The organism is Sporosarcina sp. P32b, from assembly GCF_002743335.1.
Taxonomy (GTDB): Bacteria; Bacillota; Bacilli; order Bacillales_A; family Planococcaceae; genus Sporosarcina.
On sequence record NZ_PDZB01000013.1, the window covers coordinates 1 to 90,324 of the forward strand.

Annotated in this window: 82 protein-coding genes and 1 pseudogene; 61 read left to right on the forward strand and 22 right to left on the reverse strand. The window is 42.9% G+C overall.

Going from position 1 to position 90,324, the window contains the following annotated elements:
- Positions 1-1,012: 1,012 nt before the first annotated feature.
- Positions 1,013-1,471, forward strand: a complete 459-nt coding sequence (locus CSV64_RS10025; protein ID WP_099635593.1) for a C40 family peptidase — start codon at positions 1,013-1,015, stop codon at positions 1,469-1,471.
- Between the two features lie 96 nt (positions 1,472-1,567).
- On the opposite strand, the gene CSV64_RS10030 is transcribed toward CSV64_RS10025, so the two are convergent.
- Both CSV64_RS10030 and secA2 read right to left on the reverse strand, forming a co-directional pair.
- Positions 1,568-2,476, reverse strand: a complete 909-nt coding sequence (locus CSV64_RS10030) for an accessory Sec system S-layer assembly protein (RefSeq protein ID WP_099635594.1) — start codon at positions 2,474-2,476, stop codon at positions 1,568-1,570.
- A complete protein-coding gene (secA2, locus tag CSV64_RS10035) occupies positions 2,473-4,836 on the reverse strand; it encodes an accessory Sec system translocase SecA2 (protein WP_099635595.1) in 2,364 nt (787 codons plus the stop codon). Before secA2 ends, CSV64_RS10030 begins: the two co-directional genes overlap by 4 nt.
- Before the next feature lie 288 nt (positions 4,837-5,124).
- Here secA2 and CSV64_RS10040 point away from each other — a divergent pair, with 288 nt between their 5' ends.
- Positions 5,125-6,168: a glycosyltransferase family 4 protein gene (locus tag CSV64_RS10040; RefSeq protein ID WP_099635596.1), complete on the forward strand. Its 1,044-nt coding sequence runs from the start codon at positions 5,125-5,127 to the stop codon at positions 6,166-6,168.
- A 510-nt stretch (positions 6,169-6,678) separates the two neighbouring features.
- On the opposite strand, the gene CSV64_RS10045 is transcribed toward CSV64_RS10040, so the two are convergent.
- Together CSV64_RS10045 and CSV64_RS10050 are read right to left on the reverse strand one after the other, a co-directional pair.
- The gene (locus tag CSV64_RS10045) at positions 6,679-7,710 is read right to left on the reverse strand and encodes an LCP family protein (RefSeq protein WP_099635597.1); all 1,032 of its coding nucleotides are present in this window, start codon (positions 7,708-7,710) and stop codon (positions 6,679-6,681) included.
- Between the two features lie 179 nt (positions 7,711-7,889).
- The gene (locus CSV64_RS10050) at positions 7,890-8,522 is read right to left on the reverse strand and encodes a YigZ family protein (protein ID WP_099635598.1); all 633 of its coding nucleotides are present in this window, start codon (positions 8,520-8,522) and stop codon (positions 7,890-7,892) included.
- Between the two features lie 150 nt (positions 8,523-8,672).
- Here CSV64_RS10050 and CSV64_RS10055 point away from each other — a divergent pair, with 150 nt between their 5' ends.
- The 4 genes from CSV64_RS10055 to CSV64_RS10070 all read left to right on the forward strand — a co-directional run bounded on the left by CSV64_RS10055 (position 8,673) and on the right by CSV64_RS10070 (position 11,690).
- Complete coding sequence (locus CSV64_RS10055) at positions 8,673-9,821, forward strand: sensor histidine kinase (RefSeq protein ID WP_199168614.1); 1,149 nt, start codon at positions 8,673-8,675, stop codon at positions 9,819-9,821.
- A gap of 28 nt (positions 9,822-9,849) precedes the next feature.
- A complete protein-coding gene (locus CSV64_RS10060) occupies positions 9,850-10,530 on the forward strand; it encodes a response regulator (RefSeq protein ID WP_099635599.1) in 681 nt (226 codons plus the stop codon).
- 59 nt (positions 10,531-10,589) lie between these two features.
- Positions 10,590-11,156: a nuclear transport factor 2 family protein gene (locus tag CSV64_RS10065; protein WP_099635600.1), complete on the forward strand. Its 567-nt coding sequence runs from the start codon at positions 10,590-10,592 to the stop codon at positions 11,154-11,156.
- Between the two features lie 120 nt (positions 11,157-11,276).
- Positions 11,277-11,690 carry a YhjD family protein gene (locus tag CSV64_RS10070; RefSeq protein ID WP_233190520.1) on the forward strand — a complete coding sequence of 138 codons (414 nt, stop codon included), beginning with the start codon at positions 11,277-11,279 and terminating at the stop codon, positions 11,688-11,690.
- On the opposite strand, the gene CSV64_RS10075 is transcribed toward CSV64_RS10070, so the two are convergent.
- From CSV64_RS10075 to CSV64_RS10085, 3 genes are all read right to left on the reverse strand, one after another.
- Positions 11,653-12,189: a competence protein ComK gene (locus tag CSV64_RS10075; protein ID WP_099635602.1), complete on the reverse strand. Its 537-nt coding sequence runs from the start codon at positions 12,187-12,189 to the stop codon at positions 11,653-11,655. The genes CSV64_RS10070 and CSV64_RS10075 overlap by 38 nt on opposite strands.
- A gap of 1,380 nt (positions 12,190-13,569) precedes the next feature.
- Entirely contained in the window at positions 13,570-14,733 is a 1,164-nt protein-coding gene (locus tag CSV64_RS10080) for a M20 family metallopeptidase (RefSeq protein WP_099635604.1), read from the reverse strand.
- A gap of 179 nt (positions 14,734-14,912) precedes the next feature.
- A complete protein-coding gene (locus tag CSV64_RS10085; protein WP_099635605.1) occupies positions 14,913-15,422 on the reverse strand; it encodes an antibiotic biosynthesis monooxygenase family protein in 510 nt (169 codons plus the stop codon).
- A gap of 293 nt (positions 15,423-15,715) precedes the next feature.
- Here CSV64_RS10085 and hemE point away from each other — a divergent pair, with 293 nt between their 5' ends.
- The 3 genes from hemE to hemY are packed head-to-tail and all read left to right on the forward strand — an operon-like array spanning position 15,716 to position 19,163.
- The gene (gene hemE, locus CSV64_RS10090; RefSeq protein ID WP_099635606.1) at positions 15,716-16,759 is read left to right on the forward strand and encodes a uroporphyrinogen decarboxylase; all 1,044 of its coding nucleotides are present in this window, start codon (positions 15,716-15,718) and stop codon (positions 16,757-16,759) included.
- A 24-nt stretch (positions 16,760-16,783) separates the two neighbouring features.
- Complete coding sequence (gene hemH, locus CSV64_RS10095) at positions 16,784-17,719, forward strand: ferrochelatase (protein WP_099635607.1); 936 nt, start codon at positions 16,784-16,786, stop codon at positions 17,717-17,719.
- Positions 17,720-17,747: 28 nt separating this feature from the next.
- Complete coding sequence (gene hemY / locus CSV64_RS10100) at positions 17,748-19,163, forward strand: protoporphyrinogen oxidase (RefSeq protein ID WP_099635608.1); 1,416 nt, start codon at positions 17,748-17,750, stop codon at positions 19,161-19,163.
- A gap of 170 nt (positions 19,164-19,333) precedes the next feature.
- Here hemY and yhfH read toward each other — a convergent pair whose 3' ends face one another.
- Entirely contained in the window at positions 19,334-19,459 is a 126-nt protein-coding gene (gene yhfH / locus CSV64_RS10105; RefSeq protein WP_083035173.1) for a protein YhfH, read from the reverse strand.
- A 207-nt stretch (positions 19,460-19,666) separates the two neighbouring features.
- Here yhfH and lplA point away from each other — a divergent pair, with 207 nt between their 5' ends.
- The 9 genes from lplA (at position 19,667) to CSV64_RS10150 (ending at position 31,587) form a co-directional block, all read left to right on the forward strand.
- Positions 19,667-20,659, forward strand: coding sequence for a lipoate--protein ligase (gene lplA / locus CSV64_RS10110; RefSeq protein ID WP_099635609.1), 993 nt, complete (start codon positions 19,667-19,669; stop codon positions 20,657-20,659).
- A 102-nt stretch (positions 20,660-20,761) separates the two neighbouring features.
- On the forward strand, positions 20,762-21,466 hold the full coding sequence (locus tag CSV64_RS10115; protein WP_199168574.1) for a response regulator transcription factor: 705 nt from the start codon (positions 20,762-20,764) through the stop codon (positions 21,464-21,466).
- Complete coding sequence (locus tag CSV64_RS10120; protein ID WP_099635611.1) at positions 21,466-22,488, forward strand: sensor histidine kinase; 1,023 nt, start codon at positions 21,466-21,468, stop codon at positions 22,486-22,488. The genes CSV64_RS10115 and CSV64_RS10120 overlap by 1 nt, the downstream gene beginning before the upstream one ends.
- On the forward strand, positions 22,469-23,248 hold the full coding sequence (locus CSV64_RS10125; RefSeq protein ID WP_099635612.1) for an ABC transporter ATP-binding protein: 780 nt from the start codon (positions 22,469-22,471) through the stop codon (positions 23,246-23,248). The genes CSV64_RS10120 and CSV64_RS10125 overlap by 20 nt, the downstream gene beginning before the upstream one ends.
- Positions 23,220-25,154, forward strand: coding sequence for an FtsX-like permease family protein (locus CSV64_RS10130; RefSeq protein ID WP_099635613.1), 1,935 nt, complete (start codon positions 23,220-23,222; stop codon positions 25,152-25,154). The genes CSV64_RS10125 and CSV64_RS10130 overlap by 29 nt, the downstream gene beginning before the upstream one ends.
- Before the next feature lie 928 nt (positions 25,155-26,082).
- The gene (locus tag CSV64_RS10135; protein ID WP_099634851.1) at positions 26,083-27,636 is read left to right on the forward strand and encodes a fatty acid--CoA ligase family protein; all 1,554 of its coding nucleotides are present in this window, start codon (positions 26,083-26,085) and stop codon (positions 27,634-27,636) included.
- Between the two features lie 124 nt (positions 27,637-27,760).
- Complete coding sequence (locus tag CSV64_RS10140) at positions 27,761-29,731, forward strand: S9 family peptidase (RefSeq protein ID WP_099634852.1); 1,971 nt, start codon at positions 27,761-27,763, stop codon at positions 29,729-29,731.
- Between the two features lie 103 nt (positions 29,732-29,834).
- Entirely contained in the window at positions 29,835-31,280 is a 1,446-nt protein-coding gene (aspA, locus tag CSV64_RS10145; RefSeq protein WP_099634853.1) for an aspartate ammonia-lyase, read from the forward strand.
- A gap of 16 nt (positions 31,281-31,296) precedes the next feature.
- Positions 31,297-31,587 (forward strand): late competence development ComFB family protein, encoded by a 291-nt coding sequence (locus CSV64_RS10150; RefSeq protein ID WP_099634854.1) that lies wholly within the window; start codon positions 31,297-31,299, stop codon positions 31,585-31,587.
- Positions 31,588-32,466: 879 nt separating this feature from the next.
- On the opposite strand, the gene CSV64_RS10155 is transcribed toward CSV64_RS10150, so the two are convergent.
- Positions 32,467-33,243 (reverse strand): enoyl-CoA hydratase-related protein, encoded by a 777-nt coding sequence (locus tag CSV64_RS10155; RefSeq protein WP_099634855.1) that lies wholly within the window; start codon positions 33,241-33,243, stop codon positions 32,467-32,469.
- A gap of 724 nt (positions 33,244-33,967) precedes the next feature.
- Here CSV64_RS10155 and CSV64_RS10160 point away from each other — a divergent pair.
- From CSV64_RS10160 to CSV64_RS10220, 13 genes are all read left to right on the forward strand, one after another.
- Complete coding sequence (locus CSV64_RS10160; RefSeq protein ID WP_099634856.1) at positions 33,968-34,816, forward strand: DegV family protein; 849 nt, start codon at positions 33,968-33,970, stop codon at positions 34,814-34,816.
- A gap of 14 nt (positions 34,817-34,830) precedes the next feature.
- The gene (locus CSV64_RS10165; RefSeq protein WP_233190483.1) at positions 34,831-36,201 is read left to right on the forward strand and encodes an ATP-dependent helicase ComFA; all 1,371 of its coding nucleotides are present in this window, start codon (positions 34,831-34,833) and stop codon (positions 36,199-36,201) included.
- On the forward strand, positions 36,198-36,812 hold the full coding sequence (locus CSV64_RS10170) for a ComF family protein (protein WP_099634857.1): 615 nt from the start codon (positions 36,198-36,200) through the stop codon (positions 36,810-36,812). The genes CSV64_RS10165 and CSV64_RS10170 overlap by 4 nt, the downstream gene beginning before the upstream one ends.
- A gap of 5 nt (positions 36,813-36,817) precedes the next feature.
- Entirely contained in the window at positions 36,818-37,231 is a 414-nt protein-coding gene (locus tag CSV64_RS10175) for a TIGR03826 family flagellar region protein (RefSeq protein ID WP_099634858.1), read from the forward strand.
- 130 nt (positions 37,232-37,361) lie between these two features.
- Positions 37,362-37,637, forward strand: coding sequence for a flagellar biosynthesis anti-sigma factor FlgM (flgM, locus tag CSV64_RS10180; protein ID WP_099634859.1), 276 nt, complete (start codon positions 37,362-37,364; stop codon positions 37,635-37,637).
- Between the two features lie 8 nt (positions 37,638-37,645).
- Positions 37,646-38,152 carry a flagellar protein FlgN gene (locus CSV64_RS10185; RefSeq protein ID WP_099634860.1) on the forward strand — a complete coding sequence of 169 codons (507 nt, stop codon included), beginning with the start codon at positions 37,646-37,648 and terminating at the stop codon, positions 38,150-38,152.
- Between the two features lie 12 nt (positions 38,153-38,164).
- Positions 38,165-39,709, forward strand: a complete 1,545-nt coding sequence (gene flgK, locus CSV64_RS10190) for a flagellar hook-associated protein FlgK (RefSeq protein ID WP_099634861.1) — start codon at positions 38,165-38,167, stop codon at positions 39,707-39,709.
- A gap of 16 nt (positions 39,710-39,725) precedes the next feature.
- Positions 39,726-40,616, forward strand: a complete 891-nt coding sequence (flgL, locus tag CSV64_RS10195; RefSeq protein WP_099634862.1) for a flagellar hook-associated protein FlgL — start codon at positions 39,726-39,728, stop codon at positions 40,614-40,616.
- A gap of 65 nt (positions 40,617-40,681) precedes the next feature.
- Complete coding sequence (locus tag CSV64_RS10200) at positions 40,682-41,233, forward strand: DUF6470 family protein (RefSeq protein WP_099634863.1); 552 nt, start codon at positions 40,682-40,684, stop codon at positions 41,231-41,233.
- Between the two features lie 54 nt (positions 41,234-41,287).
- Positions 41,288-41,773, forward strand: a complete 486-nt coding sequence (gene fliW, locus CSV64_RS10205) for a flagellar assembly protein FliW (RefSeq protein WP_099634864.1) — start codon at positions 41,288-41,290, stop codon at positions 41,771-41,773.
- Position 41,774: 1 nt separating this feature from the next.
- Positions 41,775-41,996: a carbon storage regulator CsrA gene (gene csrA / locus CSV64_RS10210; RefSeq protein WP_099634865.1), complete on the forward strand. Its 222-nt coding sequence runs from the start codon at positions 41,775-41,777 to the stop codon at positions 41,994-41,996.
- Positions 41,997-42,211: 215 nt separating this feature from the next.
- Positions 42,212-43,321: a flagellin N-terminal helical domain-containing protein gene (locus tag CSV64_RS10215; protein WP_099634866.1), complete on the forward strand. Its 1,110-nt coding sequence runs from the start codon at positions 42,212-42,214 to the stop codon at positions 43,319-43,321.
- A gap of 352 nt (positions 43,322-43,673) precedes the next feature.
- Positions 43,674-43,775 carry a flagellin gene (locus CSV64_RS10220; RefSeq protein ID WP_369823530.1) on the forward strand — a complete coding sequence of 34 codons (102 nt, stop codon included), beginning with the start codon at positions 43,674-43,676 and terminating at the stop codon, positions 43,773-43,775.
- A 422-nt stretch (positions 43,776-44,197) separates the two neighbouring features.
- Here the strand turns inward: CSV64_RS10220 and CSV64_RS10225 are convergent, their stop codons facing one another.
- A complete protein-coding gene (locus CSV64_RS10225; protein WP_099634867.1) occupies positions 44,198-46,111 on the reverse strand; it encodes a hypothetical protein in 1,914 nt (637 codons plus the stop codon).
- 116 nt (positions 46,112-46,227) lie between these two features.
- On the opposite strand from CSV64_RS10225, the gene CSV64_RS10230 reads away from it, so the two are divergent.
- The 5 genes from CSV64_RS10230 to CSV64_RS10250 all read left to right on the forward strand — a co-directional run bounded on the left by CSV64_RS10230 (position 46,228) and on the right by CSV64_RS10250 (position 50,371).
- Positions 46,228-46,455 (forward strand): hypothetical protein, encoded by a 228-nt coding sequence (locus CSV64_RS10230; protein ID WP_099634868.1) that lies wholly within the window; start codon positions 46,228-46,230, stop codon positions 46,453-46,455.
- Positions 46,456-46,732: 277 nt separating this feature from the next.
- Positions 46,733-47,122: a hypothetical protein gene (locus CSV64_RS10235; protein WP_099634869.1), complete on the forward strand. Its 390-nt coding sequence runs from the start codon at positions 46,733-46,735 to the stop codon at positions 47,120-47,122.
- 9 nt (positions 47,123-47,131) lie between these two features.
- Positions 47,132-47,482, forward strand: coding sequence for a hypothetical protein (locus tag CSV64_RS10240; RefSeq protein WP_099634870.1), 351 nt, complete (start codon positions 47,132-47,134; stop codon positions 47,480-47,482).
- A 283-nt stretch (positions 47,483-47,765) separates the two neighbouring features.
- The gene (locus CSV64_RS10245; protein WP_099634871.1) at positions 47,766-48,704 is read left to right on the forward strand and encodes a dsDNA nuclease domain-containing protein; all 939 of its coding nucleotides are present in this window, start codon (positions 47,766-47,768) and stop codon (positions 48,702-48,704) included.
- 5 nt (positions 48,705-48,709) lie between these two features.
- Positions 48,710-50,371, forward strand: coding sequence for a coiled-coil domain-containing protein (locus CSV64_RS10250; RefSeq protein WP_099634872.1), 1,662 nt, complete (start codon positions 48,710-48,712; stop codon positions 50,369-50,371).
- 328 nt (positions 50,372-50,699) lie between these two features.
- Here the strand turns inward: CSV64_RS10250 and CSV64_RS10255 are convergent, their stop codons facing one another.
- A complete protein-coding gene (locus CSV64_RS10255; protein WP_099634873.1) occupies positions 50,700-51,143 on the reverse strand; it encodes a hypothetical protein in 444 nt (147 codons plus the stop codon).
- Between the two features lie 1,596 nt (positions 51,144-52,739).
- On the opposite strand from CSV64_RS10255, the gene CSV64_RS10265 reads away from it, so the two are divergent.
- The gene (locus CSV64_RS10265; RefSeq protein WP_099634875.1) at positions 52,740-53,555 is read left to right on the forward strand and encodes a choline/ethanolamine kinase family protein; all 816 of its coding nucleotides are present in this window, start codon (positions 52,740-52,742) and stop codon (positions 53,553-53,555) included.
- A gap of 188 nt (positions 53,556-53,743) precedes the next feature.
- On the forward strand, positions 53,744-54,454 hold the full coding sequence (locus tag CSV64_RS10270; RefSeq protein WP_099634876.1) for a gamma-glutamyl-gamma-aminobutyrate hydrolase family protein: 711 nt from the start codon (positions 53,744-53,746) through the stop codon (positions 54,452-54,454).
- Positions 54,455-54,538: 84 nt separating this feature from the next.
- On the opposite strand, the gene CSV64_RS10275 is transcribed toward CSV64_RS10270, so the two are convergent.
- Positions 54,539-55,237 (reverse strand): YjjG family noncanonical pyrimidine nucleotidase, encoded by a 699-nt coding sequence (locus tag CSV64_RS10275; protein ID WP_099634877.1) that lies wholly within the window; start codon positions 55,235-55,237, stop codon positions 54,539-54,541.
- A 199-nt stretch (positions 55,238-55,436) separates the two neighbouring features.
- On the opposite strand from CSV64_RS10275, the gene CSV64_RS10280 reads away from it, so the two are divergent.
- Together CSV64_RS10280 and CSV64_RS10285 are read left to right on the forward strand one after the other, a co-directional pair.
- Entirely contained in the window at positions 55,437-56,918 is a 1,482-nt protein-coding gene (locus tag CSV64_RS10280) for a phytoene desaturase family protein (protein ID WP_099634878.1), read from the forward strand.
- A gap of 130 nt (positions 56,919-57,048) precedes the next feature.
- A complete protein-coding gene (locus tag CSV64_RS10285; protein WP_099634879.1) occupies positions 57,049-57,804 on the forward strand; it encodes an IclR family transcriptional regulator in 756 nt (251 codons plus the stop codon).
- 47 nt (positions 57,805-57,851) lie between these two features.
- Here the strand turns inward: CSV64_RS10285 and CSV64_RS10290 are convergent, their stop codons facing one another.
- Both CSV64_RS10290 and pxpB read right to left on the reverse strand, forming a co-directional pair.
- A complete protein-coding gene (locus CSV64_RS10290; RefSeq protein WP_099634880.1) occupies positions 57,852-58,841 on the reverse strand; it encodes a 5-oxoprolinase subunit C family protein in 990 nt (329 codons plus the stop codon).
- Entirely contained in the window at positions 58,832-59,572 is a 741-nt protein-coding gene (gene pxpB, locus CSV64_RS10295; RefSeq protein WP_099634881.1) for a 5-oxoprolinase subunit PxpB, read from the reverse strand. Before pxpB ends, CSV64_RS10290 begins: the two co-directional genes overlap by 10 nt.
- Positions 59,573-59,877: 305 nt before the next feature.
- Between pxpB and CSV64_RS10300 the strand changes: the two genes are divergently transcribed.
- The 3 genes from CSV64_RS10300 to CSV64_RS10310 are packed head-to-tail and all read left to right on the forward strand — an operon-like array spanning position 59,878 to position 62,688.
- The gene (locus CSV64_RS10300; RefSeq protein WP_099634882.1) at positions 59,878-60,654 is read left to right on the forward strand and encodes a LamB/YcsF family protein; all 777 of its coding nucleotides are present in this window, start codon (positions 59,878-59,880) and stop codon (positions 60,652-60,654) included.
- On the forward strand, positions 60,651-61,877 hold the full coding sequence (locus CSV64_RS10305; RefSeq protein ID WP_099634883.1) for an NRAMP family divalent metal transporter: 1,227 nt from the start codon (positions 60,651-60,653) through the stop codon (positions 61,875-61,877). Before CSV64_RS10300 ends, CSV64_RS10305 begins: the two co-directional genes overlap by 4 nt.
- A 19-nt stretch (positions 61,878-61,896) precedes the next feature.
- Positions 61,897-62,688 carry a putative hydro-lyase gene (locus CSV64_RS10310; RefSeq protein WP_099634884.1) on the forward strand — a complete coding sequence of 264 codons (792 nt, stop codon included), beginning with the start codon at positions 61,897-61,899 and terminating at the stop codon, positions 62,686-62,688.
- A gap of 105 nt (positions 62,689-62,793) precedes the next feature.
- On the opposite strand, the gene CSV64_RS10315 is transcribed toward CSV64_RS10310, so the two are convergent.
- Positions 62,794-63,561 carry a 3-hydroxybutyrate dehydrogenase gene (locus tag CSV64_RS10315; RefSeq protein WP_099634885.1) on the reverse strand — a complete coding sequence of 256 codons (768 nt, stop codon included), beginning with the start codon at positions 63,559-63,561 and terminating at the stop codon, positions 62,794-62,796.
- A gap of 492 nt (positions 63,562-64,053) precedes the next feature.
- On the opposite strand from CSV64_RS10315, the gene CSV64_RS10320 reads away from it, so the two are divergent.
- Entirely contained in the window at positions 64,054-64,608 is a 555-nt protein-coding gene (locus CSV64_RS10320; RefSeq protein ID WP_099634886.1) for a competence protein ComK, read from the forward strand.
- A 422-nt stretch (positions 64,609-65,030) separates the two neighbouring features.
- On the opposite strand, the gene CSV64_RS10325 is transcribed toward CSV64_RS10320, so the two are convergent.
- From CSV64_RS10325 to CSV64_RS10345, 5 genes and pseudogenes are all read right to left on the reverse strand, one after another.
- Complete coding sequence (locus tag CSV64_RS10325; RefSeq protein WP_099634887.1) at positions 65,031-65,543, reverse strand: sigma-70 family RNA polymerase sigma factor; 513 nt, start codon at positions 65,541-65,543, stop codon at positions 65,031-65,033.
- A 627-nt stretch (positions 65,544-66,170) separates the two neighbouring features.
- Complete coding sequence (locus tag CSV64_RS10330) at positions 66,171-68,153, reverse strand: methyl-accepting chemotaxis protein (RefSeq protein WP_099634888.1); 1,983 nt, start codon at positions 68,151-68,153, stop codon at positions 66,171-66,173.
- A 136-nt stretch (positions 68,154-68,289) separates the two neighbouring features.
- Positions 68,290-68,367, reverse strand: a pseudogene (locus tag CSV64_RS16865) (YjcZ family sporulation protein); the annotation flags it as partial.
- Positions 68,368-68,478: 111 nt separating this feature from the next.
- Complete coding sequence (locus CSV64_RS10340) at positions 68,479-68,607, reverse strand: YjcZ family sporulation protein (RefSeq protein WP_083035222.1); 129 nt, start codon at positions 68,605-68,607, stop codon at positions 68,479-68,481.
- A 113-nt stretch (positions 68,608-68,720) separates the two neighbouring features.
- Complete coding sequence (locus CSV64_RS10345) at positions 68,721-70,688, reverse strand: methyl-accepting chemotaxis protein (RefSeq protein ID WP_099634890.1); 1,968 nt, start codon at positions 70,686-70,688, stop codon at positions 68,721-68,723.
- A gap of 380 nt (positions 70,689-71,068) precedes the next feature.
- Between CSV64_RS10345 and fliD the strand changes: the two genes are divergently transcribed.
- The 16 genes from fliD to CSV64_RS10425 all read left to right on the forward strand — a co-directional run bounded on the left by fliD (position 71,069) and on the right by CSV64_RS10425 (position 87,600).
- Positions 71,069-72,634 (forward strand): flagellar filament capping protein FliD, encoded by a 1,566-nt coding sequence (gene fliD / locus CSV64_RS10350; RefSeq protein WP_099634891.1) that lies wholly within the window; start codon positions 71,069-71,071, stop codon positions 72,632-72,634.
- Positions 72,635-72,667: 33 nt separating this feature from the next.
- Entirely contained in the window at positions 72,668-73,069 is a 402-nt protein-coding gene (gene fliS, locus CSV64_RS10355) for a flagellar export chaperone FliS (protein ID WP_085133016.1), read from the forward strand.
- Positions 73,066-73,419 carry a flagellar protein FliT gene (gene fliT / locus CSV64_RS10360; RefSeq protein WP_099634892.1) on the forward strand — a complete coding sequence of 118 codons (354 nt, stop codon included), beginning with the start codon at positions 73,066-73,068 and terminating at the stop codon, positions 73,417-73,419. Before fliS ends, fliT begins: the two co-directional genes overlap by 4 nt.
- Positions 73,420-73,485: 66 nt before the next feature.
- The gene (locus CSV64_RS10365; RefSeq protein WP_099634893.1) at positions 73,486-73,857 is read left to right on the forward strand and encodes a PilZ domain-containing protein; all 372 of its coding nucleotides are present in this window, start codon (positions 73,486-73,488) and stop codon (positions 73,855-73,857) included.
- Between the two features lie 118 nt (positions 73,858-73,975).
- Positions 73,976-74,530, forward strand: coding sequence for a ribosome hibernation-promoting factor, HPF/YfiA family (gene hpf / locus CSV64_RS10370; protein WP_099634894.1), 555 nt, complete (start codon positions 73,976-73,978; stop codon positions 74,528-74,530).
- 783 nt (positions 74,531-75,313) lie between these two features.
- Positions 75,314-77,812 carry a preprotein translocase subunit SecA gene (secA, locus tag CSV64_RS10375; RefSeq protein WP_099634895.1) on the forward strand — a complete coding sequence of 833 codons (2,499 nt, stop codon included), beginning with the start codon at positions 75,314-75,316 and terminating at the stop codon, positions 77,810-77,812.
- Between the two features lie 33 nt (positions 77,813-77,845).
- Positions 77,846-78,947 (forward strand): peptide chain release factor 2 gene (gene prfB / locus CSV64_RS10380; protein WP_099634907.1). Its coding sequence is split into 2 segments (ribosomal slippage): positions 77,846-77,917 and positions 77,919-78,947, totalling 1,101 coding nucleotides; the frame shifts between segments, so codons are not numbered across the junction.
- Between the two features lie 764 nt (positions 78,948-79,711).
- Positions 79,712-80,053, forward strand: a complete 342-nt coding sequence (gene cccB / locus CSV64_RS10385) for a cytochrome c551 (RefSeq protein WP_099634896.1) — start codon at positions 79,712-79,714, stop codon at positions 80,051-80,053.
- Positions 80,054-80,248: 195 nt separating this feature from the next.
- Positions 80,249-80,935: a cell division ATP-binding protein FtsE gene (ftsE, locus tag CSV64_RS10390; protein ID WP_099634897.1), complete on the forward strand. Its 687-nt coding sequence runs from the start codon at positions 80,249-80,251 to the stop codon at positions 80,933-80,935.
- The gene (gene ftsX / locus CSV64_RS10395) at positions 80,925-81,809 is read left to right on the forward strand and encodes a permease-like cell division protein FtsX (RefSeq protein ID WP_099634898.1); all 885 of its coding nucleotides are present in this window, start codon (positions 80,925-80,927) and stop codon (positions 81,807-81,809) included. The genes ftsE and ftsX overlap by 11 nt, the downstream gene beginning before the upstream one ends.
- Positions 81,810-81,834: 25 nt before the next feature.
- Positions 81,835-83,178, forward strand: coding sequence for a murein hydrolase activator EnvC family protein (locus CSV64_RS10400; protein WP_233190509.1), 1,344 nt, complete (start codon positions 81,835-81,837; stop codon positions 83,176-83,178).
- A 73-nt stretch (positions 83,179-83,251) separates the two neighbouring features.
- Positions 83,252-83,905, forward strand: a complete 654-nt coding sequence (locus CSV64_RS10405) for a hypothetical protein (protein ID WP_099634899.1) — start codon at positions 83,252-83,254, stop codon at positions 83,903-83,905.
- A complete protein-coding gene (locus tag CSV64_RS10410) occupies positions 83,902-84,489 on the forward strand; it encodes a redoxin domain-containing protein (RefSeq protein ID WP_099634900.1) in 588 nt (195 codons plus the stop codon). Before CSV64_RS10405 ends, CSV64_RS10410 begins: the two co-directional genes overlap by 4 nt.
- A gap of 70 nt (positions 84,490-84,559) precedes the next feature.
- On the forward strand, positions 84,560-85,987 hold the full coding sequence (locus tag CSV64_RS10415) for a S41 family peptidase (RefSeq protein ID WP_099634901.1): 1,428 nt from the start codon (positions 84,560-84,562) through the stop codon (positions 85,985-85,987).
- A gap of 174 nt (positions 85,988-86,161) precedes the next feature.
- Positions 86,162-87,334 carry a PDZ domain-containing protein gene (locus tag CSV64_RS10420; RefSeq protein WP_099634902.1) on the forward strand — a complete coding sequence of 391 codons (1,173 nt, stop codon included), beginning with the start codon at positions 86,162-86,164 and terminating at the stop codon, positions 87,332-87,334.
- Between the two features lie 14 nt (positions 87,335-87,348).
- A complete protein-coding gene (locus tag CSV64_RS10425) occupies positions 87,349-87,600 on the forward strand; it encodes a CsbA family protein (RefSeq protein ID WP_029052497.1) in 252 nt (83 codons plus the stop codon).
- A gap of 112 nt (positions 87,601-87,712) precedes the next feature.
- Here CSV64_RS10425 and CSV64_RS10430 read toward each other — a convergent pair whose 3' ends face one another.
- Both CSV64_RS10430 and CSV64_RS10435 read right to left on the reverse strand, forming a co-directional pair.
- The gene (locus CSV64_RS10430) at positions 87,713-88,015 is read right to left on the reverse strand and encodes an AzlD domain-containing protein (protein WP_099634903.1); all 303 of its coding nucleotides are present in this window, start codon (positions 88,013-88,015) and stop codon (positions 87,713-87,715) included.
- Positions 88,015-88,737 carry an AzlC family ABC transporter permease gene (locus CSV64_RS10435; RefSeq protein ID WP_099634904.1) on the reverse strand — a complete coding sequence of 241 codons (723 nt, stop codon included), beginning with the start codon at positions 88,735-88,737 and terminating at the stop codon, positions 88,015-88,017. Before CSV64_RS10435 ends, CSV64_RS10430 begins: the two co-directional genes overlap by 1 nt.
- A 106-nt stretch (positions 88,738-88,843) precedes the next feature.
- Here CSV64_RS10435 and CSV64_RS10440 point away from each other — a divergent pair, with 106 nt between their 5' ends.
- A complete protein-coding gene (locus CSV64_RS10440) occupies positions 88,844-89,476 on the forward strand; it encodes a TVP38/TMEM64 family protein (RefSeq protein WP_099634905.1) in 633 nt (210 codons plus the stop codon).
- Positions 89,477-90,324 lie beyond the last annotated feature (848 nt).

Consider the following 90,324-nt stretch of genomic DNA (forward strand, 5'->3'; position numbering starts at 1 on the left):
TTTTTCTGTTTACTGTTTAATCAGGTGATTGTGGTTTAGCTGTCTATGTAAGTGGCGAGTCCATTGTCCCCACTACGGCGCTGGTGGATGGCTTTCGCGAGGAGCCATAGACAAGGCCTGTCTTTGTCTCATCGCTGCGCCTACCACAGCAGGCGCCTTCGTTGGATTGGGTGTAGGGCAGTTCGAGTAGTTGTTTTTACTCGTTAAAGTGCTGTCGGATTACGTTTCTGTTTAAAGTACGTAATAAGCGGCAATGGGTTGCGGTTCTTGCAGGTGCTTTTTCTGTTTCCTGTTTGATCAGGAGGTTGTGGTTTAGCTGCCTATGTAAGTGGCGAGTCCATTGTCCCCACTACGGCGCTGGTGGATGGCTTTCGCGAGGAGCGATAGACAGGAAGTTCGCCTGTCTTTGTCTCATCGCTACGCCTACCACAGCAGTCGCCTTCGTTAGAGTATGTGTAGGACAGTTCTTCTACTTCTTTTTCAAAAAGTACAAAATCAGTATTATCAATTCACGGATCTTCTTCCCCTTAGAACCACAACCAAAATAAATACCACTCAGCAGCGCAGGCACAACTGCGGGGTAGGCCGTGGCCAGGAGACAACTTGGCAGCACCACCGCCAGCTGGCTCCTGGCTGTAGGCAATCCCCCACGTGCCTGCGCGAGTCCAGAAAGCAGACACTCACTAACTTCAGTACCCAACCATCAGTCGAGCAACGTCCCAACAAAGAGTGACAAAGACCCGCAGCCGCATAGTGTATCTTCCGTACGCGTTTCCGGATCGGGTACACCACACAACTTCCTAGATTTATTGTAATACAAAGCATGTATCCAACTGAATCCCCTTCATTTGTCAATTTAAGACACATATATTTCAAGTGTAATATATTGTTGAAGATTGAAATAATCTTGTTACATTACTGTAATAATTCAAGAGTTTGGAAGATGCTAAGATAAATATACATAAACAGACAAGTAAACTAGCAAAAATACATACTATTATCGGAGGAAATTATGAATCTATTACAAAAGATTATTTCGGTCCTAGCACTCTCGACACTATTGATCGTTTCGCCGTTTGCAGGACAAGCAGATGCAGCAGCTAAAACAACGAATATCACAAAAACAGCAACTAGCTTAACTGGTATCAAATATCGTTATGGCGGTACGACAAGAGCAGGATTTGATTGCTCAGGTTATGTAGGTTATGTATTCAAGCAAAATGGTTTAAAAGTAGCAAGAACTTCTCGTGCTATGTATGCATCAGGGCGCACTGTAAAGAAATCAAGCCTTCGTAATGGTGATCTAGTATTCTTTAACACAACAGGACGCGGCGTTTCTCACGTTGGAATTTATGTTGGAAATGGCAAGTTCGCACATGCTTCTACATCAAAAGGTGTGCGTGTAGATAGAGTAAATGATTCATATTGGGGCAAGCGCTATATAGGTGCAAAGCGTGTAGCAGGTATTTAATAGAAGAGACATCGATCTTCCTTAAGTGGAAGGTCGATTTTTTTATGAAAAAATACCGGATAGGAGAGGGAGGCCCCCAATCTTATCCGGTAAATATTAATTCGTTGCGTCTTGTGGAACGCGGATTGTCCAACGAGAGAAATCCGGATCCTCTTTCTTTACCAATTCCTTAGGGTAGATGAATGTCCAAGGAGTTGTGCTGTTTGCTTTCACGGAAAGTGGAGGATCAAGGTCGAATGTTCCTCGGGCTACCAATTCTCCTGTTGCGTCAATCAATTCAAGCGGCAACTTTTCGATGTTGATTTGTTTAGAGTGGCCGTTACGAACGAATACGGATGCTGCAATAGTGCCGGCATCTTGTGCTTGGATTTGGAAACCAGCGATATTCACTTCGCGTGGCTTCAATTTTGGTAGATCTTTTACAATATTCGCTAACGCTTCTTTTTGTTCAGCAGGAAGTTGTTCTTCCCATGTAGGTGCAAGTTCCAATTGGTGCGGCATCATCGAGTGAACGTTAAAGGCAAGCTTCCAGTTTGTTGCTGGAATTTCTTCTGCCAATTGATCTTTCTTTTCGAAAACAAATACCCAAGGACGTGCACTGCGAGCTGGAATTTCACCTAACTCGTTCAAATCGAACTCTGCAGATGCTGCTGTATTGCCTTCTTCATCAAGTAATAATAACTCGATTTCGCCTACAGTGATCGCTTGATCAAGTGATGAACGGAAGAATGCTTTGACTAACCAGCTGCCGTTTGCAGGTTCCAAGTCGATATCGATACCGGATAAGGAAATTTGGTTTGGTTTTAAAGGTTCTAGTTCATTTGCAAGGAAACGAAAAACATATTCCTGCTCCTGTGTTAGACTCCATTGCTCATGAAGAGATAGTTCTGTTTCGATATCTTCATCGCCTGAACCAGCTTGTCCGTTTTCTAAAATTTCATCGGATTCAACTGTACTGTCCAATCCAGTTTTCTCGGTTTTTTTGAATAAATTGAAGAGTTTCATTGGGAAACCTCCTGTTGTGTATTAAGTTGCTTCATGAATGCGATTATTTCGGACGCAATATCCCGGCGCAGGCGTTGATAGTGCTTGGCGAATAACTGCAAGCCTTCACGCTGGTAAATACGCATAGGATCTTCTTGTCCGTATGAACGCAATCCAATTCCTTCTTTTAGGCGAGTCATCACTTCTAAATGCTTAACCCACATCGTGTCAATATAGCTCAACATGACTTGTGGTAGCAGTTGACTCACTTGTTCATTATCAGTGAAAGTATCGATAAATGCAAACAACTCTGCCATTTCTTCATCGTACTCTTTCATTATATCAGCGGTTCTATCTAATGAATTGGGAAGCTTAACCGGCGTCAGTAATAGCGCGTTCATAGTCCGTTCGATACGATCGAAATCCCAATTGTCGGCGATTTCATTATCAGGACAGCTATCTAGAACAACGAACTCAACGGTTTCTGATAACATCGTCTTAAGTTTTTCAAAGATGTCTTTGCCTTCTAGTACGCGATTGCGTAAGGAGTAGATGACTTCACGTTGATCATTGATTACGTCATCTAATTTTAGATTATATTCACGCATAGAGAAGTGCGCGCCTTCCACGATACGTTGTGTACGTTCCGTTAGTTCATCTACTTCAGGGTTTAATACTTTACCATTTTCGTCTGTGCGGACTTTTGTTAAGAATTTCTCGAGTTCTTCAGGAGAGAAGCGCATATACATTTCATCTTCTAAAGAAAGATAGAATTGGCTTTCTCCGTGATCTCCCTGACGACCTGAACGGCCTCGTAACTGATTATCTACACGACGGCTTTCATGTTTTTCTGTCCCTAATACAAAAAGTCCGCCGTTTTCTTCCACGCCTTCACCAAGTACGATATCCGTTCCGCGTCCTGCCATATTAGTAGCGACGGTAATGTTACCCGCTTGTCCAGATTCGGAAATCAATGAAACTTCCTGCTCGACACTTTTCGCATTTAATAGATGGAACTTCAATCCTTCATCACGTAAATATTTGGCGACAGCTTCGGATTGAAGAATGGACGTAGTACCGACCAAAACCGGTTGTCTTTTTGCATGACGAGCGGCTACTTCTTTTGCTACGGCTTTATACTTTTCTTCTGTCGTTCTGAAAACGAAATCTGGTGCATCGATCCGTGCACGTGGACGGTTCGTCGGGATTTGGATTACTTCCATATTATAAACTTCACGGAATTCCGTATCTTGAGTTTTCGCAGTACCCGTCATTCCGCAAAGCCTTGGATACATACGGAAGTAGTTCTGAATGGTAATTTGAGCTTGTGCTTTATTTTCATCTGTAATTTCGACGCCTTCTTTAGCTTCAATTGCTTGGTGAAGTCCATCTGATAATGTTCTGCCTTCCATAATTCGGCCAGTGAACATATCTACCAATTCGATTTTTCCGTCGCGTACGATATAATCGACGTCACGCTTAAAGATGACGAACGCTCGGACGGCTTGAATGACGTAGTGATAAAGTGTTTGGTGATCTAAATCATACAAGTTGTCAATACCAAATGCTTTCTCAACTTTTTCGATACCTTGTTCCGTAAGGGAAGTAGCCTTTGTCGCATCGTCAAAGTCAAAATCCTCTTCGACTTTAAAACGTTTGGCTAGGCGGGCTGCAATATGGTGAAGATCCGCATCTGCTTGTGTTTTACCTGCTACAATCAATGGAGTTTTCGCTTCGTCGATTAAGACGCTGTCGACTTCATCGATAATAGCGAAGTGATATGGCCGTTGCACTTTTTGAGAAGTATGTTGTACCATATTATCCCGTAAATAATCAAAGCCGAATTCTGTACCTACACCGTACGTGATATCTGCTTCGTAAGCGGCTTGTTTAGCTGGACCTTGCATCATCGGAACATTTAATCCGACAGTCAATCCTAGGAAACGATGGATTTGACCGATTTGATCAAAGTCCCGTTTCGCCAAATAATCATTGACTGTAATGACGTGAACACCTTTACCTTCAAGCGCGCGTACGTAGGAAGGTAGTGAAGCTACAAGTGTTTTACCTTCACCAGTTGGCATTTCAGCGATATTACCTTCCGTCAATACAGCTCCACCGATTAGTTGCACATCAAAATGGCGCATACCGAGAACCCGTTTAGATGCTTCACGTACAACTGCGAAGGCATCCGGCATAATGGTCTCGACGGTTGCGCCGTCATTTAATTGTTGTTTGAATTGATCGGTCATTCCAGAAAGATCATCATCAGACATAGCGATATATTTAGGTTCCAGTGAATTGATTTGCTCCACAATTTTGCGGTATTTACGCAATTGACGTTCACTCGTTCCAGTTCTACGTTTAAAGATTTTTAACATGAATAAGACGCTCCTTTATAAATCTCTATCTATAATGAGAGATTCCTATCTATTTTACCAAAAGGACCGACAAAAGACTATCTATATATAGAAAGAGAAGAACAATAGATTGTTCTCGACTGATCGCATGTAAAATGGACGAAACTTCATGATGGTCGTGTTTAGTAGTGTTTGTATGGAAGCAAGTAAGGGAATAGATGAGTAATGCATACTAAATGATGAAATCTAGCAACATTCATGTTATACTAAAAGGTGATATGTACGTAATGCTAATTGGGGAGGAAAGACATGTTATTCATTGCAATGTCTGTAGCTTTTATCGCTGCAATCATACTAACACCGCTAGTCATCAAATTCGCGTATCGGATCGGTGCGGTTGACCGTCCCAATTATCGGAAAGTTCACGCGAGAATCATGCCTAGAATCGGCGGGCTCGCAATCTTCGGTGCGTTTATTATTGGATATGCTATATTATTGCCGAAAGACGAGCACGCAGTAAGCATCCTAATCGGTGCAGTACTGATCGTCATGATTGGCTTTTTAGACGATATGCTGGAAATTACAGCAAAAGCAAAAATGTTAGGTCAGCTAGCAGCGGCGTTGGTCGTTGTACTATGGGGCGGACTACAAATTGAATTCATCAACTTGCCGTTTCTTGGTCAGCTAGACTTTGGTTATTTAAGTATTCCGATCACAATTATTTGGATCATCGGAATTACGAATGCCGTCAACTTGATTGACGGATTGGATGGTTTGGCAGCAGGAGTTTCTACTATTGCGCTTATTGCTATTACGGTAATGGCTCTATTAATGGGAGATGTCTTTGTTGCTGCAACAGCTTCCATATTGGCAGCTAGTTCGCTTGGGTTCTTATTGTTCAACTTCCATCCAGCGAAAATTTTTATGGGCGATACCGGATCGCTATTCTTAGGATTTATGATATCGGTTCTGGCATTACTCGGCTTTAAGAACGTTGCCGTTGTATCACTAGTTATTCCAATTATCATGTTAGGTGTTCCAATTTCAGACACGTTCTTCGCGATTGTTAGACGAGTTCGCATGAAGCAGTCGATTACGGCAGCAGATAAATCGCATTTGCATCACTGTTTATTGCGCGTAGGTTTCTCACATAGACAAGCAGTGCTCACAATTTATGGTATTGCGATTCTATTTGGTGCAGCCGCTGTATTGTTCTCACAAGCAACCGTGTGGGGCGCGTTACTTCTGATCTTCGTCATGTTGATTGTGATTGAACTGTTTGTCGAGTTGATTGGTCTAGCAGGTGCGAATTATCGTCCGTTGTTAAATTTAGTACGCATGATTGGTAAATAAGTAAAACGAGTCCTTGTCTGCTACGAAGCGGATGAGGGCTTTTTTGTTGTGTTGAAAGGTTTTGAGATGAAGTGATTGGAAATGGGAGGGAACCGTTGATCGACGTTCCAGGCGGACGCTTTCCCACGGGCTCTCGGTGAGCCATCGGGAGTCGCCACCTTCCACTTACGATCAACTTTGTGTTGTGTTCTGGAATTATAGTGGGAAGGTCAAAACCTGATCTAGGTTCTGTATTTGAACTTGAATTTAATAAGTGAAGAAACAATCCTACCCAAAGTTTTGATGTAGGATTGAAGTGGAAGAGGGGGCGACTCCTGGGGATTAGCGTGATCTTGAGGCCCCACTGGAGCGCACTTGTGACGAGGAGGCTCAAGATTTCGCCCCCGGAAAGCGTCCCCCTCTGCAACGGAAATTCCGACCACTCTCAAATTAGCTCTCTTCAGTAGAAATACTTTTTACCCACAATAAAAAGCGATGAAACCAGTTAAGGGTTCATCGCTTCTGTGTGAACTATTGATAATCTGTTTGGGAAGACGCAGAGGTTTGGTCCGTGTCCAGTTCGGTTAAAGAAGAGGAGTCTGGAATGAACCCTAGATGGGACTTCAAAATCTGCTTTACTTCTTCTAGCTTCTGCTCATCCAACTTGTAATAGTAAATACCTGTCGACATATCGTCATAGCCTGTCAATGTGATGGTATCTACGTCTGGAAGTCCACTTTTTATATACTGGATAAACGATAACATTTGCTTAGATGTCATATCGGTCTTCATATTTTCACCAAGCGCATTGATCACGTCCCCGTATTTGGTTATGGATGTAATCGATGTTGCTTCTTTAATCATCGCCTGCAGAATCATTTGCTGACGTTTACCGCGTTCGATATCATTATCGAGTTTACGAGTACGTGCTAAAGCTAACGTATGGCGTCCGTCTAGACGATGAAGGCCTGGCATTAGATGAATCGCATTTTTATCATTTTCATCTTTCTCGATACGCTCGTATGGAACTTCGACTTCTACACCGCCAAGTGCATCTACAACATCGATGAATGCATTGAAGTTCATTTTGACGTAATAGTTGACGGGAATATCGAATAGTTCTTCGATTGTATCAATAGAAGCTCTAGTACCTCCATAGGCATGGGCGTGTGTGATTTTATCTTTATACTTTACCTGTGGAATATACACATAGGAATCACGAGGAATGCTGACGAGTTTGATGCTTTTTGTTTTAGGGTTCAATGTTGCAAGCACTAAAGCATCCGATCTTCCGTGCACTTCTCTATCTTGGCGTGCTTCGCTTTCGTCTACGCCAATCAATAGAATTGACACTTTATCTTTTGCGGGTTCGACATAAATTTCCGGCGGATCTTGCTTGGCGAGAGGTTCATAAGAACGATCTAGAACGTTCATCGCTTGGTTGTGTAGCTTGAATGCATAAGCGGAAACGCCTATGGCTACGATGAGGAACGTAAATAATGCTATTTTCAAGAAACGTTTCGTTTTAGAAGCGTTCTTTTTCTTATACTCTTCTCTTTTCATTTTATACCTCCAGGGTGTACGGCAGAAATAAACCGTCAATGGCAAATCTATGGGAAGTTGATTTTAATTAAAAATGGCAATTCTTCACATAAAAATTGATGGCGATTTAATGAAGTCAGACCTTCTACTCATAAGGTTCACCTTCTACCATTATACCCGCTTTTCGATTGGACGTATAGTCAGATGTCGAACTCTAGAAATTTATGTCCGGCTGTGGCGATGCTTGCCTGACCGTTCGTTAATTCCATCATCCATTCATGAAAAATATCCTGATCTTCTTCAGGAACATATAAAAAGAGTTCAACGTCCTCTTCATAGACGATCTCTTTTAACGGGTAGTCGGATTGCCGTATTTCGTTTTCTACTTTGCCTAACCATGTATAATCAATAGAAGTTTTAACTAGTGTGTGTAATTTTCTTTCCACGACACCTGTTGCGGCAATGCCTTCAGAAGCTGCTTTACCATAAGCGCGGATTAATCCGCCGCCACCGAGCTTGATGCCGCCAAAATAGCGAGTCACGACAATCACGGTGTCTTTTAAGTGCTGCTTTTTCAGCACTTCCAAAATGGGGAAGCCGGCAGTGCCAGAAGGCTCACCGTCATCGTTCGCTTTTTGGATCTGGTCATGTTCTCCTATGATATAAGCAGAACAATTATGTGTAGCTGTATGATGGTTCTTTTTGATGTCCTGTATGAAGTCCAGTGCCTCTTGTTCTGTCTCAACTCTTTTGACAAATGACAGAAAACGGGATTTTTGGATGACGAATTCACTCTCTCCGTATAACTTTACGGTTTTATAATTAGCTCGCATTTGTCGTTCCCCCTACATTTGTAATATACTTATAATACTTTTTCATGATTAAAATGATATACTATATATGAAGTGTATAAGTATTTAGGCTAAACTGCAATAATGCTCACTTTGCGAATTTTCACATAAACGGATGCGGGAGGGAGTTATTTGAACGATAAGGCAATTGACATTCAACAGATGGAGAAAATCTTTGGCAACATGGTTAATGTAATGGATCGTTCAAAAAGCGACATATTCTTAATTAGTGAACAAAGCCGCCGAAGTTTTGAAGAAATGCAAAAAGAGTTAGCAGAAGTGAAAGAAAGTATTTCTCATGTAATTACAGAAGGTGACTCTTTAGATGATATGTCACGTAACTCAAGAAAACGCCTAGCTACTGTGTCAAAAGACTTTGTAACATATAGTGAAGAAGAAGTTAAACAAGCGTATAGTGTGGCAAATGACTTGCTTGTACGCGCCTCCATCAATAAAATGGAGGAGAAACAACTTCGTGAAAGACGGGATGAACTTGAACGTCGACTAATGTTGTTGCTCTCTACAATCGAAAGAGCGGATCAACTTGTTAACCAAGTAACTACTGTAATCACATATTTAACATCTGACTTGAAAAATGTAAGTACAGCACTGGAAACGGCTCGCCAAAAACAAGACTTTGCAGTTCAGATTATCCAGGCCCAAGAAGAAGAGCGTAAGCGTTTATCACGTGATATTCATGATGGACCTGCGCAAATGTTAGCCAATGTCTTGATGCGTTCTGGTTTAATTGAAAAAACGTTTGTTAAGCATGGTCCAGAAGAAGCAATGCAAGAGCTTTCTTACTTAAAAGAAAATGTTAGAGGTGCGTTATCTGAAGTTCGTCGTATCATTTATAATTTGCGACCTATGGCTTTGGATGACTTAGGGCTTGTGCCGACATTGCGAAAGTACTTGTTGACCATGAGTGAATACGAGGCGCCGCTAATCATTCATTTCCAAAGCAACGGAGCAGAAAAAAGATTTGCTTCCAATTTTGAAGTAGGTATTTTCCGTCTCATCCAGGAATCAGTGAATAACAGTATAAAACATGCGAAAACTGATGAAATATGGGTGAAAATCGAATGGTTACGCGAATCAGTTAATATATTAATCAAAGACCAAGGTATCGGCTTTGATACAAATGAAGTAAAAGAGAAATCATTTGGTTTAATTGGAATGCAGGAACGTGTGGAGTTACTGAAAGGGAAAATGAAGGTCAATACGAAAGTCGGAGAAGGCACTTCGATTCTTTTTCAAATTCCACTGGACGAAGATCTATAAGTAAGGTAATTACTGGGAGGAATAGGATATGGAAGCGACAAAAATTTTGATAGTAGATGATCACCAATTATTCCGTGAAGGAGTTAAACGGATTTTAGATTTTGAAGAATCGTTTACTGTAGTAGCAGAAGGCGACGATGGAGTCGAAGTAGTTGAATTGTATAGGGAGTATGAGCCAGACGTAGTGCTGATGGATATTAATATGCCACGCATGAATGGTGTAGACGCGACTGAGGAATTAGTTAAAGAGTTTCCGGATGCACGCGTTATCATGCTATCCATTCATGACGACGAGTCCTACGTAACACACGCTTTAAAAACGGGTGCTCTCGGCTACATGCTGAAAGAAATGGATGCAGACGCTATCATTCAAGCGATCAAAGTAGTAGCGAATGGCGGTTCATACTTACATCCTAAAATCACGCATAATTTAGTAACAGAATTCCGTCGTTTGAGCGAAAGAGAACATAAAGGATCCTTCCAGCAGAACGATATTCGTCGCCCACTTCATTTATTGACGAAGCGCGAATGTGAAGTTCTACAATTATTGACAGACGGCCAGAGCAACCGAACAATCGGTGAAACGCTCTTTATCTCAGAAAAAACTGTAAAAAATCACGTTTCCAGCATTCTGCAAAAAATGAGTGTAAATGACCGTACACAAGCTGTTGTTACAGCAATCAAAAATGGTTGGGTAGAAGTAAAATAATTAAAATAAGAAAAGGTCTTTGCATGTTGAAGGCCTTTTTCTCTACGTAGGAGGAGCATATGAAGAAAAAAATAGCAGTAGCGTCCATGGCATTAGTGCTCGTATTAGGCGCATGTGGTAACGCGGATGAAGCGAAACAGAACAATCCTGAAACTGGCGAACCTGCACCAGGCAATGGTGCCATCGATCATGGAGTAGATGATAAAAAAGTAGGTTTCAGCATGTCAGGTGACAAAGTGGAAGAAGCCACGGATGTACCAAAAGAAGATAAAGAAGAAATTCTAGCTGCTTTTGATAGCTACATCGAAACATTGAACAATCAAGACATAGATGGTTATCTCGCGACGCTTTCTACCAAAGGTTATGATCTAGAAGAAGAGCGTCAGGCTACGGAAGAAATGCTTGAGAATTCTACGATGAAACGTGAAGCAAATAATGAAACAATCGTAAAATATTCAGGTGATAATGCGCAGTTATTTTCTACGTTGAAAACAACATTCACGGATATTGAGACAGAGGTAGAAAATACACATGAAGGTCGCCAAGTGACTGTGTTCAATAAAGAAGATGGCGCATGGAAAGTGTTCTCTATCCACTTTATTGGCGATGAGCCAGCAAAAGAATAAACCCTCTTTTTATATCGACTTAGCAACAAAACTTCCAGTTACACACACTGGAAGTTTTTTTATGCGAAAAAAAGCCATACTACGAGTACTTGCTTTTCTGCGCTAAAGGAATTATAATCAATGAAAGAACATACGTTCTATAAGGAGGCGATTTCGATGCCTTTGATCCCCGCAGAGGCAATGCCGTATTTGGAGAACTATATTTACCTTCCCATGCTATTGACGATTATGGAACGTGACCGTCAGTTATTAGAGAAAGTACCGTTTAAATTGAAGAGTCCGTACCTTAATTTGCTGGACGAGACGATGAACACAGTTTCTGCTGATTTACAAACCACCTCTTTGTACTTGCAAAAGCATAAAATGAGAGTGATACGCCATTCAACAGATGAACTATTTACGGAATATGTATTTTTACATGATGGTTATCAAGATATGCGTCGCTATTTGAATGTTCGCTTACGTAATCGATCAGAAGAGTTGCTGAATCTGTATATTAGGAAATTGTCGAATCAGAACTCTTCGGCTCCATGATCATGTAATAAGAACTTCGCAATTCTTCCTGAGCATTTTCAAATCGTTGAGACAAAATATGCGATAGCGCCATTTGACGATAAACCGTAGCTAACGACGTGTCTAGTTGCATCTGCGTATCATTTTTCAGAATAACAGTAACACCATCCTCGTGTTGAACTGCGTCTTTTACTGCGTGATAGGCTACCCATGAGTTTTTATGTAAGGTAGGGGACAGTAAAGGAAAAAATAATAACGGTCGGTCATTTGAATGTGTCAACATGATCGGTGGCTTTGGACGATTTTTCAAATCCATTTTGGAACTGTTAATGATGGACTCAAAGTTGGAACGGTAATGCGCACAAGAATCTCTCATAATTTCTAATGGTGTTTTCTCGACAATAAATGTCCGGTCGCTTTCCACTACTTTTGTATAGTATGGATTCGCATGTTGTCCATGAAGTAATGCGAAAGTATGGAATGTAACGATATAAGACGATAGATAATGTGGATTAGCCATGTTGTTCCCTCCCTTTTAATAGGACCATATACGTATTAATTATAGTATAGAAAAAACGAAAATCAACTGTAATGTTGGAAAATAGTAAATGTTCTATTAATATGGTGGATTTTATCGAATGGTTACGGACAGGTGAGGAGACTAGACTGGGCGGCTACGGACCTTGATTGCTTTTGTTGTGGTCGTTGCTCGACAAGTTGTTGGGTACTGTAGTTGGTGAGTGTCTGCTTTCTGGAACCGCGCAGGCATGTGGGGGATTGCCTCCAGCCATGAGCCAGCTGGCGGTGGTGCTGCCAGTTGTCCCATGGCCACGGCCTACTACCCCGCAGTTGTGCCTGCGCTACTGCGGGGTATTTAATTTGGTTGTGGTTCTAAGATTGATAAATTGCGTATCTTACCCAATTTAGAAACGCGGTTGACGTAAAGACTAAGCGGCTGCCGATCTTTGTCACTTTTGATGGGGTCGTTGCCCGACTGGTTGTTGGATACTGTAATCATTGAGTGTCTGCTTTCTGGACCCGCGCAGGCACGTGGGGGATTGCCTCCAGCCATGAGCCAGCTGGCGGTGGTGCTGCCAGTTGTCTCATGGCCACGGCCTACCCCGCAGTTGTGCCAGCGCTACTAAGTGGTATTTATTCTAGTTGTGGTTCTTATGGGAAGAAGTTCAGTGACATCGTGATATTTATTATGTATTACTTGCAAAAGAAGTGTAGGAAGTGCCATTCACACTATCCAACGAAGGCGCCTGCTGTGGTAGGCGTAGCGAAGAGACAAAGACAGGCGCACTTCCTGTCTCTGGCTCCTCGCGAAAGCCATCCACCAGCGCCGAAGTGGGGACAATGGACTCGCCACTTACATAGACAGCTAAACCACAACCTCCTGATCAAACAAGAAACAGAAAATGCACGTGCAAGAACCACAACCCCGTGCCGCTTATTACGCACCCTTTACAGGAACGTAATCCATGGTCACTTACGCACTAATCACTTTTAAAACGCTATATGAACTGCCCTACAGCCAATCCAACGAAGGCGCCTGCTGTGGTAGGCGTAGCGAAGAGACAAAGACAGGCGCATTTCCTGTCTCTGGCTCCTCGCGAAAGCCATCCACCAGCGCCGAAGTGGTGACAATGCACTCGCCACTTACATAGGCAGCTAAAGCACAATCTCCCGATCAAACACGAAAAAGTAAAAGCACGTGCAAGAACCACAACACAACGCCGCTTCTTACGCACTCTTAACAGAAACGTAATCGAACACGCATGTTGCCCTACGCACTCTATATCGATTTTTAAAACTCCAACACTAATCCTATAGCCAAATAAAAAAACTGAAGATCCTCCCACATGTGTAGGAATGACCTTCAGCGTAACGCGTAACTTCAGTTCTGATAATCAAGAGCTGCAGCAGCCAATGTTTTAGCCGCTGCGATCATAGCTTTTTCGTCTATATCGAAACGTGGGTGATGATGTGGGTAAGCATCTGTTGGCTTCGCACCTGTGAAGAAGAATGTGCCTGGAACTTTTTCCAGGTAATAAGCGAAGTCTTCTCCACCCATTTGCGGTTGCATTTCTTCTACACCTTTTAGTTCCGTAATCGATTCAGCCACAGTTTTTAAATAGTTCGTTTCTTTTTCATGATTGACCACTGCCGGATATCCACGGTAGTATTCTACAGTGATTTCGCAATCGTGGGAAAGGGCGGCACCTTCAGCTATACGCTTTATTTCTTGTTCCATTAAGTTGCGTACATCATTGGTAAATGTGCGAACTGTTCCGCCTAGAACGGCTTGGTCGGCGATGACGTTAAAGGCGTTATCTGCGACGAATGAGCCGACTGATAGAACAGCGGATTCGATTGGATCGACGCGTCTCGAAACGACTTGTTGTAAGTTCATTACTAGCTGTGAACCGATGACGATTGCGTCTTTCGTTTGATGTGGAGAAGCGCCATGTCCGCCAGCACCTTGAATGGTAATATGGAAGCGGTCCGCTGCAGCCATAATTGGGCCAGATGCGTAATAGATGACACCTGATTCGGATAAAGACCATAAGTGTGTGCCGAAAATAACGTCAACACCTTCTAAACAGCCGTCTTCGATCATTGCCATGGCGCCACCTGGAGCTAATTCTTCCGCATGTTGATGGATAAATACATATTCACCAGTAAGTTCATCGCGCATTTCGTTCATAGCTTTTGCCAGTTGAAGGAGCGTTGCGGTATGGCCGTCGTGTCCACATGCGTGCATGACGCCAGGTACAGTGGAAGCGTACGGTGTATCTTTTTGATCTTGAATTGGCAATGCGTCAAAGTCTGCTCGCAAAGCAACTGTTTTTCCTGGCTTTGCACCTTTGATTCTTGCGACGACACCATTGCCGCCTACTCCAGTGCGTACTTCCACACCAAGTTGTTTATAAAAATCAGCGATATAGGCAGCGGTTTTCGTTTCTTTAAATGAAACTTCCGGGTTCATATGCAAATAGCGGCGAATCTCTACCATATCGTCATAAGATTGTTCGAGTTTCTGAAATAATCGTTCTCTCATTTTAAAACCCCTTTCAAATAGACAAATAAGTCAATCAACTCGTTCAGTATAGCAAGCGGTCAACCACATCGCAAACTGCGAGTTTCGAAATTACAGGGAATTGAAATGAATTAAAACAGTGTGGAAATGACTAGTTAGATCACTTTCAACATAAAAAAAGAAGGTCTGACGTCGAAACGTCAAACCTCTTCAGTAGGTGTTTTATAATGTGTGGTGTATGGAGCGCTTGTGAAGATATGTTGTGAAGCACCGCCGGCATCCTTGAAAACCGTTTTATCGGATAATTGGTTACCAGGGGAGTTATACCAGATCTCATACAAACGGCGTTCCGTCCATTGTGTTAACAATGTATACGTATCTGAGCCGATAGGACGCAATAAGCGGAATGCTACGAAACCGGGCATGTTTTGCAGTTTTTCACCCAGTTGCTTGTACTGATGTTCGAAAATAGGTTTCCCTTCATCTGTTACTGCAACGTTATCCATTGCAAAGAATCCAGGTTCTGACAGGTTGCCATAAGAACCTACTACTTCAAACTTTCTTGGTGTTTGGAACACGCTCTTGCCGTTCGTCTCATGTAGCAACAGCGTACTGCCACCACCATTCATCAAAAGTATTGGTTCATCGGTGTGCTGATCTCTGATTTTCTCCATAAAACCTAATGTTCCAGTTGTCATATAAATATTCATATAAAATTCCTCCTTTGGCAAGTAACAATCGTCTGTGCTTCATTTACTTAAAAGCACTCTTTACCAGTGTATGATTCTACATGTAGTAATTCCCTTAATTCTCTTGAATCAAACACTTATTGCAAGCAAGTTAGGAATGATTGTCTAAAGCATGGCAGAAGTGTGAGTTGTCCTAGCACAAAATTATGACAAAGGCGCAATTCACTATACATTGACTTGTCAACGGTTTATCATGAGAACGTATATGAGTTACGTGAAAGAAATAAAAAATATGGAAAGAGGTATCTCTGAATATGTCAACTTTTAATGATACGTTATTACGCGCTGCGAGAGGCGAGGAAATCGATCACACGCCCGTTTGGTTTATGCGTCAAGCAGGACGTTCACAGCCGGAATATCTTAAAATCAAAGAGAAATACTCCTTGGAAGAAATTACGCATCAGCCTGAATTATGTGCGTATGTAACAAAACTTCCAGTAGATCAATATGATGTAGATGCAGCCATTTTATATAAAGATATCGTTACACCACTTGTTGGGATCGGAGTGGACGTAAAGATTAAATCAGGCGTAGGTCCTGTTATCTCAAATCCAATTCGTTCTGCACAAGACATCGCCAACTTAGGTGAATTTTCAGCAGAAGAGCAAGTTCCTTACGTTTTGGACACGATAAAAATGCTGACACAAGAGCAATTGAATGTTCCACTGATTGGTTTTGCAGGCGCACCGTTTACACTTGCGAGCTATATGATCGAAGGCGGTCCTTCAAAGAGCTATAACCTAACAAAATCCTTCATGGTATCTGAGCCACAAGCTTGGTTCGCATTGATGGATAAGTTAGCTGATATGACAATTAGTTATATTACAGCACAAGTTAACGCAGGTGTGAAAGCTGTACAAATATTTGATTCATGGGTAGGCGCATTGAATGTTTCGGATTACCGAATCTTCATTAAACCTACAATGACTCGTATTTTCACGGAACTACGTAAATTGAATGTTCCATTGATTACATTCGGAGTCGGCGCAAGCCACTTGGCGAATGAATGGCATGATCTGCCAGTCGATGTAGTTGGACTGGATTGGCGCTTGTCTATAAAAGAAGCGGGCGAACGCGGTCTGACAAAACCATTGCAAGGGAACTTGGATCCATCCATGTTACTGGCAGACTGGTCCGTTATCGAAGAACGTGCGAAAGTTATTGTTGAACAAGGTGTAGAGCATGGTAGCCATATCTTTAACTTAGGCCACGGTGTATTCCCTGACGTAAAACCGGCAACATTGAAACGCTTAACTGCTTTCGTACATGAATATAGTAAAGAATTACGTTCGAAATAACAATCCAACCATGAGGTGAAAATGATGACGAAAAAGAAAATGGGCTTACTCGTTATGGCGTACGGAACACCAAACTCCTATGACGATCTATTACCGTATTACACGCATATCCGTAGAGGCCGTCCACCGGCTCCGGAACAAGTAGAAGATCTTCGCAACCGCTATGAAGCAATCGGAGGCATTTCACCACTTGCGCGGATTACGGATGACCAAGCGAACGCACTAGGCGCACGTTTGAATGAAGCACAAGACGAAATTGAATTCAAAGTATATGTTGGTTTGAAGCATATTGCACCGTTCGTCGAAGATGCTATACAAGAAATGCATGAAGACGGTATTACAGAAGCCGCATCCATTGTCTTGGCACCACATTTCTCTACGTTCTCCGTTAAATCATACAACGGTCGCGCGAAAGAGGAAGCGGACAAGCACGGAATCACACTTACTTCAGTTGAAAGCTGGTACAAGCAACCGAAATTCATCGAGTACTGGGCGAACCAATTGCGTCAAACATATGGTGCGATGGACGAGAAAGAAATTGAGAATACGTGCTTGATCGTATCAGCTCACTCGTTACCAGAAAAGATTCTAGCTAACGGTGACCCATACGCTGATCAGTTAAAAGAAACAGCTGAAATGATCACACAAGCAGCAGGCGTAAAAACTTACGCACTCGGTTGGCAAAGTGAAGGGCAAACGCCGGATCCTTGGTTAGGTCCGGACGTACAAGATCTAACACGTGAACTGTTTGAAACGAAAGGATATACATCATTCGTTTACACACCAGTTGGTTTCGTGTCAGATCACTTGGAAGTTCTGTACGATAACGACTACGAGTGTAAAGTAGTCTGTGACGATATTGGCGCAGCGTATCATAGACCTGCGATGCCGAACACCGATCCTTTATTCATTGATGCAATGGCAGATGCTGTAATGGATCAGTTACTCGCAACAAAATGAATACAATTGGATCGGAGTGAAAAAGGACATGAGTGAACGAAAAAGAGTAGTCATTATCGGCGGCGGCATCACGGGTCTCGCTGCAGCGTACTATTTGCAAAAAGATGCCCGTGAACAAGGACTTCCCATAGACATCATCATGATTGAAGCGTCAACAGAACTAGGTGGAAAAATCCAAACCGTCCGTCGAGACGGCTATGTAATCGAACGCGGTCCCGACTCCTTTTTGATCCGTAAAAAAAGTGTAGACCAATTAGCGACTGAACTGGGAATAGAAGATCAACTTGTTCGCAACGCAACAGGGCAAGCCTATATCTTTCTGCATAATCAGATGCATAAAATCCCAGCAGGAGCTGTCATGGGTGTACCGACTGAAATTAAACCATTCGTAACATCCGGTTTATTCAGTTTGAGCGGTAAAATACGTGCGGCAGGTGACTTCGTATTACCACGTTCTGAAGTGACCGGAGATCAGTCACTCGGTAAGTTTTTCCGTCGTCGCTTCGGTACAGAAGTGGTAGAAAATCTAATCGAGCCACTATTGTCGGGGGTTTATGCCGGTGATATCGATCATATGAGCTTGGAATCAACGTTCCCACAGTTCTATGAAGTGGAAAAAAATCACCGTAGCTTAATTTTAGGAATGAGGAAGACCACTCCTAAACAGTTGCCGCAAAAGAATAGTCATAGTTCAAAAAAAATGGGTGCTTTCCATACATTTAAAAATGGTTTGGATTCATTGATTGAAGCATTGGAAGAGCAATTGACTGATGTCGATGTGATGAAAGGTACGCGTGTCACCAATATAATGAAACAAGACGATCATGCTGTGCTGACGTTGAATGATCAGCGGAAAATCGTAGCAGATGCAGTTATTCTATCAACGAGCCACACGGTTGCGAGTCGTTTATTTGAACCGCATGGTCTGTTGAAAGAACTCGGAACGATTCCAATGACATCTGTCGCAACTGTCGCACTAGGTTACCCGAAAACTGCGATGAAGAGCGATATCGATGGAACAGGGTTCTTAGTACCACGCAGCAGTAATCATTCGATAACCGCCTGTACACTCGTCGACCGTAAATGGCCGACGACAACACCAGACGATAAAGTGATGGTGCGTGCATTCGTCGGACGTGTTGGGGAAGAAGCGATTGTCGACTTGCCAGATGCTGAGATTGAGAAGATCGTTCGCAAAGACTTGGGAGAAATTCTCAAGCTCGAAGGTGAACCGGATTTCTGTATTATCACACGTTGGAAAGAGGATCGACCGCAATACCGCGTAGGCCATAAAGAAAAGGTTTTACGTGCGCGGGAAGAAATACAATCAGCGTTCCCGATGGTCGAGCTCGCTGGTGCCTCGTATAATGGAGTCGGTTTGCCCGACTGTATCGATCAAGGCGTCGCTGCGAAAGATCAAGTGCTGGCGAAGCTGTTTAAATAATAGGAAAAAATCCGTACAACCATCGTTGTACGGATTTTTTTATGTTGTATGGTAAGTGGATTTGAATGGAAGGGGCAGTTCTGGCATAATGCGTGAATTGCTCAAGCTATGTATGTATTTAGGCAGAAAAAAAGCGAATATAGGAATATTCGCCGAATGAAAGTTTTGTTTTATTTTACGTTGCAATGATTACATTGATTAGAGTAACACTCATGCTGCTCTTCAATTTCAGTTCCACAAGTCGCACAAACCTTCGCCGGCAAGTTCTTGAAAAATTCAACGATGCTTTCTACCATATTAATCAATCCCCCTTTTTTTGTTGTATAACTCTTTGGTATATACACATTGTATTATAACAGATGCCGAAAGTCAACAATTCATTTAACTATCTGTTAAAATGGAATCAAGCCTTTTGTGACGCGCTTTCAAGCTGTTTTAGAGGTTCTGAATTGAGAGAATTAACAGAAAATAATTGTGACAATTTTGTGAGGAGAGAAGAAAATATGAAATTTATCGATAATCAAGGCGTTACGGACCCACGTATTAACCTAGCGATTGAGGAGTATGTACTCAATACGATGGACGTAGACAAAGATTCGTATTTATTGTTCTATATCAATGAACCTTCTATCATCATTGGGAAAAACCAAAATACAGTAGAAGAGATTAATACAGAGTTTGTCGATCGTCAAGGCATCCACGTAGTACGTAGACTGTCTGGTGGCGGTGCGGTGTATCATGATAAAGGAAACTTGAACTTTAGTTTCATTACGAAAGACGATGGGGAATCGTTCCGTAATTTCAAGAAGTTCACAGAGCCTGTAACAGATGCGCTGGCCAAAATGGGTGTTAAAGCGGAATTGCTTGGCCGTAATGACATTTTGATTGATGGTCGCAAAATTTCAGGGAATGCACAGTTTGCGACAAAGGATCGGATGTTTAGCCACGGCACGTTATTGTTTGATACAGATATGGAAGGTGTCGTGAATTCACTTAAAGTGAAGAAAGACAAAATCGAGTCAAAAGGGATCAAGTCGATTCGCAGTCGTGTCGCGAATATTTCCGAGTTCTTGGAAGAGCCTATATCCATTGAACAGTTTAGACAGGAAATCTTGAACTCGATGTTCGATGGGGAAGAAAATATTGAATATCGTGTGTTGACGGATGAAGACTGGACGAAAATCCGTGAATTGTCTGCGGAGCGCTATGGTAACTGGGAGTGGAATTACGGTCGTTCACCGAAGTTCAACTTGCAGCAATCGAAACGTTTCCCTGTCGGTGGCATTGATGTTCGCTTGCAAGTGGAAAAAGGCAGTATAGAAAACGTTAATATCTACGGGGACTTTTTCGGTGTTGGGGAAGTGCAAGAAATCGAAAATCGTTTAGTAGGTGTGAAATACGAACGCCAGGCGATCACGGAAGCACTCGAGTCAATGGACGTAGAGAAAATCCTTGGTGGTATTAAGCTGGAAGAATTTGTGGATGTCATCTATTAAGGAACAGCGCATGTCTTGCGGGGCATGCGTTTTTTTGTATACGAGCATTCATTTATGTGTACTGTGAAATGCGTTATACTGAACATAACGAGAAAGTGAGGGATTACGGTGAAGCATCGAATTTTTATTGTAGAAGATGATTTGAAAATTGCTCAATTGCTAGCGGGAACGCTTGAAAAATATCAATATGAAGTCGCGATCATTCAGGACTTTGACCGAGTCGTAGAAGAATGCAATGCGTATAATCCACATTTAGTGCTTTTAGATATCAACTTGCCGATTTATGACGGCTATTATTGGTGCCGTCAGTTACGTCAACATACAATGTGTCCGATTATTTTCATCTCGGCTCGTTCAGGTGATATGGATCAAGTGTTTGCGCTTGAAAATGGCGGCGATGATTTCATTACAAAGCCATTCCATTATGAAATTGTATTGGCGAAAATTAAAAGCCATTTGCGTCGATCATTTGGGGAATACTCACCAAGTCAGTCGGAGCGCGTGATTGTGTCAGGCGATCTGACGTTATATATAGAACGGATGACGTTGCAAAAAGGTAACGAAGAGATTCCGCTTCAGAAGAAAGAATGTGTCATTTTGGAGTTGCTGATGGGCGAGTCTCCGAAAGTGGTGTCGCGCGAAAGATTACTTGAAGAATTGTGGGATGATCAGTCATTCGTCGATGAAAATACGCTCAATGTCAATATGGCCCGAGTCCGCAAGAAATTGGCGGATTACGATGTGCAGTCTTGGATTGAGACGGTGCGCGGTGCGGGGTATCGCTTCATGCCGGAGTCGGAAGCCTGATGAAAGCATTCACGCTGTTCGTTAAAGAACATGTGCCGTTTATGCTGTTTCAAATCGGACTGGTCTCATTCATTCTACTATTGTTTTGGCTGGACGGCTTCCGCAACCCGAATACGGCGATCTATTCCGTCGCGATGAGTATTCTGCTTACGGCAGGCTATTTGGGAGCAAAATACATCATGCGGCGTACGTATTATGCGAAGATCGTAGAAAAGCCGAAACAGATGGAAGACGCGTTGATACGGCACGTCATGACGCCTGAACATAGAAAGACGATGGAATTCACGCGTGAGTTATATCGCCTATACCAGCATGAAGTACAGACATTATATAATAGACAAAATCGTCATTTGCATTTCATGAATCAATGGGTGCATCAAATGAAAACACCGATCTCGGTCATTAATTTATTATTGCAAGAAGATGAAATCGATAAGAAAAGTATCGAGCAGGAGGTAGGGCGCATCCAAAGTGGATTAGAAATCGTCCTCGTTAATGCACGGCTTGAAACGTTTGAAGAAGATATGCAAATTGAGCGACTATTGCTTAGGCAAGTGTTGCAAGAAGTGCTCAATGACAACAAACGACTTTTCATTGCGAACGGTCTGTTTCCTGTGCTGAACGTCGATGAACACTTAACGGTTGCGACCGATCGAAAGTGGATCAAGTTCATGCTCAATCAATTCATTACGAATGCAGTGAAATACACATTTGAAAAAGGGAAGAAAATTCATGTCAATGCAGTGCAGCTACAAGAAGGGCTGTGTCTGGAGATTGTCGATGAAGGAATAGGGATACCGGCATCCGACTTACACCGCGTGACGAAAGCTTTCTTCACTGGGGAAAATGGTAGGTTATCCGGAGAATCGACAGGCATGGGGCTGTATATCGCGTCCGAAGTCTGTGAGAAACTAGGCCATCAACTGACGATCTCCTCAAAGCAAGGGGAAGGCACGACCATCGCATTATTATTTACAGACGGAGAGGCGGGTGAACAATCAGATGACTCAACCGGTCGTTAAGATGGAAGATGTAACGAAGATCTATGAAGGAAAAGTGATACATCGTGCGTTGAATCAATTGGACTTCGATGTGCAAGAAGGGGAATTCGTTGCCATTATGGGGCCGTCGGGTAGTGGTAAGACGACGCTATTGAATTTATTGATGGCGACCGATATTCCGACCTATGGCAAGATTGTCATTGGAGGCGTGGAACCGGAAAAGCTCAGTCAAAATGACATTGCTTTATTCCGCAGGCGGCAAATCGGTTTCGTCTTTCAGGAAATCAATTTACTGCAAATGTTGACGGTGGAAGAAAATCTTGTTTTGCCGTTAACTCTTGATGGATTACCCGTTGAAGAGATGAAGAGGCGCGTAGAAGATATGGCGCAAAAGCTGAATTTAGAAGATATTTTGGAGCGTCGACCGGATGAATTATCAGGTGGACAAGCACAGCGTACCGCGATAGGACGAGCGCTCATCCATCAGCCGAGCATTGTATTAGCGGATGAGCCGACAGGTAATTTGGATTCCAAATCAGCGAAAGATGTGCTGGAATTACTCGAACATATTAACCAGCATGAAAAGACGTCGATTATTATGGTGACGCACGACCCGATTGCGGCGAGCTATTGTGACCGCGTGTTGTTTATTAAAGACGGGGAGTTTTTCAATGAAATCTATAAAGACGAACGCCGCCATACATTTTTCCAACGGATCTTGAATGTGTTGTCATTACTTGGAGGTAATGTGAATGACATTTCGACAGTTCGCTTACCGTAACGTCCTTCGTAACCGCCGAGTCTATGCGGCATTCTTCATGGCGAGTGTATTTTCCGTCATGGTGTTTTTCCTTTATTCGATGTTGCTATTCCATCCGTCGATTGAAAACACTTTTCTAAAAGAGATTTCAGTACTCGGTATGGGAATAGCGGAAATTATTCTATTTATTTTCACGCTGTTTTTCTTGTTTTATTCGATGCGTGCATTTTTACAAGCGCGATCGAAAGAGTTCGGTGTGCTATTGCTTCTCGGAATGGCCAAGCGTCAGTTGCATCGACTCATTTTCATCGAGACGATGTTGCTTGGCTTCGCATCGATCATTAGTGGGATTTTCCTCGGCTTTATGTTTTCGAAGTTCTTCTTCATGATCGTCAAAGCCATTGTGCAAATTCCGGTATTACCACTTTATTTATCGTGGAAACCATTCGTGCTGACGATGGGTGCATTCCTTAGTTTATTTGCTATCATTTCATATATCGCACCCGTCTTCATTCAGCAAGGACAAGTATCGGATTTGTTAAATGGGGATATGGCTGTGCAGTCGGTGTATTCGTACTCGAAAAGCCGAGGGATCTTCGGAGTCGTGCTATTGTTGCTAGCCTACGCTATGGCGGCATTCGTCTCACGCTCGAGTATCATCAGTCTGTTCTTCCTGCTACCGCCACTCATCACATTCGGAACCTATTACTTTTTCACGGACACTTTACCGCTCGTCTTACATGCTTTGCGACGGCAAAAGAACATCTTCTGGCGGGACTTCTGGATGATCTCGATCTCGGAAAGCATCGTCCGTTTAAAAGAAAATGCCCGGATGTTCTTCATCGTGACAATCGTTTCGACGATCGCGTTTATGTCAGTCGGTATTCTGGCATCGTTAACGTCATTCGCTTCGCAATATCGTGAAGTGAATCCACTTGGGCTTATTTATAAAAGCTTGCCGCATAATGAATTCGAATATCCACATATCGCAAAATTGACCAATGAACTTGACCAAGAAGGCCTTGATTATTGGGCTGTGCGATTTCGTGTACTTGAACAGCAATCTTCATATACGAAGAATAAAGTCAATATCGTCAAGCTATCTGATCTGAATGAACTGGCCGCAACTTTCGGGGAAATGCCAATTTCATTACAAAGTGGACATGCGTTATTTTTACCGGCAACAGCAGCCGCGGCCAATCAGTTATCGACGGAAACTGTCAACACCGAACTGGCCGACAGTGGTGTCTCACTAGAGATCGAAGGCGTCTATCCGTATAAACTGTTTCCGCCGAACGCGCTTGGGCTCAATACGATTGTTGTGAACCATTTGGATTTCGACCGCATTGAAGAACAAGCCCATGCCGATGCGCTGGCGTTTAATTATTATGCGTTTAACGTAAGGGACTGGCAGGAGACGCGGGAAATCGGGTTGTCTATCCACGCCCAAGTGCTGGCGGGGCTGATGCTCGAACATCGCGATCCGGTGCGCTATGAGTTTGAAAATCCAGGATTGAATTACTCGCATATCCGTATGACGTTCTCGTTGCTGTTGTTTATCGGATTATTGCTTGCAGGTGTGTTTTTCCTCGCGTCCGGTAGTTTCATTTACTTCCGATTGTATACGTCGCTGAGTCATGATCGCCGGCAGTATGCGGTGTTGCAGCGGATAGGGATGACGGATAGGGAGTTTACGAAGATCGTCAACCGGCAATTGATTCCGCAGTTTTTCTTCCCGTGGGGAGTGTCGTTTATCCACAGCGTGTTTGCGTTTATGTCGCTACAGGTCATTTGGGATGCGCTCGCTGAGATTTCGATTGTCAAGGAGCTGGCGCTCGTGCTTGCGGGCTTTGCGCTGATGCAGGTGTTCTATTTCTACTTGATCCGCTGGCGGTATATTTCACATATTAAGGCACCTACTTCTTAGGAAGAGGTGTCTTTTCTTATGAGTTTAGAGTTACATTGTGTGTACAAGGGGTTGAACTTATTTAAGTACAAGTACAAGTACAAGTTCAAGTTCAAGTTCAAGTGTGAGTGGAGGGAGTAAGTGGGTGGGGATTGAAGCTCCAGCTGGGGACGCTTTCCGGAGGGCGTGGCCCGAGCCGCTTCCCTCACTTCGTTCAGTCCAGGGTCTCGGACTCACGCTGATCCTCCCGGAGTCGCCCCAGCTTCCGCTTCAATCCCTACGTGGGAGGTGGAGGTATATAGATTACTTTCTGTAGTGGTGTGTTAGTTGTTGTTGTGTTTGAACTTATTCAAATTCAAGTGTGAGTGGAGGGAGTAAGTGGGGGGATTGAAGCTCCAGCTGGGGACGCTTTCCGGAGGGCGTGGCCCGAGCCGCTTCCCTCACTTCGTTCAGTCCAGGGTCTCGGACTCACGCTGATCCTCCCGGAGTCGACCCAGCTTCCGCTTCAATCCCTACGTTTATAGTGGAGGTACGTAGGTCAATCACTGTAGATTGTGTATGAACTGTTGTTGTCTTTGAAATTTATGGAGTACAAGTGCAGATCTAATTTAAGTTGCAATTATTCACTAATTACTAGCCAAACTTCAATGCACAACAATAAGTATCACCCACTAATTTTGCAGGGATTGGAGCGGCGGGCGGCGACTCCCGATGGATCAGCCCGACAGGTGAGACAACTAAAGGGAGCTTGCGACCTAGTTGGCTCACCGCGGGCCCATGGGAAAGCGTCCGCCTAGAGCGCAAATCCCCACCCCTTTACCCCGTCCAGCCTCACCTAGTAAAGTAAAAAAACAAAATTTCCAGTAAACTCTTGCCAATTAATTGTTTTATCAGTATAATGAACGAAATACTGAATGGTTATTCATTCACATGTTAGGGAGATGAAAGCATGAATTTAGTTTCTAGTGTTCAACAGACAGCACAGACCAAGCCAAGTAAAATCGCCTACCACTTCATGGGGAAAAACACGACGTACGCAGAGTTCGACATGTCGGTATCCATGTTCGCCAACGCACTACAAAACCTAGGAGTAAACAAAGGAGACAAAGTCGCATTCTTACTCGGCAACACGCCGCATTATCTGATCTCACTCTATGCCACTATGCGGATCGGAGCGACGGCTGTGCCGATCAATCCGCTTTATACACCTGACGAAATTTCTTACATTCTTGAAAACAGTGACGCCAAAGCCGTTATTGCGATCGATCAGTTATTGCCACTTGTAGAAGTAGCAAGCCAGTCATTCCCGACGATTGAGAACTATGTCGTCTGTGAAATGAGTCCGGATGCAGCACAGAAATTAGCTGCGCTGAATGACGCGGTGAAGGCAAAAGTACATCCATTTAGCATGCTCATTAAGAAGTCTAAACCGATGACGGAAGCGGTTGAAGTTGACGAGAATGAAAGCGCTATCATCCTTTACACATCGGGAACAACAGGACACCCGAAAGGTGCGATGTTAACTCATAAGAATATTTACTCGAATGCGCGTGATGTCGGGGACTATTTAGGCTTCTCCGAGAATGATAAAATCGTAGCGACATTGCCTTTATTCCACGTGTTCGCATTAACGGTTGTAGCAAATGCACCGCTCGTTAAAGGGGCTACTATTTTACTCGAGCCACGCTTTAGCCCGGGTGAGATATTTGATATGATTCGCGAGCAGAAGGCGACGGTATTTGCGGGCGTTCCTACTATGTATAACTTCCTTTATCAATATCCGGAAGGTAAAACAGAAGACTTCGAATCAATCAGACTCGCGATTTCAGGTGGATCATCATTACCTGTTTCTTTGCTTCATGACTTCGAAGAAAAATTCGATGTGCGCGTTTCGGAAGGGTACGGTCTATCCGAAGCCTCACCGGTTACATGTTTCAACCCATTAGACCGCGAGCGGGTTCCTGGATCAATCGGAACGAATATCATGAACGTGGAGAACAAAGTGGTCGACGAAATGGGTGAAGAAGTTCCTGACAATGAAGTTGGCGAATTAATTGTACGCGGACCGAACGTTATGAAAGGCTATTATAAAATGCCTGAAGAAACTGCGGCTGCACTTCGTGACGGATGGCTCTATACGGGCGATTTGGCGCGACGCGATGAAAACGGTTACTTTTATATCGTAGACCGCAAGAAAGATATGATTATCGTCGGTGGATTCAACGTTTATCCTCGAGAAGTAGAGGAAGTGCTGTTTAGCCATCGTGACATCGTGGAAGCGGCAGTCGTTGGTGTGCCAGACGCGAACTTCGGTGAAGAAGTACAAGCGTATGTTGTATTGAAGAAAGGTTCGGATGCTACGGAACAGTCGCTGCATGAATTCTGTGCGAAGCGTCTCGTGAAGTATAAAGTGCCGAAAACAATTGAGTTCCTAGATGAGTTACCGAAAAATACGACAGGTAAGATTTTAAGACGTTCATTGAAAGATCAAATTAAGAGTTGAAGAGTATAGAAGCGAGTGATGGGGAAGCATATCCCGTCACTCGTTTTTTTTACGCATTTATTGCCAAAGTAAGCGCGGTCTTGTTATGGTTTAGAGAGAATAGTGAGAAAACAGGAGGGATTAGATGAATAAACGATGTGTAATGATTGAAGATTTGTTTGAAACGAAATCTGTAACGAATCCGGTATTGGCGCCTAACGACGAAGAAGCGGTGTTTACGGTGACGGAATTAAATAAAGAAGAGAATGCGTATCATTCGGCGATTCATCATATCGATTTGCAGACGGGTGACGTAACGCGTTGGACATATGGTAAGCAACAAGTCAGTGAGACGAAATGGTCTCCAGACGGTAAGCAACTCGCGTTTATATCGAATCGTAGTGAAACGAATCAACTCTATCTAATGCAGAAAGCGGGCGGGGAAGCACATGCGCTGACGGACTGTAAAGAAGGAATTGATTCATTCGAATGGTCACCGTGCGGTAAGAAAATCTGGTTTACAGGCAAGCTGAAAACAGGCGAAACATTTTCTACTACAGTACAGAAGCAAGAAGGATTTCCGCAACCGATTCGTGTGACGAAAATGAAATACAAAGAAGATTTCATAGGAGTTTTACCGCAAGACGAATACACTCAAATCGGCTATGTCGATGTCGCGACGTGCAATGTCTGTAACTTCACAAAAGAACCATTTGATCATTCACTTGAGGCAGTTTCGCATGACGGCAAGCAATTGGTCATCGGTGTCAATCGCAACGAGCAGACGGATCATGACTTCAGCGTTCCGCTCGTGCTGTTGGATATTGAAACTAGAAAAGAGACAGTCATTCTCGATGAACAAGGCTTTTTCGGCAATGTAGCTTTCTCTAAAGACGACCGTTATATTGCGTATACAGGGTATGATATGACGTTCCAAAACGTTACGCAGGCAGATGTTTTCGTCTATGACCAGACGAACGGTCAGACGATGAATGTAACAGCGGGGATTGACGCACCGATCGGAGACGAAAGTATTTCCGATCATTTGCAGCAAACGATTGCACCAGGCGTAGTGTGGACGGAAGATGAGCAATTGTATTTCCAGCTATCGAGTATGGGGGAAGTGCGTTTATATGCGGCTACACTCGACGGCGCGATCTATCCTGCGACGGGGGAAGAAGAACATGTTTACGGCTATGATGTTGCGAGGAACGCTGAATTCGCGTTGCTTACCGTTAGCACGATGACGAATCCCGGAGAACTGTATCGTCAATCGATTGCGACAGGTGAACGGACAAAGCTGACTTCATTCAATGAAGGCTGGTTGAAGAAAGTGAAGGTAGTGGAACCGGAAACGATTCAGTATACGAATGGCAATGAAAATATCCAAGGGTGGTTAATGAAGCCTGCGAACTTCACAGCAGGTCAAACGTATCCGCTCATTGTCGAAATTCACGGTGGACCGCATGCGATGTACGGCTATACGTATTTCCATGAGATGCAAGTGTTAGCGGCGCAAGGTTACGGAGTACTCTATCTCAATCCACGTGGCAGCCATGGTTACAGTCAAGCGTTTGTTGACGCAGTGCGCGGTGACTATGGTGGCGGTGGATATGAAGACATTATGGCAGGACTGGATGAAGTGTTGAAAACGGAAAGTTGGATTGATGAAACGCGCCTTGGCGTGACAGGTGGTAGCTACGGTGGTTTCATGACGAACTGGATTGTCGGGCATTCGAATCGATTCAAAGCAGCCGTTACGCAACGCTCCATCAGCAACTGGGTCAGCTTCTTCGGCGTATCCAATATTGGCTACTACTTCACCGATTGGCATTTAAAAGCGGGAATGACAGATGTCGACACGCTATGGAAGCAGTCGCCGTTAAAGTATGCAGAGAATATTGATACACCGTTATTGATTCTTCATGCAGAACGAGATTTCGTTTGCCCAATCGAGCAAGCGGAACAACTCTTCATTACATTAAAGGATTTAGGCAAAGAGACAGAATTTGTGCGCTTCCCCGAATCCGATCATAATATGTCAAGAACAGGGAAACCGAATCTGCGAATTGCGAGATTAGAAGAGATTACCGGGTGGTTTAAACGTTATCTATAAGGTAAGATGAGATTGTATGCCCAAACGGCTATACATGAAAAATATAGTGTGTATAATGAGATACGAATTAAACTTATAAAAACTACTTGAGAAGAGGTTCTGCATGATGGAAGAACAATTACTGTACAGAATAGAGTCGGATTTTATCGGAGAGAAGAAGGTGCCGCTAGACGCGTATTATGGTATCCAGACATTACGCGCGGCAGAAAACTTTCCCATTACAGGCTACCGCGTCAACCGCGACTTAATTCGTGCGATTGCAATCGTCAAAAAATCTGCAGCACAAGCTAACCGCGACATTGGTCAATTGGACGCTAATCTTGCAGAAGCAATCATTAAGGCATCTGAAGAAGTGATCAATGGCGCATTGCGCGATCAGTTCCTCGTGGATCCAATCCAAGGTGGAGCCGGAACGTCCGTAAATATGAACGCAAACGAAGTTATCGCCAACCGTGCACTTGAAATTCTCGGTCATAAAAAAGGCGAATACGACATCATTAGCCCGAACTCGCACGTCAACATGGCGCAGTCGACAAATGACGCGTTCCCGACTGCGATTCATATCGCAACACTCATGAAAGTGGACAAACTACTTGGAGTTATGGAGTCCCTTCATAAAACCTACTTGAAAAAATCAATCGAGTTCCAATCGGTCTTGAAAATGGGCCGTACCCACTTGCAAGACGCGGTTCCAATTCGTCTTGGACAAGAATTCGAAGCATACGCGATGGTACTACGCCGCGACATCGAACGCGTTCGTGTATCCCGTGTGTATTTATATGAAATCAATATGGGCGCTACAGCTGTCGGAACGGGCTTGAACGCGGACCCACTGTATATTAAAAAAGTAGCGAGCTACCTATCAGAAAACAGTGGTTTCGAATTAAAGTCTTCTACGCATTTAGTAGACGCAACACAAAACACAGACTCATACGTTCAAGTATCTGCAGCACTCCGCGGCACGATGCTGAACCAGTCTAAAATCTGTAATGACTTGCGCCTCATGGCATCCGGTCCACGTACAGGTCTATCTGAAATTGCATTACCAGCAAGACAGCCAGGATCGTCTATCATGCCAGGAAAAGTGAACCCGGTTATGGCAGAAGTCATGAACCAAGTGTCGTTCCAAGTAGTCGGCAACGATATGACGATCGCATTGGCGTCAGAAGCGGGACAGTTCGAATTAAACGTTATGGAGCCAGTACTCGTATTCAACTTGCTGCAGTCATTGAAAATCATGACAAACGTCTTCGGCGCATTCCGCGATTATTGTTTAGACGGCATCACGGCAAACGTCGAGCACTTGAATGAGTATGTGGAGAAGAGTATCGGGATCATCACGGCAATTAATCCGCACGTAGGCTATGAAGTAGCGTCAGAGATCGCGAAAGAAGCGTTGTTAACGAACAAGTCGATCCGTGAGATTTGTATCGAGCGAAATATTTTGTCGAAAGAAGAGTTGGATACGATTCTGCATCCGTTCGAGATGACGAAGCCTGGTATTTCGGGTAAAGAGTTGTTGAAGAAGAAGATTATACTTTCTAAGTGAGAAGGAGTATCTGACTATGAAAGTGCATAATATTATGGAGGTCGTGGTACGCGACGTGATTTCCAAATATAAGAATGAGTTGCATTTGCCGTGTACATGCGAGCGTTGCCTCAATGATGTACTGGCGATGACGTTGAATCATGTTACGCCTCAATATGTCGTCGATGAAGCAAACAGTGCGTATATCCGTGCTGTCCATGAAGCGGATCGTCAAGGGGCGACTGCCGTTTTGACGAAAGTTGCGTGGGCTGCGGGAGTTGTTGGGCAAAGTCCGCGATGCGACAATATGAAAAATCCTTCCGAGTGATTCGGAAGGATTTTTTCTTTGGAATATTAACGTTATTGGATGGATTTATTGCTGGTAGGTGGGGTAGTGGCTAGGCTACGCTGTGCTGTGCTGCGCTCATAGTTGGCTGAGATCCGCTCTATACAGCTCGTTTGCCGCTCTATGTAGCGTGTTATCCGCTCATACTTTACTGTGAGCGCTCTATTTAACCGTTTAACTGCTCAATGCAGACGTTTATCCGCTCTATCGATCATATTTGTGAAGCTTAGGACGAATCAATTGCTTATAGAAGGGACAGTGGCCGGGCCGCGCTCATAGTTGGTCTAGATCCGCTCTATCTAGCTCGGCTGCCGCTCTATGTAGCGTGTTATGCGCTCATACTTTACTGTGAGCGCTCTATTTAACCGTTTAACTGCTCAATGAGGACGCATATCCGCTCTATCGACCATGCTGTGAAGCTTAGGACGAATCAATTGCTTATAGAAGGGGCAGTGGCCGGTCCGCGCTCATAGTTGGTCTAGATCCGCTCTACCTAGCTCGGCTGCCGCTCTATCAAATGTGTTATCCGCTCATACTTTACCGTGAGTGCTCTATCCACCCATTTAACCGCTCAATGCAGACGTATATCCGCTCTATCGATCATGCTGTGAAGCTTAGGACGAATCAATTGCTTATAGAAGGGACAGTGGCCGGGCCGCGCTCATAGTTGGTCTAGATCCGCTCTATCTAACTCGGCTGCCGCTCTATCAAATGTGTTATCCGCTCATACTTTACCGTGAGTGCTCTATCCCCCCATTTAACCGCTCAATAAAGACGTCCAACCGCTCTAACAAGCCGATCGAACGCCTAATTCACCACACTATGAACCTCAATCCATCACGTTTCATCCCTCAAAAACACTCATTTCCCCTTAAATACAGGCTTCCGTTTCTCTGAAAAGGCAACCAACGCCTCCACACGATCTTCTGTCGGCAACGTCATCTCATACGCCTTACGCTCGATCGCAAGCCCCGTCTGCAAGTCCGCCATCATCCCTTGCTTGATCGCAAACTTCGCCTGCTGAATTGCAATTGGTCCGTTCGCGAGTAATGAATCCACAAACGCATTTACGACTTCATTCAATGTATCCGAAGGCGCTTTTTGCGTCACCATGCCAATCCGCAACGCTTCTTCAGCGGACACGCGTCGAGCTGTCAGAATCAATTCCATCGCTTTGGATTCACCAATTAAACGAGGCAACCGCTGCGTCCCGCCAGCCCCTGGAATAATCGCCAGCCCCGTTTCGGTCAGTCCCATCACTGCACTGTCCGCGGCAATCCGGAAATCACAAGCTAACGCAAGCTCCATACCGCCACCAAACGCGAAGCCATTAATGACCGCAATCGTAGGCTGTGGCAACTGGTCAATCATCGTAAAGACGTCGCCAATTTTATTCAAATTCCGTCGCACCATTGATTCAGTCAACGTCTTTCGCTCTTTCAAATCAGCTCCCACACTAAACGCTCTGTCGCCGCTACCTGTAAATACTACTGCCCGTACGTCGGGATCGATTCGAATTCCTTCAACGACTTGCCCAAGCTCGAGCAACAGTTGAAAGTTAAACGCATTCATCGATTCCGGCCGGTTTAACGTCACATACGCTACCGCGTCCCGCTGTTCATAGATAATCCCCTGCATAATCAAACGCCTCCTTGAAGTGTACAGTCTAGTTACAAGATAGCATGAAAGAGTTACTTCGTCAGTTTTAGAGAGTGGAAGGGGAAGGGCATCGTTACGCTGCGTTCCAGGCGGACGCGTTCGGGAGGGCCCGCGGTAAGCCAACTGTTCACCGCGTTCTCTTAGTTGTCTTACCTGTCGGGCTGGTCCTCCCTGAGTCGCCGCCTTCCACACCTCTTCACTAATGTGAATTCTTTAATTGAAGAGTAGCTTCACGTGGGATAGTGGAAGGGGATGGGGGTTCCAGATGGTACGCTTTCTGGAGGGACCGCGGTGAACCAACCAGGTCGCTGCGCTCCCTTTGGTTGTTTCACCTGATCGGTCTGATCCTCCCAGAGTCGACCATCTTCCACCCCCATCCCTTACCTATTGCTGTTTCTTTAGTTTTTGTTGGGTTTCATTGTTGCAGTAGTGAGTAGGAACATTGCCGTTCATACTTAATCTCTTGATATATGCACTTGAACTAGAATTCAATACCAATTTCAATGAACGACAGTAGGTGCCACCCAACTAAAAGTAGGATTGGAGCGGAGGGCGGCGACTCAAGCCGAGCCCATGGGAAAGCGTCCGCCCAGAGCGCAAATCCCCACACGTACAGCATTTCAGCCTAACCACTTCAATTCCCCCCTTCACAGATGCCAACTCCACCGATTTCAGGTAGAATAAGTAACAGGAGTTGATCATATTGAAAACAGCGATTGTGACAGACACGACGGCGTATTTGCCGGATGACATAAAAGCAGAACTCGGGATCCATACCATCCCGTTACTCGTAACTATAGACGGCAAAGAATTCAAAGAAGACGCCGACATCACAACCGAAGCATTCTACGACATGGTACGCGGCAAAGGCCCGCTACCGAAAACATCACAGCCCGCAATCGGCGACTTTGAAGCGCTATTTAGTGAACTCGCGAAAGACTACGACGCGGTCATTACGATCCACCTATCGAGTGGCATCAGCGGAACGTATATGGGTGCAATTCAAGCTGCCGAGCTCGTGCCGGACCTAGAAGTGTTACCGTTTGATTCAGAAATTTCAGCCTATCCCCAAGGCTTTTACGCGATTCGTGCAGCGCAGCTTGCGAATGAAGGCGTACATCCACGTGCAATCATTGAAGAATTGAAAGAAATGCAGAAAGACGTCAGAGCCTATTTCATGGTGGACGACTTATCGCATCTGCAACGTGGCGGCCGTTTATCCGGAGCACAGGCGTTAGTTGGCGGACTGCTACAAGTGAAGCCTGTCCTGCATTTCGAAGACAAAATTATCGTACCGTTTGAAAAAATCCGGACAGCGAGAAAAGCAATGAAGCGTATTTCGGATTTATTGTCGGAAGACGCCAAGAATCAATTGCTCGACGCGGCAGTGATCCATGCGAATCGCTATGACGACGCAGTAGAATGGAAGAAACAGTTAGAAGAAAAACATCCGAACGTCGATTTCACGATCAGCCACTTTGGCCCGGTCATCGGCACGCATCTTGGTGAAGGGGCGATGGGACTCGGTTGGGTGAAACGACGCGGAACCTGAACAGGGGGAACTGCATGTCCGAACGACACCAACTCAAGCAATTCTTGGCAGGGCGCATTTGGTTGCGTCATCTTATGCCATTCCCAGAAGAAACCGTTGATGAAGCAATTCGTCAAGGTGAGATTCATATAGAACAAGGCGTCACGTCAAAAAAGACATGGCACGGCACGCACTATACTTGTCAGCGTTGTCATAATGAAAACCCAACACGCTTCACTGTATTTACGTGTGCGCAATGCGAAGCACCGTGCGCTTATTGTAGAAACTGTCTCAACATGGGGCGGGTGTCGTGTTGTTCAGAATTACTTACGTGGACAGGCACGCTACCCGCATTCCCGACTCAACACCGAATGAACTGGCAAGGGAATTTAACCCCTTCTCAGCAGAAAGCGACGCGTGAGTTGCTCGACAGTACGAAACAAGGCGTATCTCATTTACTCTATGCGGTGTGCGGATCGGGCAAGACGGAAATGTTGTTTCAGCCGATTCATTATGTATTGAATGAAGGCAAGCGGGTCTGTCTCGCGGCGCCTCGAGTCGACGTCATTTTGGAGCTATTGCCGCGGTTAACGACTGCCTTTCCTGATACTAGAATAGAAGCGTTATATGGTGGGGCAGAAGTAGAACATTTCGATGCGCAATTAATCCTTGCGACGACCCATCAGCTCTATCGCTTTCACGAGGCGTTTGACGTGATCTTCGTTGACGAAGCCGATGCGTTTCCGTATACAGCGGATGAAACGTTACAGCGAGCAGTCAGGAAAGCCGCAAAACCTAACGCACCGATTCATTTCGTCACGGCGACGCCTTCTAGTCAGTTGCTTGCGATGAATAAAAAGCAAGGCAACATATCCATTCTCGCGAGACGTTATCACGGACAGCCACTACCTGTCCCGCGAAGCGTTGCGCTCTGGAATTACGACAAACAGCTGAAAAAGAAACGGATTCCAGCGAAATTACTGCGCTGGACAACGGAACGTCTCGACAAACAGCAACCGTTTCTCATTTTCTTTCATCAGATTGAACTGATGGAACTGGCTGAACCGTTATTTCAGAAGCTCGACGAACGAATTTGTGCCGTCCATGCAGAACATGAGGATCGCAAACAACGCGTGCAGTTACTAAGGCAGAAAGAAATTCCTGGCTTGTTAACGACGACGATTCTGGAGCGAGGGATTACAATACCGAATGTGCAAGTGGCGGTTGTGGGAGCGGAGCAAACGATTTTCAATAAAGGCGCGCTGATTCAAATCGGTGGACGAGTAGGACGCTCTGTACCGAACACGTCAGGTGACTTTGTACTGTTTCATCAAGGCATCACACATGCTATGGACGAAGCGAAACGGGAAATCCGTAAGCTGAACCGCACGGAGGTGCCGCAATGACGTGCTTGCTATGCGACAAATCCCTAGACTACCAGCCCACTTGGCAACACTTCCTCGGCATTCAACAAGACACTTCCGCCTGTCCCACTTGTCTCGAAAAGTTTGAACGCATTGACCAGGTCATAGAAGACGATCGACTCGATTCTGTTCATTCACTCTATGCATACAATGAAGCAGCGAGAGAGTACTTGCATCAGTTCAAGTTCATGCAAGACGTCGCGCTCGCGCAAATCTTCTCGCCTTCATTACGTAGTGTACTGAACGACTCCAAAAAGATTGTCGTACCGATTCCGATGCATCCCATCAATAAAAGGAAACGAACCTTTTCGCAAGTGGATGCGTTGCTAGAAGCGGCGAAGATTCCGTATCAGTCATTACTTGAAAAAACGACGGAATCGGTGATGGGTGAAAAATCTCGTAGCGAACGTCTTGCGATGACTGAACTATTTCGCGTAACAGCCGATATAGATAGTAATGAAGCAATCTATGTGCTTGTTGACGATATTTATACGACTGGCACGACATTGCGTCACGCAGCTGAAGCGTTGAAACAGCGCGGCGTACATCGAGTGGAAGCTGTGACGTTGTTCAGACCTATGAGAGAGAAGTGAGAGTAATGGCGGAAGTAAGAAATTGTCCGACATGTGGCAGTATGTTTAATTACACGGGCCTTCGGGATGTATGTGGAACGTGTGCGCAAGCGGAAGAGCAAATGTATGAAACGGTGTATCGGTTTTTACGCAAACGGGAGAATCGTGCCGCGAATATCGATCGGATCGTTGAAGTAACAGGTGTCACACAGGAATTACTGCATCGCTGGGTGCGTAAAGGAAGATTGCAACCGGCATTGTTCCCGAACCTTGGTTATCCATGTGATAAATGTGGCGCATTAACATCGACAGGGAAGATCTGTGCCAAATGTACGGATGAGATTCAATCCGATTTGCGGACATTTGATGCAGCGCAAGAGCTGCGTGAAGCGATCAAAGCTCAAGAGCGAGGCACATATTACGCACAAAAAGACCGTTGAGGGTACAATACGAAGCGAGCAGTTCGTACTGCTCGCTTTTTCGTACAAAAGCCTCTAAAAACTTCTTGAAATCTGCCGAAGTAAAGAGTAGGACCCAAATCTACCATAAGAATTGAAAGGAGCGAGACGTATGAAAATAGATGGATTTAAACCACAAGCCGTCAACCCGTACCGCAACCAGCAAATGAAAGTGGATCAGGCGAAGCAAGCCGCGCAAGTGAAAACAGATAAGCTCGAGATTTCTTCAGAAGCGAAAAAGTTATCCGCCGCTTCACCGATTGAGTCTGCAAGACAACAACGTGTACAGGAACTGAAAGCGCAAGTTCAATCTGGAGACTATCAAGTAGATGCGAGCAAACTCGCTTCCAGCATGCTGTCGTATTTCAATAAGCCAGAAGGAAAGTAGGGTTACACATGTCCATTGAACCGATTTTGACAACGCTCAATCACCTAGAAAAACTGCATACGAGCTTGCTCCGTCTGTCGAACGACAAGACCGCACTGCTAAAAAGCGGTGACGTCGACGGGATTGACCAGCTGTTGAAGGAGGAGCAAGCGCACCTTGCAGCTATTATGCAAATGGACCAAAAGCGCGTACAGGAAGTGAAGCAGTATATAGCCGCACAAGGACGTGCAGTACCTGCTGAACCAACGATGACGCATTTAATTGAACTAGCAAGCATTCCGGACAAAGAACAGTTAGCAGAGGCGAAGGACCGTCTCCTGCATGCGATTCATGAGTTGAAACAGCAGAATGAACTCAATCAGCAACTGACCTATCAATCTCTTCAATTTGTGAATCTATCGCTGGACATGGTCCGTCCGCGTCCGGAAACCGTCAACTATTCGAAAAACGAAGTACAAGGGCAGTCACAAAGCGGAGCGAAAACGAAGCTCTCGTCATTCGACTCCCAAGCTTAAGGAGGACACAACATGCGCTCGACATTCATGGGACTTGAAACTAGCAAACGCGGATTGTACACACAGCAATCCGCTCTTTATACGACGGGGCATAACGTAGGCAACGCAAATACACCTGGCTACTCACGTCAGCGCGTGAACATGCAGGCGACTTCTGGATTTCCTGGGGTAGGAATGAACGCGGGAACGATGCCAGGATTTCTTGGGACAGGCGTAGAAGCGGGAAGTATTCAGCGGATTCGTGATTCGTTTGTCGATCATCAGTTTCGTAGTGAATCGACGAAGCTAGGCTACTGGGAATCGCGTACGAATGCCGTAGCGCAAATGGAAGACGCAATTGGCGAACCTTCCGAGTATGGTTTACAGAAGTCTATGAGCGATTTTTGGCAGTCATTGCAGACGCTTGCAGCGAATCCGGAAAATGGTGGCGCACGTGCGGTCGTTGTCGAGCGTGGAGTGGCGGTAGCTGACTCGTTTAACTATATTCATAAGTCGGTTTCCGAAATTAAAGGAAATCTAGGCGATGAAATTGACTTTAGCACGAATGATATTAACTCGTTGCTGAGTCAAATTGGAGAATTAAACAAACAAATCGCTACGGTAGAACCGAATGGCTATTTACCGAATGATCTCTATGATGCGCGTGACGGTTTACTAGATAAGTTGTCTAGCTATGTACCGATTGAAACGAGCTATGAGAAAACTGGCGGACGTGCTCTTGCGATTTCAGAAGGTACGGTAACCGTTAAAATCAAAACGAATGTTCCAGGACAAACGATAACTGTAGTACAAAAAGACAAAGTTGCAGAACTCACTGTGGATGGAAACGATCCAGACCAACCATTTCCAGATCCTATGACAGGCTTCACATTTACAGGGGGACCGATTGAGAATCCTTCTGACGGTAAGCTGTCTGTTACCGATATGGTCAAAAGTGGAGAATTGAAATCACTTGTGGATTCATACGGGTATCAAGATGGTAATCAAGTAAAAGGACTGTATCCTGAAATGCTTGCTAAGTTAGACAAAATGGCGAATGAGTTTGCGAAAGCGTTTAATGCGGTTCATGAAGATGGTACAGATTCAACAGGTGTAAAAGGGCAGCCTTTCTTTGTTTTACCTACTGGTGCAACCGAATTTAGCGCAAGTAATATTGTAGTAAATAATGAGATTAGAAAAGATCCGAATAAACTGGCGGCGTCCGATTCAAAAACAGGCGCGGAAGTCGGTAACGGTCAAAACGCAAAAAAACTTGGCGATGTATTCTTTGCGAAGTTACCGGGACTAGAAGGTTCAAGCGTTCAAAGTTATTATGCTCAAGCAATCGGACAATTAGGTGTCGAAGGACAACAAGCAATAAAAATGACCGAAAGCTCAGGCGTATTGCTGTTAGCTGTTTCGAATCGCCGTGACTCAATCAGTACGGTGTCACTCGACGAAGAAATGACCGACATGATCCGTTTCCAACAAGCATACAACGCATCTGCCCGAATGATCACCGTGATGGATGAAGCGCTAGACAAAATCATCAACGGCATGGGTACGGTCGGTAGATAATTAAGGAGGAATCTTCATGCGTGTAACACAATCTATGTTATCTCAAAATATGCTGCGTAACTTGTCAAGCAGTTATAATAATATGGGGAAATTACAAGAACAACTCAATACAGGGAAAAAAGTTACCCGTCCATCCGATGATCCTGTCGTCGTCATGAAGGGTATGGGGTATGGTATGCAAGTCGACAAGGTGGAGCAATTTCAAAAGAATATGGGCGAGGTGAATAACTGGCTGGATAGTTCGGATGATGCGTTGGATGGGGTAGGACAAGTTTTACATCGTTTGAAAGAGCTGGCAACAAATGCTTCCAATACTGGCACGATGACAGAGACGGATAGAAAAGCAATTGAAACAGAAATTGGTCAGCTCCGTGAGCACTTACAAGACATGGCCAATACTAAAGTCGGCGACAAGCATATATTCAGCGGTAGTATGACGGATCAACCACTGTTTAATAAGGATAAGGGTACGTTTGAAGATGGAGATTCATTTTCTAAAAACGTAGAAATAGAAGTGTTTGACGGCATAAGCTTACGAGTCAGTACCGATGTAAGTAAAATGTTTAAAGATATTGATACTATGTTGGATAAAGTAAAAGATCTTACAGCTACAGGTTCCACTGCTACAGGAGAAAGTTTTGGAAAACTAATTAATGATATTGATAGTCATATGGATGTCGTTCTTTCAAAACGTGCAGACGTCGGCGCTCGTTCCAACCGAGCAGAACTTATGCATAATCGCTTAGAAATGCAAGAAGGCGCAGCGAAGAAACAACGCTCTCAAAACGAAGATGTTGATTATGAAAAAACGATTACGGATTTGATTACATCGGAATCGATCCATCGTGCAACATTGTCAGTTGGCGCTAGAATCATGCAACCTTCTTTAATGGATTTCCTACGCTAAAAGATGTGGCGGACACTGAGCAAGTGTCCGCTATTTTTATATAAGAAAGTAAGGGAGTGATAGAAGTGAACATTCCACAGCTTCAAATCCAAACGACGCCTGCAAAGATTGATCTGCAAGTGGCGAAACCAGTTCAAGAGATTCAACAACCAAAAGCTACTCTAAGTATTGAACAACCTGCTGCTGTTTTAGAAATGACGACAACCCGACCGCAACTATCACTCGACACAACAGAGAATCGGGCAGACATCGATATGAAAAGTGTATTTCGTCGGACGGCTGAAAATGCCCAATACGGCATGCAAAAAGCACAAGAAGGCGCAGCTCGTCGTGCACAAGAAGGTCAACAACTCATGAAGATTGAAAATGGTTCAACGATAGCGGATATTGTGAAGCAAAATACAGAGAAACCGATGGCCGAACTTCAAGTAAAATTTGTAGGGGATTGGACAAAAATCAAAACAGATATTACGTCTGGTTCACTGGACATTAACGTAACTCCACAGAAACCGAAAATCGATGCACAAATAAATAAACCAGTCCATAATTACACACCTGGAAAAGTATCTGTAGAAATGCAACAGTACGGATCGATACAGATTGATTGGAAAGTTTAATAATTAAAGCGAAGAGTAATAAACTAGCACAACGTTAAAAAGGAGAGAAATCTAGTGACACAACAACTAAAAGAAATCGCAACCAAGTTCCACGGTAAAATAGAAGTAGATTTATCGAAAGCATGGCACTTCCCGAAAGGACTTCCCGGATTCGAAGAGGAAGAAGAATTCGTCATTTTGCCAATCGGTGATAACCAGGAATTCCAAGTCATGCAGTCGACGAAAGAAGCAGGCGTGGCATTCGTCGTAGCGAATCCATACAAGTTCGTAGAAGGCTATGACATCAAAGTAGACGATCCAACAGTAGACTTACTAGAAGTGAAAAGTCCTGAAGAACTAATGGTGCTCGGTATCGTCTTCGTTAGAGAACCATTTGAAGATTCTACAATTAACTTGCAAGCTCCCCTTTTGATCCAAACGAAAAACAGAAAAGCAAAGCAAATGGTATTAAATGATAAGCGCTATCTTATCAAACATCCAATCGATGAAAAGAAGTTGGATGAAATGAAAGAAAAAACAACTAGCGGAAAGAGTGAATAAGATGTTAGTACTCTCACGCAAAGTGGGCGATACGATTAAAATTGCAGACAATATAGAAGTAAAGATCCTCGAAGTAAAAGGTGACACGGTACGGGTAGGGATTGAAGCACCTAAATCCGTGGAAATTGTACGAGGTGAACTTATTCAGTCTATTAAAGAAATCAATACTGAATCACTGACGCTAGATCTTGACTGGTATAAAAACTTAAAAGATAACAAGTGAATCGTGGTTACTTCATTAAAACAGGTAGTACAAGTCACTTAATCTCCACATTTCAAATAAATAGAAAAGTTTTTAATAAAACACTAAACACTCTAGTTACGCATCCGATATTAGTAGTGTAAGCGGCATAGAGCGTCCGGCCGGTGCTCAAAACCGTAAAACAAATAAGGGACACAAGGACGTGTACCCAACAAACACTCAAGGAGGAAATTATAATGATTATTAATCACAACATGGCAGCAATGAACACTCACCGTCAATTAGGTTCAAACAACGCAGCGGCAGCTAACAACATTGAGAAACTATCTTCAGGTCTAAAGATCAACAAAGCTGGAGACGATGCAGCAGGACTAGCAATCTCCGAAAAAATGAGAGGTCAGATCCGTGGTTTGGATATGGCAGCTAAGAACTCTCAAGATGGTATTTCTCTAATTCAAACTGCTGAAGGTTCTTTGAATGAAACTCATGATATTCTACAGCGTATGCGTGAGTTGGCAGTACAAGCGGGTAATGATACAAATACAAGCAATGATCGTCAAGAAGTTCAAAAAGAAATCAACTCATTGACTTCTGAGATAAATCGTATTGGTAATACAACAGAATTCAATACGCAAAAATTATTAAATGGATCAAAAACTGACGCAGCAGGTGGAGCGGAACCGGGATCTGCTGCTTCACTGAAAGTAGATTTAACAGGTATGGTTACTTCAGAGTCTGTTGTAGTTATGGGTGAAAGTATAGCCTTTGATACTGATATACCTACTACTCTAACAAAAGGAGCAGCGGCTTTAAATGACACTGATGCGTTCAGTGCTAAATACACTGCGACTGTTTCAGGCAATGAACTTATAATTACAGCTAAAAATGTCGGTGTTAATGCTGATTTAACTGCTGATAAAATTGATGCATCGGGAGTTACGGGTACACCAACAGCTTCAGTTACTGCTGGTGTCAATCAAGAACAAGCACTAAATTTCCAAATTGGTGCAAACCAAGATCAAAGTTTAACGTTAAACATTGGAGATATGCGCTCGGTAGCTTTGGGAATATCGACTACAGGTACTACTAATGAAAACTTGGCGGTAAATAATGGTACAAATAGTACGACTACTGAACAAGCACTAGATGTATCAACTCATGAAAATGCTGCAAATGCAGTAACTAAAATACAAGCAGCAATCGATAAAGTCTCTGGTGAACGTTCTAAGTTGGGTTCAACACAAAACCGCCTAGAACACACAATTAACAACCTCGGAACTTCTTCCGAAAACCTAACAGCAGCAGAATCACGCATCCGTGACGTGGATTATGTCATAGCTGCGTAAGCAGTAACAGACACAGTCGTCCTAACTGGTAACGGTTAGAGAGTATGACCGGGTGAATTGCTGGAAACCCCTGAAACTGTTCTTGCTACAACGTAACTGGAAACGGTCAGCGTGAATGCTTGAAAAAAGAGCAGATTGGGCAATCAGCAGCCAAGCTCCTGTGAGGAAACTCTGGAGAAGGTTCAACGACTAGGATAGACCATCTAAGGCTAAGCTATGGTGATGAAATCCGTAGGAAACACAAAGCTGAGTATCTTGTGAATCCGAAGTGCCCGGCCCCTACCGAAGTGTGGAGGGTGAAGATATAGTCTAGTCATTAGTGAAAGCTAATGTTCGCACGATGGCGAAAGAGATGATGGACTTTACGAAGAACAACATCTTAACTCAAGCAGCACAAGCAATGCTTTCTCAATCGAACCAGCTTCCGAACGGAGTATTACAACTCCTACGGTAAACGGTTCAGGGACGCCTATTCGGTAACGGATAGGACGCATAACTGGGTGAATTGCTGGAACCTCCTGAAGTCCACTTTCCGACAACGCAGCTGGAAACGGCAAACGTGAACGGTTGAAAAAAAGTGGAATTGGACAATCAGCAGCCAAGCTCCTGTGAGGAAACTCTGGAGAAGGTTCAACGACTAGGATATACCGTCTAAGGCAATCGCTATGACGATGAAATCCGTAGGGTGTCAATAGACATTCGAAGTGCCCAGCATCCTAGTTATTTAGGTACAAGGATGGAGATATAGTCTGAGCCTATTAGAGACAATAGGACTGCTCGCAAGCTAACCAACAGCCGCAGGGCGTACTACAACTATTACGTTAATGGTTAATTAGAACTATAAAAAGAGACTTCTTTCAAGAAGTCTCTTTTTTCTTACATATAATTTTGATCTCGTAAATCTTTAGTTTTATAAACTATCGACCAGTAACTACGTTTTAGCTGATTGGCAATCTGCTGAATAGTATAGCCTTGTTGCTTCATGCGTTTTAGCGTCTCTACTTCATTAGTCGTGTAAGGTCTCATTCTATCTCTAGAGCTAGTCATGACTTCATAATCAGGATATTCAGAAAGCCATCTCTGAGTTTCCATATAGAAACGATACGTCCAGTTGGTTTTATAGCTCATCGCTGGGCAAGTGATGGTAACTGGATGAATATCTTGAAGAAACAATAAGGTATCTGCTGTACGGAACGTTCGTAAATAATAACCATTTCCATCTGGTAGTTTCGTGAGGGTAAATTCAGCTTGTGTTAAATTTTTAATCTGTAGTGCAAGATTTTTCAATTCTTCGAAAGTGAAATTTTGTAGATAGAGAGCGATGTGAGGGGTAATATATATCTTTTTATTATTATCATTTATCCGTTTCGTTAGCAATAGTGAGCCATCGTCCATATAAATAGTGGCTATACTGTGTAAATCGTTCAAGTTAGAAAGTCTTGTTCTTGATAGTATCTTAACTCGTGATTTGTCTTTTACCTTAGCACTATAAAAATCAGCTTCCAGCTCGCTCCATAGATCATTAACTCGTGAACTAATCACATCTCCTTTAAGAGTAAAAGAGAGATAAGGCTCCAGTTTCATCACTTTCCATGCCCGGTAATCCTTCTGTTTAATAGAAAAATGTTCGCTGTACGTGCTTCTGATACCTTTGGATTTTGTAGACATGTGAGTCAGCATGCCATCTCCAATAATAGAACCGAGTATGATATTTTGCTGAGTAGTTGATAGATCATTCAATGTATTTAACGGTCGCGGTGAAAGGCTGTTATGCTGATGAAAGCACTCTTGCACAATCTCACCTAACGTTAAACCTGTCGATGCTTGGACGGAACACAGGACGTGTTGGTTTTTTTCAGTCAGGCTCACTTGATAGCGTGTCGATTCATTGTTCTCTTGCCTCGCGTAATTCAATCTTTGGAAGTTGTTTCTTGTTACTTGGATGGAAGAGGCATATTGCTGAATCATTTGATTGATTTCTTTAGTAGGTGCAGGAATAGATATTTGATTGGGAAGTCGTATCGTTGTCCGTTTTGCAACCGGCTTGTGAACTTCTACATTCCTGATTTTATAAGAAAATAGTGGATGGATCCATGGTGTAACTATACTTAGAAAATATTTGATTTGCAGTTGGTCATAGAGAATAAGTCTTCGTTGACCGTCTATCGCAAACAGGAAATTGAATTTGATATTTACTACATATTGAAGTAACCGAAGCTCGTCCTCGGTCCATTGCTCGGTGGAGAGAATCAGTTTCTCCAGCGTGCCGTTTTCTTTCACTTTCAAGTGACCGCATTCCTGGTACCACCACGCGAGTGTCTGAGCGGTCATATGCTGTTCAACAAACTCCAGAGGCATGCCCTTAAAGCCATTCTGATACCAATCGTAGTATAATGCTTCAGCAGTAGCACAAGGAGTAGATTCAATCACCACGCGCTCTGTAAAGCCGAATTCACTCCGGGTATCTGTGGTTTGTTCCTTCTTTATAAGAAAGTCTGGTACATAGGATTGTAACTGTTGATAGCAGGAATGAGCCCATTCACTGTGTTTTGTATGGAAAGTGAATCGGAAATATTTGTGGCTAGTTGTAGAAGATATAATACGTCCACTGCCAAGCAGCAATGCGCAGAGCAGACTGTTTAATTTTTCATTAGAAGAAGGCAGTGAATTTTTCTTTACGTTGCTGTTCTTACAATTGGCATTGTATTGTTCCTTTGCCGCTTTACCATCTTCCAGTAAAAAGCTGTAAGATCGTGAATTCGTAGAGTATATCAATTTTCCAATCGTCATAGTGAGCCCTCCTATAAGATAAGAATGTGTGTTCTTATTATATAATGGTTGAGAATAGATAGCTAATTATAATCTGAAAGTAGAACTGGTATGAAAGTGTAGAGGAGGTACAGCAAATGAAGGATAACTCAGAAGAAATCGAGTGGTTGAAAGAACAACTGGAGCAGGTTAAACAGCATGATCGGGTTTTGGAAGAGATAGAGAAGCGGTTGTATGAGATGAAAGAGATTGCGGAGTATGCTTCGAAGTATCGGCTTAGTGGGGAAGAGAAGCGGGAGTTCGAGAAGCAGATAGAAGAGCAGAAGATTGTGATAGAGTCTTTACAGGGTTATTCAGGTTTATAAGATATCATCTACGGGATCATAAATTATTATATAAATAAAATAAATCAGCCGACTATATGACTAGTTTAAAAAGTTGTTATTAGTACCCTGGCATTGAAATAATAGAATTAGTTTTGCTACCATTTTTTAAATCGGTGATAGTGAAACAAGAAATATAATCGATACTCTTTGAATCCTTTACTTTACATCAAATGTAGAACTTAATAAAAAGGAACTGCTGGACGAGTAGATACTCGAAAAAATGAAATAATACAAATGTGAAAAGAGGTATTTTAAAATGAATTATATGTTTACCGATCCTAATACTCATATAGATTTTGGTTTTGGATTTCATGCATCTAACTTTAACGACACAGCTGACTTTTTGTGGGATAATAACCCAAATAAAAATACGGCTGGTTTATTACCTAACCTTTATTTATATAGGCATTCTATTGAGCTTTATTTAAAATCACTAATTGTAATCATTCATAAAAAATTAAAGTTGGACTACAAAGAAGGGAATATTCCTTTTGACTCACGAGAACCCTATATTATGTACGAGGATTCTAAAGGGGAAATTAAATGGAATAAAATGACTAGAAGTCATTTTATCTCCACATTATATGGATATTTTGAAAAGTTAGTAATAGAGAATGAAGATGAATTGAGAAAAAAATCGTCGTAGCCACTTTCGGTGATTATTAATCCTGATAATAGAAAAATAGTGGATCATATTAAGAAGTATGATGATAGTAGTACTTATTTTCGATACTCTGATTTTGGTGAATCAAATCAAAAACGGAAGGAATCCGAAAAACATTATAACAAAAAAATTGAGGTTCAGAATCTACGGGATCATATAGACGTTGAAAAACCGTCGTCTATTTTTGTTATTGTAGACCCGGTTTCAGGAGAACCGATTGAAGCACATAAAGGGGCGAAAGAAATGCCGTTAAGTGAACTCGCAGGTGATATAAAGAAATTAGTAGAATATTTTTCTGGTATACACGTAATGTTTAGGATATGTCTTTGCAATGGTTATTGAGTAAAAAGTAATGGTGCAAAAAAAATATTATTCCAATTAAACTCACATTTTTTTAAAAAGGAAATTTTATCGTAAAGTTATTTAATATAAATATTAAGTAACTTTGTATCATACACCTTAGAAACGATTCAAAATAGTATCGGAGTTGAGTGATGCACGGGTGCGCTAAAATAAAGTAAGAATACCAAAATCAAATTTAAAACGTTATTTGGGACTTCATGTGTCAACCTATTTCGGAAACTGCTATTATGTAAATAAGAGTAATTTTACTAGGAGGGATGTAATGAGTGCAATTGATAATGGTGGTGCAATTGCAATTAAAGGATTTAACTATCAAAAGGCTTCTATTATTCATGTAATTATTCATCATTTTGAAAAAAAAAATTTCAAAGTTATACCTGAATCGAAAGAAGATTTTGAAATTCATTTAGATAACGAAATTTATTATGTCCAAGTAAAAGGAACTAAAAAGCTTTCCATAGGAAAATTAAAATCTAAAACTAGTGGAAAAGCTTCTATCGTTGAAAAGAATATGTTACCAGGAGAAGATTCGGATAAAAGAAAAATTTTTCTTTGGGACTTAGCTAATACAACTAAATCTGAATTGATTAAACGAAATGGAACACTCGTTTCAACGGTACTAGGATTTTCGGTCGAACAAAAGCAAGATTTTATTAGTTCGTTGAATTTAGATGAAAATCAAAAAAACAGACTAAATAACCAATTTATTTATATAACCCCTTTTTCTAATGATTTGGACAGTGCTTTAACGGTACTAAAAGGGGAAATGGTTACTGAAAATCTATTAGTTACTAATGAAAGAGCCAGAGTTGTTTTAGGAGAATTATCATTAGAAATAGATCAAAAAAGCGAAATCATCATCCAAACTGATAATGATATTGAGAGAAAAGTAATTCAGGGAGATTATTTAAGGAGAGTATTTGCTAATGTTCAACAAAAAGAGATGTTTGATGAAGTTTTAAACAATTTATCAATCAATACTATTATGAAAAGAAAGATTAGAAATATTAAGTTACATATACCGTTACTACACCAAAACCTGAAAGAAGAAATTAAACAACAGGTAGACATTAACTTAATTATGAATAGTACGGATGAAGAAGCTATTGGTTATCTAAGAGGCTTAATAGCAACTGAAGTAGACACAGAACTCTCCATTGCTTTAGCAATAGATTGTTTTTGTGAGTTGGGGGAGGTGTAGAATCAATGATAATAGAATCCTTTTCAATTATTGATTTTAAGGCTAAAGAGGCTCAGACTTTTGAGTTTGATAAAGGAGCTAATCTTATAGTAAGTAAAGGCAATACTAAAGGGAAGTCAAGTCTCTTAAAATCATTGTATTATACATTAGGATTTGATGTACGGCAATTTCCAAGCGGATGGATTATTGATGATATGTATTTCCAAATAAAGGTGATAATTGATGATTCATATTATACCATTACTAGACAAAAGGATGTTTTTAGAGTAAATGACGTAGCTGAGTCTATGAATGTGAAGGAATACTCGGAATGGATTAGTAATAAACTAAATATCCATATGAAATTAGCTAATGTGCATACAAAAAAATTACATAGCGCATACTCGTCTGCATTAATTTTACCATTTTATATTGATCAGGATGATTCATGGGATGGGGTCATGTACAGAAAAGTATCAGATACATTGGGACAATATTCTCGTATACCTAAAGATATATTTGAAGCTATATTTTCCTTATCTACTCAAGAAGTAACAAAGCTAAAAAATGATTTGACTAATGTAACTAAAAAGAAAAATACAACAGAGTCTACAATAACCAACTTTTTGAAAGTAGTGAATGAATATAAACAAGAGATATTAGAAATACCAAGCGTAGTGAAAATTGATAAAGATGCACTACAAAGCGATATCAATAGATACTTACGCATGTTAAACGATTTTAATACTCAAATGACTAAATATAAAATGAAGTTATTAAATAAGCAAGAAATGTTGGATGTACAAAAACAAAACTTATCTGAACTAGAAGAACTTTTAAAAATGAATAAAAAAAGATATCGTTCTATAGAGGCTGAATGTACATATTGTCATTCTACATTAACGACTGAAAAATCTTTAACAAGACTTGATCTATCTAATAATTATTTTGAAATCTCACTTTTAAAAGATACTATAGAAAGAGAAGTTGAAAAATTAACTAATGATATTAAAGAAATTAAAACTGAAAGGAATACTATAGATGCTGAAGTTGATAAAATTAACAACGAAATTCAAAAATCAAAAGAATTATTGACCATTGATGATTACGTTAAGGCATCTGCTAAAAATGAGGCAGTAAATGAAATGGAAAATTTGGTTGATAAACAGATTCTGTTAAAGTCTAGTTTAGAGAAACAAATTAAGGTTTTAAGAAAAGCGATTAAAGATTTAAATAAAGAAAAACAAGAGCTTAGAGATTCTATTGAAAATGAATATAATAATTTAGTTTCTAAAATCAAGGATGTTTTAACGGGTACTGACTTAAATGAACTACAATTTCTTGATTTTAAAAAAATAGTAGGTAGTGGGATGGATAAAAACAAAAAGTTTTTAGCGTATTATCTTATATATTTTAATTTGTTACGACAAAAAGGAACGTATGAATTTCCGTTTTGTATGGATTCTTTTATTAAAAATGAGATTTCAGGAGATAATGCAACTGAAATGTTTAATGCCATTGAAACATATTTTTTTGAAGAGAATAAGCAAACTTTCTTTTCTATTGTGTCTGAGAATCTTAAACATTTAAATGCTAAGGAAAGTTACAATAAAGTTGAAGTTGATGGTAAGCTTTTATTAAAAGAGAAATATGATGAGATTAGCAAAAGATTTGTATTTAAAAAATGAGAGAAAATAATTAGATTTGTCATAATAACTTTTATTAGTATTTCAAAAATCAGGATAATGTTAATGACAAAGGTGAATGCTGGTCTTTTCCTGTTAGTAGAAGGTATCTGTGTGAAAAACTAACATTAATATTATAATAAAAACTAAAGTTCAAACAATTATGAAGGTTCGGTGCGCAGGTACTAGGAAGTGAATGCAGGATGCATGTATATTAGATATAAACTAGGTATTTTACAGCGAAAAAGAAGTAGCAATAAAGCCACTTCGATTTCGCTTTATTTTACTTTATCGAGGAATTCACCAAAATGATCTTAAAGGCTGTCAAAATTTATACTAATGTCTGATTTTTCACGAGTTTCTTGTACATCTTCCTGTATTCTTCATTCTTAAAATTCAAAGATACATATATCTCATCATCTGATTCTTGAAAAAATCCAATGAGCATAAAATATGAGTGCTTAGCCTTTATGGATAGGTCATCTTTACCATCATATTTTAAGTGAAAAGGTACTTGGGGAATGGGAATTCTTTTATCTACCATTGCAAATTTTTGAGAAATTAAAACAGCCCATTTACCTTTGCCAATTACACTTTCACTTAAATCATCTACAAATCTAACCTTGTGGAAATTTTCATAAAGTAAGTCCAATATTTTAAACACATAAGCCTTATCTTCCTGATAATTCTTATTGACCATTTTGCCGACTGCAGCGTCATAAATAAAGTCATGCTCTTTCATTTTTAACAATAACTCTTTTGGTTCAATATTCATTTAAACCAAACACCTCCCAAATAATATCTATTCAGTTGGTCGCGAATTTATACCTAAAAGTACAGAGATTAATGGATGCTGATATCTTATTTTCTTATAAATTGTTTATGTTGAAATTCAATAACATTTTTTATAAAAATAATTATAATAGAGCTGATTCGGAAATCTTTAAAATACTGGTGGGTAGAATCTCAAGATTATTTTTTCATAATCAAATCACTCTTCGTGATATATCAGAAATCTCTGCTCAAATAAATGAGAATTAGTCTATCCAATATGAGACGAGGCACTGCCTAGAAGTTGAAGGTGGTCTGCCTAAAGACGACAGGTGTACCTGCCGACATTGGGCAAGTGCACCTGCCTAACCCCGCCAGGCAAATAACCAAAGAACTTAAGAATATTATATACGCATCTGTGTATCACACAACTTCGACACTATTCAGAGTCGTTTCCAATTTGTGTGATGCACAGGAGCGCAAAAATCAAAAACATATGCTTCTTCAATAGTCCAAAACCGTCTCCCAGTGTTAGTAAAATATAAATATAGCTATAAGAGTCAATATAATAATCACTGGTACTGATAAAACATAAATCCACAGCAAATTGGAAAAAGATTTTTTGCTACTGTACTTTTTATTCTTAGAATCCGTACTGGAATTAGCAATGGATATGGTCAAAATCAGTCCTACAACCAAAACAATAATAACGAGAATCATGGCTACGATAAGGCCCAAGTTGATGAAGTCCTCCTTTTAAAAAACAAATTCCTTTGTTGTATACGTTACAATGATATCACGTATAACATTTTCGAAGACCATCCAATTAGGGGTTATTTAAACCAACTACTTTTATGTAACAGTTGTTACATAAAAGTGGTTGCAGGTTATGAGATCGACAAGAATTATGTGTCAAAGTGTAGCCTACCTGTACATCAAACGATTCAGATACTATTCAAAATTATTTTGGAGTTATATAATACACAGGCAATCAAAAAAGCACTGCCCAATAGTCACAGGTGATCTGCCTAAAATCGACAAGTGTACCTGACGATATTGATCAAGTGCACTTGCCTAAACCTGCCAGGCCAATAACCAAAGAACTTAAAGAATCTTAATAAATAATAATAGTGTCGAGAAGAATCTCGACGTCGCACATTTCTTTATACAATACGTGAGTGAAAAAATTAGAAATTATATCGATTTCAAAAATAATGAGTACAGTGTGTATCCTTTTCAGAAAAAAGCTCTATATGACAAGTGAGAGAGGACATGCAAAGCGAATCCACACAAGGTGCGATGATACTCCAAGACTATGTGAATAGATTTTGCCGATCCAATTTTCAATAGGACTACCGTAAATCTAGTATTACTATTGATTTAAATGAATTCTTGAAAGATAATAATGTAATAGGCGTGTCTTATTCGTAAGTGGATATTTGATATATAGAGCGAACAGAAAAGATATATTCGGTTAAACTACCGATCTGAATTGGTGGATTTTCCGATTAATTTTCCGAATACTTAATAAGTATGTTAAAATCGCAAATCTACTTGGAGGACAGTGCATACCATAGTATGAAAAACAGAGGTGCAAAAAATGTATCTAATCGAAAATCTAAAATACATCAAAAGACTAGGCGGTCTAACCAACCTAAACTTCCTCGTCGAACACACAGGGCAAAAATACGTCTTACGTTTCCCGGCTCACGAGTTCGAAGACATCATCAACCGCCACCATGAAAAAGAAAACCAGCGTATTGCGGCTGAAATTGGGGTGACGGTTGGCAATGTGGTGTTTACCGAGGAAGGGATTAAAATGACTCCTTATTATGATACGACGGCTACTTTAACGCGGGATCTGATTGTGACGGAGGAGTATTTGGAGAAGATTGCAGGTGTGTTGGCAACGCTTCATTCGTCGAAGAGGGAGTTTCCGAATCGTTTTGATTATTGGGGCGAGGTGGAGAAGTATAAAGTTGCGTTGACTGAAATCCCTTCGCTCTATGTGTTATTGGAAGAGCGGCTGCGGAAGTTGATGGAAGGGGAGCGGCAGGCGTATGTGCCGTGTCATATGGATTCGGTGACGGCTAATTTTATTCAGAATGATGCGGGGCAGTTGCTGTTGATCGACTGGGAGTACAGTGCGAATTATTTGCCGGAATGGGATTTGGCGGCGTTTATTTTGGAACGTGAGTTAAATGAGCAGCAGGAGCAAGAGTTACTCGACTTTTACGGTTTGCCAGCTACTTCGAAACAGTCGCTTGATCTACAAAAGTTGAAGTCAGACTTCCTTTGGTCATTATGGTCGCTCGTTAAAGAAATAGAAGATCCTTCGTTTGAGCAATATACAGCGAAGCGGACGGAGCGCCTGATTGAAGGCTTAGAGCAGTATTATCGTGTGTACGGGAATTGAAAGTTTGATTCTCATAAAATGTATAGAGCAATACCTTATTCAGCCCAGATCTTCCATTCGATACAAGAATGGAAATCTGGGTTTTCTATTAACTTTTTAACAATGCAACCATCCCTGAATAACTTCCCACCAATTCGGGTATAGAATATATCATTACTTGCAGGAATGTAAAAGGGAGAGTGCACGACATGAAACCATTAATCGGTGTAACGTCAGATATAGACCAAAACGGAGATACGCTAGTTCAGACTCGATACATACAAGCGGTTCGACAAGCGGGTGGCGTACCGGTCATTTTGCCGGTAGGACTAGAAGCAATTGAAGAAGTGTGCGATCGATTGGATGGTGTGTTGCTAATCGGAGGGGAAGATGTGGATCCTTATTTGTATGGTGAAGAACCACATCGGCAGCTTGGGAAAGTGTTGCCTGAGCGGGATGAGTCGGAGCTGGCGTTAATTAAAACGATGGCGGATCAAGACAAGCCAGTGTTTGGGATTTGCCGAGGGTATCAGTTGATCAATGTGGCGTTCGGTGGAACGATTTATCAAGATATGTATGCGCAGTTATCAGAGGATTTATTGCAGCATCATCAGCTGACGGATTTAGACTTTGCGTTTCATTCGATTGATATTGTGGGCGATAGTAAGTTGGCGGAGTGGGCAGGCACTTCGGAAGTCCGCGTGAATTCGCTGCATCATCAGGCGGTGAAGGAAGTACATGCACCACTTGTCGTAACGGCGGTTGCGAAGGATGGTGTCATTGAAGCTTTTGAGAGTACTGCACATCGTTTTGTCGTAGGGGTTCAGTGGCACCCTGAAGCGATGGTGAAGCGGGAAGATCGTTTGTCGTTGAAGTTGTTTGAGAAGTTTATTAGGGCGGCGGGCGATAGAAAGTACTAGTTTCTTGAGCCATTCATTAGTAGCCGAATAAGTATATGCGTAACCCCTCCAACGAAATGTATTGGAGGGGTTACTTGTTTTAGATTAGTTGTTCTTTACAGTCGAACGGCCCGCGCTGAATTCTGCCCATGAATGAATTTCATAGCTTGGCTGAATTGCTGTATGGTTTTCGCGCCGATCTGGATTGAACCAGCATGTATCGATGCCAGCGTTGATTCCGCCTTGAATGTCGGAAGTTAAAGAGTCGCCGATCATGAGTACACGGGATGGATCGGTGATGCCTAGTTTCTTAAACGTATAGTCAAAAATCTCGGGTTGTGGCTTTTTGTAGCCTGTCTCTTCTGAAGCGATGATCGCTTCGAATGTATTGCGTAAAGGCGAGCCGGCTATGCGAGCATGTTGGGCGATGGTAAAACCGTTCGTTAAGATCGCCAATCGGTAATCAGTTAGCTTTGACATCATCTCTTCTACGCCGTCGATCAAATGTGATTCATGGCCTAGGTTTTCGATGTATAGTTCTCCGAAGTGTGCTGCGTCTAGTTGTAGTTCGTGATGTGCAAATAACCGACGGAATCGTTCTACTTTTAATTCTTCAATTGTGATGCGTCCTTGTTCGAGATCATCCCAGATGACGGAGCTGATCGCGCGGTATGTATCGCGGTACGCTTCTAGGCCGTTTGGTAGTCCGAACGTGTTAAATGTATTGCCAAGTGCGTGTTTTTCTGTTTCTTCAAAATCGAATAATGTATCGTCTAGATCGAATAATAGTACATCGTATGGCATATAAAAGAACTCCTTTTTTAAAAACAATAAGTACTAGTATACCATGGGGGAATAGACTACAGGGGAATTGTCTACTAGTGACAGTGGGAGGTACGTGAATGAGTGATTCGTAGGGCGTATGATATAATCATCCGTAACATTTACCAAATAATGAAGTCCATCTAGTGGATTTGTAAGATATAGGGAGAAGGTGATTTCCATGAGCAAAACTGTATGTGTCATCGGTGCCGGTATTGGCGGCTTACTGGCTGGTGCTCTGTTGGCTAAAGAAGGCTATCAAGTGACCGTTCTTGAAAAAGCGACGAGAGTGGGTGGGTCAGCAGGTTCTTATGTGCGAAATAAACGTATATTTCCTGCTGGTGCGACGATTGCTTTCGGATTGGAAGAGCAGGGGTTACTAGACACGCTGTTTACTGAACTTGACTTGAACGTTCCGTTTGTTTTGCTCGATCACCCGATGGATGTGGTGATGGAAGACCGACAAATTTCATTGTATCGCGATAAAAAGGCTTGGGAAGAAGAGCTGATACGTGTTTTTCCTGAAAGACAGCGTGACGTCATCGCCTTTTGGAACAAATTAGAGCAAATCAGTGACGCGGTATATGGAGTGACGGCTACCGGCGTGTCGTTGCCGATCCAGCGCGTATATGATCTAGGGAAGTTGCCGAGCCATGCGGTTACGCACCCGGGAAGTATGTTGCGTCTAGCTCGCCATGCTACGCGGACAGTGGAAGATTTACTGCGTACATATAAACTTGATCGTTATGAACCGCTGCGACAGTTTATCGATGCGCAGTTGCTTGACGCGGCACAAACTAACTGTACGGAAGCGGCTTTATTGCCGTCGAGTCTGGCGTTGACGATTTACAGAAGAGGCAGCTTTTATGTGGAAAAAGGAATGAGCCAGTGGAGTGAACTTCTGGCGGAGAAAATTGTAGAGCTTGGCGGAGAAGTGATTACAGCTTCACCTGTTACAGAGTTGCTATATCAAGAGAAAAAGTGGCATGTGACGAGTAGAAAGAAGACTGAAGCTTATGACGTGGTGGTCAACAATGCAGGTGTTTCTTTCGGACCGCGTACGAGTCATTCCGAATCAAAGGAGTTTGCGTGGGGGGCTTTCCGAATCGATGCGCTTCTTTCGAATACATTCTGGCAGCAAGAGCTCGACGGCAGACCGTTACCTTTTGCCATTCAAATCGTGCCGGATAAAGAACGGACAGTGCTTCATTCAGACGGCCACGGCCCAGTATATGTAACGTTTCAGCCTGCTTATAATCGCCGCAATGAACGCATGGAAGACGAGATCATGATGACCTGTTCGATTCATACAGATGCGGCGCTGTGGGAGCAGTTATCAAAAGAAGAATATAAAGAAAAGAAGGAAGTCGTAGCGCAAGCGATGTTGGCTGAAATCCAAAAAGTTCTTCCTGTTGAAGACTATGTACTGTATTCGGAAGCGGGTTCTCCTGAGACGTATAAAAAGTATATCGGTAAATCAGAAGTAGGCGGTTTTCCTTTGACGGTGAAGAATGCGATTTGGAAGCCAAAAAGTGTGCGTTCTTCTTTGCCACAATTATATATTGCAGGAGAGCAATCGTTTCCGGGGCCAGGGACGCTGTCTTCAGCATTGAGTGGTAGTCATGTGGCGCGGGCGGTTATGAAGACATGGCCGCTTGATTGATTGGAAAGCGTTCATTTTATGATAACTAAATGGTATGTGCTTCCAACTACTTCAATGTTATAATCAACCATATCGTGTGTTTATCCAAAATATAAAATTGATTCAGCCTATCAATCAGAAAGGAGCCCACATGAGCACAAACAATAAAACAGTCGTCCGCTCTCTGGACATCCTAAATTTATTCGTCGATCACCCAGCTCTAACATTCCAAGAAATCATCGACCTATCCGGTATCCCGAAATCCTCGGTCTACCGCATGCTATCTTCACTCGAAGAAATGAAGTTTCTCGAGAAGGGTGCGGATTCACAGTATCGTCTCGGATTATTGCTATTGAAATACGGTAGTCTTGTATCGAAACGTTTGGACATTCGTAAAATCGCCTATCCCATTATGGAAGAGCTTCACCAAGATGTGAAGGAAGCGATTAATTTGATTGTCCGGCAAGGGGATCAGGCGATTTATGTGGAGAAAATCGATACGTTCCAGAAAGTTCGTTTGTATACGGCGATTGGACGAAGCAGTCCGTTGTATGCGGGGGCTTGTTCGCGGATTATTTTGTCCTATCTATCGGATAGCTATATCGCCGAGTATTTGGATAAGACCGAATTACAGCAGTTTGGTAGCGGTACGTTCACGGATCGAGAGTCGTTGCTTGCGTCTATTCAAGAGACGCGGCAGAAGGGCTATGCGCTCAGTAATTCAGAGCTTGAAAATTTCACGTCTTCTGTGGCGGCGCCGATTTTTGATTTTAGTGGAGATGTAATTGCGGGCATTAGTATCGCAGGTATTGAAGCAAATTATCAAGAAGAGCATTTGAAAATACTCGTTCCGAAAGTGAAAGAAGCTGCCTCGGAAATTTCTCGGCAGCTTGGGTATACAGGATGAAAGAAACCTTTGTGATTCAGTTCATCTGAAACACAAAGGTTTTTGTTTTAGTAGCGAAGATTATGTTGGATACCAATTTTAAACTGGTTAATTAGCTCTTCTTTTGCGATCAGTTCACGCTCAGCTTCTGCATGTGTGATGAGTTTGAAATAGAGTGTCGCGTTCGGTTTTACTTGCGACAGACTACCTAAGTCAGCAGTGATCACTTGTCCGATTTTAGGATAGCCGCCAGCCGTTTGTCTGTCCGCCATTAAAATAATCGGCTTGCCGTTAGGAGGGAGTTGAATTGTTCCGAACGTCACACCTTCCGATAGCATTTCCAGTTTCTCCGTTAACGAAAGCGCCTGTCCTTCGAGTCGTAAGCCCATTCGGTTTGATTGCGGCGTGACGACATACGGCTCGCGCACAAGTCGTTGTTTGCTCGTATCGTCAAAGTGCTTATATTCTGTGCCTTCAATGAATCGAATCGTTTGTGTAGATTCCAAACTAATTAACGGATGATGCGGTACAGCCCAGTCAGGTGTGCCTTCACGTTCAATCAACGTAAAGACTTTGTCGTTTGATTCCGTTAATGGTCCGAATGAAAGCTGATCGTTTTGCTGCAGTGCTCTTCCTTTAAAACCGCCAATTCGCGCCACCATATACGTACTTTTACTTTCCATCACGACGGGTATATCAATCCCACCGGCAATAGCCAAATACGCTCGACATCCTTCAATCGCAAAGCCAAATTTCAGTATCGAGCCTTTTCTGACGATAAGTGGCCGCCAGTTGGCAACAGGGATTCCATCAACCGTCGTTTGAAGATCCCCGCCAGTAATCGCGATCAACGTATCTTCTTCAAACTGCAGCTTCGTTCCAAATAGCGTGATTTCTAGAACGCCTTCACGTTCATCATTGCCGACAAGCAAGTTCGCAATGCGCATCGAATAGCTATCCATGGCACCGCTTACAAGAACACCGAATTTTTGTGAACCGGTCCGACCGATATCTTGAATCGTAGTCAAGAGCCCTGCGTTCAATACGTTTACTGACATGTCGTCACCTTCTTTTGCTCATCATACTGTTCTTGTGTCATCGGACAAAACTTAATTTTATCTCCAGATTGCAATAAAGACGGGGGAGACATATCCGGTACGAATAGATCCGTCGGTGTGCGTCCGATAATTTGCCAGCCGCCTGGTGTTTCAAGTGGATAGACACCGGTTTGTTTACCTGCGATTCCGACCGAGCCAGGAGGAATGGATGTCCGTGGCGTTAATTTTCTCGGTGTCGCAATGCGTTCGTCGAGGCCACCGAGAAACGGAAACCCTGGTGCGAAGCCGATCATATAGACGAGATATTCAGGTGTCGAATGAATTTCAATGACTTCTTCAATAGACATGCCATGCGTTTCCGCCACAATGTGCAGATCGGGACCGAATTCTCCACCATAGAGAACAGGAATTTCTACTAACCTTCCTTTGGTAATAGGAAGTTCAGATATTTGGATAGCTAGCGTATTAATATAATCGGTTACTTTTTCAATAGGCGTGCCGGCAATTTGAAAGCCGTTTTTTGATTGATGGACGAGATACGGAGAGTAGTAGACCGCCAAGCTATTATAGGCAGGAACCGACTCGATGAATCCGTCAAATGGGTATTCATCCAAGAGATAGGATAGATTTTTCACTTGCTGGTGGATGGAAGGATGGATGCCTTCTCCTAGTTTTATAATGATGGCAGAATCGCCAAGTACTTTTATATCGAGAGATTTCTGTTCACTCATCGTAACATCTCCTTCAAATTCCGAAATTCGAAACCGTTATTCTGAAAAACGAATCGTAGTTCTATTATAGATTTCTAAAGAGAAAATACAAGCTTATTATTCAGTTAGTAAAAATACTCACCATATTTCGACAATGGTCTATTCAACAAAAGATTTTTATGATAGACTAAGTTTCAAGTTCAAAACCTTGGTTTCGAATTTCGGAACTAAGCGATATGCAAACGCTTACTTCTTGTTGGCAACTTAGCGATTCACTCGTTTTATGATGGGCTGGTCGTTGTAAAAAAACAATGGGGGTTATGGATATGGTAAAAGTAGATTTGAATAGTGATTTAGGAGAAAGCTTTGGTCGGTATACATTAGGGGAACAAAAAGAGATTTTGAAATATGTAACCTCTGCCAATATAGCATGTGGATTTCACGCAGGCGATCCTTCCGTAATGCGGGAGACGGTGCAACTTGCGATCGATAACGGAGTACGAATTGGAGCGCATCCAGGGTTGCCGGATTTAGTTGGATTCGGACGTAGAGATATGAATATCACGCCACAAGAAGCGTATGACATGGTCGTCTACCAAATCGGGGCATTGCAAGCGTTCCTTGCTGTACATCAAGAACCGATGCAGCATGTGAAGCCGCATGGCGCGTTGTATCAGATGGCGTCAAGAGATCAAGGGATTGCAGAAGCTATCGCTAAAGCGGTCTATGATGTTTCACCTTCGCTTGTATTGTTCGCTCTTGCAGATAGTGAATTATCAAAAGCGGGGGAAGCGATTGGACTCGAGACAGCGCATGAAGTATTTGCCGATCGTACGTATCAATCAAACGGCATGCTCACTTCGCGTTCGCAAGACGATGCGATGATTACCGATCAAGAACAGTCTGCTGAACAAGTGATTCAAATGGTCAAAGAAGGAAAAGTACGGTCTCAACAAGGGACGGACGTTGCTTTACGGGCCGACACTATTTGTATTCACGGAGATGGAGAGCATGCAGTGGAGTTCGCGAAATACATTACAGACCGGCTGAACGGTGAAGAAATTACTGTGACGGCTATGGCTGATCGGGAGGATGCTTTATGAAAAATGAGAAGTTAGGACTGACTCATGAGCAGGAACAGAAAAAAGTAACCCGTGGCGTCTTACTTGGCGCCGCCTTCCTGATGGCAACTTCGTCTGTTGGACCTGGTTTCTTAACACAGACCACGGTATTTACAGAGCAACTCGCAGCAAGTTTCGGTTTCGTTATTTTAATTTCATTAATTCTAGATGTCTTTGCTCAAATGAATATATGGCGAGTGATCGCGGTTTCTGGTTTACGTGGACAGGAAATTGCCAATAAAGTGTTGCCAGGTCTAGGTTTCGTCCTCGCCTTCCTCATTGTCGCAGGAGGTCTTGCGTTTAATATTGGAAACGTCGCGGGTGCAGGTTTAGGGCTGAATGCGATGGTTGGAATCGATCCAATCATGGGTGCGGTCATCAGTGCGGTGTTTGCGATTTTGATTTTCATGGTGAAAGAAGCAGGCAAAGTGATGGACAAAGTCGTTGCCGTTGCCGGTGTATTGATGATTATTTTAGTCGTGTTTGTCGCGTTCAAAACGTCGCCGCCAGTTGGAGAGGCAATCGTCAGAACGTTTAACCCTTCTGAAATTAGCTTCTTCGCGATCGTTACGTTAGTCGGAGGTACAGTCGGTGGGTATATTACGTTCGCAGGTGGACACCGTTTGTTAGATGCAGGAATTAAAGGCATTGATTCTGTTCCATTGGTCACGAGAAGTTCCGTTACAGGTATTGTTGTTACGGGTATCATCCGCGTGGCGTTATTCCTAGCTGTACTCGGGATTGTTTCACAAGGATTGCAAATTGATCCAGACAATCCACCAGCATCTGTGTTCCAGCTAGGTGCAGGAGAACTTGGATTGAGGTTGTTCGGTGTCATCATGTGGGTAGCGGCTATTACGTCCGTTGTCGGCGCAGCGTATACATCGGTTTCATTTATCCGCTCGTTCCACCCATTCATCGAAAAGTATCACAACTGGATTATTATTTTATTCATCATTGTATCAACAGCAACATTCGCATTCGTTGGAAAGCCGGTTACGATTCTTTTATTAGTAGGGGCGTTGAACGCATTGATTCTGCCACTAGCGCTAGGTACGTTGCTCATTGCGGCGTATAAGAAGAATATTGTCGGTGAATACAAGCATCCACTTTGGTTGACGATCGGTGGCGCGATTGTTGTGGTCGTCATGGGCGTGTTAAGTGTTATCACGTTGATCGAACAGATTCCATTACTTTTTAAGTGATCGGCAGGGGGTTGTATAGATGGAAGCATATCGTTCTATGAAAGCGCAAGAAGTTCGGAAATTCATTCGAGAGCAAGTCATTACGGGGCAGACGTCTGGAATGGCGACAGGCTTTACGCAGGCGAATTTGGTCATCTTAAAACAACAGCATGCGCTTGATTTTCTGCTGTTTTGCCAACGCAATCCGAAGTCTTGTCCGTTATTAGATGTCACAGAGCCGGGTTCATATCGTCCGGCTAAGATTGCTGAAGGTGCAGACATTCGTAGTGAACTACCGAGTTATCGTATTTATAGAGACGGTGTCTTAGCGGAAGAAGTGAACGATATTACGGATTACTGGGAAGACGATATGGTAGGCTTTCTAATCGGTTGCAGTTTCACGTTTGAAGCGCCGTTACTTGCGGGTGGAATTCCTATTCGCCATATCGAGGAGAAGCGCAATGTCCCAATGTATAAAACGAATATTGCTTGCACAAAGGCCGGTATTTTTGAAGGGCCGACCGTAGTCAGTATGCGTCCAATGAAGGCGCAAGACGCGATTCGCGCGATTCAAATTACGACGCGTTTTCCTGACGTTCATGGGGCACCGATTCATCTCGGTGATCCTAGTTTGATTGGAATCAACGATATTTCGGCACCAGACTTTGGTGAAGCCGTAACAATTCATGAAGACGAGATTCCTGTATTCTGGGCGTGTGGCGTGACGCCGCAAGCTGTAGCGATGCAGAGTAAGCCATCGATTATGATCACGCATTCTCCAGGTTGTATGTTCATAAGTGATATGAAGGATTCAGAGCTTAGTGTTTTATAAATAAAGAAGTTCTCAACGCGACGAGTTGTCGGTTGAGAACTTTTTTGATTGCGCGGGGTAAAAGCGTGATTCTACAGCTATCCTACGCATATCAAGGAATACACCTTACTGCACCGTATACCCACCATCGAGCACAATCGCTTGCCCGGTAATCCCTTTCGCACTATTACTTGAAAGATACAGCGCAAGATCTGCCACTTCCTTTACATCCAACAACCGTTTCTGGGGAACTAAAGGATAGATAATCTCTTCCAGCACCGATTCGAGCGGCACGCCGCGAACTTCCGCTAAGTCTTCAAACTGATTGCGCACAAGTGGCGTATCCACGTAGCCGGGGCAAATTGCATTGACGGTAATGCCGTCAGCTGCCGTTTCGAGCGCAGCCACTTTCGTCAGGCCAATGACGCCGTGCTTCGACGAGTTGTACGCCGCTTTGCCCGCGAATCCAACAAGTCCGTTAATCGACGCCATATTTAAGATCCGGCCGAATTGCTGCTTTTTCATATGCGGCAAGACGAGCTTTGTCGCAATGAACGGCGCAGTGAGCATCACTTTTACTAGTAGTTCAAATCGTGCGGTAGGGAAGTCTTCGAGCTTTGCGACGTGCTGCAAACCTGCATTGTTAATGAGGATATCGATTCTGCCGAAGTGGGAGATTGTTTCATCGATTGCTTGTTGAATGTCTTGTTCTTTCGTGACATCACATTTCAGGCCGATTGCGCCGCCACCTAACGTGACAGCCGCTTCTTTTACTTTTTCTTCATTTACATCCGTTAACACGACGATGGATCCAGCTTCTGCGAATGCTTTCGATATTTCGAATCCAATTCCTTGAGCCGCGCCAGTGATGAGTAATACTTTATCTTTTACCATAATGACTTCCTCCTAAGTGCTTACCTAAACCGCATAATGTCTTGCTATGTATTTTAATTCACATCATATACTAAACGCAATGCTTCTACACAACTCATTAAAAATACAAAATATGTCAAATTATATGGTAGTTCAACAATAAAATCAGAATAATGGAAATGGAGGTAGACGTAAACATTATAGTACTATATACTAGTCCTTAAGACAGGTACTTTGTATGAAATCCGCTATGTAAACGCTTACTATATGTGAAAATGAATGAATGCAGGTCGATAACTAAAGCTCTGTTTATTGGCCTGTTTTTTGTGCGTCAACTGAAGGGAGGTGAGAAATTAATGCGTTACCTAGTGGATAGAGAAAATCCCCGAGTGCTTCATGTCATGGGAGACAGACTCGAGGATTTAGTAGCTGGTGTATACCAACATACCGTTAGTATACCCCTTTATTCCACTAACCGAAAGGTGTTTCTATAAAAAAGGGGGATAATGGGGCATGAATGAGGAAACGAAGTCAGTAATTTCACCGGGGACGAGTATGGTCTATCCGTATTATGATGATGAAGGAAAGTTATGTGCGGTGTTATTGAAAGACGGTGATTTTGTACAAGTGGAACATAGTCCAACCGAGGTAGTGGACTTGAGTATGCTATTTTACGGAACGAGTTTGCGCGGTGGGATCGATGGTGGCAAGGCGTTGATGGGGAGTATCCACATGACGCCCGTGATGGTCAATGAGCGATTGGATATCTATTTATTTCCTAGTAAATCGCCTTCAAGTAATGAATGTGTGTGGTTTTCATTGTCACATATCCTCACGTTCTTGCCGTTCGATAAAGAACATACAAAAGTGATATTCCGCGATGGCAATGTGTTCACTGTGAACTGCAGTTATTCGGTGTTCCAGAGCAGATACCAGCGGTCATGCATGTTGAAGAATGGACTGACGGCTAGGTTCACACAAATGGCGCTTGGCGTGAGGAAGAGTTACAAGACGTATTTGATCCGAAAGAATCATAAGCGTGGGAATTATGAGATATCGGATGAGTAAATAGAGTGATACATAGCGTTCCTCTTAGGAGGAGCGCTTTTTCTGTCGAATGGATTTGTGAAATATTCACTGTTTTGTCTAAAGGGGTGGTATAATCAGTATAATTATGAATCGTTTGGTTGGGAACTATGTTCATGAGCGGTCAGGAGGGAAGAGTATGTTGTTTGATTTCTTTAAGCCGAAGTGTGAATATTGTAAGAAACGGACGTCTGTTTATCAGGGATATTATTTGCCAAATGATAAGAAGATCAAGGTTTGTTCGTCTTGCGCGCGTTTTGCGCAGCGTCGTGGGTTTCGGAAGTGGAAGGGGTAAGAGTGGGGTGTTGTCTTCCACTTACGTTCAACTGAAATCGTCATCTAACATAGAATCATACATAAAGACAAAGGCAAGAGCTACCCATTGGGGCGGCTCTTGCCTTTGTTTAGTTTTCTAAGCTTTGTTTGGCAGTGAGTTGATCTTTCAGTTTTTTCAGTATTTTTTCTCGACGTTTTTTGATTCCTGGAACTGAAATGCTGAAGTGGGTGGCGCATTCCGCTTGGGTTTTGTTTTCTACGTATAGTTTGAGTAGTAGTTCGCGTTCTTTTGGTGGGAGCGCGGTGATGATTTCGTGTAGTGCATTGTTTGGGTCTTCCATGAAGTCGTATTGTGCTAGATTTTCTAACGTTTCGGTTTCGACTGATGTGTTCACATCGCTAAACCGGCTTTCTTTTTTCAAGTCGTCAAGCATAGCACCATAAATGGAGCGGTAGGCGAACGGAGTGAAGTTTCCTTTCGTTTCGTCAAAGCGCGTCCATGCTTGGAAAAGTGCAAAGCGTCCGGTTTGGCGGAAGTTGTCGAAATCACGATAGATGTGTAGTTTTCTTATGACAGCTGAGATCATCGGTTCATATTGTTCCATAACTTCTTCAAAGTTTTCATTCTTCCTGTTTTCCATTCAAGCGACCTCTTCAGGCCGTGCACGACACTTTGTATTCCCTGGGTATCTATATAATAGAAAGTTTTGAAGGAGATATCGAATCGTCATGTTCTCGTTTTGCTTAGGGGAAATGGGTGCTTTTGTTAGGGGAAACGAAGTGGTTTGATTGGTGGAAGTTGATAGAATTTGGTTGTTTTTAATTGGTCGTAGGGCGGTTTTTTTGTGGGTATGAGCGGTTATTGTGTTTGATAGAGCAGTCGAGCGGAGAGTATGAGCGGATATCGTGTCCGATAGAGCGGTCAAGCTGTAAGTATGATCGGATAACGCGTTGGATAGAGCGGTCACGCGGTAAGTATGAGCGAATGTCATAGCCACGTCTGATAGGGGCGGTCGTGCTTTAAGAATGAGCGGTTAGCATGTTGGATAGAGCGTTCGGGTAGTGGATATGAGCGGATATCGTGTCCGATAGAGCGGTCAAGCTGTAAGTATGATCGGATAACGTGTTGGATAGAGCGCTCACGCGGTAAGTATGAGCGAATGTCATGCCACACCCAATAGAGCACTCACACCACAACTATGAGCGATCACACAAATATAAAAAGAAGACCCCCGTCACTACATCACGAGGGTCTTCCCTAAAATAAATTACATTTTAAATTGTGCAATGACTTCTGATAGCTTCTCGCTTAGTTCAGTCAATGTTTCGGCAGCTTCTGTAACCGATTGGATTGCGCGGAGTTGTTCTTCTGATGATGCGCTAACTTCTTCACAGGCCGCTGCGGTTTCTTGTGATGTGGCGGACATCGTTTCAACAGTTATGGACACATCATCTTTATGTGTGGCAATTAACTGGATTTCATTTGATACGGTATGGATCGATTCTTGCATTGTGTCCATCAGTGAAGAGAGTTCTTCAAATGTGTTTTCCGTATCTCCGACGACTACGCCTTGTTCGCGGAATGTGTTGATTGTTTGTTGCATTTGTTCCGAGACGATATGTGATTCTTTTTGTAATTCTTCTATTGTTACTTTGACATCGTCTGTGGCACGGGCGGATTGTTCAGCGAGTGTGCGAACTTCTTCTGCTACGACTGCGAAGCCTTTGCCGTGTTCGCCAGCTCTAGCTGCTTCAATGCTTGCGTTGAGTGCTAAGAGATTGGTTTGTTTGGAAATGTTCATGATCGTTTCCATGACACTACCGATCGCTTGTACTTTTCCACCGAGAGAATCAATGTCAGTGGACATTTCTTCTAGCGTTTTACCAGTAGTCGTGAAGGAAGTCTTCAGTGCGTGCATTTGTCGCTGACCATTGGTGTTTTGAATACCAGTTTGTGTCGCGATATCTAGCATAACTTCTGCTTTTTCTCGAATTTCATTGATTTCTTGACCGAGAAGGTCGATGCGTTCTGTAACGATTTCTGCGTCTTCGGCAGATTTCGCGGCACCTTGTGCAATTTCTCCGACAGCCATTGCGACTTCATTGCTTGCGGCACTCGTTTCTTCAGATACGGCACTTAAGCTTTCGGAATTCGATCGGACATGGTCTGCTGATGTGTGGACGACTGTGATAATGTCGTTCATGTTTTGCACCATGTGATTAAAATCTCGGCTTAATTCTCCAATTTCATCTGAACTTTGATTATCTGAACGTACTGTCAGATCTCCGCCAGATACTTCGGCCATCAAACCTTTGACTGTCTCGAGTGGCTTCAACATACGGCTGATCGTAATAAATAGACCGACGAATGTGAGAATCAACGTAATGAGTGCAATGATCAACATAGAATTACGTAATGACTGTGCCATCGCGCTTAAATCGTGCTCTTCATAAATTGCGCCGACTTTCCAGTTAAACTCGGGAATTGTCGTATAGATATTGCGCTTGTCGATCCCTTGATCATCGGTATATTCGATGACGCCACTGTCGGAGTCATACATTTTTTTGAATTGAGCTTCGTTTGTTACATCCGTTCCTGTTTTAGAAGGGTGAACGATAGCCAGTCCTTGATCATCGAGTAGCACAGGATAGCCGTTATATCCGATATCGCGGCTTGCTATTTCGTCTGTTAATGCGCTCAGTTCAATATCCAGTCCAAGAGCACCGATAAACGTACCGTCGATCATGATGGCTTTGGAAGCAGTAATGACAAACTGATTCGTTGTATCATCCAAATACGGCTCTGTCCATTGCACATTGTCTGGATATTCTTGTGCTAATTGATACCAGTTTCGCGTCGTCGGATCATAATCCGTTAAATCATCATCCGGCTTGATGACAGTATATTTGGATGTCAATGAATAATAAACGGCATCTGCACTTGGATACATAGACAAGAAAGTTTGTAGACGATCCTCTATTTCTTTAACAGATACTTCTTTTCCTTTTTCTCCAGTGAATTCTGTGATGGCATCGGTCGTCGCCAACAATGCCAAGCCTTTTTCATACTTGTCCATAAAGTGGAAAACACCGAAACTCATTTCACCGATGATTGCATTACTTGAATCCATAGCATTGACCATGGACTGTTTCTTCGCTTGCTCATTGGTCATCCAAGTCATTAATGCGATGCCTAGAATGAATAAAATGATAGCGGTTAAGATAATCTTTGCTTTTATTGACCGTAACACGTGTTCAGCTCCTTCTTAGATGTGTGATGCTATATTGTACCTAACTTGTTATCGGCTAAAATTCCTATATGTTCATTGTTTTATAAAGAAAAATGAAGAAACCTGTCGAAAAATCGACAGGTTTCTTTTTAAAGACTTATAGGCAAGCGGCGCCTACAATAATGAGTAGGATAAATAGTACAACAATCAATGCGAATCCGTTTCCGTAAGAACCGCATGAGCCGTACGATCCAGTACTCTCACAACCGGATCCTCCGTAACCGCCACCACCGTGTCCATATCCACCAAATCCAAACATGTCTCCACCTCCAGTTTTTTTAAGTAATTAGCAACCGTAACCCATAAATCCTGCACCGACAATGATCAATAAGATAAACAGAACAACGATCATTGAAAAGCCGAAGCCACCATCATAACCGCCACCGTACCCAGATCCTTTAACTGATTCTCCCATATTGATTTCACCTCCAAATGTGGAACTACCCTTATTCTATGCAGAGATTCTCAGAGTGCCTTGGCTTTTATAAAAAAATCCGCCAATCCTTTAAAAAGGAGAGGCGGATCTTGTTAGATTTTAAATCGTTCCACAGCGTAACTTAGGTCTTCACTCAACTGAGTCAAGGCTTCGGCCGCTTCGGCAACTGAGCCGATTGCGTGAAGTTGTTCATCGGAAGAAGCACTTACTTCTTCACAAGCTGCTGCCGATTGTTCTGTCGTCGACAATAAAATTTGAATTTGCTCGGACACATCGTTTTTATGGACGTCCATTTCCTGAAGTGCGCTAGTAACTTGATTGATTCGAGATTGCATATCGCCAATAAAACTAGAAATACTTTCGAAAATTCCTTCTGTGTCTTGTACGACGGTGCTTTGGCGTTCGAATGTATTGCGCGTATTGTCCATTTGCTCGATGACATGCTGCGTGCCATTCTGTAATTCATGAATCGTAGAACGTACTTGTTCTGCTGATCTCGCGGACTGTTCTGCTAATTGACGGACTTCGTTTGCTACTACTGCGAAGCCTTTACCATGTTCACCGGCCCTCGCTGCTTCAATACTAGCGTTTAACGCGAGCAGATTGGTTTGGGAAGAGATCGATGTGATGGCGTCAATGACGGAACTGATTGCTTTCACTTTGTCTTCCAATGATCCGATCATGCCGCCCATTTGTTGCAAGTCTTGATTCCAGTTATTGAATGAAGAGCTTAAAATACTCATCTGGGTACGGCCTTCAGCGTTATAGGTTACAGCTTCTGTAGCCAAACTTGCCATTTCGCTAGCAGTATCATTGGCTTCTTGAATTTGCTGATTCAATAACTCGGCACGAGTAGTTACCGTTTCTGCGTTTTCCGCAGACTGGACAACCCCTCTAGTGATTTCCGCCAAAGCACTTGCGATTTCTTCACTCGTCGCATTTGTTTCTTCGGATACTGCACTTAGGTTTTGTGAGCTTGCCAGTACATTGGAAGCGGAATGTGTCACGGTCGTAATCAAACCGTTCATTTGGTCGAGCATCTGATCAAAACCTTTACCAAGTTCTCCAATTTCATCACTGGAATGGATGTTGGCTCTAACCGTTAAATCACCGTCCGCTACTTGCTGCACGGTCTCTTGTAGACGGAAAATCGGTTTCAATACTCGGCTGATGAAGATGAATAGGATGATCGCAAGTACGGCCAATGTCACAACAGCCGCCATCATCATGACGTTGCGTAAACCTGTTGCCAGTGACTGCATGTTTTTCTGATCATAGATGACACCCAGTTTCCAGTCGAAATTCGGAATGGTCGTGAACATATCGACCTTTTTGACACCTTCTTGCTCGAACGTATGGTGGCCAGCTGGCTCTTTGTACATTTCAGCTACATAATCACGATCCATGACATTCTCTCCAACGAGTGAAGGGTGAGCGATAGCCGTTCCTTCAGCATCGAGAATGAATGCATACCCATCATGTGGAATAGCAGTCGCGGAGATCCCTTCGGACATGGTCGATAACTGAATATCAATTCCCGCTACACCCACGAATTCATTGCCGTTCATCACGGCTTTTGAAGCACTAATGACGAAATTACCTGTCGCTTCGTCAATATACGGTTTGGTCCAATGCACTTGTTCTGTTTCTGCTACCGCATTTTGATACCATTCACGTGTAGTGGGATCAAATTCTGTCAAATCCACGTAAGGACGAATCATCGTTTCTTTGGTCGCAAAACTAAGATATGTACTGGATACGTCAGGGTACGTCTCTAATGTGTTTTGGAGTGCTTTCGCAACTTCTGCCTCGCCTGTTGTGGCGGAAGCATTCGTGTAGTCCGAAGAATCGGTCAGCAACTCCAACCCTTTACTGTATTGCTGCAAATCCGCTTCAATAGAAGCACTCATTTCAGTTAGCAGCGTACTACTCGATTCTGTAAGGTTTTCCTCTGTCCGCTCCTTGACTAACCAGCTACTAATCCCTGTCATGGTCAAAACTCCGCCAGCAACTAGCACGAGGACAAGAAGAATCATTTTCGTTTTAATGGAATGAAACATGGGTGTATGCTCCTTTACTCTTATAGATTGTTCTTATCATACATTACTTTCGACTGTTCTAATAGTCTGATTTTCATAACGTTGAAAATATTTATTCATAGCCAAAGAAAAAAGTAGGGATTTTTAATTCGTCATGAATAGCTAAAATGTAAAACAGCTAGGAATCTATAGAAGAAAAACTGTGGCGATGCTCAACATCCCGTATTTTAATCCGATACTAGACATAACGAATGAATAGTACGTAACGATTGTGGACCCTGAAACAGTAGAGGTAGTTCGGGAAATACTACCAAAAAATTGCTCGACATACACGCAGCAATGAAAGACTTCATTGGATGATTAATCGATCATAAAATTTAATTGAAAAGGTGTGAGGCACGATGAGAATCGGTGGATTGGCATCAGGAATCGATACAGAATCAATCATCAGAGACATGATGAAAGCGCATCGACTTCCTCTTGATAAAATTACACAAAAGAAACAATACACACAATGGCAACTGGACGACTATCGTTCCACGAACCGTGACTTAAGAAAATCAAGCGACAAGCTATTTGACACGGTTATGAAGCAAAGTACGTATATGAAGAAAAATGTTAGTGTGTCTGATGAAAAGGCTGTTAGTATTACGGCGAAAGGTTCTACCTCTGACTTTTCGGGGACGATTGAAGTGAAACAATTGGCTACGCAGGCGACATTACAGAGTGGTGTGCTTAAAGGTGGCGGAACTGATAAAATTAAAGAGGAAGACATCCAGAACAAGTCCTTGAAAAAGCTTGGACTTTTTACGGGCGATCAAGATCAATCCTTGACAATTAAAGTGCCTGGAGATGACAATGCTACATCGCTAACAATTAAATCTTCTGATAAACTCAGTGATGTTTTAAAGCAGATTAATGAAAAAACAGGTGCTAGTGCGTTTTACGATTCGGCAACTGGTAGAATTGCGATGAGTGCCAAAGATAGCGGTAAAGGACTAATTGAAGTCTCAGGTGAAACCAGTCTAGTAGAGAATCTAAAATTAAATGCTCCGACTCCACTTGATCCTGATAATCCCAGTGCATTAGTTCCTCTTTTAGAACCTGATGGACCTAGAGCATCCTATGGAGCAGATGCAAAATTCACCTTTAATGGTCTAGAAACAACACGACCTTCTAACACATTCACAATAAATGGATTTGAAGTTTCCCTTAAACAGACTACAACATCCCCAGTAACATTTAGTTCCTCTACAGACACAGACAAGGTTCTTGAATCAGTAGTGGAATTCGTTAATGATTATAACGAAATGATTGAAAAACTTAACAGTAAAATCAAAGAAAAACAATTCAAGTCCTTCCATCCACTATCAGCTGAACAAAAAGCCGATATGAAAGAAAAGGAAGTTGAGCTATGGGAAGAAAAAGCGATGAGTGGTACGTTAAAAGGTGATCCAGCACTTTCTTCTATGTTAAATAATTTACGCTCTATTATGTCTACAACTGTAAACACGACTGATAAAGATGGTAAGAGTGTTGATAAAGATGGACAACCAATTAAAATCAGTCTGAAAGATTTAGGTATCGAAACTTCCAAAAACTATTTAGACAATGGTAAATTAACAATAAATGAAGATAAACTACGTGCTAAAATTTCAGAAAATCCAAACGCTGTCTATGATTTAATCGGTGGAAAAGATAACGGTATAGCTCAACAGTATCGTAAAGAATTACAAGACGCACAAAAAAAGATCACAGTAAAAGCAGGTAGTTCTACTGCTGTAAACGATACATTTGCTCTCGGTCGTTCTATAAAAAACATGGACAAACAAATTGAGCGTTTTGAAACGAAGCTACAGATGATGGAAAGTCGTTACTATAAGCAGTTTAACGCGATGGAACAAGCAATCCAGCGTGCGAATTCCCAGTCTGCAGCGTTAATGAGTTCACTTGGCGGCGGCATGTAACGCAACTTAGCTAGAAAAAGGAGAATGACATAAATGGCTACTAACAACCCTTATGCAGCATATCAAACAAATACGGTGACGACTTCAACCCCTGGCGAGTTAACCTTAATGCTTTACAACGGATGTCTTAAATTTATTCAGCAAGGAAAGATGGAGCTGGCTAAAGGTAATTTGGAGCAAAAAAATATTGCGATTCAAAAAGCGCAAGCTATTGTGACTGAATTGATGTTGACATTGGATACATCCTACGACGTATCGAAAAACATGCTCGTTTTGTATGAATTCGTTAATAGCCGCTTGATCGATGGGAATATCCAAAACGATCCGGCAATGTTTGAAGAAGCGGCAGGGATCATTACAGAATTCCGCGATACGTGGAAACAAGTCATCCAGATTAATCGTTCGAAACAATACTCGAACGTGAGTGAGATATGATCCGACCTGCAATGACCATGTGGCGTGACCGTTCACTTCAATTGATCACGCTTGTACAGGTAGAAGATGAAGAAAAGCGTGATGACGTCATTGAACAAATCGAGAAGATACTGAATGAACGTGATGTATTGCAGTCACAAATAGTCCAGCCTTTTACAGCAGAAGAAGATGCGTTTGGTAAGGAACTGATTCGTTTGGAGAAAGATGTACAGACTAGTCTGGAACATTTCACACATGCGATTCGTACAAATATTTCACAATCCCAAGCAAAAAAAGAAAACATGAATAGCTATGTAAATCCATACGGTAAGATGTCTCAAGACGGTGCCTATTTCGATTCGAAGCATTGATGACCGGAAGAGAGGAATCTCTTTCGGTTTTTTTACATATAGGTATTCAAAGAAAGGAATAATCCTATGCGTTATAATCGCCATGATTACTTTCGGTATTCATTCCAACCTTACATACCGGCCACATTTCGAATTCAACTAAATAATGAAGAGAAAAGCCTGTCCAATGAAGGACAATGTGAAATTTTGGATATCAGCACAGGTGGAGTGAAGTTCGTGACGCATTTAGATTTGCCTGTCCGTTCAGAAATTCTTGCACTGCAATTAGAATTTACGATCTATCAGCATCCGTTTGAAATTTTAGGGAATGTAGCTTGGAAAAATGAAACCGAATTTGGCTTTGAGTATGGATTCGAGTTTGGAGAAGATCAAAAAGTGGATACGCTGATCACGGAAGAATTAAAACATCATGCCCGCAAAGTGAAAGAAACCGAGTAATATCAACCTAAAACCGAAGTTTCTTTACAATTCTGCATTTTTCTTAAGTTTTAGAAAGGGTTTTACGGGTACTATGAAGAAGTAAGGTAGTGATGGTTTAAATAAAGGAGGAGTTCATATGTTAGACTTCAATATTCGCGGTGAAAACGTCGAGGTAACTCCGGCGATCAGAGAGTACGTTGAAAAGAAAGTTGAAAAACTTGAGCGTTATTTTTCAGAAGGTGTAAACGCTACAGCTAATGTTAACTTGAAAGTTTATAGTGATAAGCAAACAAAAGTGGAAATTACGATTCCAATGAAGAATTTGACACTTCGCGCAGAAGAGCGTCACAACGATATGTATGCAGCGGTTGATTTAATCGTCGACAAGCTAGAGCGTCAAATTCGTAAATATAAAACACGTGTTAATCGTAAATCACGTGAGCGCGAAGGCGTAGCTGCTTTCTTCCAGTCAGTTGAAAGCAATAATACTCAAGAGCCTGAAGACGACGCGGAGTTCGACGTAGTACGTACGAAGCAGTTCGATTTGAAGCCAATGGATCAAGAGGAAGCAATTCTTCAAATGAACATGCTTGGCCACAGCTTCTTCATCTTCACAGATGCAGATTCTGACGGCACACACATTGTCTACAAGCGTAAAGACGGCAAATACGGCCTAATCGAAACAAACTAATAAGCAACCTAAAAAGTCCAGCCTCGGCTGGGCTTTTTTGTTTTTGAACTTTTTTACGTTTGTTAAGATCTTTAAGTTCAAGGGCAAGTGCTTGGGAATAGTGAGTGAATTTGTGTTGGGGGAGGGGATTGAAGCTCCAACTTCCAATTTCCGCTCATAGAATCCATTTAAGCGCTCATAGAACACTTTTTGCGCTCTATAGCACACACTATCCGCTCTATCAGACGCCACGAGTGCTCATAGATTCATCTAAGTGATCATAGAACCTTGATAACCGCTCATAGCCTCTAAAGTTCAACATTAATCACAACCATAACTTCAATGCGCAATAAAAAGTATCAACTCCTTGCATTGCGAGGGATTGGAGCGTAGGAGGGGCGACTGGGAGGATCAGCGAGAGCCGTAACGAAGAACGGCTTTTGCGAGTGAAGCGTAGCGAGAAGGAGCACATCTTTGCTTTGACAGGTGAAACACCCTGCGAGTGAAGCGAAGGGGTGTGGTTCACCGCCCGCCCTCCGGAAAGCGTCCCCTCCGAAGCGCAAATCCCCACCCCAACACCACCGCCAGCCACAACCTGTCCAATCCCTTACCCCAACACTAAGTCACCCTCCCCAAGACAAACTTAGGGAAAATGATACAGCGCACTATTTGCACCTAGCTTTTTACAATGCTAAAATGGAGTGTGACTCAAAAATCTTGAATTAAAACTACGGACTAGACAACGAACTTACAACTGGCAGGCGCGTCCTGCTAATTGATGAAGCGATGAGGATGTGACAATAAATGCTTGGCGTATTGAATAAAATGTTCGACCCAAACAAACGTGACCTAAAACGACTTGAGAAAATTGCCGATCAAGTAGAACTATTGGCTGACGATATGGAAAAACTGTCAGACGAACAACTGACAGCGAAAACAGACGAATTCAAAGAGCGTTACCAGCAAGGCGAAACAATCGAAGACTTGCAACCTGAAGCGTTTGCTGTCGTGCGTGAGGCCTCCCGCCGTGTGCTTGGGTTATACCCATTCCGTGTGCAAATCATGGGTGCTGCAGCTCTTAACGAAGGGAATATCGCGGAGATGAAGACCGGTGAGGGGAAGACGTTGACTTCTACACTCGCCGTTTATTTAAATGCACTGACTTCCAAAGGCGTCCACGTAGTAACAGTCAACGAATACTTGGCTAGCCGTGACGCGGAAGAGATGGGGCAGTTGTATTCATTCCTCGGCATGAACGTAGGCTTGAACTTGAACAGTCTCAGTAAAGAAGAGAAGCGTGAAGCGTATGAAGCGGACGTAACATACAGCACGAACAACGAACTCGGTTTCGACTATTTGCGTGACAACATGGTGCTGTATAATGAACATAAAGTACAGCGCCCACTTCATTTCGCCGTAATTGACGAGGTCGACTCCATTTTAGTCGATGAGGCACGTACGCCGCTGATCATTTCGGGTCAGGCAGCGAAAGCACAGGAATTATATCGCTTAGCCAATCGCTTTGTGATCACGCTGAAAAAAGAAGAAGATTATTCATTCGATGAATCAACTAAAGGTGTTGTGTTAACGGAGCAAGGTATTGAAGCGGCTGAGAAGGCGTTCAGCATTGATAACCTATTCGATCTGCAACACGTGACGCTCAACCACGCCATCAATCAGTCATTGAAAGCGCATGTAAGTATGCATAATGACGTAGACTATGTGGTAGAAGAAGGCGAAGTAGTCATCGTCGACTCCTTCACAGGACGTTTGATGAAAGGCCGCCGTTATAGTGACGGTTTGCACCAAGCGATTGAAGCGAAGGAAGGACTTGAAGTTCAGAACGAGTCGATGACACTTGCGACGATTACGTTCCAGAACTATTTCCGTATGTATGAAAAGTTGTCCGGGATGACGGGTACAGCGAAGACAGAGGAAGAAGAGTTCCGCAACATTTATAATATGAACGTTATCGCGATCCCGACCAATCAACCGATTGCTCGTGATGACCGTCCAGACTTGATCTTTGCATCGATGGATGGAAAGTATAAAGCGGTAGCGGAAGATATTCGAGATCGACACGAAAAGGGCCAACCGGTGCTCGTCGGTACGGTAGCGATTGAAACGTCAGAAATTATTTCCGCTTTCTTGAAAAAATACGGCATTCCGCATAATGTTTTGAACGCGAAAAATCATGAGCGGGAAGCCGAAATCATTCTAGACGCTGGTAAAAGAGGTGCCGTAACGATCGCAACGAACATGGCTGGTCGTGGTACGGATATTAAACTGGGTGATCATATCCAGGACGTTGGCGGTTTAGCGGTCATCGGTACGGAGCGGCATGAGTCACGACGTATTGATAATCAGCTTCGTGGACGTTCAGGGCGTCAAGGTGACCCAGGTGTTACGCAATTTTATCTTTCATTAGAAGATGAATTAATGCGACGCTTCGGTTCTGAACAAATGAAATCCATGATGACAAAACTCGGTATGGACGATGAAACACCGATCCAGTCGAAAATGGTATCACGCTCAGTTGAATCTGCTCAGAAACGGGTAGAGGGGAATAACTTTGATTCACGGAAACGTTTATTGCAGTATGACGATGTACTACGTCAGCAGCGTGAAGTGATTTACAAAGAGCGTAATGAGGTACTTGGTTCAGAAAATATTCGCCCAGTTCTTGAGAATATGTTGAATTCCGTTATTGAACGCGTAGTGGCGATCCACACGGCAGACAATACGGTGTATTCTAAAGGGTTGAAAGACTATCTGGAAGCGAACTTATTAGCTGAGGATACTGTGACGATCGAAGACTTAGAAGGTAAAACACCAGAAGAGTTGCAAACATTTATTCACGAATTGGTTATTGCGCGCTATAATGAGAAAGAGCAAGAAATGTCCGAAGAGCGTATGCGTGAATTTGAGAAGGTTGTCTTGTTGCGTGCGATTGATACCAAGTGGATGGATCATATCGATGCGATGGACCAGCTTCGTAACGGAATTCATTTACGTGCATATGGACAGAGTGACCCACTTCGTGAATACCAAGCAGAAGGATTTGCGATGTTTGAAGATATGCTAATTTCCATCGAAAACGATGCGACGAAGTATGTCATGAAGGCAGAAATTCGCAATAACTTGGAGCGCGAAGAAGTAGCAAAAGGTCAAGCGAACAATCCGAAAGAAGATGGCGCGCCGGTTGCTAAAAAGCCAATCCGACGTACTGTTAATATCGGCCGCAACGACCCTTGTCCATGTGGCAGTGGCAAGAAGTATAAGAACTGTCACGGCAAAGCATAACGAGAAACAACCACTCAGGAGGAAACAATTATGATGGAATTATCCGATGTTCGCAACGAGTTAGAAAAAACCGCTAAGAAATTAGTGGACTTCAGGGGGTCTCTTTGACTTAGAAAACAAAGAGACTAGCATGCAGGAGTTAGATGAAATGATGATGGAGCCAGGCTTCTGGGACGATCAAGATGCAGCTCAGAAAGTTATTTCACAATCAAATGCATTAAAAGATGTAGTAGGCGAATATCACGAGTTGAGTGATACGCAAGAAAATCTAGAGATGACGCTTGAACTGCTACGTGAAGAAGCAGATGAAGAGTTACAAGACGACCTGATATCCGAATTAAAAGAGTTTAAAAAGAAGATGGATCAATTCGATCTTCAAATGTTATTAAGCGATGAGTTTGATAAAAATAGTGCAGTAGTTGAAATACACTCAGGCGCGGGCGGCACCGAGTCTCAAGACTGGGCATCGATGCTGCTTCGTATGTACACGCGCTGGGCAGAGCACCATGGCTTTAAAGTTGAGACGCTCGACTATCAAGCAGGTGACGAAGCTGGCGTAAAGTCGGTCACACTTGGAATCAAAGGGCATAATGCCTACGGCTACTTGAAAGCGGAGAAAGGTGTACACCGACTTGTTCGGATCTCACCATTTGACTCTTCCGGTAGACGTCATACTTCATTCTCTTCCATTGAAGTGATGCCGGAGTTTGAAGGCGATATCGAATTGGATCTAAAGACAGAAGATATTAAGATTGATACGTATCGTTCAAGTGGCGCCGGCGGACAGCACGTTAACACGACGGACTCTGCTGTGCGTATGACTCACCTTCCAACGGGTGCAGTCGTTACGTGTCAGACTGAACGTTCACAGATCAAGAACCGTGAACGTGCGATGAATCTTTTGAAGGCGAAGATTTATCAGATTCGCGTAGAGGAAGAGGAAGCACGCTTGGCGGATATCCGTGGCGAGCAGAAGGAAATTGGTTGGGGTAGTCAGATTCGCTCTTATGTTTTCCATCCATATTCGATGGTGAAAGATCACCGTACGAATGAGGAGACGGGTAACGTTAGTTCTGTGATGGATGGCGAGATCGACCAGTTTATCAATGCGTATTTGCGTTCAAGAATTTCTTAAACATATAAAGGCAGCTGGGCAGGTCATTTTTTAATGACTTGGTTCGGCTGTTTTTTAATTAATATAAGTAGATACATTGTGGGTTTGGAGGTAGAGAGGCTGGAATGGTTGTTGGGGCGGGGGATTTACACTCCGGAGGGGACGCTCTCCTGAGGGCTCGCGGTGAGCTGATCCTCTGGGAGTCGCCCCTCCTACGCGTAAATCCCTACAATGTAGGTGGGTGGCAATTAGTACAGTTCATAATCAGTTGGCTTGGCTGTTAATTTTTAAAGATAAGATACTTGTGTATTTAATGAAGGATTTAGGTAATGATAAAACATTACCCTTTTGCTTACTTTTTATAAAAAAATTCATGGAGTTTTTTCTCTTGTTTAAATTGAAAATGGTTACTTTAAATGAAAACGTGTCTTATAATTGTTTCTGTATGTGAACTCTTGTCACAATTACACGTGGAATATTACAAAGAGGTTACAATATTACAGACTATGACAAAGAGTTATCTTTATTCACTTTAAATCCCGTGGTAGAGGCTGAATTTCCTCGCTATTTTAATCATGTGACCAAATGTAATGTTTACTAACTAGAAATTTGGTCAATACTATATATGTACTTACTACCAAACCGTCTTTTTATGGGGTGTAACAGACGAAAACCATGATTATCCTTGATAATTTGTAACTTTGTCATCACTATTCACCATAAATCGATGGATATTTGGTATACTACTTATGTTAGAAAAATTTTAATAAAAGGGAGGGTATTACATGAAGAACAAACTATTAGCTACACTCTTCGGAGCGGCACTAGTTCTTGGCGCTTGTGGTGGTGGCGACGATAACGCTGCACCAAAAGACGATGCTGCAAACGACAACGGTGCAGCTACTACTGATGTAGATGCAGAAGCAGTTGTACAACAAAGCTGTGCGTCATGTCACGGAGGAAACTTAGAAGGTGGAGCAGGTCCAGCACTTGATAAAATTGGTGCATCACTTTCTGAAGAAGAAATCCACGACGTGATCGTTAACGGTAAAGGCGCTATGCCTCCTGGTATTATTCAAGGCGAAGAAGCAGATGCAGTTGCTGCTTGGTTAGCTGAAAAGAAATAATGAACATTCCGATCGTCTCCAAGATTTTCTTGGAGACGATCTTTTTTGTACATAAATCCGTAAAATTTACTATTTTTTACTATTTCGCTTGCTTGATCAATTGATACATAACTGTAATACATGATAGAGTAAAGCCCATGCTATAATAAAAATGGCGAATATGAGAGAAAAACAAAATTCAGGTGGTTATGATGTATGATTGTAATGAAAAATGTATACAAAAAGTACCCGAATGGTGTTGTAGCCTCTAACGGAATTCATGTCGAAATCGAAAAAGGGGAGTTTGTGTATGTTGTCGGGCCAAGCGGAGCAGGTAAATCCACGTTCATTAAAATGATGTATCGTGAAGAAGTCCCGTCTAGCGGATTGATTTACTTTAACAATACGGAACTGACAAAGATGCATAGACGAGATGTCCCTTATTTGAGAAGACAAATCGGCGTAGTATTTCAGGATTTTAAACTTCTGCCTAAACTGACTGTCTACGAAAACATTGCGTATGCGCTGGAGGTAATCGAAGAATCACCGAGCGTAATTCGTCAAAAAGTGACAGAAGTGCTGAAATTAGTAGGGCTCACCAAGAAAACGAGAATGTTTCCAAATGAACTGTCAGGTGGAGAACAGCAACGCGTGTCGATTGCACGATCGATCGTCAATCAACCGAAGCTTGTCATTGCAGACGAACCGACAGGGAATTTAGATCCAGAGACTTCATGGGAAATCATGAAGATTTTTGAACGGATAAATGCACAAGGCACCACGATCATTATGGCTACACACAATAAAGATATTGTGGATAATCAACCACATCGCGTGATACAGATCGAAGGCGGACTCATCACACGAGATGAGAACGAAGGAGAATACTCCAATGAAATCTAGAACAGTACGACGTCATATACGGGAAAGCTTCAAAAGTCTTAGTCGAAACGGCTGGATGACCTTTGCATCGGTAAGCGCTGTTACCGTGACTTTATTATTGATTGGCGTTTTCATTGTCATCATGATGAACTTAAATCAATTGGCTGACAACATCGAAAATGATGTGGAAATCAAAGTAGTCGCGGAACCAGGAGCTAGTCAAGAAGAAGTCCAGGATCTATTGAAGGAAGTTAAAGAGACCCCAGGTGTTGCCGAAGTCAAGTATTCCTCAAGAAAACAGGAATTGGAGCGAATGATTCAATCTTTCGGTGATGAGTTAGCGCTCTACAAACAAGACAATCCCCTCGGTGATGCATTATATGTCAAAGCGGATGATCCGAAAAACACGGCATCCATCGCAAATGAAATCGCCACGTACACGTATACATTTGACGTAGAGTACGGTGAAGGTAAGGTAGAAAAACTTTTCAACGTCTTGAAAATAGGACGAAACATCGGACTGGGCTTAATATTGGCGTTACTGTTTACGGCCATGTTCCTCATATCGAATACGATTCGACTTACCATTGTGGCAAGACGAACTGAAATCGATATTATGAAATTGGTCGGTGCAACAGATAGTTTCGTGCGGATTCCTTTCATGCTTGAAGGCGTGTGGCTTGGAATCTTCGGTGCGATTCTTCCGATGACCCTCATGACGATATTTTATTCGAAATTGTATGATTTCTGGGAAGGACGTTTGCAAAACCAATTATTCCATTTGCTCGATCCTAACCCGTTCCTATTACAATTAAACTTTTTACTGCTATTCGTTGCCGTCTTTATTGGCGTCTGGGGTAGTTTCATGTCAGTTAGGAAATTCTTAAAATCGTAATTTTTACTAAGGGGAGAACTCGGATTTGATAAAAAGACATAGAATCATTTCAAGTGTCCTTGCGGTTTGTTTGCTTACCACAACGGTTGGCAGTGTAGATGTATTCGCGGACTCTCTGAAAGATTTGCAGAATGAAAAAAATGCAGCAGAAGTGAAGAAGAAAAATTTAGATTCTACTATCCAGAAAAAAGAGACACAAATACAGGAAAAGCAGTCGGCAGTCGATGTGCTGGTCACTCAAATCAAAAAACTGAATGACAAAATTGAAGAGACCAATCAAAACATGGATCGGATCATTGCAGAAATGAATCAGACCAAAATTGAAATTGAAGAACTTCAAGCTTCTATTAAAGAATTAGAGATTCGGATCCAACAGCGAGACGAAGTATTGCGTGAGCGTGTTCGCGTGATGCAAGTCAAGGGAAATAAAGTCAGTTATTTGGACGTACTTCTTGGCGCTAACAGTTTCGCGGATTTCATTGACCGTTTCTCGGCAGTTTCTACATTGATGGATGCAGACCGAAAAATCATTCAACAACAAGAAGATGATATGGCGTTGCTTGAAGAAGAAAAGAAGCTTGTTGAGGAGAAGTTAGCTGAACAAGAAGAGCGCAAGAAAAAAATTCAAGCAATGAAAGATGAACTGCATAACCAAAAGCTTGAAAAAAGAGATGTAGTTAGAGAACTCGAAAGAAGCCAAGAAAAACTTTCGGGTGAAAAAGGCGCATTAGAAGAAGAATATAGCGAAACGGTAGCATTCAGTTCAAAACTGGAAAAGAAAATTATCGCAGAACAAAATCGTTTAGCGGAAGTCGCTCGTAAAGAGCAGGCAAGAAAGCACAAGTTACAGCAGGAAAGATTGGCAGCGGAAGCAGCAGCGGCTGCAGCTTCTAGTCGTTCAGGTGCTTCTGCAGGTGCCTCTTCAAGTTCAAGTGCCACTCCGCCTGTTTCAAGCGGGTCTTGGACAAAGCCGACAACGGGTAGTTTTAGTTCAGGATTCGGCTGGCGGACTCACCCGATATCGAAAGTGAAAAAGCAACACCGTGGAATGGATATAAGCGCACCGACAGGAACTCCGGTTGTAGCAGCGGGAGATGGAGTCGTATCGTACGCGGGTAGTATGGAAGGTTTCGGTAATGTGGTCATGATTACGCACTCCATGAAAGGTCAAATTTTGACGACTGTATATGGGCACCTTTCAACGGTTGGTACAAGCTCAGGACAATCTGTCGATAAAGGTCAATTAATTGGAGCGGTCGGTTCGACAGGTTTCTCTACAGGTCCACATTTGCATTTTGAAGTGCACGTAGGAAACTTCTCTGCCACAGGTCCTAGTGCAGTCAACCCTTTGCATTACGTTTCTTTTTAATATAGCATGAAATGAAAACCTGCCTGAAAAGGTGGGTTTTCATACGTTCATAGAAAGAATAGGGGGATTGACGATGCCGGTTACGCAGTACTATCCAATCGGTTCGATTACGATGCCGTCATCATGGATTGCGTTCATTGCGGGTTTCCTAGTGACCTATCTTTTCATTCGCTTATACTTTGGTAAAGTACATGGCGCGCGAGTCGGTGATCTATTTTTCAATGTCGTGATCATTTGGAAGTTATCTGTGATAGTAACTGATTTCTCTATGGTTATAAAAAATCCACTGTCCATTCTTTATTTCCACGGGGGAACAGTAGGCTGGATACTCGGGCTAGTCGTAGCCGGATTATGGATGCTCCGACAAGTATATAAAGAGAAGTGGAAGCGTATCGATAAATGGACGCTATTGCTTGCGTTGATCTGTTGGCAAGCTATCTATCAAATCGCTATGGCCTTTCTAAATGAAGGTAATTTGGTAGTGAAAAGCACAACGATTCTTTTATTTGTCGCGGTCTTTGTATTGTCGTGGTGGAGTGAACAAAAGAAAATCAATACAGTGAGCGAACTTGCATTTGTCTTGGTAGCGGTTCATTTTCTCGTATCCGCTATTCAAGGAAATTTACTGAATACAGCATTCATCACGACTATTTTCATCGGTTTGTTCATGTGGGGAGTAGAGCGAGCTACGGCGCAACCGATAAGTGGAAAGGAAGAGGTAGAGTGAGTAAGAAAACGCTTGGCTATATGATTACGGCACTCGTGATCGGTACATTGATCTTCATCATGGTGCAAAATACAGTTGGACAGAAAGATCCTGTGGAAGCACCGATCTCACAAGTAAATCCAGAAAATGCATTGCAAGGGGAAGAAGAAGGTTTGGAGCAATATTCACCTGCACCAGACTTTATACTTGAAACACTTGCAGGCGAAACAGTGACGCTTTCCGAGTTGAAAGGAAAGAAGGTTATTTTGAATTTCTGGGCAACATGGTGTCCTCCATGTAAAGCAGAAATGCCGCATATGGAAAGCTTTTATTCGAAACTGACGGAAGAAGACCAAGTAGAACTGATCGCTGTCAATGTGACGGAATCTGAGAGACGTGGTATAGGTGAAGTAGAAACCTTTGTAGATTCGTATGAATTAAGCTTCCCGATTCCACTAGATAAAACGGCGGAAGTCACACATAAATATGGTGTGATGTCGATGCCAACAACGTATATGATTGATACGCAAGGGCGCATTGCACAAAAAGTCATTGGACCATTAGATGAAAAAACATTGAATGAATTAGTCGATTCCATGGACTGAAAAAAGAGTCTGTTCTCGTGTCGTAACTTCTTGTCTCCCTTCATATAGTGAAGAGAGGAGGAGGTTATGAATGCGTAAGAGCAGGCTTTTTTTGGTGGGGGTGTTATTACTAATCGGCATCATATGGCTTAACGGCTGTGGTAAGCAAGAAGCTGTAAAGAATGAGTCGATCAGTAAGTTGCCTGTAGTGGATGAGGTGTTTGAAAAGATTCAGGAGAGAGCCGTATACCCAGTCAAGAAGGACGAGCTGATTGAAGGGGCGTTGCGTGGAATGACCGATACAATCGGCGACCCGTATTCGACGTATCTGACCGGTCAAGAAGCGGAGTCTCACCGGGAATCACTCGCGGGATCACGTGTAGGGATTGGTGCGGAAGTAACACGGACGAACGGCAAGTATATTATCGTAGCGCCAATTAAAGGGGGCCCTGCAGAAAAGGCGGGATTACAGCCGTATGATGAAATTGTACGTGTCAATGGCGAGCGTTTGGCCAATGAAACTTTACGCGATGTAGTCAATACGATACGCGGTGCAAAAGGGACGGAAGTGAAGTTGACCATTTTCCGACCTGAAGCGGATAAGCATATGGAATACACGATCACACGCGATCATATGCCCGTGCAGTCTGTATCGCATCACCTGATTGAAGAACGGGATGCTAAGCTCGGGTACATAGCGCTAAGCATGTTTGGTGAAGAGACATCCAAAGAGTGGCAAAAGGCTACGTCTGACGTCATTAAAAAAGGTGCTCAGGCAATCATCATTGATGTACGTGGAAATCCAGGCGGCTATTTGAAGGCTGTATCCGAAATTTCCAGTAGTCTATTGGAAGAAGATCGAACGTTCGTCGTGATGCAAGATGCAAAAGGGAATTTAACACCTGTCTCAACGGAGAAAGACGAGAATCTTTCATTCCATGAACGCTTGAAACAAATTCCGATTGTCGTCGTACAAGATGTCGGCAGCGCATCGGCGAGTGAAGTATTGAGTGCAGCGATCAAAGATCTGAAACGTGGCGAGATTATCGGCACGACGAGTTTCGGAAAAGGAACGGTACAGGAGACGATGGAATTATCGAACGGCGGAGAATTGAAGCTGTCGACAAGTAAATGGCTGACGCCTAAAGAGAAATGGATTCATGGCAAAGGGGTCACAGCAGATATTGAAGTCAAACAGAACACCTTATTCACGGAGCACTTACAGATGGTAACGGACACGATGAAGGAAGGGCATTTCAATGACCAAGTCGCTTATGCGCAACGCATGCTCAAAGCATTTGATCATCGCCCAGGCAGAACGGATGGCTATTTCGATCGTGAAACAGCAGAAGCCGTACAGTCATTCCGTACGGAGTATGAAATTAAGGAAGGCTATGATATGGATAGAGAATTTTTCATGGCTTTAAAAACAGCTGCGGAAGAATATCGAGCAGAGCCAAAGAACGACAAACAGTTGCGGATGGCGGTCGATTTCCTCGTCAATGAACTGGAAAAATAATAGCAGGGGCGGTTCGGCAAGGTCTTGGTAACGGGACACGCGCGAACGGCCTCTTTTTTCTTTGTGCAATTTAGCTTAATTTGGAACTTCCTTAAGAACTCTCTCGCTATTTTCCTTCTTTTTTTGTACAATGAAGAAAAGAGCTGTAAAGACAAGCGAGAAAGGTGACAGAAGATGTCTAGCGAACTATTACTTAATTTAAAAGATGCATTACTTTACTTTTTTCTGAATCCAGTCTGGCTAATTGCTTTAGTAGCTGCCTATATGCTGGGTAGTAAACGAGTAAGCCGTGAGCGGACAGATTTCAATGTGGGTATAAACAAAGGTTCCACTGAAATGAAACACATTCTTTCTGTAGGTTGGTTGCACGGTTTTGTCCTATCGATTCTAATCGCAGGCATAGGGTTAATCGTCGACTTTAACTGGATCATCATTTTATCCATCGTCATGTTGCTCGTTATTGTATCATTCTCCTACAAACTAGCATCACCGATCTACTATGCAACGATTGCGTTTTTTGCGCTATGGGCATTGGATCGATTTGCGGGAGACTTCTCAATCGGCACATGGTTTGTTCAGGAAGACCTGGACTTCTTCGGTACATTAGCTATAACGGTACCGATTATTGCAGGATTACTAGTAATCTCGGAGGGCTTATTAGTTCGTCGTCATGCGGCGCGTCATACGTCTCCAACATTCGTTCCGACACAGCGCGGAATGCGTGGTGCAATTTATCAGTCGAAGTTACTTTGGCTCGTGCCAGTGGTATTTTTAGTACCTGGACATATGGTAGCGGAATTTGCTCCATACTGGCCGCAATTCACGTTAGGCTCAGAGCAGTTTTCATTCATTCCGGTTCCTCTAGTGATCGGATTCTCTCAACTAGTGCGATCTACGTTCCCAGACGTACTACTCCCTAAGATGGGGAAAGCAATCGCTTGGCTCGGTGTAGCTGTCGTGGTGGTAGGTATTGGCGCGATTTGGATGCCGGTACTTGGTTGGGCGGCACTGCTTGCGGGCGCCTTATGCCGTATCTTGTTGAGCGCTATGATTTCATTATCAGAACGCAACAAGCAAGTATTGTTAGTGCCTCAATCAGAAGGTGTCTATGTAGTAGCGGTTCTTGCCGATTCACCAGCAGAGAAAATGGGCATTGTCCCAGGTGATTTGATCAAGTCGGTGAACGGGATTTCGATTCATAATGAAGATGAACTGTATGATGCGATCCAAGTCAATGCTGCACACTGTCGTTTACAAGTTATCGGCCGCGATAAAGAAGTACGTTTGAAGCAACAAGTGCTGTTCCGTCACGATCACTTCCGTCTAGGTATTGTCGTTGTGCGATAAAAGGGGAGAACAATATGCATGATTTCGAAACGAAGTTGATGTTTGCGATGTTGTTGCCAGGGATATTAGTTGTGTTTTTTACGCGCGTGACATTTCATCACGTCGTTGGATTAATTTTGACAGTATCGCTCATTGCAGCTTCCGTCTATGCAGGGTATACGCATAACTGGATGTTGTATGTGGCGGATGCTGTATCACTAACAGTAGGTTTTTGGTTTGCGTCGCGCATGGTGAAAAACGCGCGACTGAATCAAGCCGAGGAGTGAAGAAAAGCGGTTTTCAAAGAGCATACATGCTTTGAAAACCGCTTTTTTGTTACGAATAATAGATAGTTGCTGTTTTAATCGTCTAGGTATTGGGGAATAGTGAGAATAAGAGTTAAAATAAACTATACACAGCGAGCGCCGCAATTGTACCAATCACAACAAACATCACGTCGAGGCCGATGAAGGCTAAAGCGAACGCTATCACGGCACCTAGTATACCGAAAAGGATATCATCTTGGATATGTATAATGGCCGGAAAAATTAGTGCACCGAGTACTGCAAAGGGAATATTGCGCAACACGCCACTGACGATTGGCGGTAATTCCTTGCCATCAAGAATGGTTAACGGAATCATTCGTGGCACATACGTGGCGATGGCCATGCCGAGTAACATCCACCAATAAGTAGATCCCATCAGTTTACCTCCTTCTGTTCGGTAAAGCGTTCGACGTTTTTAGTACTTTTTACATATAGAATCTCAACAAATATAGCGGACATAAGCGTCGCTACCAATATCGACCAGCCCGTTGATAATAGGTGCGTGTAATAGAGCGCGCAGTGAATAGCTGCCGCAATCGCTGCAAGCAACACCACTTTACGATTGCCTTTCATAGACGGGACGAGCAGACCGATGAACATTGCATACAGCGCAACAGACATCGCTTGTTGTAGAAACTGTGGTAAGTTGGCCCCAATGACGTGACCTACTGCTGTGAAAATCACCCAACTACTATAGGCAATCAAGGCAACACCAAATGCAAAAGCGGTCGTAATCTGTCGATTCTTTTGCGTGGCGAGAACAGAAAATGTTTCATCCGTAATACCAAACGCATAGATCGCTTTCTTCCATCTTGGCGCAGGTTCCACTTTTTCACTTAGGGCAGCTGTCATGAGGAAGTGCCGGATATTGACAATAAATGTATTCGTCACTATGAGCCACGGAGCAACGCCGGTTGCGAGTAAGCTGAGCGCCATATATTGAGCCGCTCCTGCGTAGACGAATAGACTCATTGCGGTTGCTTCAATAATAGAGAGGCCAGTCGTTTTTGCGAGCAGTCCGAACGTAAGCGCAACGGGAAAATAGCCGATGGCAATACTCGACCCTGCTTTCAGGCCTTGGGAAAAGGTTGTATTCATTAGGCAGCCCATCTTTCTTTTACCAATCTTGGAGCTAGTATACTATAATTCAACAAATTCTACAGCATTATGACTAAAAATTATGAAATCAGTGAGGGTGTTGGCGATGAATGAATGGCTATCAATTGATAAAGTGGAGGAACTAGCAGAGCAGTATGAGGCGCTAGGTTTTTTTATGGGGTTAATTCCAACGTTTTTGGAAGCATTCCTACCGTTTCTGCCGCTCTTCGTCTTTGTAATCGCCAATGCCATCGCATTCGGTTTTTGGCTAGGCTTTGCACTTTCCTGGGCTGGAACGGTAGCGGGTTCGTATGTCGTGTTCTTGCTCGTCCGTAGATTTGGTGGCAACAAGTTCTTCTCGTTCCTGACCCGTCCCAAAAAAGTGCAACAACTGATTCAATGGGTAGAGCGTAATGGCTTCGGTCCGTTATTCGTCTTAATTTGTTTTCCTTTTACGCCTTCCGCTTTGGTAAATCTCGTGGCGGGCTTGTCGAATATGAACAAGAAGAATTACTTGTTTGTCTTGATGCTTGGGAAGCTCGTGATGATCATGATGATTACGTTTATCGGCTATGATGTGCGCGCACTCGTCACGCAACCGATCCGTACGCTGATTATGTTTGTCGTGATTTTCTTGCTGTGGTTGGTAGGGAAATGGTTTGAGCGCAGGTTGACGCGGAAGGTGGAGGACGACTTCAGAAGTTTTTCTAGTGTGCATGGTGAGGGTAAAAAAGAATAAAGGTTAACGGTTCCTGTCTCTCTTTTCTTTCGGTACAATGGAAGAAAGAGCGGCAGGATTTTTTGATCGTAATTATAGAGTGGGTGGCATCGTTGGTCACGTCATTCTGTTGGGGCGTTGCTCGACTGGTTGTTGGGGGACTGAAGTTAGTGAGTGTCTGCTTTCTAGACGCACGCAGTTGTGCCTACGCTGCTGAGTGGTATTTACTTTGGTTGTGGCTCTAAGAATGATTAATTGCGTATCTTACCCAACTTGCAAACGCGGTTGGCAGAATGACTATGCGGATACGGGTCTTTGTCATTTTACGTTGGGGCGTCTCTCGACCGGCTGTCGGGCATTGAAGTTGGTGAGTGTCCGCTTTCTAGACCCGCGCAGGCACGTGGGGGATTGCCTACAGCCAGGAGCCAGCTGGCGGTGGTGCTGCCAGTTGTCTCCTGGCCACGGCCTTACCCCGCAGTTGTGCCTGCGCTGCTGAGTGGTATTTACTTTGGTTGTGGTTCTAAGTAGGACAAATTCGAACCTTACCCAACCTGGAAACGCGGTTGGCGGAAAGACTATGCGGATACGGGTCTTTGTCACTTTACGTTGGGGCGTCTCTCGACCGGCTGACGGGCATTGAAGTTGGTGAGTGTCTGCTTTCTAGACCCGCGCAGGCACGTGGGGGATTGCCTACAGCCAGGAGCCAGCTGGCGGTGGTGCTGCCAGTTGTCTCCCGGCCACGGCCTACCCCGCAGTTGTGCCTGCGCTACTGAGTGGTATTTATTTTGGTTGTGGTTCTAAGGGGAAGAAGATCCGTGAATTGGTAATACTGATTTTGTACTTTTTGAAAAAGAAGTAGAAGAACTGTC

Excerpts from the sequence above, each read along its gene's own strand:
- CSV64_RS10025 (WP_099635593.1), top strand. The coding sequence starts at position 1,013 with ATGAATCTATTACAAAAGATTATTTCGGTCCTAGCACTCTCGACACTA.
- CSV64_RS10030 (WP_099635594.1), bottom strand. The coding sequence starts at position 2,476 with ATGAAACTCTTCAATTTATTCAAAAAAACCGAGAAAACTGGATTGGAC.
- secA2 (WP_099635595.1), bottom strand. The coding sequence starts at position 4,836 with ATGTTAAAAATCTTTAAACGTAGAACTGGAACGAGTGAACGTCAATTG.
- CSV64_RS10040 (WP_099635596.1), top strand. The coding sequence starts at position 5,125 with ATGTTATTCATTGCAATGTCTGTAGCTTTTATCGCTGCAATCATACTA.
- CSV64_RS10045 (WP_099635597.1), bottom strand. The coding sequence starts at position 7,710 with ATGAAAAGAGAAGAGTATAAGAAAAAGAACGCTTCTAAAACGAAACGT.
- CSV64_RS10050 (WP_099635598.1), bottom strand. The coding sequence starts at position 8,522 with ATGCGAGCTAATTATAAAACCGTAAAGTTATACGGAGAGAGTGAATTC.
- CSV64_RS10060 (WP_099635599.1), top strand. The coding sequence starts at position 9,850 with ATGGAAGCGACAAAAATTTTGATAGTAGATGATCACCAATTATTCCGT.
- CSV64_RS10065 (WP_099635600.1), top strand. The coding sequence starts at position 10,590 with ATGAAGAAAAAAATAGCAGTAGCGTCCATGGCATTAGTGCTCGTATTA.
- CSV64_RS10070 (WP_233190520.1), top strand. The coding sequence starts at position 11,277 with ATGAAAGAACATACGTTCTATAAGGAGGCGATTTCGATGCCTTTGATC.
- CSV64_RS10075 (WP_099635602.1), bottom strand. The coding sequence starts at position 12,189 with ATGGCTAATCCACATTATCTATCGTCTTATATCGTTACATTCCATACT.
- CSV64_RS10080 (WP_099635604.1), bottom strand. The coding sequence starts at position 14,733 with ATGAGAGAACGATTATTTCAGAAACTCGAACAATCTTATGACGATATG.
- CSV64_RS10085 (WP_099635605.1), bottom strand. The coding sequence starts at position 15,422 with ATGAATATTTATATGACAACTGGAACATTAGGTTTTATGGAGAAAATC.
- hemE (WP_099635606.1), top strand. The coding sequence starts at position 15,716 with ATGTCAACTTTTAATGATACGTTATTACGCGCTGCGAGAGGCGAGGAA.
- hemH (WP_099635607.1), top strand. The coding sequence starts at position 16,784 with ATGACGAAAAAGAAAATGGGCTTACTCGTTATGGCGTACGGAACACCA.
- hemY (WP_099635608.1), top strand. The coding sequence starts at position 17,748 with ATGAGTGAACGAAAAAGAGTAGTCATTATCGGCGGCGGCATCACGGGT.
- yhfH (WP_083035173.1), bottom strand. The coding sequence starts at position 19,459 with ATGGTAGAAAGCATCGTTGAATTTTTCAAGAACTTGCCGGCGAAGGTT.
- lplA (WP_099635609.1), top strand. The coding sequence starts at position 19,667 with ATGAAATTTATCGATAATCAAGGCGTTACGGACCCACGTATTAACCTA.
- CSV64_RS10120 (WP_099635611.1), top strand. The coding sequence starts at position 21,466 with ATGAAAGCATTCACGCTGTTCGTTAAAGAACATGTGCCGTTTATGCTG.
- CSV64_RS10125 (WP_099635612.1), top strand. The coding sequence starts at position 22,469 with ATGACTCAACCGGTCGTTAAGATGGAAGATGTAACGAAGATCTATGAA.
- CSV64_RS10130 (WP_099635613.1), top strand. The coding sequence starts at position 23,220 with ATGACATTTCGACAGTTCGCTTACCGTAACGTCCTTCGTAACCGCCGA.
- CSV64_RS10135 (WP_099634851.1), top strand. The coding sequence starts at position 26,083 with ATGAATTTAGTTTCTAGTGTTCAACAGACAGCACAGACCAAGCCAAGT.
- CSV64_RS10140 (WP_099634852.1), top strand. The coding sequence starts at position 27,761 with ATGAATAAACGATGTGTAATGATTGAAGATTTGTTTGAAACGAAATCT.
- aspA (WP_099634853.1), top strand. The coding sequence starts at position 29,835 with ATGATGGAAGAACAATTACTGTACAGAATAGAGTCGGATTTTATCGGA.
- CSV64_RS10150 (WP_099634854.1), top strand. The coding sequence starts at position 31,297 with ATGAAAGTGCATAATATTATGGAGGTCGTGGTACGCGACGTGATTTCC.
- CSV64_RS10155 (WP_099634855.1), bottom strand. The coding sequence starts at position 33,243 with ATGCAGGGGATTATCTATGAACAGCGGGACGCGGTAGCGTATGTGACG.
- CSV64_RS10165 (WP_233190483.1), top strand. The coding sequence starts at position 34,831 with ATGTCCGAACGACACCAACTCAAGCAATTCTTGGCAGGGCGCATTTGG.
- CSV64_RS10170 (WP_099634857.1), top strand. The coding sequence starts at position 36,198 with ATGACGTGCTTGCTATGCGACAAATCCCTAGACTACCAGCCCACTTGG.
- CSV64_RS10175 (WP_099634858.1), top strand. The coding sequence starts at position 36,818 with ATGGCGGAAGTAAGAAATTGTCCGACATGTGGCAGTATGTTTAATTAC.
- flgM (WP_099634859.1), top strand. The coding sequence starts at position 37,362 with ATGAAAATAGATGGATTTAAACCACAAGCCGTCAACCCGTACCGCAAC.
- CSV64_RS10185 (WP_099634860.1), top strand. The coding sequence starts at position 37,646 with ATGTCCATTGAACCGATTTTGACAACGCTCAATCACCTAGAAAAACTG.
- flgK (WP_099634861.1), top strand. The coding sequence starts at position 38,165 with ATGCGCTCGACATTCATGGGACTTGAAACTAGCAAACGCGGATTGTAC.
- flgL (WP_099634862.1), top strand. The coding sequence starts at position 39,726 with ATGCGTGTAACACAATCTATGTTATCTCAAAATATGCTGCGTAACTTG.
- csrA (WP_099634865.1), top strand. The coding sequence starts at position 41,775 with ATGTTAGTACTCTCACGCAAAGTGGGCGATACGATTAAAATTGCAGAC.
- CSV64_RS10215 (WP_099634866.1), top strand. The coding sequence starts at position 42,212 with ATGATTATTAATCACAACATGGCAGCAATGAACACTCACCGTCAATTA.
- CSV64_RS10220 (WP_369823530.1), top strand. The coding sequence starts at position 43,674 with ATGATGGACTTTACGAAGAACAACATCTTAACTCAAGCAGCACAAGCA.
- CSV64_RS10225 (WP_099634867.1), bottom strand. The coding sequence starts at position 46,111 with ATGACGATTGGAAAATTGATATACTCTACGAATTCACGATCTTACAGC.
- CSV64_RS10230 (WP_099634868.1), top strand. The coding sequence starts at position 46,228 with ATGAAGGATAACTCAGAAGAAATCGAGTGGTTGAAAGAACAACTGGAG.
- CSV64_RS10235 (WP_099634869.1), top strand. The coding sequence starts at position 46,733 with ATGAATTATATGTTTACCGATCCTAATACTCATATAGATTTTGGTTTT.
- CSV64_RS10245 (WP_099634871.1), top strand. The coding sequence starts at position 47,766 with ATGAGTGCAATTGATAATGGTGGTGCAATTGCAATTAAAGGATTTAAC.
- CSV64_RS10250 (WP_099634872.1), top strand. The coding sequence starts at position 48,710 with ATGATAATAGAATCCTTTTCAATTATTGATTTTAAGGCTAAAGAGGCT.
- CSV64_RS10255 (WP_099634873.1), bottom strand. The coding sequence starts at position 51,143 with ATGAATATTGAACCAAAAGAGTTATTGTTAAAAATGAAAGAGCATGAC.
- CSV64_RS10265 (WP_099634875.1), top strand. The coding sequence starts at position 52,740 with ATGTATCTAATCGAAAATCTAAAATACATCAAAAGACTAGGCGGTCTA.
- CSV64_RS10270 (WP_099634876.1), top strand. The coding sequence starts at position 53,744 with ATGAAACCATTAATCGGTGTAACGTCAGATATAGACCAAAACGGAGAT.
- CSV64_RS10275 (WP_099634877.1), bottom strand. The coding sequence starts at position 55,237 with ATGCCATACGATGTACTATTATTCGATCTAGACGATACATTATTCGAT.
- CSV64_RS10280 (WP_099634878.1), top strand. The coding sequence starts at position 55,437 with ATGAGCAAAACTGTATGTGTCATCGGTGCCGGTATTGGCGGCTTACTG.
- CSV64_RS10285 (WP_099634879.1), top strand. The coding sequence starts at position 57,049 with ATGAGCACAAACAATAAAACAGTCGTCCGCTCTCTGGACATCCTAAAT.
- CSV64_RS10290 (WP_099634880.1), bottom strand. The coding sequence starts at position 58,841 with ATGTCAGTAAACGTATTGAACGCAGGGCTCTTGACTACGATTCAAGAT.
- pxpB (WP_099634881.1), bottom strand. The coding sequence starts at position 59,572 with ATGAGTGAACAGAAATCTCTCGATATAAAAGTACTTGGCGATTCTGCC.
- CSV64_RS10300 (WP_099634882.1), top strand. The coding sequence starts at position 59,878 with ATGGTAAAAGTAGATTTGAATAGTGATTTAGGAGAAAGCTTTGGTCGG.
- CSV64_RS10305 (WP_099634883.1), top strand. The coding sequence starts at position 60,651 with ATGAAAAATGAGAAGTTAGGACTGACTCATGAGCAGGAACAGAAAAAA.
- CSV64_RS10310 (WP_099634884.1), top strand. The coding sequence starts at position 61,897 with ATGGAAGCATATCGTTCTATGAAAGCGCAAGAAGTTCGGAAATTCATT.
- CSV64_RS10315 (WP_099634885.1), bottom strand. The coding sequence starts at position 63,561 with ATGGTAAAAGATAAAGTATTACTCATCACTGGCGCGGCTCAAGGAATT.
- CSV64_RS10320 (WP_099634886.1), top strand. The coding sequence starts at position 64,054 with ATGAATGAGGAAACGAAGTCAGTAATTTCACCGGGGACGAGTATGGTC.
- CSV64_RS10325 (WP_099634887.1), bottom strand. The coding sequence starts at position 65,543 with ATGGAAAACAGGAAGAATGAAAACTTTGAAGAAGTTATGGAACAATAT.
- CSV64_RS10340 (WP_083035222.1), bottom strand. The coding sequence starts at position 68,607 with ATGGGAGAATCAGTTAAAGGATCTGGGTACGGTGGCGGTTATGATGGT.
- CSV64_RS10345 (WP_099634890.1), bottom strand. The coding sequence starts at position 70,688 with ATGTTTCATTCCATTAAAACGAAAATGATTCTTCTTGTCCTCGTGCTA.
- fliD (WP_099634891.1), top strand. The coding sequence starts at position 71,069 with ATGAGAATCGGTGGATTGGCATCAGGAATCGATACAGAATCAATCATC.
- fliS (WP_085133016.1), top strand. The coding sequence starts at position 72,668 with ATGGCTACTAACAACCCTTATGCAGCATATCAAACAAATACGGTGACG.
- fliT (WP_099634892.1), top strand. The coding sequence starts at position 73,066 with ATGATCCGACCTGCAATGACCATGTGGCGTGACCGTTCACTTCAATTG.
- CSV64_RS10365 (WP_099634893.1), top strand. The coding sequence starts at position 73,486 with ATGCGTTATAATCGCCATGATTACTTTCGGTATTCATTCCAACCTTAC.
- hpf (WP_099634894.1), top strand. The coding sequence starts at position 73,976 with ATGTTAGACTTCAATATTCGCGGTGAAAACGTCGAGGTAACTCCGGCG.
- secA (WP_099634895.1), top strand. The coding sequence starts at position 75,314 with ATGCTTGGCGTATTGAATAAAATGTTCGACCCAAACAAACGTGACCTA.
- cccB (WP_099634896.1), top strand. The coding sequence starts at position 79,712 with ATGAAGAACAAACTATTAGCTACACTCTTCGGAGCGGCACTAGTTCTT.
- ftsE (WP_099634897.1), top strand. The coding sequence starts at position 80,249 with ATGATTGTAATGAAAAATGTATACAAAAAGTACCCGAATGGTGTTGTA.
- ftsX (WP_099634898.1), top strand. The coding sequence starts at position 80,925 with ATGAAATCTAGAACAGTACGACGTCATATACGGGAAAGCTTCAAAAGT.
- CSV64_RS10405 (WP_099634899.1), top strand. The coding sequence starts at position 83,252 with ATGCCGGTTACGCAGTACTATCCAATCGGTTCGATTACGATGCCGTCA.
- CSV64_RS10415 (WP_099634901.1), top strand. The coding sequence starts at position 84,560 with ATGCGTAAGAGCAGGCTTTTTTTGGTGGGGGTGTTATTACTAATCGGC.
- CSV64_RS10420 (WP_099634902.1), top strand. The coding sequence starts at position 86,162 with ATGTCTAGCGAACTATTACTTAATTTAAAAGATGCATTACTTTACTTT.
- CSV64_RS10425 (WP_029052497.1), top strand. The coding sequence starts at position 87,349 with ATGCATGATTTCGAAACGAAGTTGATGTTTGCGATGTTGTTGCCAGGG.
- CSV64_RS10430 (WP_099634903.1), bottom strand. The coding sequence starts at position 88,015 with ATGGGATCTACTTATTGGTGGATGTTACTCGGCATGGCCATCGCCACG.
- CSV64_RS10435 (WP_099634904.1), bottom strand. The coding sequence starts at position 88,737 with ATGAATACAACCTTTTCCCAAGGCCTGAAAGCAGGGTCGAGTATTGCC.
- CSV64_RS10440 (WP_099634905.1), top strand. The coding sequence starts at position 88,844 with ATGAATGAATGGCTATCAATTGATAAAGTGGAGGAACTAGCAGAGCAG.